110 protein-coding genes and 1 riboswitch (2 of these 111 cut by a window edge) are annotated in these 112329 nt (G+C 62.6%); of the genes, 58 read left to right on the top strand and 52 right to left on the bottom strand.

Annotation, left to right across the window (positions count from 1 at the left end; all coding sequences use genetic code 11):
* On the bottom strand, positions 1 to 277 hold the 5' portion of the coding sequence (locus WNZ15_RS12760) for a YggS family pyridoxal phosphate-dependent enzyme (protein ID WP_342893363.1). It extends 395 nt beyond the left edge of the window; 277 of the gene's 672 nt are visible here — the first part of the coding sequence; it begins with the start codon at positions 275 to 277; the stop codon falls past the left edge of the window.
* Between the two features lie 215 nt (positions 278 to 492).
* On the opposite strand from WNZ15_RS12760, the gene WNZ15_RS12755 reads away from it, so the two are divergent.
* The 4 genes from WNZ15_RS12755 (at position 493) to holA (ending at position 5634) form a co-directional block, all read left to right on the top strand.
* Complete coding sequence (locus WNZ15_RS12755) at positions 493 to 1233, top strand: hypothetical protein (RefSeq protein WP_342893362.1); 741 nt, start codon at positions 493 to 495, stop codon at positions 1231 to 1233.
* 153 nt (positions 1234 to 1386) lie between these two features.
* Positions 1387 to 4008, top strand: coding sequence for a leucine--tRNA ligase (leuS, locus tag WNZ15_RS12750; RefSeq protein ID WP_342893361.1), 2622 nt, complete (start codon positions 1387 to 1389; stop codon positions 4006 to 4008).
* Positions 3995 to 4570 (top strand): hypothetical protein, encoded by a 576-nt coding sequence (locus WNZ15_RS12745; RefSeq protein WP_342893360.1) that lies wholly within the window; start codon positions 3995 to 3997, stop codon positions 4568 to 4570. Before leuS ends, WNZ15_RS12745 begins: the two co-directional genes overlap by 14 nt.
* A 23-nt stretch (positions 4571 to 4593) precedes the next feature.
* Positions 4594 to 5634, top strand: coding sequence for a DNA polymerase III subunit delta (gene holA, locus WNZ15_RS12740; RefSeq protein ID WP_342893359.1), 1041 nt, complete (start codon positions 4594 to 4596; stop codon positions 5632 to 5634).
* A gap of 125 nt (positions 5635 to 5759) precedes the next feature.
* Here the strand turns inward: holA and WNZ15_RS12735 are convergent, their stop codons facing one another.
* The 9 genes from WNZ15_RS12735 to hemE all read right to left on the bottom strand — a co-directional run bounded on the left by WNZ15_RS12735 (position 5760) and on the right by hemE (position 15907).
* Positions 5760 to 6665, bottom strand: coding sequence for a ParB/RepB/Spo0J family partition protein (locus WNZ15_RS12735; RefSeq protein ID WP_342893358.1), 906 nt, complete (start codon positions 6663 to 6665; stop codon positions 5760 to 5762).
* Between the two features lie 110 nt (positions 6666 to 6775).
* Positions 6776 to 7600 (bottom strand): ParA family protein, encoded by an 825-nt coding sequence (locus WNZ15_RS12730; RefSeq protein ID WP_342893357.1) that lies wholly within the window; start codon positions 7598 to 7600, stop codon positions 6776 to 6778.
* 20 nt (positions 7601 to 7620) lie between these two features.
* Complete coding sequence (rsmG, locus tag WNZ15_RS12725) at positions 7621 to 8280, bottom strand: 16S rRNA (guanine(527)-N(7))-methyltransferase RsmG (RefSeq protein WP_342893356.1); 660 nt, start codon at positions 8278 to 8280, stop codon at positions 7621 to 7623.
* Positions 8280 to 10169 (bottom strand): tRNA uridine-5-carboxymethylaminomethyl(34) synthesis enzyme MnmG, encoded by a 1890-nt coding sequence (mnmG, locus tag WNZ15_RS12720; RefSeq protein ID WP_342893355.1) that lies wholly within the window; start codon positions 10167 to 10169, stop codon positions 8280 to 8282. The genes rsmG and mnmG overlap by 1 nt, the downstream gene beginning before the upstream one ends.
* Positions 10170 to 10484: 315 nt before the next feature.
* A complete protein-coding gene (gene mnmE, locus WNZ15_RS12715; RefSeq protein ID WP_342893354.1) occupies positions 10485 to 11834 on the bottom strand; it encodes a tRNA uridine-5-carboxymethylaminomethyl(34) synthesis GTPase MnmE in 1350 nt (449 codons plus the stop codon).
* Between the two features lie 340 nt (positions 11835 to 12174).
* Entirely contained in the window at positions 12175 to 12762 is a 588-nt protein-coding gene (locus WNZ15_RS12710) for a GNAT family N-acetyltransferase (protein ID WP_342893353.1), read from the bottom strand.
* Between the two features lie 113 nt (positions 12763 to 12875).
* Positions 12876 to 14141 (bottom strand): transcription termination factor Rho, encoded by a 1266-nt coding sequence (rho, locus tag WNZ15_RS12705; protein WP_342893352.1) that lies wholly within the window; start codon positions 14139 to 14141, stop codon positions 12876 to 12878.
* A 305-nt stretch (positions 14142 to 14446) separates the two neighbouring features.
* Positions 14447 to 14875 carry a protoporphyrinogen oxidase HemJ gene (gene hemJ / locus WNZ15_RS12700; protein WP_342893351.1) on the bottom strand — a complete coding sequence of 143 codons (429 nt, stop codon included), beginning with the start codon at positions 14873 to 14875 and terminating at the stop codon, positions 14447 to 14449.
* Positions 14876 to 14878: 3 nt separating this feature from the next.
* Positions 14879 to 15907 carry a uroporphyrinogen decarboxylase gene (gene hemE / locus WNZ15_RS12695; RefSeq protein ID WP_342893350.1) on the bottom strand — a complete coding sequence of 343 codons (1029 nt, stop codon included), beginning with the start codon at positions 15905 to 15907 and terminating at the stop codon, positions 14879 to 14881.
* A gap of 424 nt (positions 15908 to 16331) precedes the next feature.
* On the opposite strand from hemE, the gene WNZ15_RS12690 reads away from it, so the two are divergent.
* The 5 genes from WNZ15_RS12690 to dnaQ all read left to right on the top strand — a co-directional run bounded on the left by WNZ15_RS12690 (position 16332) and on the right by dnaQ (position 20079).
* Positions 16332 to 17177 carry a pyruvate, water dikinase regulatory protein gene (locus WNZ15_RS12690; RefSeq protein ID WP_342893349.1) on the top strand — a complete coding sequence of 282 codons (846 nt, stop codon included), beginning with the start codon at positions 16332 to 16334 and terminating at the stop codon, positions 17175 to 17177.
* A gap of 30 nt (positions 17178 to 17207) precedes the next feature.
* Positions 17208 to 17807 (top strand): Maf-like protein, encoded by a 600-nt coding sequence (locus WNZ15_RS12685; RefSeq protein WP_342893814.1) that lies wholly within the window; start codon positions 17208 to 17210, stop codon positions 17805 to 17807.
* Positions 17804 to 18652 (top strand): shikimate dehydrogenase, encoded by an 849-nt coding sequence (locus WNZ15_RS12680; RefSeq protein WP_342893348.1) that lies wholly within the window; start codon positions 17804 to 17806, stop codon positions 18650 to 18652. The genes WNZ15_RS12685 and WNZ15_RS12680 overlap by 4 nt, the downstream gene beginning before the upstream one ends.
* The gene (gene coaE / locus WNZ15_RS12675; RefSeq protein ID WP_342893347.1) at positions 18649 to 19236 is read left to right on the top strand and encodes a dephospho-CoA kinase; all 588 of its coding nucleotides are present in this window, start codon (positions 18649 to 18651) and stop codon (positions 19234 to 19236) included. The genes WNZ15_RS12680 and coaE overlap by 4 nt, the downstream gene beginning before the upstream one ends.
* Before the next feature lie 129 nt (positions 19237 to 19365).
* Entirely contained in the window at positions 19366 to 20079 is a 714-nt protein-coding gene (gene dnaQ / locus WNZ15_RS12670) for a DNA polymerase III subunit epsilon (protein WP_342893346.1), read from the top strand.
* A 49-nt stretch (positions 20080 to 20128) separates the two neighbouring features.
* Here the strand turns inward: dnaQ and WNZ15_RS12665 are convergent, their stop codons facing one another.
* Together WNZ15_RS12665 and WNZ15_RS12660 are read right to left on the bottom strand one after the other, a co-directional pair.
* Positions 20129 to 21013: an aminoglycoside phosphotransferase family protein gene (locus tag WNZ15_RS12665; protein ID WP_342893345.1), complete on the bottom strand. Its 885-nt coding sequence runs from the start codon at positions 21011 to 21013 to the stop codon at positions 20129 to 20131.
* 21 nt (positions 21014 to 21034) lie between these two features.
* Positions 21035 to 22021, bottom strand: a complete 987-nt coding sequence (locus WNZ15_RS12660) for a D-glycerate dehydrogenase (protein WP_342893344.1) — start codon at positions 22019 to 22021, stop codon at positions 21035 to 21037.
* Between the two features lie 285 nt (positions 22022 to 22306).
* Between WNZ15_RS12660 and WNZ15_RS12655 the strand changes: the two genes are divergently transcribed.
* The gene (locus WNZ15_RS12655; RefSeq protein WP_342893343.1) at positions 22307 to 22807 is read left to right on the top strand and encodes an SH3 domain-containing protein; all 501 of its coding nucleotides are present in this window, start codon (positions 22307 to 22309) and stop codon (positions 22805 to 22807) included.
* Positions 22808 to 22934: 127 nt separating this feature from the next.
* Here the strand turns inward: WNZ15_RS12655 and fabI are convergent, their stop codons facing one another.
* The 3 genes from fabI to fabA form a co-directional block, all read right to left on the bottom strand.
* Positions 22935 to 23747 carry an enoyl-ACP reductase FabI gene (gene fabI / locus WNZ15_RS12650; protein ID WP_342893342.1) on the bottom strand — a complete coding sequence of 271 codons (813 nt, stop codon included), beginning with the start codon at positions 23745 to 23747 and terminating at the stop codon, positions 22935 to 22937.
* A gap of 10 nt (positions 23748 to 23757) precedes the next feature.
* On the bottom strand, positions 23758 to 24981 hold the full coding sequence (gene fabB, locus WNZ15_RS12645; RefSeq protein WP_342893341.1) for a beta-ketoacyl-ACP synthase I: 1224 nt from the start codon (positions 24979 to 24981) through the stop codon (positions 23758 to 23760).
* A gap of 139 nt (positions 24982 to 25120) precedes the next feature.
* Positions 25121 to 25627, bottom strand: a complete 507-nt coding sequence (fabA, locus tag WNZ15_RS12640; protein WP_342893340.1) for a 3-hydroxyacyl-[acyl-carrier-protein] dehydratase FabA — start codon at positions 25625 to 25627, stop codon at positions 25121 to 25123.
* 348 nt (positions 25628 to 25975) lie between these two features.
* Between fabA and irrA the strand changes: the two genes are divergently transcribed.
* Positions 25976 to 26395 carry an iron response transcriptional regulator IrrA gene (gene irrA, locus WNZ15_RS12635; RefSeq protein ID WP_342893339.1) on the top strand — a complete coding sequence of 140 codons (420 nt, stop codon included), beginning with the start codon at positions 25976 to 25978 and terminating at the stop codon, positions 26393 to 26395.
* Positions 26396 to 26401: 6 nt separating this feature from the next.
* Here the strand turns inward: irrA and WNZ15_RS12630 are convergent, their stop codons facing one another.
* The gene (locus tag WNZ15_RS12630; RefSeq protein WP_342893338.1) at positions 26402 to 26950 is read right to left on the bottom strand and encodes a GNAT family N-acetyltransferase; all 549 of its coding nucleotides are present in this window, start codon (positions 26948 to 26950) and stop codon (positions 26402 to 26404) included.
* Positions 26947 to 27771, bottom strand: a complete 825-nt coding sequence (gene nth, locus WNZ15_RS12625; RefSeq protein WP_342893337.1) for an endonuclease III — start codon at positions 27769 to 27771, stop codon at positions 26947 to 26949. The genes WNZ15_RS12630 and nth overlap by 4 nt, the downstream gene beginning before the upstream one ends.
* Positions 27772 to 27793: 22 nt before the next feature.
* Between nth and WNZ15_RS12620 the strand changes: the two genes are divergently transcribed.
* On the top strand, positions 27794 to 28315 hold the full coding sequence (locus tag WNZ15_RS12620) for a DUF2244 domain-containing protein (protein ID WP_342893336.1): 522 nt from the start codon (positions 27794 to 27796) through the stop codon (positions 28313 to 28315).
* 19 nt (positions 28316 to 28334) lie between these two features.
* On the opposite strand, the gene WNZ15_RS12615 is transcribed toward WNZ15_RS12620, so the two are convergent.
* The gene (locus WNZ15_RS12615; protein ID WP_342893335.1) at positions 28335 to 29516 is read right to left on the bottom strand and encodes an MFS transporter; all 1182 of its coding nucleotides are present in this window, start codon (positions 29514 to 29516) and stop codon (positions 28335 to 28337) included.
* Positions 29517 to 29656: 140 nt separating this feature from the next.
* Entirely contained in the window at positions 29657 to 32377 is a 2721-nt protein-coding gene (mutS, locus tag WNZ15_RS12610; RefSeq protein WP_342893813.1) for a DNA mismatch repair protein MutS, read from the bottom strand.
* Positions 32378 to 32612: 235 nt separating this feature from the next.
* Between mutS and WNZ15_RS12605 the strand changes: the two genes are divergently transcribed.
* Positions 32613 to 34895 carry an NADP-dependent malic enzyme gene (locus tag WNZ15_RS12605; protein ID WP_342893334.1) on the top strand — a complete coding sequence of 761 codons (2283 nt, stop codon included), beginning with the start codon at positions 32613 to 32615 and terminating at the stop codon, positions 34893 to 34895.
* 44 nt (positions 34896 to 34939) lie between these two features.
* Here the strand turns inward: WNZ15_RS12605 and WNZ15_RS12600 are convergent, their stop codons facing one another.
* A complete protein-coding gene (locus WNZ15_RS12600; protein ID WP_342893333.1) occupies positions 34940 to 35713 on the bottom strand; it encodes an alpha/beta hydrolase in 774 nt (257 codons plus the stop codon).
* 159 nt (positions 35714 to 35872) lie between these two features.
* Here WNZ15_RS12600 and WNZ15_RS12595 point away from each other — a divergent pair, with 159 nt between their 5' ends.
* On the top strand, positions 35873 to 36517 hold the full coding sequence (locus WNZ15_RS12595) for a phosphoribosylanthranilate isomerase (RefSeq protein WP_342893332.1): 645 nt from the start codon (positions 35873 to 35875) through the stop codon (positions 36515 to 36517).
* Positions 36518 to 36565: 48 nt separating this feature from the next.
* A complete protein-coding gene (trpB, locus tag WNZ15_RS12590; RefSeq protein WP_342893812.1) occupies positions 36566 to 37771 on the top strand; it encodes a tryptophan synthase subunit beta in 1206 nt (401 codons plus the stop codon).
* Positions 37772 to 37831: 60 nt separating this feature from the next.
* On the opposite strand, the gene WNZ15_RS12585 is transcribed toward trpB, so the two are convergent.
* Positions 37832 to 38218: a hypothetical protein gene (locus WNZ15_RS12585; protein ID WP_342893331.1), complete on the bottom strand. Its 387-nt coding sequence runs from the start codon at positions 38216 to 38218 to the stop codon at positions 37832 to 37834.
* Positions 38219 to 38261: 43 nt separating this feature from the next.
* Between WNZ15_RS12585 and WNZ15_RS12580 the strand changes: the two genes are divergently transcribed.
* The 6 genes from WNZ15_RS12580 (at position 38262) to WNZ15_RS12555 (ending at position 43641) form a co-directional block, all read left to right on the top strand.
* Positions 38262 to 38444 (top strand): hypothetical protein, encoded by a 183-nt coding sequence (locus tag WNZ15_RS12580; protein ID WP_342893330.1) that lies wholly within the window; start codon positions 38262 to 38264, stop codon positions 38442 to 38444.
* Positions 38445 to 38579: 135 nt separating this feature from the next.
* A complete protein-coding gene (gene trpA, locus WNZ15_RS12575; protein ID WP_342893329.1) occupies positions 38580 to 39413 on the top strand; it encodes a tryptophan synthase subunit alpha in 834 nt (277 codons plus the stop codon).
* A gap of 118 nt (positions 39414 to 39531) precedes the next feature.
* Positions 39532 to 40497, top strand: coding sequence for an acetyl-CoA carboxylase, carboxyltransferase subunit beta (accD, locus tag WNZ15_RS12570; protein WP_342893328.1), 966 nt, complete (start codon positions 39532 to 39534; stop codon positions 40495 to 40497).
* Between the two features lie 131 nt (positions 40498 to 40628).
* Entirely contained in the window at positions 40629 to 41945 is a 1317-nt protein-coding gene (locus tag WNZ15_RS12565; protein WP_342893811.1) for a folylpolyglutamate synthase/dihydrofolate synthase family protein, read from the top strand.
* A 50-nt stretch (positions 41946 to 41995) separates the two neighbouring features.
* On the top strand, positions 41996 to 43261 hold the full coding sequence (locus WNZ15_RS12560; RefSeq protein ID WP_342893327.1) for a hypothetical protein: 1266 nt from the start codon (positions 41996 to 41998) through the stop codon (positions 43259 to 43261).
* Positions 43262 to 43311: 50 nt separating this feature from the next.
* Positions 43312 to 43641 carry an endonuclease domain-containing protein gene (locus WNZ15_RS12555; protein WP_342893326.1) on the top strand — a complete coding sequence of 110 codons (330 nt, stop codon included), beginning with the start codon at positions 43312 to 43314 and terminating at the stop codon, positions 43639 to 43641.
* Positions 43642 to 43896: 255 nt separating this feature from the next.
* On the opposite strand, the gene WNZ15_RS12550 is transcribed toward WNZ15_RS12555, so the two are convergent.
* Positions 43897 to 44814, bottom strand: coding sequence for a bifunctional helix-turn-helix domain-containing protein/methylated-DNA--[protein]-cysteine S-methyltransferase (locus WNZ15_RS12550; protein ID WP_342893325.1), 918 nt, complete (start codon positions 44812 to 44814; stop codon positions 43897 to 43899).
* A gap of 85 nt (positions 44815 to 44899) precedes the next feature.
* Positions 44900 to 45361 carry an Lrp/AsnC family transcriptional regulator gene (locus tag WNZ15_RS12545; RefSeq protein ID WP_342893324.1) on the bottom strand — a complete coding sequence of 154 codons (462 nt, stop codon included), beginning with the start codon at positions 45359 to 45361 and terminating at the stop codon, positions 44900 to 44902.
* A 108-nt stretch (positions 45362 to 45469) separates the two neighbouring features.
* Between WNZ15_RS12545 and rocF the strand changes: the two genes are divergently transcribed.
* From rocF to WNZ15_RS12530, 3 genes are all read left to right on the top strand, one after another.
* The gene (gene rocF / locus WNZ15_RS12540) at positions 45470 to 46429 is read left to right on the top strand and encodes an arginase (protein WP_342893323.1); all 960 of its coding nucleotides are present in this window, start codon (positions 45470 to 45472) and stop codon (positions 46427 to 46429) included.
* Between the two features lie 11 nt (positions 46430 to 46440).
* On the top strand, positions 46441 to 47526 hold the full coding sequence (locus WNZ15_RS12535) for an ornithine cyclodeaminase (protein ID WP_342893322.1): 1086 nt from the start codon (positions 46441 to 46443) through the stop codon (positions 47524 to 47526).
* Positions 47527 to 47672: 146 nt separating this feature from the next.
* A complete protein-coding gene (locus WNZ15_RS12530; protein ID WP_342893321.1) occupies positions 47673 to 48224 on the top strand; it encodes a hypothetical protein in 552 nt (183 codons plus the stop codon).
* A 28-nt stretch (positions 48225 to 48252) separates the two neighbouring features.
* Here WNZ15_RS12530 and pyrF read toward each other — a convergent pair whose 3' ends face one another.
* Entirely contained in the window at positions 48253 to 48993 is a 741-nt protein-coding gene (gene pyrF / locus WNZ15_RS12525) for an orotidine-5'-phosphate decarboxylase (protein ID WP_342893320.1), read from the bottom strand.
* A gap of 238 nt (positions 48994 to 49231) precedes the next feature.
* Here pyrF and hisB point away from each other — a divergent pair, with 238 nt between their 5' ends.
* From hisB to coaA, 8 genes are read left to right on the top strand one after another with little or no spacing between them, the layout of a single operon-like run.
* Positions 49232 to 49825: an imidazoleglycerol-phosphate dehydratase HisB gene (gene hisB / locus WNZ15_RS12520; RefSeq protein ID WP_342893319.1), complete on the top strand. Its 594-nt coding sequence runs from the start codon at positions 49232 to 49234 to the stop codon at positions 49823 to 49825.
* A 13-nt stretch (positions 49826 to 49838) separates the two neighbouring features.
* Positions 49839 to 50339 carry a DUF2628 domain-containing protein gene (locus tag WNZ15_RS12515; RefSeq protein ID WP_342893318.1) on the top strand — a complete coding sequence of 167 codons (501 nt, stop codon included), beginning with the start codon at positions 49839 to 49841 and terminating at the stop codon, positions 50337 to 50339.
* Complete coding sequence (gene hisH, locus WNZ15_RS12510) at positions 50336 to 50989, top strand: imidazole glycerol phosphate synthase subunit HisH (protein WP_342893317.1); 654 nt, start codon at positions 50336 to 50338, stop codon at positions 50987 to 50989. The genes WNZ15_RS12515 and hisH overlap by 4 nt, the downstream gene beginning before the upstream one ends.
* A gap of 24 nt (positions 50990 to 51013) precedes the next feature.
* Complete coding sequence (locus WNZ15_RS12505; RefSeq protein ID WP_342893316.1) at positions 51014 to 51301, top strand: DUF1330 domain-containing protein; 288 nt, start codon at positions 51014 to 51016, stop codon at positions 51299 to 51301.
* Between the two features lie 6 nt (positions 51302 to 51307).
* Positions 51308 to 52051: a 1-(5-phosphoribosyl)-5-[(5-phosphoribosylamino)methylideneamino]imidazole-4-carboxamide isomerase gene (gene hisA, locus WNZ15_RS12500; RefSeq protein ID WP_342893315.1), complete on the top strand. Its 744-nt coding sequence runs from the start codon at positions 51308 to 51310 to the stop codon at positions 52049 to 52051.
* Complete coding sequence (hisF, locus tag WNZ15_RS12495; protein WP_342893314.1) at positions 52048 to 52827, top strand: imidazole glycerol phosphate synthase subunit HisF; 780 nt, start codon at positions 52048 to 52050, stop codon at positions 52825 to 52827. Before hisA ends, hisF begins: the two co-directional genes overlap by 4 nt.
* A 23-nt stretch (positions 52828 to 52850) precedes the next feature.
* Positions 52851 to 53174 carry a phosphoribosyl-ATP diphosphatase gene (locus WNZ15_RS12490; RefSeq protein ID WP_342893313.1) on the top strand — a complete coding sequence of 108 codons (324 nt, stop codon included), beginning with the start codon at positions 52851 to 52853 and terminating at the stop codon, positions 53172 to 53174.
* A gap of 42 nt (positions 53175 to 53216) precedes the next feature.
* The gene (gene coaA / locus WNZ15_RS12485) at positions 53217 to 54182 is read left to right on the top strand and encodes a type I pantothenate kinase (RefSeq protein WP_342893312.1); all 966 of its coding nucleotides are present in this window, start codon (positions 53217 to 53219) and stop codon (positions 54180 to 54182) included.
* A gap of 70 nt (positions 54183 to 54252) precedes the next feature.
* Here coaA and WNZ15_RS12480 read toward each other — a convergent pair whose 3' ends face one another.
* The 4 genes from WNZ15_RS12480 to WNZ15_RS12465 all read right to left on the bottom strand — a co-directional run bounded on the left by WNZ15_RS12480 (position 54253) and on the right by WNZ15_RS12465 (position 60009).
* Positions 54253 to 55941, bottom strand: coding sequence for a methyl-accepting chemotaxis protein (locus tag WNZ15_RS12480; RefSeq protein WP_342893311.1), 1689 nt, complete (start codon positions 55939 to 55941; stop codon positions 54253 to 54255).
* 177 nt (positions 55942 to 56118) lie between these two features.
* Positions 56119 to 57930 carry a hypothetical protein gene (locus WNZ15_RS12475; RefSeq protein WP_342893310.1) on the bottom strand — a complete coding sequence of 604 codons (1812 nt, stop codon included), beginning with the start codon at positions 57928 to 57930 and terminating at the stop codon, positions 56119 to 56121.
* Between the two features lie 98 nt (positions 57931 to 58028).
* A complete protein-coding gene (locus WNZ15_RS12470) occupies positions 58029 to 58586 on the bottom strand; it encodes an ActR/PrrA/RegA family redox response regulator transcription factor (RefSeq protein ID WP_342893309.1) in 558 nt (185 codons plus the stop codon).
* Positions 58587 to 58608: 22 nt separating this feature from the next.
* A complete protein-coding gene (locus WNZ15_RS12465) occupies positions 58609 to 60009 on the bottom strand; it encodes an ActS/PrrB/RegB family redox-sensitive histidine kinase (protein WP_342893308.1) in 1401 nt (466 codons plus the stop codon).
* 300 nt (positions 60010 to 60309) lie between these two features.
* Here WNZ15_RS12465 and secB point away from each other — a divergent pair, with 300 nt between their 5' ends.
* Positions 60310 to 60804, top strand: coding sequence for a protein-export chaperone SecB (gene secB / locus WNZ15_RS12460; RefSeq protein ID WP_342893307.1), 495 nt, complete (start codon positions 60310 to 60312; stop codon positions 60802 to 60804).
* Positions 60805 to 60885: 81 nt separating this feature from the next.
* On the opposite strand, the gene WNZ15_RS12455 is transcribed toward secB, so the two are convergent.
* Both WNZ15_RS12455 and rsmI read right to left on the bottom strand, forming a co-directional pair.
* On the bottom strand, positions 60886 to 61305 hold the full coding sequence (locus WNZ15_RS12455; RefSeq protein ID WP_342893306.1) for a YraN family protein: 420 nt from the start codon (positions 61303 to 61305) through the stop codon (positions 60886 to 60888).
* Positions 61305 to 62216, bottom strand: coding sequence for a 16S rRNA (cytidine(1402)-2'-O)-methyltransferase (gene rsmI / locus WNZ15_RS12450; protein ID WP_342893305.1), 912 nt, complete (start codon positions 62214 to 62216; stop codon positions 61305 to 61307). The genes WNZ15_RS12455 and rsmI overlap by 1 nt, the downstream gene beginning before the upstream one ends.
* Positions 62217 to 62527: 311 nt before the next feature.
* Here rsmI and WNZ15_RS12445 point away from each other — a divergent pair, with 311 nt between their 5' ends.
* The gene (locus tag WNZ15_RS12445) at positions 62528 to 63700 is read left to right on the top strand and encodes a penicillin-binding protein activator (protein WP_342893304.1); all 1173 of its coding nucleotides are present in this window, start codon (positions 62528 to 62530) and stop codon (positions 63698 to 63700) included.
* A 49-nt stretch (positions 63701 to 63749) separates the two neighbouring features.
* A complete protein-coding gene (coaBC, locus tag WNZ15_RS12440) occupies positions 63750 to 64973 on the top strand; it encodes a bifunctional phosphopantothenoylcysteine decarboxylase/phosphopantothenate--cysteine ligase CoaBC (protein WP_342893303.1) in 1224 nt (407 codons plus the stop codon).
* 10 nt (positions 64974 to 64983) lie between these two features.
* Here the strand turns inward: coaBC and WNZ15_RS12435 are convergent, their stop codons facing one another.
* The 3 genes from WNZ15_RS12435 to WNZ15_RS12425 form a co-directional block, all read right to left on the bottom strand.
* Positions 64984 to 65772 (bottom strand): class III extradiol ring-cleavage dioxygenase, encoded by a 789-nt coding sequence (locus tag WNZ15_RS12435; RefSeq protein ID WP_342893302.1) that lies wholly within the window; start codon positions 65770 to 65772, stop codon positions 64984 to 64986.
* 135 nt (positions 65773 to 65907) lie between these two features.
* A complete protein-coding gene (locus WNZ15_RS12430; RefSeq protein ID WP_342893301.1) occupies positions 65908 to 66489 on the bottom strand; it encodes an OmpA family protein in 582 nt (193 codons plus the stop codon).
* 22 nt (positions 66490 to 66511) lie between these two features.
* The gene (locus tag WNZ15_RS12425; RefSeq protein ID WP_342893300.1) at positions 66512 to 66931 is read right to left on the bottom strand and encodes a hypothetical protein; all 420 of its coding nucleotides are present in this window, start codon (positions 66929 to 66931) and stop codon (positions 66512 to 66514) included.
* 172 nt (positions 66932 to 67103) lie between these two features.
* Here WNZ15_RS12425 and dut point away from each other — a divergent pair, with 172 nt between their 5' ends.
* From dut to cysK, 3 genes are all read left to right on the top strand, one after another.
* Positions 67104 to 67553 (top strand): dUTP diphosphatase, encoded by a 450-nt coding sequence (dut, locus tag WNZ15_RS12420; RefSeq protein ID WP_342893299.1) that lies wholly within the window; start codon positions 67104 to 67106, stop codon positions 67551 to 67553.
* A 15-nt stretch (positions 67554 to 67568) separates the two neighbouring features.
* A complete protein-coding gene (locus tag WNZ15_RS12415; protein WP_342893298.1) occupies positions 67569 to 68237 on the top strand; it encodes an HAD family hydrolase in 669 nt (222 codons plus the stop codon).
* Positions 68238 to 68382: 145 nt separating this feature from the next.
* Entirely contained in the window at positions 68383 to 69342 is a 960-nt protein-coding gene (cysK, locus tag WNZ15_RS12410) for a cysteine synthase A (protein ID WP_342893297.1), read from the top strand.
* Between the two features lie 36 nt (positions 69343 to 69378).
* Here the strand turns inward: cysK and WNZ15_RS12405 are convergent, their stop codons facing one another.
* From WNZ15_RS12405 to WNZ15_RS12365, 9 genes are all read right to left on the bottom strand, one after another.
* A complete protein-coding gene (locus WNZ15_RS12405) occupies positions 69379 to 70341 on the bottom strand; it encodes an agmatinase (RefSeq protein WP_342893296.1) in 963 nt (320 codons plus the stop codon).
* 77 nt (positions 70342 to 70418) lie between these two features.
* A complete protein-coding gene (locus WNZ15_RS12400; RefSeq protein WP_342893295.1) occupies positions 70419 to 71027 on the bottom strand; it encodes a GNAT family N-acetyltransferase in 609 nt (202 codons plus the stop codon).
* A 9-nt stretch (positions 71028 to 71036) separates the two neighbouring features.
* The gene (locus tag WNZ15_RS12395) at positions 71037 to 71354 is read right to left on the bottom strand and encodes a heavy metal-binding domain-containing protein (RefSeq protein ID WP_342893294.1); all 318 of its coding nucleotides are present in this window, start codon (positions 71352 to 71354) and stop codon (positions 71037 to 71039) included.
* A 107-nt stretch (positions 71355 to 71461) separates the two neighbouring features.
* On the bottom strand, positions 71462 to 71770 hold the full coding sequence (locus tag WNZ15_RS12390; protein WP_342893293.1) for a hypothetical protein: 309 nt from the start codon (positions 71768 to 71770) through the stop codon (positions 71462 to 71464).
* 159 nt (positions 71771 to 71929) lie between these two features.
* Entirely contained in the window at positions 71930 to 72169 is a 240-nt protein-coding gene (locus WNZ15_RS12385) for a BrnA antitoxin family protein (protein ID WP_342893292.1), read from the bottom strand.
* A gap of 125 nt (positions 72170 to 72294) precedes the next feature.
* Positions 72295 to 73821: a YifB family Mg chelatase-like AAA ATPase gene (locus WNZ15_RS12380; RefSeq protein WP_342893291.1), complete on the bottom strand. Its 1527-nt coding sequence runs from the start codon at positions 73819 to 73821 to the stop codon at positions 72295 to 72297.
* Between the two features lie 198 nt (positions 73822 to 74019).
* The gene (locus WNZ15_RS12375) at positions 74020 to 74244 is read right to left on the bottom strand and encodes a hypothetical protein (protein WP_342893290.1); all 225 of its coding nucleotides are present in this window, start codon (positions 74242 to 74244) and stop codon (positions 74020 to 74022) included.
* Positions 74245 to 74356: 112 nt separating this feature from the next.
* Positions 74357 to 75511 (bottom strand): MFS transporter, encoded by a 1155-nt coding sequence (locus WNZ15_RS12370; protein WP_342893289.1) that lies wholly within the window; start codon positions 75509 to 75511, stop codon positions 74357 to 74359.
* A 1-nt stretch (position 75512) separates the two neighbouring features.
* Positions 75513 to 76556 (bottom strand): hypothetical protein, encoded by a 1044-nt coding sequence (locus tag WNZ15_RS12365; protein ID WP_342893288.1) that lies wholly within the window; start codon positions 76554 to 76556, stop codon positions 75513 to 75515.
* Positions 76557 to 76716: 160 nt separating this feature from the next.
* Between WNZ15_RS12365 and WNZ15_RS12360 the strand changes: the two genes are divergently transcribed.
* Together WNZ15_RS12360 and WNZ15_RS12355 are read left to right on the top strand one after the other, a co-directional pair.
* Entirely contained in the window at positions 76717 to 77625 is a 909-nt protein-coding gene (locus WNZ15_RS12360) for a LysR family transcriptional regulator (protein WP_342893287.1), read from the top strand.
* Between the two features lie 245 nt (positions 77626 to 77870).
* Entirely contained in the window at positions 77871 to 79808 is a 1938-nt protein-coding gene (locus WNZ15_RS12355; RefSeq protein ID WP_342893286.1) for a cache domain-containing protein, read from the top strand.
* A gap of 395 nt (positions 79809 to 80203) precedes the next feature.
* On the opposite strand, the gene polA is transcribed toward WNZ15_RS12355, so the two are convergent.
* Positions 80204 to 83179 carry a DNA polymerase I gene (gene polA / locus WNZ15_RS12350; RefSeq protein ID WP_342893285.1) on the bottom strand — a complete coding sequence of 992 codons (2976 nt, stop codon included), beginning with the start codon at positions 83177 to 83179 and terminating at the stop codon, positions 80204 to 80206.
* 151 nt (positions 83180 to 83330) lie between these two features.
* Positions 83331 to 83556, top strand: a riboswitch (cobalamin riboswitch).
* A gap of 34 nt (positions 83557 to 83590) precedes the next feature.
* On the opposite strand from polA, the gene WNZ15_RS12345 reads away from it, so the two are divergent.
* From WNZ15_RS12345 to WNZ15_RS12335, 3 genes are all read left to right on the top strand, one after another.
* On the top strand, positions 83591 to 83761 hold the full coding sequence (locus WNZ15_RS12345; protein ID WP_342893284.1) for a CbtB domain-containing protein: 171 nt from the start codon (positions 83591 to 83593) through the stop codon (positions 83759 to 83761).
* Position 83762: 1 nt separating this feature from the next.
* Positions 83763 to 84461 carry a CbtA family protein gene (locus WNZ15_RS12340; protein WP_342893283.1) on the top strand — a complete coding sequence of 233 codons (699 nt, stop codon included), beginning with the start codon at positions 83763 to 83765 and terminating at the stop codon, positions 84459 to 84461.
* An 80-nt stretch (positions 84462 to 84541) separates the two neighbouring features.
* Positions 84542 to 85069, top strand: a complete 528-nt coding sequence (locus WNZ15_RS12335) for a hypothetical protein (protein ID WP_342893282.1) — start codon at positions 84542 to 84544, stop codon at positions 85067 to 85069.
* Here WNZ15_RS12335 and WNZ15_RS12330 read toward each other — a convergent pair.
* From WNZ15_RS12330 to WNZ15_RS12320, 3 genes are all read right to left on the bottom strand, one after another.
* Positions 85066 to 85419 carry a DUF1636 family protein gene (locus WNZ15_RS12330; protein WP_342893281.1) on the bottom strand — a complete coding sequence of 118 codons (354 nt, stop codon included), beginning with the start codon at positions 85417 to 85419 and terminating at the stop codon, positions 85066 to 85068. The two genes, WNZ15_RS12335 and WNZ15_RS12330, sit on opposite strands and share 4 nt — an antisense overlap.
* Positions 85416 to 86447 (bottom strand): acyltransferase family protein, encoded by a 1032-nt coding sequence (locus WNZ15_RS12325; RefSeq protein ID WP_342893280.1) that lies wholly within the window; start codon positions 86445 to 86447, stop codon positions 85416 to 85418. The genes WNZ15_RS12330 and WNZ15_RS12325 overlap by 4 nt, the downstream gene beginning before the upstream one ends.
* Positions 86448 to 86574: 127 nt before the next feature.
* Entirely contained in the window at positions 86575 to 87090 is a 516-nt protein-coding gene (locus WNZ15_RS12320) for an FxsA family protein (protein ID WP_342893279.1), read from the bottom strand.
* A 234-nt stretch (positions 87091 to 87324) separates the two neighbouring features.
* Between WNZ15_RS12320 and WNZ15_RS12315 the strand changes: the two genes are divergently transcribed.
* From WNZ15_RS12315 to WNZ15_RS12265, 11 genes are all read left to right on the top strand, one after another.
* Complete coding sequence (locus tag WNZ15_RS12315) at positions 87325 to 88053, top strand: Tim44/TimA family putative adaptor protein (protein ID WP_342893278.1); 729 nt, start codon at positions 87325 to 87327, stop codon at positions 88051 to 88053.
* A 104-nt stretch (positions 88054 to 88157) separates the two neighbouring features.
* Positions 88158 to 89285: an MltA domain-containing protein gene (locus WNZ15_RS12310; RefSeq protein WP_342893277.1), complete on the top strand. Its 1128-nt coding sequence runs from the start codon at positions 88158 to 88160 to the stop codon at positions 89283 to 89285.
* A 3-nt stretch (positions 89286 to 89288) separates the two neighbouring features.
* The gene (locus WNZ15_RS12305; RefSeq protein WP_342893276.1) at positions 89289 to 89867 is read left to right on the top strand and encodes a Smr/MutS family protein; all 579 of its coding nucleotides are present in this window, start codon (positions 89289 to 89291) and stop codon (positions 89865 to 89867) included.
* Positions 89864 to 90235, top strand: coding sequence for a helix-turn-helix transcriptional regulator (locus WNZ15_RS12300; RefSeq protein WP_342893275.1), 372 nt, complete (start codon positions 89864 to 89866; stop codon positions 90233 to 90235). The genes WNZ15_RS12305 and WNZ15_RS12300 overlap by 4 nt, the downstream gene beginning before the upstream one ends.
* A gap of 155 nt (positions 90236 to 90390) precedes the next feature.
* Positions 90391 to 93225 carry a [protein-PII] uridylyltransferase gene (locus WNZ15_RS12295; RefSeq protein WP_342893274.1) on the top strand — a complete coding sequence of 945 codons (2835 nt, stop codon included), beginning with the start codon at positions 90391 to 90393 and terminating at the stop codon, positions 93223 to 93225.
* Positions 93226 to 93262: 37 nt separating this feature from the next.
* A complete protein-coding gene (gene murJ, locus WNZ15_RS12290; protein ID WP_342893273.1) occupies positions 93263 to 94825 on the top strand; it encodes a murein biosynthesis integral membrane protein MurJ in 1563 nt (520 codons plus the stop codon).
* 121 nt (positions 94826 to 94946) lie between these two features.
* Positions 94947 to 96026 (top strand): tryptophan--tRNA ligase, encoded by a 1080-nt coding sequence (gene trpS, locus WNZ15_RS12285; RefSeq protein ID WP_342893272.1) that lies wholly within the window; start codon positions 94947 to 94949, stop codon positions 96024 to 96026.
* A 50-nt stretch (positions 96027 to 96076) separates the two neighbouring features.
* Positions 96077 to 96556, top strand: coding sequence for a hypothetical protein (locus WNZ15_RS12280; protein ID WP_342893271.1), 480 nt, complete (start codon positions 96077 to 96079; stop codon positions 96554 to 96556).
* 96 nt (positions 96557 to 96652) lie between these two features.
* Positions 96653 to 99061, top strand: coding sequence for an ATP-binding protein (locus WNZ15_RS12275; protein WP_342893270.1), 2409 nt, complete (start codon positions 96653 to 96655; stop codon positions 99059 to 99061).
* 367 nt (positions 99062 to 99428) lie between these two features.
* Positions 99429 to 100295, top strand: coding sequence for a GNAT family N-acetyltransferase (locus tag WNZ15_RS12270; protein WP_342893269.1), 867 nt, complete (start codon positions 99429 to 99431; stop codon positions 100293 to 100295).
* Positions 100296 to 100521: 226 nt separating this feature from the next.
* Entirely contained in the window at positions 100522 to 102789 is a 2268-nt protein-coding gene (locus WNZ15_RS12265) for a transglycosylase domain-containing protein (RefSeq protein WP_342893268.1), read from the top strand.
* A gap of 120 nt (positions 102790 to 102909) precedes the next feature.
* Here WNZ15_RS12265 and WNZ15_RS12260 read toward each other — a convergent pair whose 3' ends face one another.
* From WNZ15_RS12260 to WNZ15_RS12250, 3 genes are all read right to left on the bottom strand, one after another.
* Entirely contained in the window at positions 102910 to 103344 is a 435-nt protein-coding gene (locus WNZ15_RS12260; protein WP_342893267.1) for a hypothetical protein, read from the bottom strand.
* A 90-nt stretch (positions 103345 to 103434) separates the two neighbouring features.
* Positions 103435 to 104205, bottom strand: coding sequence for a SprT family zinc-dependent metalloprotease (locus WNZ15_RS12255; protein ID WP_342893266.1), 771 nt, complete (start codon positions 104203 to 104205; stop codon positions 103435 to 103437).
* A 155-nt stretch (positions 104206 to 104360) separates the two neighbouring features.
* Entirely contained in the window at positions 104361 to 104639 is a 279-nt protein-coding gene (locus WNZ15_RS12250) for a hypothetical protein (RefSeq protein WP_342893265.1), read from the bottom strand.
* 81 nt (positions 104640 to 104720) lie between these two features.
* On the opposite strand from WNZ15_RS12250, the gene mgtE reads away from it, so the two are divergent.
* From mgtE to WNZ15_RS12230, 4 genes are all read left to right on the top strand, one after another.
* A complete protein-coding gene (gene mgtE, locus WNZ15_RS12245) occupies positions 104721 to 106094 on the top strand; it encodes a magnesium transporter (protein ID WP_342893810.1) in 1374 nt (457 codons plus the stop codon).
* Positions 106094 to 106552, top strand: coding sequence for a RimK/LysX family protein (locus WNZ15_RS12240; protein ID WP_342893264.1), 459 nt, complete (start codon positions 106094 to 106096; stop codon positions 106550 to 106552). The genes mgtE and WNZ15_RS12240 overlap by 1 nt, the downstream gene beginning before the upstream one ends.
* 28 nt (positions 106553 to 106580) lie before the next feature.
* Entirely contained in the window at positions 106581 to 107486 is a 906-nt protein-coding gene (gene rimK, locus WNZ15_RS12235; RefSeq protein WP_342893263.1) for a 30S ribosomal protein S6--L-glutamate ligase, read from the top strand.
* Positions 107487 to 107697: 211 nt separating this feature from the next.
* Positions 107698 to 108528 (top strand): succinylglutamate desuccinylase/aspartoacylase family protein, encoded by an 831-nt coding sequence (locus WNZ15_RS12230; protein WP_342893262.1) that lies wholly within the window; start codon positions 107698 to 107700, stop codon positions 108526 to 108528.
* Positions 108529 to 108654: 126 nt separating this feature from the next.
* Here the strand turns inward: WNZ15_RS12230 and WNZ15_RS12225 are convergent, their stop codons facing one another.
* From WNZ15_RS12225 to hemW, 3 genes are all read right to left on the bottom strand, one after another.
* Positions 108655 to 109080, bottom strand: coding sequence for a DUF2852 domain-containing protein (locus WNZ15_RS12225; protein WP_342893261.1), 426 nt, complete (start codon positions 109078 to 109080; stop codon positions 108655 to 108657).
* Positions 109081 to 109377: 297 nt separating this feature from the next.
* Entirely contained in the window at positions 109378 to 111018 is a 1641-nt protein-coding gene (gene phaZ, locus WNZ15_RS12220; RefSeq protein ID WP_342893260.1) for a polyhydroxyalkanoate depolymerase, read from the bottom strand.
* A 224-nt stretch (positions 111019 to 111242) separates the two neighbouring features.
* Positions 111243 to 112329 carry the 3' portion of a radical SAM family heme chaperone HemW gene (gene hemW, locus WNZ15_RS12215; protein ID WP_342893259.1) on the bottom strand. It continues 77 nt past the right edge of the window, so 1087 of the gene's 1164 nt are visible here — the last part of the coding sequence; the start codon falls outside the window, past its right edge — the gene reads right to left on this strand; its stop codon occupies positions 111243 to 111245.

The raw sequence follows: 112329 nt of genomic DNA, 5'->3' as shown, positions 1-112329 counted from the left end.
CCGCCTCCCTGGCCTTGTTCGATTGCAGCGGCCCGATCAGATGCAGTTCGATCCCGTCAAATTCCTCGCGCAAAGCCGGCCATTTGCCCATTGCTTCCTGGACCCGGTTTTCACCGAACATGCGCTGTCCTGCCGCCAGAACCGGACGGATGACATCCGCGTCATAGGTCTTCGATACCGCAATCAGGGTAGCAGAGCCCTCTTTACGGCCATGCACGGTCTCGGAGCTGCGGATATCGGCCTTAACCTCTTCCAGACGTTCGGTTGCAGACACCATGAAATGCTCCAGTTGGACGGCGGGATTGAACCGGGGACGGTACCGGTTCATTGACGTGACGCGGGTATCCATCCCGTCACCTATTAGCAGATTCATGAAAATCCGTTCAAACCCTTCTTGATTATCAGCCCCTTCGCGGAAGGGTCTTACGCTTTTGTTCATTTCTTTTGCCCACGATCCGCAACCATGGACCAGTATCTTTCCTGGAATTGCGAATGACCTCGGGTGGATTTCGTGCATTTGCAGTGTTTCTCGCACTCGTTCTCCAGAGCACGGTCGCGAAGCCGGAAACCTTCACCTTCGCGATTGGCGACTGGCCGCCCTTCACGTCACACGACGCACCCGGCTTTGGACTGCACGCACAAAAAGTCGCCGAGACATTCCGGGCTGCCGGACATGACGTCGAATTCGAGTTTTTCCCATGGCTCCGGTCTTTGGAAATGACCCGGTACGGCAGCCTGCCGGCCACGTTTTCCTGGATCCACGAGAAGGAAAGAACAGAAGATTTCATCTATCCGGAAACACCCATAGATCTGGCCAGTTACGTCTATTTTTACCGCAAGGACCGGTTTCCGGACGGCCTCCAAGACCTGTCCTTTAAGGGAATCGAGGCGCGCGGACTGACGGTCGTCGGTATTCCCGGCTACTGGTACCAGGCGCCTATGGAAAAGGCCGGTGTTATCTTTCAGGCGGTGCCACAGGAAGAACAGGCATGGAACATGCTCGCGCTCGGACGGGCGGATCTTTATGTTGAAATCAACCGCGTCGGCCTGACACACAGCCGCGCCGTGCTGCAAGACAAGGCGGACCGCATCGCGATGTCGGAGCCGATCCGCATCTTTCCGCTGTATATCCTTTTCAGCAAGGCCCACCCGGCGGGAGCCCGGATGAAGGACATCTGGGACGCTTTTGCCGAACCGGAACCTGTTTCTTCCGCCGGATCCACGATCCGATAGCTTTACGAGTACGGCATTGCGACATAAACAGGCAGCAGCACCAACATTCGCCTCTCGCATGTTGACCGCGGACACGATTTCTGGTGACAGTCCGGCAGTCAGACATTCAAGGAAATCCGCCGGATCCGGCGGCAAGAACAAACGGCACATTTGATGGCAACGGAACGGTACAACGCGCGCGAAGTGGAAGCGCGCTGGCAGAAAATCTGGAACGACAAGGATGTCTTCGTAACGCACAACGACGATCCCCGCGACAAATACTATGTCCTTGAAATGTTTCCCTACCCGTCCGGCCGCATTCACATGGGCCACGTGCGCAACTACGCCATGGGGGATGTGGTTGCACGGTTCAAGCGCGCCAAGGGGTTCAACGTGCTCCATCCGATGGGATGGGACGCCTTCGGCATGCCGGCCGAGAACGCCGCGATGCAGAACAAGGTTCATCCCAAGGACTGGACCTACGACAACATCGCCACCATGCGCGAGCAGCTCAAGATCATGGGACTGTCGCTGGACTGGAGCCGGGAATTCGCAACCTGTGATGTCGGATATTACACCCAGCAGCAACGCCTGTTCCTGAAGTTCCTCGAGGCCGGCCTCGTCTACCGCAAGAACGCCAAGGTCAACTGGGATCCGGTCGACATGACGGTTCTCGCCAATGAGCAGGTCATCGACGGCCGCGGCTGGCGCTCCGGCGCCCTGGTCGAGCAGCGCGAACTGACACAGTGGTTCTTCAGGATCTCGGATTATTCGGAAGATCTCCTGGAAGCGATCGACACCCTGGACCGCTGGCCGGACAAGGTGCGGCTGATGCAGAAGAACTGGATCGGCAAGTCCGAGGGTCTGCGTGTGCGCTTCGAGTTCACGGAGACCGCGCCGACCGGCGACCGGGCACTGGAGATCTTCACCACACGGCCCGACACGTTGTTCGGAGCATCCTTCATGGGCCTGTCGCCGGATCATCCGATTTCGGCCAAGCTCGCCGAAAGCAATCCGGAACTGAAAGGCTTCATCGAGGAGTGCCACCGCGTCGGGACGTCCGAAGAAGCCATTGAAAAGGCTGAGAAAAAGGGCATCGACACCGGCTTGCGCGTCCGGCATCCCCTGGACGCCAGCCTGGAACTGCCGGTCTATGTCGCCAACTTCATCCTGATGGATTACGGCACCGGCGCGATCTTCGCCTGCCCGGCGCACGACCAGCGCGACCTGGACTTCGCCCGCAAATACGGTATGCCGGTGAAGCCGGTCGTCCTGCCGAAGGATGCCGACCCGCAGTCCTTCGATGTCGGCAGCGAAGCCTTCACGGACGACGGTACCATCTTCAATTCAGGTTTCCTGGACGGCCTCTCCATTTCCGATGCCAAGCAAGCAGTGGCGAAGAAACTGGAATCCGTCAAGCTCGACGGTGCCCCCCAGGCGGAACGCCAGGTGAATTACCGCCTGCGCGACTGGGGCATCTCGCGCCAGCGCTACTGGGGCTGCCCGATCCCGGTCGTTCACTGCGACGCCTGCGGCGTCGTGCCGGAAAAGGACGGCAACCTGCCGGTGCAGTTGCCGGACGACATTGATTTCGACAAGCCGGGCAATCCGCTCGACCGACATCCGACCTGGCGCGAGACGGCCTGCCCGTCCTGCGGCAAGCCGGCACGGCGCGAAACCGATACCATGGACACCTTCGTGGACAGCTCCTGGTATTTTGCCCGCTTCACCGCGCCGGACTGCGACCAGCCGACGGACCGGGATGCCGCCAACGGCTGGCTGCCGGTGGATCAGTATATCGGCGGTGTCGAACACGCGATCCTGCACCTGTTGTATTCCCGCTTCTTCACCCGGGCCATGCAGAAGGTCGGGGCCCTGGATCTGAAGGAACCCTTCAAGGGCCTGTTCACGCAGGGAATGGTCACGCACGAGACCTATCGGGACGGCGACGGCGCGAACGGCCGCTGGGTGGCCCCTTCCGAAATCCGGATCGAGGACGGCGACAACACCCGTCGGGCGGTGCTTCTGGAAACCGGCGATGAAGTAAGCATCGGCGCCATCGAGAAGATGTCGAAATCGAAGAAGAACACCGTCGACCCGACCGATATCATCGACACTTACGGCGCCGACACCGCCCGCTGGTTCATGCTGTCCGACAGCCCGCCCGAGCGCGATGTCATCTGGACCGAGGACGGTGTTCAGGGCGCCTGGCGTTTTGTGCAGCGCGTGTGGCGGCTTGTCGGAGACATAGCGGAAAAGACCGAACCGCGTGGCGGCCGGCCACCGGAAGTTTCCGGCAAGGCGCTCGATCTGCGCCGGACCAACCACAAGACGCTGGACGCTGTCTCGAGTGATCTGGAAAACCTCGGCTTCAACCGTGCGGTTGCCCGTCTCTATGAGCTGGTCAACGCCACCAGCAAGGTCTTCAACGACGGAATGGCCGATGCCGGCGCGGACTACGCGGTGCGGGAAGCCGCCGACTTCCTGGTTCAGATGATGGCACCGATGATGCCCCATCTGGCCGAGGAATGCTGGTCGGTGCTTGGCCACGACAACCTGATTTCCGAGGCGAGCTGGCCGCAGGCCGACCCGGATCTCCTGGTCGACGATTCAATCGTCTATCCGGTTCAGGTCAACGGCAAAAGACGCGGTGAGCTGACCATTGCGAAAGAGGCTTCCAAAGAGGAGGTCGAAGCGGCTACCTTGGAACTCGACTTCGTCAGGAAGGCGCTTGACGGAAGTGCGCCGAAAAAGCTCATCGTGGTACCGCAAAGGATCGTGAATGTCGTTGTTTGACAAACTCTTCCAGACCGGCAGCGCGTTGCGGCGCCTTGCCGTTTGCAGCGGTTTCGCCGCGGCCCTTGTGGTCAGCGGCTGCCAGGTCCGCCCGCTTTACGGCACCAGCACCGGTGAACTCGGTGCAACCCCGTCTCCCGTGGCAACGGAACTTGCCGCGATCGACCTCGATTCGATCAACAGCCAGTATGCCAACGATGACGCTGCGCGGGTGCTCTACAACGAGCTCACCTTCCGTTTCGAGCGTGGCGCCGGCTCCGCCCCCAAGAAATACCGCCTCAAGGTTCTGATGGATGTGGGCAGTTCCGAAGTCGGCGTCGAGCAGTTTTCCGACGTCCCCTCGGCCTACACCACCACCATGAACTCGACCTTCGTCCTCAGCGACCTGACAACCAGCGAAACGCTCATGACCGGGCGTGCCTTCAAGTCCGCGTCCTATGACTTCTCCAACCAGCGCTTCGCCAACACACGCGCTTACCGCGACGCCCAGGAACGCGTCGCAAAGGCTGTTGCCGACGACATCGCCGCGCGCATTGCCGGCTATTTTGCCAGCCAGTCGTAACCGTTTCCGGGAGCCGCAGGGCCGTGACCGTTCTCAAAGCAGCGGAGATTGACCGCTTCGTTGCCAATCCGCCGGAAGACGGTGGCGTGGTCCTGGTGTTCGGCCCCGACACCGGCCTTGTCTCGGAGCGGGCCACGCGGCTTGTGTCCAAGGCCTCGGAAGGCGAAAGCGATCCGTTCAACCTGATCAAGATCGACGCTTCGGAGCTCTCGTCGGATCCGGACCGGCTGATCGACGAAGTGCTGACCATCCCCCTGTTCGGCGGCCGCCGGATCGTCTGGGTCAAGGACGCCTCGGGCAAGAATCTCGCCCCGGCCCTCGATCCGGTCCTGAAACTCCAGGACTGGCAGACCCTCGTCGTCCTGGAAGCCGGTGACATCAAGAAGGGCGTGGGTCTCAGAAAACTGGTCGAGCCGCACAAGCGGGCGATTGCGCTGCCCTGTTACGCGGACAACGATCGCGGTATCGACCAGCTGATCGACGCGGAAACGCGGGACGCCGGCCTGACCATCACCCACGAGGCGCGCGCCGCCCTGCACAGTCTGCTCGGCGGCGACCGCATGGCCAGCCGGGGTGAACTCAAGAAGCTGTGTCTTTACGCGCTCAACAAGGGAAAGATCGAAAGCGAGGACATCACCGCCGTCATCGGCGACGCCTCGGCTTTCGAGATGTCCGAACTGATCGATGCCGCGGCCACCGGCGACCTTGCCACGCTGGACCACGGACTGGAGCGGCTCGCCGATGCCGGTTCGAAGGCATCGGTGATCGCCAATCAGACGCTGAAACATTTCCAGCAGCTGCACCGGATGCGCAACGATGTCGACAAGGGCAAGAGCGCCCAGGCCGTCATCGACAGCCAGCGCCCGCCGGTTTTCTTCAGCCGCAAGCCGAAATTCGCGCAGCAGCTGCGGATCTGGGCGCTGAAGGATCTGGAAAAGGCAATGTCCATCCTGAGCGAAGCCACCCGCGTCTCGCGCCTGAACGACGCGCTCGGTGTACCGGTCCTGTCGGAAGCCCTGCTGACCCTGGGCCGGGCCGCCCGCGCACGCAACCAGCGGCGTTGAACCCGTCGTGACATCCAATCCCTGAAGGACCGCGGCAAGGTCGCCCGGACCAAGCCCAAAACAACAACCAGTTTTCAAGAAACTACTTTGATAACAGCAACTTGTGCAGAGGCGGTCGACTAATACTACCGCGTCTCGACACCCAGTTTCTTGCACAATTCGTCGAGCTGCTCGAGCGAGGTGTACTTGATCTTGAGATCGCCGGTTTCCTTGCCCGGCTTGTGACCGACCGTCACCTTGAGACCGAGCGTGTCGGTCAGGCGTTTTTCCAGCGATTTGGTATCGGCATCCTTTTGCGGCTTCGCGCCCGGGGTCTTTTCTCCCTTGAGCTTGGCCAGCGCATCCGGATCCTGGGAGATCTTTTCAGCATCCCGCACCGTCAGGCCTTTTTCGACGATCAGCTCGGCCAGCGCCGCGGGATCCTCGACCGTGATCAGGGCACGGGCATGCCCTGCCGTCAGCAGGCCCTCCGCGAGATAATCCTTGACCGAGTTCGGCAGCTTGAGCAGCCGCATGGTGTTGGCGACATGGCTGCGGCTCTTGCCGATCACCTTTGCCAGCTCGCCCTGGCTGTAGCTGAACTCGGCGGTGAGCTGTTCGTAGCCCATCGCCTCCTCGATCGGATTGAGATCCGCCCGCTGCACGTTCTCGATGATGGCAAGTTCAAGCGCTTCCTGGTCGGTCACATCCCGGATGATGATCGGGGCTTCGTGAAGACCGGCCCGCTGGGCCGCACGCCAGCGCCGTTCGCCCGCGATGATTTCAAACCGCTCGCTCTTGCCGGCGGCCGGCCGAACCAGAATGGGCTGAACGATGCCCTTCGACTTGAGCGATTCCGCCAGATCGCCAAGGTCCTTCTCGGTGAAGGTCTTGCGCGGATTGCGCGGATTGGGTTCGAGATGCTCGATCGGAACCCTGCGCGTATCCCGGACGATCTTTTCCGGCGGTGCGGTGGTTTCCTGAGCCGAATCTCCGATCAGTGCCGCAAGTCCACGGCCCAATCTTTTGTTCTTGACCTCTTTTTCCGCCATACCGCACCTGATTTCTTCTGACTTTTCAATAAATTAGTCCGCGACAGTCGGCTTTGACAGCCATCGCGGACAACAGTTTTCAGTTCGGATCCGAATCCGTCTCCGGCAGGTCAGGCCGCCACGTGGCGTAACGCGCGCTCACGCTGAATGATTTCCGAGGCCAGCCGCAGATAGGCCTGGCTGCCGGAGCATTTCAGATCGTAGAGCAAGGCCGGTTTGCCATAGGACGGCGCTTCCGAAATACGCACGTTGCGCGGAATGACGGTTTCATACACCGCGTCGCCCATGGTCTCACGCACATCGGCGACCACCTGGCTGGACAGGTTGTTTCGGCTGTCATACATGGTCAGCACGATGCCATGAATGCTGAGTTCGGAATTGAGCGCGTTCTTGACCTGCTCCACCGTGCTGAGCAACTGGCTCAGCCCTTCCAGGGCAAAGAACTCGCACTGCAACGGCACCAGGATGGAATGCGACGCGGACAGCGCGTTGATGGTCAGCAGGTTCAGCGACGGCGGGCAATCGACCAGCACATAGGTGAAGCCGATCTCCTTGAACAGCCGCGACTGTGTCAGCCCCTCGATCGCCTTGCGCAGCCGGAAGGCCCGGTCGCTCGTCGAGGCGATTTCAAGCTCAAGGCCGAGCAGGTCCATGGTCGACGGGGCAACCCAGAGCCGCTGCACCGATGTTTCCCGGACGGCCTCCGCCAGCGAACAATCACCGCTGAGAACCTCGTATGTCGACAGATCGCGGTCACGATGCTCGATACCGAGGCCGGTCGACGCGTTCCCCTGGGGATCGAGATCGATCACCAGAACCTTTTCGCCGATCGCTGCCAGGGCTGTGCCCAGATTGATGGCGGTTGTGGTTTTGCCCACCCCGCCTTTCTGATTGGCCAGCGAGAGCACGCGCGGCATATCGGGAAGCATGTTCATTGCCACCACACCTTCCTGGGTTACTCCGGCCGGGCAGAAATATTTGAGAAAAGAAGCATCCGGCTCATTGGATCAACAAGACTGGTCTTTTCTATCATGTCGAAGTCCCAACGGGCAGTAGCTTCGTTAACTTCTCTCTGAAAATCCTGACCTTTGTGGAAAACGGCCCGGGCACCCTGGCGTGTGAAGGGCTCCGACAAGGCCATCAACAGATCGAGCGAGGCCAGGGCGCGGGCGGAAACCGCATCCACTGGCCCCAGAGTCCACTCTTTCGCAACCGATTCGATCCGGCCGGCATGCACCGTGCCCTTCGAGCCGGTCTCCCGCAGCGCCGTTCTCAGAAACGCCGCCTTGCGCTGATTGCTCTCGATCATGTGGACATGGCCGTCGGCATCGTCGTCCGCCATCAGGATTGCCGTGACCACACCGGGAAACCCGGCGCCGCTGCCGATGTCCACCCAGATCCGCGCCTCTGGATAACTCCACAGGGTCTGCAGACTGTCGGCCACATGCCGGGTCCAGATATCCGGAATGGTGGACGGTGCAATGAGGTTTTGTGCGGGTTGCCACTTCAAAACCAGGTCGACGTAGATCTGCAGCCGCTCCAACGTTTCACGTGAAACATCCCCAAACTTATGCACAACCTGTCCAGAACTGTTCAACACCACCGGCCGCGCCATCAGGCAGCGCCTCGCTGGCTGTCCTGTCGCTTGAGACGCGACAGGATCAGGGTCAGGGCGGCCGGTGTCATGCCGTCCATGCGCGCTGCCTGGCCGAGGGTCGCCGGTCTGAGATCGATCAGCTTCTGCCGGACTTCATTGGACAGACCCGTAATCGCTTCGTAGTCGAAACCATCGGGGATTCCCAAGGCTTCGTCGCGCTGCAGCGCCTCGATGTCGGCCTGCTGACGATCCAGATAAACGGAATAAAGAGCATCCGTCGCCACTTGCTCCGTGACAGCCGGGTCGATCTCGGCCAGCTCGGGCCAGACCCCGATCAACCCTTCCAGCGTGACATTCGGGTAGGACAGCAGATCGAACGCGGACCGGCGGATACCGTCCTGGTTGACCGGCAGGCCCTTCTTCTGCGCCTCCGACGGTGTCACGATCAGACGCTTGAACAGATCCCGTGCCGCGGCAATCCCGGACATCTTTTGCTCAAATGCAGCCCGCCGGGTCTCTGAAACACAGCCGACGGCAATTCCCAGCGGCGTCAGACGCTGGTCCGCATTGTCCGCCCTGAGCGACAGCCGGTACTCGGCCCGGGAGGTGAACATGCGATAGGGCTCGGAAATGCCCCGTGTCACCAGGTCATCGATCATCACGCCGATATAGCCCTGGGACCTATCCACAACGAAGGGATCACGGCCAGCCGCCTTCAGGGCCGCGTTGAGACCGGCGACAAGACCCTGCGCGCCCGCTTCCTCATATCCCGTCGTGCCGTTGATCTGGCCCGCGAGATAAAGTCCGCCGCAGCGCTTGGCCTCCAGCGTGGGCCGCAGCTCACGCGGATCGACATGGTCGTATTCGATTGCATATCCCGGCTGCAGGACCTTTACGTCCTCCAGACCCGGAATGGTCCTGAGGAAAGCAAGCTGCGCGTCTTCCGGCAAGGATGTGGAAATGCCGTTCGGATAGACCGTGTCGTCATCCAGGCCTTCAGGCTCAAGAAAGATCTGGTGCCCGTCCCGGTCACCGAAACGAACGATCTTGTCCTCGATGGATGGGCAATAGCGCGGTCCCCGTCCCTTGATCTCACCGGAGTACATCGCCGAGCGGGACAGGTTCTGCCGGATGATCTCATGGGTCTCCGGGGTCGTGCGGGTGATATGGCAGGGTATCTGGGGTGTCGTTATCTTCTCTGTCAGCGTCGAGAACGGGATCGGGTCCGCATCTCCGGGCTGTTCTTCCAGCCGGTCCCAGTGGATGGTCCGTCCGTCAAGCCGCGCCGGTGTGCCTGTTTTCAGGCGACCCAGATCAAAACCGATTTCCTCCAGCGACTCCGACAGACCCATCGCGGGCGCTTCGCCCGAACGCCCCGCTGGGATCTTCCTGTCGCCGATATGGATGAGCCCGCGCAAGAATGTTCCGCTGGTCAGAACGATGGCCTTGCACAGAACCGTGCGGCCGTCGGCGAGCCCGATGCCGGCAACCGTCCGATCGGCACCCTCGCCGTTGAACCTGATCTTGTGCGCTTCCCCTTCCACGACTGTCAAACCGTCGATGGCGGAGATTTCTTGCTGCATGGCTTGCCGATAGAGTTTCCGGTCGGCCTGTGCCCTGGGCCCTCGCACGGCCGGCCCCTTGCGGCGGTTCAGCATGCGGAACTGGATGCCGCCTCGGTCCGCGACCCGTCCCATCAGACCGTCGAGCGCATCGATCTCCCGAACCAGGTGACCCTTCCCCAATCCGCCGATCGCGGGATTGCAGGACATCACTCCGATGGTATCGAAACGGTGCGTGACCAAGGCGGTGGCCGCGCCTGCACGGGCAGCAGCAGCGGCAGCCTCACAGCCCGCATGGCCGCCACCGATCACCACGACGTCAAATGTCAGTTCCAGTTCGCTCATGTTCTTTACCGTGCGCACGACCTGTCAGCAACGATCAGGCCCGGGCAGTGTCCGTTCAGGAATTGGGATCAGGGTCCGACTTCACGTCAGACTATCACAGGCTGGACAGGCCGGCACCGTGTTGCGGTCTTATAAGCCGTGCGTGCGTATGGGTCAAAGCGGAATTCATCAGGCGGGCCGGCCTCCTCAGAGACCATCGTTTCGTTGCCGCACCCGGCTGAGATGATTCACGTGAAACACGTTCCGGACATGAACCGATCCTTTCGGAACAAGGAATGATTCACGTGAAACAGGGTCATTGAGCCCCATGCATTCCTATTTTCCGATACAGAAATCCCGGAAGATGACATCCAGCAGATCTTCCACATCGATCCGTCCGGTGATCCTGCCCAGGGCATCCGCCGCCCGGCGCAGATCTTCAGCCCTCAGTTCGGTGGGCAGATGGGCCGCTTCGACCGCCGTTCTGAGACCGGAAAGGCAGTCCCGCAGGTAATGTCGATGCCGGGCACGGGTGGCCAGAGGGGCCTCCCCCACAGAAATGGTTTCTTCTGCAAAACGGCTCAAGTGCCCGAACAACCCCGTGACACCCTCTGGAATTTTGCTGGAGCAAGGAATTTCCTTGATCGTTCCGGAAGAGTCTTGTTTCGGAGGAGTCTCAAGATCGTTCTTGGTCCGTACGGTCCAGACCGGAACATGGGCGCGCAGATCGGCCGGAAGGCCACCCTCCGGATCGTCCCAGTCCACACCTCCAGGCTCCACCAGCCAGAGAATCAGATCCGACTGGCGCCCGCGCTCTTCTGCCCGCCGGATCCCTTCACGCTCGACAACCGCCTCTGTCTGGCGCAGGCCCGCCGTGTCGACAAGCGTGACCGGATATCCGCCGAGGTCGAGATGGACCTCGATCACGTCCCGCGTGGTGCCGGCCTCTTCCGTCACGATGGCAACATCACGGCCGGCAATGGCATTCAACAGGCTCGACTTGCCGGCATTCGGCGCGCCCATCAGCACCACCTGAAGTCCGGACCGGAGACGCTCGCCACTCGTCGACCGATCCAGGTGGTCCGCGATCTCCTCGTGAAGGGTCCCGGCTTCGATCCACACTTCCTGCGCCACGCTGCCGGGAACATCTTCTTCATCGGCGAAATCGAAGTCGGCCTCGATCATTGCGCGCATGTGGATGAGCCGCTTGCGCCAGCCATCATAGAGATCACCGAGCGCGCCCCCCATCTGACGGAGCGCCTGCTTGCGCTGGCTCTCCGTTTCCGAGGCGATCAGATCCGCCAACCCCTCGACCTCTGTCAGGTCCATCCGCCCGTGCTCGAACGCACGCCGCGTAAACTCTCCCGCCTCCGCCGGGCGGCACTGGTCGAAGTCTGCGAGCACGGCCAGAAGCCCGCTGACAACCGCCCGTCCGCCATGACAATGAAACTCCGCCACGTCCTCTCCGGTGAAACTCTTCGGCGCCCTGAAGCACAGCACCAGTGCCTCATCGAGCAGATCGCCGGTCCGGGGATGTCGGAGTTTGGCAAGCATCGCCCTGCGTGGCTCGGGGACACGCCCGGCAAGGGTTTCCACGATGTCGAAGGTCCGTTGTCCGGAGACGCGTATGATCGCGACGCCGGAGGGCACCGCCCCGCTTGAAAGCGCATAGATCGTGTCAGTCAACGAGGTTCCTTCCGCCCGGTCCTTCAGTCTGAACCGCTTCCTTATCAAGTCTCGCCACGTCCGGGAAGATCGCATCGGAAAGTCACAATTGTTCCGAGTCCGATTCAATGGGTCCGGTGATCATTCCGAAGACAAGGCAGTGACCCGCAATCTGTTTCACGTGAATCATTGGCCACCTCGCCGGCCACCTTGATGGCAGGTGAACCGGGCTCCCGGCGCAACAGTGAACCGGAAGCAGGCGGACCGGATCCGAATCAAACGGATTCACGTGAAACATCAAAACCGCACATGTGCACGTCCGGTCCGTTTCACGTGAATCAATGTGTTACCCAAGGTGCTGTCAGAATGGAGCGGCGCGGTTCGGCCCCTGTTCCCAGCCGGTCCGCGTCAACCGATACAGCACATGCGGGGCGACGGGATGATCTTCCGGTAACAGCGGATGCAGGAAATCTCCGTTCTCGTCACGTGTCATGCCGATCCGGGTCATGACCTTTTGCGAGGGAAGATTGTCCGGAATGGTGAAGGCAACGATTTCTTCCAGGCCGACTGTTTCAAAGCCGAATCGAAGCCAGGCGCTTGCTGCTTCGCTCGCATAGCCCTTTCCCCACCCCGACTGCTTTAACCGCCAGCCGATTTCAACACATGGGTCGAAAGGCAGAGGTACGCCATAGTCAGGACGGTTCAAACCGACAAAACCCAGGAACGCGCCCGTGGCTTTCACTTCCACAGGTGCCATGCAGAACCCGTACTTCTTCTGCTTTTCGATACACCTTGAAACCAGCGATTCGCTTTTCTCGCGGGTTAACGTCTCGGGGAAATACCGCATCACGTGAGGGTCCGCGCATAGGTCACAGAACGGATCCACATCTTCAGCGCACCAGGCGCGCAGCAGCAATCGCTCTGTTTCCAGAAAGACGGTCTTGGTCATCGCAACGGATCCGAATCAAAGAAGCTGATTCACGTGAAACAGGTGTTAACAAAAAGTAAAGGCGCGAACCCCTTCGGGTTCGCGCCTTTGAATAGAGAACGATCCGTTTGGGATCAAGTGTTCATGCTGTCGAAGAAATCGTCGTTCGACTTGGTCTGCTTCAGCTTGTCGAGCAGGAACTCGATCGCATCGACAGTGCCCATCGGATTGAGGATCCGGCGCAGCACGAATGTCTTCTTGAGCCGCTCGTGCGGAACCAGAAGTTCTTCCTTGCGCGTTCCCGAACGCTGGATGTCGATCGCCGGGTAAACACGTTTGTCGGAGATCTTCCGGTCGAGGATGATTTCGGAGTTACCCGTACCCTTGAACTCTTCGAAGATGACTTCATCCATGCGGCTGCCCGTATCGATCAGGGCCGTCGCGATGATCGTCAGCGATCCGCCCTCTTCGATGTTACGGGCGGCACCGAAGAAGCGCTTCGGACGCTGCAGCGCATTGGCATCGACGCCACCGGTCAGAACCTTGCCCGAAGACGGCACAACCGTGTTGTAGGCGCGGCCGAGACGCGTGATCGAATCCAGCAGGATGACGACATCACGGCCATGCTCGGTCAGGCGCTTGGCCTTTTCGATCACCATTTCGGCGACCTGCACGTGACGGGTTGCCGGTTCGTCGAAGGTGGAGGAGACAACTTCGCCGTCCACCGTCCGCTGCATGTCGGTCACTTCTTCCGGACGCTCGTCAATCAGAAGAACGATCAGGTAGCATTCCGGGTGATTGTGGGTAATCGATTTCGCGATGTTCTGCAGGAACACGGTCTTGCCGGTCCGCGGCGGCGCCGTGATCAGCGCGCGCTGGCCCTTGCCGAGCGGTGCGACCAGATCGATAATCCGGGACGACAGGTCCTTGATCGTCGGATCTTCGATTTCCATCCGGAACCGCTCGTCGGGATACAGCGGTGTGAGGTTATCGAAGTGAACCTTGTGACGCGCCTTGTCCGGATCCTCGAAGTTGATCGTGTTGACCTTGAGAAGAGCGAAGTAACGTTCGCCTTCCTTGGGGCTCCGGATCTGGCCCTCGACGGTGTCTCCGGTCCTCAGGGAAAATCGGCGGATCTGCGAGGGAGAGACATAAATGTCATCCGGTCCCGGCAGGTAGTTGGCGTCGGGGGACCGCAGGAAGCCGAAGCCGTCCTGGAGCACCTCCACAACGCCTTCGCCGATAATATCCACATCCTGCGCAGCAACGTTCTTGAGGATGGCGAACATCAGCTCCTGCTTGCGCATGGTGCTGGCGTTTTCGACTTCGTGCTCTTCGGCAACTTGAAGGAGCTCTGTCGGTGTTTTTGCTTTTAGGTCTTTGAGTTTCATTTCCCGCATCGAGTTGGGGTTCTTAATGTTGTTATGGGATATTGGTTTGGAAGGTCACTCCGGGCCGGAAGTGATGGGTCGGCCGAAGGATATCTGAGAGACTTTAAAGACGTATCCAGATTGCACGGCAACTGCGGAACGACTGAAAACGTTCGCTATGCCGTTTGAAGATTGGCGGAAGATACGTTGTTTTATGGTAAAGCGCAAGACTGCAAATCTGCCGGGTTTTTGAGCTTTCAAAGGCATCATCCGGACATGAAAACGACGGCCGGGATGATCCGGCCGCCGCAGGAAATTTCACACCGCGTCCTGCCTCAGAAAGGCTTGACGATCACGAATATCACGATGCCGATCATGAGCACCGTAGGGACTTCGTTCAGGATCCGGTAGTACCGCGCCGACCTGGTGTTTTCATCCTTGGCGAACCTCTTCACGCAGCCGGTCAGATGACCGTGCACAGCGGACATGGCCAGCACCAGGGCAAACTTGGCGTGAAACCAGCCATCCCGCCAGGCCTCCAGCTCCCAGGCCATCCACAGGCCCAGCACCCAGGCCACGATCATCGCAGGATTGATGATCGCCTTGAGCAGGCGCCGTTCCATGACCTTGAAGGTTTCCGATTGCACCGATCCGGGTTCCGCATCGGTGTGATAGACGAAGAGGCGCGGCAGATAGAGCATTCCCGCCATCCAGGCGATGATCGCAATGACGTGCAATGCCTTGATCCAGAGAAAAAGATCCATCTGCTAACCCTTTCTGACCTGCTCGACCATCCGCGCAACATTGTCCGGATCCGCATCCGGCGTGACCCCGTGGCCGAGATTGAACACGAGCGGACCCTTGTCGAAGGTTCGCAGGATATGTGCGACGCCCTCTTCCAGTGCCTTGCCGCCGGCCACCAGCCGCATCGGATCCAGATTGCCCTGGATCGGAACACGTTTCTGGATCTCCAGCGCGAGGTGATCGGGCGCCGTCCAGTCAAACCCGACCGCATCGACACCGGTGCCTTCGACAAAGGACTGCATCCGGGCCGAGGACGCTTTCGGAAAACCGATGATCTTCGCTCCCGGACGCACCGCCCGGACGCCGGCGACGATCTTCCGTGTCGGTTCGATCGACCAGCGCCTGAAGCCCGCATCGTCCAGGACACCTGCCCAGGTGTCGAAGATCTGAACCGCGTCGGCGCCCGCATCGAGCTGGCGGACGAGATACCTGATCGATGCTTCCACAAGCTGATCGACGAAGCGTTGCATCAGGTCCGGGTCCCGGTACGCGCCCACGCGCGCCGCCACCTGGTCCTGGGTGGTATGGCCGGCGACGGAATAGCACGCCACGGTCCAGGGAGCTCCACAGAAGCCCAACAGCGTCGTCTCCTCTGGCAGCTCCGCTCTCAGGCGGGCAACCGTTTCTATGACCGGTTTCAGATGATCCTCGGCCCTGTCCTGTTCCAGACGGTCGATGAGATCGGAAGACAGCGGTTCCAGCACGGGACCCCGTCCTTCTTCAAAACGAACCGGATAGCCGATTGCGTCCGGCACGACGAAGATGTCCGAAAACAGGATGCTCGCATCAAAACCATACCGGCGGATCGGCTGGAGAGTGACTTCGGTAGCCAGATCCGGATTGTAGCAAAGATCGAGAAAATTGGCGGCCTTGGCCCGGGTTTCCCGGTACTCCGGCAGATAGCGTCCTGCCTGGCGCATCATCCAGACGGGAGGTGGCCAGAGCTTTTCTCCTCGGAGTACCCGCATCACGGCCCTGTCTTCGGATTTCATGAGGTCGCCTTTCACACATCTCAAAACAATAAAGAGTCTTATCTTGAATCTGTTTTTATTTATTGAGCGTGGATTACCGGGATCATTTTCTGTCCACAATCCATGCGCTTCAATTTCTCCTCGGGAAAAACACCGCACAGTGCCGGACAAGAATCTTCCCCAGGAGTCGATAACAAAAAAAGAGTATTAATTACAGATACCTGCGTGAGTGTTTACCTTTCGTTAAGAAATTGGGCGCTGGTGGGTAATCTGTCGATATGTCACAGCGATGTTGTGAATCCCCATCCGGTTCCAACCGTTTCGGCTTCGAAGCGCGCCCGTTCAGACATTGTTAACGAATCCTGCTGAGCGGGCATAAACTTCGTGCTAGGCACGAGGACCGAACCGAATTGCCCAAATCATCAACAGCCCTGGGGATGACATCGTGAACAAGTCGAGACACTACTTCCATCTCCATCTGGTGTCCGACTCCACCGGCGAAACGCTGATGACAGTGGCCCGCGCGGCCACGGTTCAATACGAGAATGTTCAGGAAATCGAGCATGTCTATCCCCTGGTGCGCTCGCAAAAGCAGCTCGACCGGGTGATCAGCGAAGTCGAGAAGGCGCCGGGCATCGTGCTTTACACCCTCGTGGACCTGGAAATATCCAGGCGGCTGGAGAACAAATGCCGGGAACTCGGCGTGCCTTTCGTCAATATTCTCGACCCGGTCTTTGCGGTGTTCCAGTCCTATCTGAATGTCACCCAGACCCACCGGATCGGCGGTCAGCATGAATTGGACGCCGAATATTTCCGCCGGATGGAGGCCCTCAACTACACGATGCTGCATGACGACGGACAGGTCTGGAACGACCTGGAATCCGCGGACATCGTGCTGATCGGCATTTCCCGGACGTCAAAGACCCCGACCTGCATCTATCTGGCGAACCGCGGCATCAAGGCGGCGAATGTGCCGCTGGTTCCCGGAATTCCCCTGCCGGATCACGTGAAGAACCTGAAGGCCCCGATGATCGTGGGCCTGATCGCTTCCGCCGAACGCATCCAGCAGATCCGCCGGAACCGGGTGTTATCCTTGAATTCGGACGGCTACAACGACACCTATGTCGACCGGAAGGAAATTTCTCAGGAAATCAACATGACCCGGCGGCTGTGTTCCGATAACCGCTGGCCGCTGATAGATGTGACGCGCCGGTCCGTCGAGGAAACGGCTGCCGAAATCCTGACCCTTTTCAAGGACTACAAATCAGGGCAGGAAGACGCGGGACGCTGACACCTGATCCGCGAATACGAAAAACGAGGACTGAAAATGGCACTTGTCTTGGCGAGCGGCAGCCGGATCCGGGCAGAGCTTATGAAAAACGCCGGTCTGGCAATCGAGATCGATCCGTCCGATGTCGATGAGCGGGCAGTGGAAGCCCCGCTTCTGGAGGCCGGTTTCACGCCCGAGGACCTGGCAAGTGTGCTGGCCGAGGCCAAGGCCAACGACGTCAGCAACCGCCGTTCCGCGGATCTGGTGGTCGGCGCCGACCAGATCCTGGCCTTCGAGGGAGAACGGCGGACAAAACCGCAGGACATGGAAGCCGCCCGCCGGCAACTGCTGGCCTTTTCCGGCCAGACCCATGAACTTCACTCCGCCGTCGTGATTTCCCGAAACGGCGAAGCGATCTGGCGCCATGTCTCCACGGCGCGCCTGACGATGCGCGCGCTTTCTCCGCAATTCATCGGTCATTATCTGGCGGCGGCCGGCGACGCGGTTCTGTCCAGCGTCGGGGCCTATCAGCTGGAAAGCCTTGGATTGCAGCTGTTCGACAGGATTGAAGGCGACTATTTCACCATCCTCGGACTGCCGATGCTGCCGCTTCTGGACGAGCTGCGCAGGCTGAAGGTGATCGAGACATGAGCGGTGCGACGAAAAAGGCCGCAGTTACCGGCCATCCGGTGGCCCAGTCCCGGTCTCCGCTGGTGCACGGCTACTGGCTGAACAAGCACGGCATCGACGGAGACTACAGCCGCCTGGACGTGTCGCCTGAAACCGCGCCGGAATTCTACCGGAATTTCGCAAATTCCGGACTTGCCGGCGCCAATGTCACCGTGCCGCACAAGGAAGTCGCCGCCGCCGCATGCGCGCATCTGGACGCGGCGGCGCAAGCCATGGGCGCGGCCAACACGTTGTGGCTGGATGATACGGGACAGCTTTGCGGAGCCAATACCGATGCGCTCGGATTTCTCGGAAATCTTGATCAGCAGGCGCCTGGCTGGGACGTTTCACGTGAATCCGCAGTGGTGCTGGGCGCGGGCGGCGCGGCCCGGGCGGTGGTGTGGGCACTTTTGTCCAGAAAATTCACAAGAGTGCATATCGTCAACCGGACCTTCGAAAAAGCCAGGGCCATCGCGAACGAATTTGGAGCCGGAACGGTTGCCCACGGCTGGGACAAGCTGGGGACAGTTCTGGAACAAGCCGACCTTCTGGTCAACACGACCTCCCTCGGCATGACGGGCAAGGCACCGCTTGACATCGATCTTGCCCCATTGCCGCAGTCTGCGCTCGTTACGGACGCGGTCTATGTTCCGCTCGAAACGGATCTGCTGCGTCAGGCGGCGCATCGGGGCAACCGGACAGTGGACGGTCTCGGCATGCTGCTGCACCAGGCCGTGCCGGGGTTCGAACGCTGGTTCGGGGTGCGTCCGGAGGTCGATGAAACGCTTCGAAAGCTGGTTCTGGACGATCTGGGAGCCGCGGTGTGATCAGGCTCGGCCTCACCGGCTCCATCGGCATGGGCAAGTCGACCACCGCGAGAATGTTCGCGGCAAGGGGCGTTCCGGTGCACGATGCTGACGCCAGCGTTCATGGACTTTACGCCGGTCGTGCCGCGCCGCTCATCGAGGCCGCCTTTCCGGGTACAGTGAGCAAAGGCAAGGTCGACCGGACCTTGCTGTCACCGCATGTGCTCGGCAATCCGGACGCCATGAAACGGCTCGAGGCGATCGTGCATCCGCTTGTGCGTGAGGAAGAGCAGTTGTTTCTAGAGCGGGCGCGGTCCGACGGCCGCCGCATCGTCATGATGGACATTCCGCTTCTGTTTGAAACCGGCGGCGACACACGCGTTGATATCGCCGTGATTGTCACCGCCAATGCCGATGTCCAGCGGCAGCGGGTGCTTTCCCGGCCCGGCATGGACGAAGACCGATTTCAGGCGCTTCTTTCCAAGCAACTGCCTGACCTGGAAAAACGCCGCCGCGCGCATTTTCTGATCGACACCGGCCTCGGCATGGATCCGGCACGCCGCAGCGTAGAAGCCATCCTGAAGGCAATCGCGGGGTGCGGCTGACCTAGGGGGAAAGCCTGACACCTTTTCGAAAACTTCCGGGCGTCGCACAACGCCGGGGAAAACCGGCCGATCCTCTTGTCTCGCCGGGGCCAAGCTGCACAGTGGATGCAGAAGAAAAAGGGCAAAGACATGCGGGAAATCTCGTTCGATACCGAAACCACCGGTCTGAACCCGAGAGACGGCGATCGGCTTGTGGAAATCGGCGGCGTGGAACTGATCAACCACATCCCGACCGGAAATTCCTATCACGTCTATATCAACCCGCAGCGCGACATGCCGGAAGGGGCATTCCGGGTCCACGGCCTGTCGCAGGAATTCCTGTCGGACAAGCCGCTGTTCGCGCATGTGGCCGACGAGTTTCTGGAATTTGTCGGCGATGCCACCCTGGTCATCCACAACGCGGCCTTCGACATGGGCTTCATCAACATGGAGCTGGAACGGGCCGGACGCAGATTGATTGCCCAGACCCAGGTTCTCGATACGCTCGAAATCGCCCGCCGCAAGCATCCCTCCGGACCGAATTCGCTCGACGCGCTTTGTTCACGCTACGGCATCGACAATTCCAGGCGCGTCAAACATGGCGCGCTTCTCGATGCGGAGATTCTGGCCGAAGTCTATCTGGAACTGATCGGCGGCCGGCAAAAGGGCCTCGGCCTGATGCCGGAGGAAGAAGAAACTGCGTCACAGTCCGTCTCCAGCGAACCCGGCGAACTCGGCTCCTTCAACGCCCGCCCGCGGCCGGCGCCAATCGAACGTCCGGTCGGCGCCGGTGAAGTCGAGGCCCACAAGGCCTTCATCGAAGGCATGGGCGAAGATGCGATCTGGGCCAAATACGGCAGCTAGTACCCAGCGTCACCGGAGGTCTGTGCCGATGGATGGCAGGTTCCGGGTATCAGCCGAGCAACCAGCGCGCTGTGTCGAAGTGGCGCGCACCGAACGGGCTGTCGAAGGACCAGGACATGGTCTGTCCGATGGTCCACAGGCGCGCCCTCTCCCGGTCAAGGCCGAGTTCGGCCGACAGCCTGTCCAGGCGGTACAGGGCCGCCTGTCTTGAATGTCCGAATTCAAAACTTCTGACGACAGGGCTCAGGCAGAAGGCAGGGTCACCGACCAGTGGTTTCGGATCGATCATCAGCCAGGGCAGGCGGTCGGCTGACAGGACATTGTGGCCGTGAAGGTCCTGATTGAGCAGTATCTGCTCCGTCTCGTCCGCGCTCAGGTCTGTCAGTGAGGCAGCCGCCGCGTCCACCAGACGCTGCTCACAGGGTTTTCCGGCCGCGCGCCAGTCGCTGTACAGCGTGTCCAGCCAGATCGCCGCCTCTGCCTTCAGGGAGCCGAAGGGCTCTCCGGCCGGCACCAGGAGTTTGCGGAGCAGATCACCCAGAACACCCAGATGGTCAGCGTCCGGATCGTCTGCGAGAAAGCGGCCCGGCCGGCAGCGCTCCAGCAGCAGCGCGCCGAGGTCCGGGGCATGGTCGAGCAGATGGATGGCGCCGTTGCCGTTCCAGAAGGCCAGGGCTTCGGGCTCATGGCGTGATGTCCGATCGATGAACCTGAGTTTCAGGACGACGTCCCGGCCCTGGCGCACCGCCGGCACGACATATGACACGTTGCCGCCGGAAAACGGCGTACCTAGGGTGTCGAGACCGAACCGGGATCGGGCCGCGTCAAGAAGACCGGGAAGCGCCTCAAGCCAGGCTCTGCCGGCTTCCGATGTGTTCAGCCAGGTGAGCGCCTCCGGGGCGCGAAACGAAGGCCCGCAAGACGGCTCAGCCACGAAAGCGATCCCGGAACCCGGTCACAACATCGACGGCAGCACACGGTCCGGCGGACGATGGCCGTCCATGAAGGTCTTGATGTTGATGATGACCTTTTCGCCCATCTCGATTCGGCCTTCGATGGTTGCCGAGCCCATATGCGGCAGCAGCACGACATTCGAAAGTTTGGCCAGTTTCGGATTGACGGCCGGTTCGTGCTCGAAGACGTCGAGGCCGGCGCCGGCCAGGTCTCCGGCTTCCAGCATCCGGATGAGGGCGTTCTCGTCGATCACCTCGCCCCGCGCGGTGTTGACCACATAGGCGTCCTTCTTCAGGAGTTTCAGCCTTCGCGCGGACAGAAGGTGGAAGGTGCCGGGCGTGTGCGGGCAATGGATCGACACCACGTCCATCCGTGCCAGCATCTGGTCGAGGCTTTCCCAGTATGTCGCTTCGAGGTCTTCCTCGACGCTGTCGGGCAATCGGCGGCGATTGTGATAATGGATCGACATGCCGAAGGCCTTGGCGCGGCGTGCGACGGCCTGGCCGATTCGGCCCATGCCGACGATGCCGAGCCGCTTTCCCCAGATCCGGTGGCCGAGCATCCAGGTCGGCGACCAGCCTGCCCAGTCGCCGCTTTCCAGGGCCTTGATGCCTGTGGCAAGACGACGCGGCACGGCCAGCATCAGCGCCATGGTCATGTCGGCAGTGTCCTCGGTCAGAACGCCGGGCGTGTTGGTGACGTTGATGCCGCGGTTGTTGGCGCTGACAACATCGATATTGTCGACACCATTTCCGAAATTCGCGATCAGCTTCAGGTTCTCGCCCGCCTGCGACAGCACCGAGGAATCGATCCGGTCGGTCACGGTCGGCACCAGAACATCGGCTGTTCTGACAGCTTCGACCAGCTCTGCCTGGCTGTAGGGCCTGTCATTTTCATTGAGTCGCGTTTCGAAAAGTTCGCGCATCCGCGTTTCGACCACTTCCGGAAGCTTCCGGGTGACAACAACGACAGGCTTCTTTTTCGTCATACCAACTGCCTTCCGCGCTTCATTGAGGACTTGTTAACCCCAACGGTACCACCTTGACCCTGCGCGTTGCGCAAGCGGAAAAGACCACTCTCATTCCTTACCAGATGGTCCGGCAGAAACAAGGGATCGGTTGAATTCGCCGCTGATAACCAGGGCGCCGTGCTCGGGACTCTGGTTTTCGCGCGCATTTTTCGGTACAGCTTTTCCTCGGAAAAGCGATCAATAACAATTGGACATCCGGACAATATGGCACGTTCGTTTCCTAACTCCCGGCTCTTTTTATGCGTGACCGCAATTGTGGTCGGGCTGATTGCCATGACCGGAGCAGCGCGCGCGCAAGGAACGGCAACAAGACCGACCGACCTGCCGCTGCCGCGATTCGTCAGCCTGAAATCGGACAGGGTCAATGTCCGTGTCGGTCCCTCCCGGGAGCACAAGATCGCCTGGACATTCGTTCAGTCCGGACTTCCTGTCGAGATCATCCAGGAATTCGAGAACTGGCGCCAGATCCGCGACTGGGAAGGCAAACAGGGCTGGGTTTTCCATTCGCTCCTGTCCGGCCGCCGCACCGCCCTGATCACCCCCTGGGAAAAGAACGACCGCACACCGCTGCGGGCACGCTCGCGCTCGGACGCGGATATTGTCGCCGAGCTGGAACCCTTTGTGTTGACATCGGTTTCGGAGTGCTCCGGCGGCTGGTGCCGGGTCAATGGCGACAGCTACGACGGCTGGCTGGACCAGACACGGCTGTTCGGGGTCTATCCGGACGAAGTGGTCAGCGACTGAGCAGCCGGACCCTGGGCGCGCCGAACGTTTCGTTTCAGCCGGGCAGGCAACAGGTGCCGGGTGTTGAATCAAACGAAAAAGGCGGCCAAACGGCCGCCTCAGACTGCTGACAAAATCACCTTGAGCTTCAGTCGACCTTGACTTCCTGTTCCTTCAATTCGTTCAGGCGCGGCATCGACATGATGTTGTAGCCGCTGTCGACAAAATGCACTTCCCCGGTCACGCCGCCGGACAGGTCCGACAGCAGGTAGAGCCCGGTTCCGCCGATTTCCTCGAGCGACACGGTCCGGCGGAGCGGCGAGTTGCGCTTCTGGAAATTGAACATCAGGCGCGCATCAGACACACCGGAGCCGGCAAGCGTGCGCACCGGACCGGCGGAAATCGCATTCACGCGGATGTTCTGTTCGCCATAGTCGACGGCCAGATAGCGCACGGACGATTCCAGAGCGGCCTTGGCGACACCCATCACGTTGTAGTTCGGCATCACCTTGGTGGAGCCGCCATAAGTAAGCGTGACCATGGAGCCGCCGCTGGTCATCAGGGCGGCGGCGCGCTTGGCGATCTCGGTGAAGGAAAAGCAGGAGATCATCATGGTGCGGGAGAAGTTCTCCCGGGTCGTGTCCGCATATTTGCCGCGCAATTCCGTCTTGTCGGAAAAGGCGATCGCATGCACCAGAAAGTCGATGCTGCCCCATTCTTCACGCAGGGCGTCGAACACGGCGTCGACCGAGGCAATGTCCTCGACATCGCACGGCAACAGGATCTTCGAGCCGATGGAATCCGCCAGCGGCCTGGTACGCCGGCCGAAGGCTTCGCCCTGGTAGGTGAAGGCAATCTCCGCACCCTGGTCGGAAAGCGCTTTGGCAATGCCCCACGCGATCGAATGGTCATTGGCAACGCCCATGATCAGGCCACGCTTGCCCTTCATCAGTTCAGACATTCAAAACTCCTCAGCCGTGGAAACGCGACAGCGCAAGGGAGGCATTGGTGCCGCCGAAGCCGAAGCTGTTGGAAAGAACCGTATCAAGGCCTGCATTGTCGACACGCTCCATGGCGATTTCTTCCGGCTTCAGGGCCGGGTCGAGCTCGGTGATGTTCGCCGAGGCCGTGATGAAATCGTGCTGCAGCATGAGCAGACAGTAGATGGCTTCCTGAACGCCGGTCGCGCCGAGGCTGTGGCCGGTCAGGGACTTGGTCGAGGACACGGGGGGCTGGTTCTCACCGAAGACCTTGCGGACCGCCTCGATCTCGCCGATGTCGCCCACCGGGGTCGAGGTGCCGTGCGCGTTGATGTAGTCCACCTTGCGCTCGCCGAGGGTTTCGATGGCAAGGCGCATGCAGCGCTCCCCGCCTTCGCCGGACGGTGCGACCATGTCGTAGCCGTCGGAGTTTGCGGCATAACCGGTCACTTCGGCGTAGATCTTGGCGCCGCGGGCCTTGGCGTGCTCCAGTTCTTCAAGAACGACAACCCCGCCGCCGCCGGCGATGACGAACCCGTCCCGGGTGGCGTCATAGGCACGGGCCGCGGTCTGCGGTGTGTCGTTGTACTTGGAGGACATGGCTCCCATGGCGTCGAACAGGCAGGACAGGGTCCAGTCGAGTTCCTCGCCGCCACCGGCGAACATCACGTCCTGCTTGCCGAACTGGATCTGTTCGGTCGCGGCGCCGATGCAATGCGCCGATGTGGAGCAGGCCGAGGTGATCGAATAGTTGATGCCCTTGATCTTGAACGGCGTTGCCAGGCAGGCCGAGTTGGTCGAGCTCATGCCCCGGGTCACCATGAACGGACCCATGCGTTTCGGGGCGCCTTTTTCCAGAACGATCTGATGCGCCTGGAACAGGTTCTTGGTGGACGGACCGCCCGAGCCCATGATCAGGCCCGTACGCACGTTGGAGACATCGGTCTCTTCCAGTCCGCTGTCGGCAATCGCCTGTTGCATGGCAATGAAGTTGTAGGCCGCGCCGTCGCCCATGAAGCGAAGCTGGCGCTTGTCGATCAGCGAGGGGATATCGACATCCGGTTTGCCGTGAACCTGGCTGCGGAAGCCATGTTCGGCGTAATCCGGTGCGAAACTGATCCCGGACTTGCCTTCGCGCAGGCTGATCAGCACTTCCTGTACGTTTGATCCGATGGAGGATACGATTCCCATACCGGTGACGACAACGCGTCTCATTGCGGTCTCCTAAGTTCCTGCTCTGGTCGGCGAGGCTTCGAGGGTCCCCGGCAGCCCACCGGCTCATAGATAATATGCAAACCGGCGCCCCCGAGAACAAAGAAGCGCCGGCCCGATGGTCAATCCTGCTTGAAAGGGGTCAGGTCTTTGCCAGGCCCACGCGCAGGTCGGTTGCCCTGTAGATCACTTCGCCGTCGGCCTTCAGCCAGCCGTCGGCGGTGCCGAGCACAAGGCGGCCCTTCATGATGCGTTTGAAATCGATACCGTATTCAACCAGTTTCACGTCCGGCGTTACCATGCCCTTGAACTTGATTTCGCCGGTCGACAGGGCCATGCCCTTGCCTTCGAGCCCAAGCCAGCCGAGGAAGAAACCGGTCAACTGCCACATCGCATCGAGACCGAGACAGCCCGGCATGATCGGGTTGCCCTGGAAATGGCACGGAAAGAACCAGAGATCCGGCTTGATATCGAATTCGGCGCGGGCATATCCCTTGTCGAATTCACCACCGGTTTCGGAAATCTCCGTGATCCGGTCGAACATCAGCATCGGCGGAAGCGGCAATTGCGCATTGCCCGGTCCAAACAGCTCGCCGCGGCCGCAGGCGAGAAGGTCTTCGTAATCGTAGCTGGAGCGGCGCTCGGTCATTCAGGATCCGTATAAATGCCCTGCCCGGGGTGAGCGGGCCGGTTGGTTCGTTTTCGGTGCGTTTGAGGCGCCTTCCTAACACAGGGGAACCATGACTGAAAGATGTCAGTTGAGCGAAGTTGCCGCGATTTTTCGGGACTTTATCCCGCAGATGCTCTTTCCCGGTGAAGGGTTTGCGTCTTTTTGGCCCACGGGCCACGGCGTTTAAAACTTGCATCCTGGGTACAAGAAATGGCAGATATAGGCCTGAACCCACGCAATGCGCCTCCCCAGACACGGTCGTTTGGACCGGGAAGCCTTCGTGAGACAGCGACTGAAGACCTGGATCGGACCGGAATGACGATGCACATGGCGACAGAATCCGCCGGCAAGGATGTGACCGATATGCTGAGGACGGCAGGTCTGCGGCCGACACGCCAGCGTGTTTGCCTGGCAGAACTGCTTTATTCCAGGGGCGACCGTCACATTTCCGCAGAGCTGCTCCATGAGGAAGCGGTCGACGCCGACGTGCCGGTCTCCCTTGCGACGGTCTACAACACTCTGCATCAGTTCACGGAAGCGGGCCTGCTGCGGGAAGTCGCGATCGACGGCAACAAGACCTACTTCGATACCAACGTGTCCGACCACCACCACTTCTTCATCGAAGGCGAAAACCGCGTCATCGACATTCCGGGTGAAGGCGTCGGCATCGGCCGCCTGCCGGAGGCACCGGCGGGCATGGAAGTCGTTCGGGTGGATGTGGTCGTGAGAGTGCGCGAGAAACGCTGACGCGCATCAGCCCAGGCCGGCGTCCACATATCGCAGTTTCCAGAGATAATAGTCGGCGGTCGATCCGATTTCCGCAAGGTGGCGCTGTCCTTGCGCCTCGAAGCCGATTTTCTTCAACAGGTTGGCGGATCGTGCGTTGTCCGGATGGGTGATCGCGCACAAAGTACGCAGTTTCAGCGCTCTTTCGGCGAACTCAAGCACCGCCTGCCCCGCTTCGCGCCCATAGCCCCGGCCGCGATGGGCCGCCAGAAACGCAAAACCGAGATCGGGATACTTGAGTTCAGGGCGGACCACCAGGCCGCAGACACCGATAGGCTCGCGGGTATCCTTCAATTCGACCAGCCAGAGCCCGACGCCCTGGGATGCAAACCGGACAAGCGACTTCGACTTGATGTAGTCGGCGGCAGCTTCCGGGCTATTGATGCCGTAGTCGGCGATGAACCTGAGATAGTCCGGCTCGCTCATCAGCTCCTGATAGAAAACGGCGTCGTTCACTGTCGGCACCCGGAACCGGAGCCGCCGGCAGACAGGGAAAGGACCGAGCGGAAAGGTCAATCGGCGGTCTCCCGTTCATCGCGTTCAACCTGTGCCCGCGCGCGCAAGGCAACCTCGGGAATGGCGTCGAATGGCTCTTTTTCCGGGCTCTTGCAAAGGTCGTAGATCACGCAGCGTCGGCACTCGGGCTTGCGTGCCTTGCAGATATAGCGGCCATGCAGGATCAGCCAGTGATGGGCATGAAGGGCGAATTCTGGCGGGATCACCTTTTCCATGGCTTTCTCGACGTCCAGGGGCGTCTTGCCGGGTGCAAGGCCGATCCGGTTGCCAAGCCGGAACAGGTGTGTGTCGACAGCGATGGTCGGATGGCCGAAATAGATGTTCAGCACCACATTGGCCGTTTTGCGGCCGACACCGGCAAGGCTTTCAAGGGCGTCCCGGTCTTCCGGCACCTCACCGCCATGGTCGCGCACCAGTTGTTCCGACAGGCGAATGACGTTTTTGGCCTTGGTCTTGTAAAGTCCGATCGTCCTGATTTCCTCTCGCACCCTGTCTTCACCCAGAGCGATCATTTTTTCCGGCGTGTCCGCGATCTGGAACAGGTGCCCTGTGGCCCGGTTGACGCCGACATCCGTCGCCTGGGCGGACAGGACGACGGCGACCAGGAGCGTGAAGGCATTCACGTAATTCAGTTCGCCCTCGGGTTCCGGATTGTCGGCGTGAAAGCGCTGAAAGATCCTGTAGACTTCCGCCTTGCTGTAGCGGGACCGCTTCAGGATCTTGCCGGGATTGTCGACGGAGGGCGCTTTCCGCCGGGTCTTCGCCTTTGCAGGGGACGGGCCGCGTGCCTTTGAGGAAGTTGGGCTCTTTGCTTGTGTCATGTTCCCTCTATAATCAATCCTCATGAGCAAGAACAATCCGAAACCCGACGCCGGCGACGAACGCGACGAACGTGACCGGCCGTTCTTCACAGCCGTGCTGACACCCTACAGGTCTCTCGGACCGAACGGGTTCCTGATCCTGATGGGCTGTTTCGGCCTTGTCTGTTTTGTCTCGGGACTGGTGTTCCTGCGCCTCGGCGCCTGGCCGGTCTTCGGGTTTTTCGGCCTGGATGTTGTCTTGCTCTGGTTTGCCTTTCGCATGAACTACCGGGCCGCGCGGGCTTTCGAGGAAATCGTCGTTTCCCGCAGCGAGATTGCCATTCGCAAGGTCGGACCCGGCGGGCACCACCAGGAATACCGCTTCAATCCGGTGTGGGTCCGGCTGAAGATCGAGCGGATCGAAGATGAGGGCGTCGTGCGCGTTTCCCTGACCGGACGGGGAGAAACCGTCGATCTCGGCAATTTTCTCAATCCGGACGACCGGGCCAGTTTCGCCGGCGCGATCACAAACGCATTGTCCGTGGCCAAGGCCGGCGGAATCTAGGTCCCGGCTTCCGGAGTTTCTAGGTTTGTGAGGTTTCCGGCTGGACCCGGAAGGTGACGACCAGCGTGGCGAGGGCGGCCATCGAACTCACTGCCGCCACGAACAGCACCGTTCTGAAATCCGCGGCGCTGGCGATGAAACCCATGGAGACGCTGCCGATCATGCTGCCCAGGAACAAGCTGTTCATGTAGACGGCGGTGGCCCGCCCCGGCCTGTCCGGTGCGAAGCTCTGCACGAAGCTGATCGCCACGCCGGCGAAGAGGCCGTAATACGTGCCTTCCAGAACCGAGATCGTCAGGACCTGCCAGAGCGCGGACACTTGCGTGAACAAAAGCATGCTGACAGCGGCCAGGCAGGCCGCGAGCATCAGCACCTGCCGCGTGCCGATGCGTTCGGCAAGCCGGACGGACGCGAAGATCACGAAGATCTCCACCAGGCACTTGACCGACAGCGACAATCCGGGGGTCGAACCGGGCAGGCCGGTCTCGTTGACGAAATAAAGCGGCATCGCGGAAACGAACAGGGAATTGGTGATCACGAAGCCGATGCAGGACATTCCTCCGATCAGAAGACCCAGGTTGACGGGCTCCCGGCCCTTTTCCGGCCGGATGCGCGGTTTGGCCCTGAAGTCAGCGGGAACCACGACATGCCACAGCACCAGATACACGAGCCCGATGGCGAAGGCGCAGGTGAAGGCCACCGGAAAACCGAAGGACGCCACCAATGTGAATGACAGGGCCGGACCGATCATCCATGCGAGCGACACGGTCATGCGCAGCCAGGAGTTGATGCGGCCGATATCGAGCGCCTGCCGTTCCGCGTAGAGCCTGCCGAAGGTGAAGATGGTGCCCGATCCCATGTTCGACAGGCTCATCAGGGGCGCGATCAGCACGATCAGCATCAACAGGCTCGAAACCTGCGTCAGCAAGGCGGACAGCAGCACAAAGGCGGACACGGGTATCAGCAGCAATTTCCTGACCGCAAACCCGTGATCGAGCCGCTCGCCGGCCCATCTGTTGGACAGGAGGGTCAGCGGCATCAACAGCGCCGTGTAAAGTCCCACCTGCCACGGTTCGGCCTTGAGGCCGTCGACGATGAAAAAACTCATCAGCGGCACCAGCGAGGACACGCCCAGGCTGTTGGTGAACTGAAGCAGCAGGATCAGCACCGCCTGACGGGGGAGCTGGAGGAAGAACGTCATGGAGCGAATGGCCGGACTGGAATATCGGGTGGGACCACCAGCCTAGTCCTGCAACACGCCGCCGTCACGGTCTTTTTCACCGAGGCAACAGACCCGACACGCGCGTGCCGAAGGATCGGTGTCAGTTCCGGACCGCAGTTTCAGCCGGTGCGTTCCGCCCGCAGCGACTTCAGCCGGTAGAGTGCCTCGAGTGCCTCGCGCGGGGTCATGTCGTCCGGGTCGATGTCCTCAAGAGCGCCCGTCACTGGGTCTGGCTCCGCGCTTGTGGCGCTGGGCACGGGCGGTGCGATGCTGGCAAACAGCGGCAGTTCGTCGATCAGGCTCTCGGACGGGGACCTGCGGTCCTGCTCTTCCAGCTGGCTGAGCACCTGTTTGGAGCGTTCGACCACCGTTGCCGGCAGTCCGGCGAGCTTGGCGACCTGAATGCCGTAGGACCGGTCGGCGGCGCCCGGCACGATCTCGTGCAGGAAAATCACCTCGCCATTCCATTCCTTGACCGACACCGTGGCGTTCGACAGGCGGTCGAGCTTGGCCGAAAGCGCCGTCAGCTCGTGGTAGTGGGTAGCGAACAGCGCGCGGGACCTGTTGACCTCGTGCAGGTGCTCGATGGTCGCCCAGGCGATCGACAAGCCGTCGAACGTGGCTGTGCCCCGGCCGATTTCATCGAGAATGACCAGGGACCGGTCGCCCGCCTGGTTGAGGATGGCGGCCGTCTCGACCATTTCCACCATGAAGGTCGAGCGTCCGCGTGCCAGGTCATCCGCCGCGCCGACGCGCGAGAACAGACGGTCGACCACACCGATATGCGCGGACATGGCGGGCACGAACGCCCCCATCTGGGCCAGCACCGCGATCAGGGCATTCTGGCGCAGGAACGTCGATTTACCGGCCATGTTGGGACCGGTGATCAGCCAGATATGACCGATGTCCTCGTCCGAGTCCGGGCCAAGATTGGCATCATTGGCAACAAAACTGTCGCCGCCGCCTTTTTTCAGGGCGCTTTCGACAACCGGATGCCGCCCGCCCCTGATGTCGAAGGCCCGGCTGTCGTCCACGGTCGGCCGCACATGGGCCTCTTCCTGGGCGAGTTTGGCCAGCGCCGCCGACACGTCCAGGGCGCTGAGGCCCTGTGCCGCTGCCTTGATGGTCTCACCCGCATCGATGACCGCATTTGCCAGGCGGTCGAAAATCTCCATCTCGATGGCCAGCGCACGTTCGCCGGCGCTGGCGATCTTCGATTCCAGTTCGGCCAGTTCGGTCGTGGTGAACCGCATGGCTCCGGCCATTGTCTGGCGGTGGATGAACCGGGCGGGATCGCCGGTGAGCCTGTCCGCCTGGGCGGTGGGGGTCTCGATGAACCAGCCGAGCACGTTGTTGTGCTTGATCTTCAGCGACCGGAGACCGAGCTCTTCGGCATATTGCGCCTGCAGTTTCGCGATCACCTTTCGGCTCTCGTCGCGCAGCGAGCGCAATTCGTCGAGGTCGCCGTTGTAGCCGGTTGCGATGAAACCGCCGTCCCGTTTCAGCAGGGGCGGATCCTGCCGGATGGCGCGCGTCAGTTCCTCCCCGAGGTCGTGGGGCGCCCGCTCGAGGCTGGTGCGGGCGGCGGAAATTTCCGCCGGGATTGCCACCGGGCTCGATCCTGTCTGGTCAAGCACGGCCCGTGCCGCCGATAGTCCCAGGGCAAGGGCGAGAATGTCCCGCGGGCCGCCCCGGTTCAGGGCGATGCGTGACAGCGCGCGGGCCATGTCCGGTGCGCCCTTCAGGGTCTGGCGCAGACCTTCGCGCATCAGTTCGTGTTCGAGAAAAAAGCCGACGGCGTCATGGCGCTGCTGAATTTCATCGACATCGAACAGCGGACCGGCCAACCTGCTGGCGAGCAGCCGGGACCCGCCGCCCGTGACCGTACGGTCGATGGTGGCCAGCAGCGAGCCCTGTCTTTCACCCGAGAGTGTCCGGGACAATTCCAGATTGGCGCGGGTTGCCGGATCGATCAGCATTCTGCCGGCACCGGCCTCGCGAACCGGGGGGTCGAGGGGCGGGCGTTCGCCGAGCTGGGTTTTCTCCACATAGGCAAGGATGCCGGCGGCGGCCGACAGTTCGGCCCGGCTGAAGGTGCCGAAGCCGTCCAGGGTCTTGACGCCGAAATAATGCGCCAGCCGGTCGGTGGCCGTCGAGCTGTCGAAAAAGGCACGCGGCACCGGCGACAACGAGCCGCCGGACTGTTCGGCCAGCAGACGCAAGTCGCTTTCCTGCAGCAGGTGATCGGCGAGGATCAGTTCGCGCGGCGCGACCTGGGCCAGGTCCGCGGCGACGCGCTGGTGGTCGGTTTCGGACACCTGGAAGGATCCGGTGGACATGTCGATCCAGGCCAGTCCGTAGACGGCGTCGCCCTGAAGAGACCCGCCCTTCAGGCGTGTCAGCGCCATCAGGTAATTGTTGGACGTTGCGTCCAGAAGCCGTTCCTCGGTCAGGGTGCCCGGGGTGACGAGACGGACCACATCACGGCGGACCACCGACTTGGAGCCGCGTTTCTTGGCCGCCGCCGGGTCTTCGGTCTGTTCGCAGACCGAAACGCGAATGCCCTTGGCGATCAGCTTTTGCAGGTAATCGTCCGCTGCATGCACAGGCACCCCGCACATGGGAATGTCGTCGCCCTGGTGCTTGCCCCGCTTGGTCAGCGTGATGCCCAGCGCCGCCGAGGCCACTTCCGCATCCTCGAAGAACATTTCGTAGAAATCGCCCATCCGGTAGAACAGCAGGCTGTCGGGATTGGCAGCCTTGATCTCCAGGAACTGGGCCATCATCGGCGTGACCTTGGTGTCCGCCGGAACCGGGTTTTGCGCGTTCTGTCCACTCATGTCTGATACGTAGATCAACCGGCTTTCAAGGGAAAGCGCTTGATTGCGGTTGAGCGGATCGATCCAAAGGAGAAAGGCCTCGCGTTTGTCCGCCGGCGGAGAAAGACGGCGCCGACGCTTTTTTCCGTCCATGCGCGTTTGGTCCGGGATCTGGCGGGTTGAGGCTTCAATATCCAGCGGATAAGGTCGGGCGCCCGCCGCCAAGAGCAGGTTCTCTAGAGGAAACGTCCGCGCCATGTCTGATGAAACCAAATCGTCCAAGACCAATGTCAGCTTTACCGATCAGGAGGCGCTGCAGTTCCACCAGGAAGGCCGCCCCGGAAAGCTGGAAATCAACCCGACCAAACCGATGGCGACCCAGCGCGATCTGTCACTGGCCTATTCGCCCGGCGTAGCCGTTCCGGTGCAGGCGATCGCGGACGATCCGAGCAGGGCATACGACTATACGACCAAGGGCAATATGGTCGCCGTGATCTCCAACGGCTCCGCGATCCTGGGGATGGGCAATCTCGGTGCACTGGCCTCCAAGCCGGTGATGGAGGGCAAGTCGGTCCTGTTCAAGCGTTTCGCCGATGTCGATTCCATCGATCTGGAAGTCGACACCCAGGACGTCGAGGAATTCATCAATTCGGTGCGCTACCTCGGGCCGTCCTTCGGCGGCATCAACCTTGAGGACATCAAGGCGCCGGACTGCTTCATCATCGAGCAGCGCCTGCGCGAACTGATGGATATTCCGGTCTTTCACGACGACCAGCACGGTACGGCCATCATCGCTGCGGCGGGTCTGATCAATGCATTGCACATGACCGGCCGGGACATGAAGGATGCAAAGATTGTCTGCAACGGCGCGGGCGCGGCGGGCATCGCCTGTATCGAGCTCGTCAAGGCGATGGGTGTTCCCCACCAGAATGTCACGCTCTGCGACACCAAGGGGGTGATCTACAAGGGCCGCGAGGAGGGCATGAACCAGTGGAAATCGGCGCATGCCATCGAAACCGGCGCGCGCTCGCTCTATGACGCGTTGAAAGGCGCGGATGTCTTCCTGGGCGTGTCGGTCAAGGGGGCCTTGACGGCAGACATGCTGAGGGTAATGGCGCCGAATCCGATCATCTTCGCGATGGCCAACCCGGATCCGGAAATCACACCGGAAGAGGCCGCTGCCGTCAGGGACGACGCCATTGTCGCCACCGGCCGTTCGGACTATCCGAACCAGGTCAACAACGTGCTCGGGTTTCCCTATATTTTCCGGGGCGCACTGGATGTCCAGGCGACCACCATCAACGACGACATGAAGGTGGCCTGCGCCCACGCGCTGGCGGAACTGGCGCGCGAGGAAGTGCCCGACGAGGTCGCCGCCGCCTATCGTGGCAACCGGCCGAAGTTCGGGCCGGAATACATCATTCCGGTGCCATTCGACCCCCGCCTGATCCATGCAATCCCGCCGGCGGTTGCCCAGGCGGCGATGGATTCAGGCGTTGCCAGGCGTCCGATCGTCGACATGGAGGCCTACAAGCATCAGCTGTCCGCGCGCCGCGACCCGGTCGCCGGCACCTTGCAGCGGATCTTCTCCAAGGTGCGGCAGCAGCCGAAACGGGTCGTCTTTGCCGAGGGCGAGGAGGAACCGGTGATCCGCGCGGCGGCAAGCTTCGCCTCGCAAGGGCTGGGCGAGGCCATCCTGATCGGCCGCGAGGACGAAATTCGAAAGATGGCCGAACACGCCGGGGTTGATCTCGGCAAGACCGGCATTTCCATCCAGAACGCGCGGCTTTCGGATCGCAACAGCGACTACGCCCAATATCTCTATGGCCGCCTGCAGCGCCGGGGCTACCTGCTGCGCGACTGCCAGCGCATGGTCAACAACGACCGCAATTACTGGGGCGCGATCATGGTTGCGCGCGGCGATGCCGACGCCATGGTCACCGGCCTGACCCGGAACTACTCCGTGGCCCTCGACACCGTCAAGGCGACCATCGATCCGAAGCCGGGTCACCGGATCATCGGTGTTTCCCTGGCGCTTGCCCGGGGCCGGACCGTGCTGATTGCCGACACGGCGGTGATCGACATGCCGACATCGGAGGAATTGGCCGACATTGCCGAGGAGGCGGCCCATGTCGCCCGCAAGCTCGGTTATGAGCCGCGTGTTGCCATGCTGGCCTATTCCACCTTCGGCCACCCGAAGGGCGAACGCTCAGAAAAGGTCATCGAGGCCGTCAAGATCCTCGACCGGCGCCGCGCCGACTTCGAGTATGACGGGGAAATGGCGGCGGACGTCGCCCTCAACATGGACCGCATGGCCTCCTACCCTTTCTGCCGCCTGTCCGGCCCGGCGAACGTTCTGGTGATGCCGGCTTTCCACTCCGCTTCCATCGCCACCAAGATGCTGCAGGAACTGGGCGGTGCCACCGTCATCGGCCCCCTGCTCGTCGGTTTCGACAAGCCGATCCAGATCTTGCCCATCGGCGCCAAGGACAGCGACATCGTCAACATGGCCGCTATCGCGGCGTTCAACGTGACGTGAGAGGGGCATTGCGCATTTGCCCTTCCCGGAGGACACCTGAAGGGTCAGTCAGCTTTTGACACTGGCTCCAGTTCTTCAGGCAAGGTGAGGTCAAGGATCCAGGCACGCACTGTTTCCGCAAAGAGTTCCGGTGACTGGGCAATCCAGCCATGACCGAGATTCGGAATTGTGCGCGCCTTGCACCTGGACATCCGTGTTTGAAAAACGGGCAGGGATGCCTTGATGGCTGGATGTTCCTTCTCCCCGGCCAAGACAAGCGTGGGCACCGAAATGTGTCTCAAGGCATCGAGGACATCGAACTCCAGTGCAAGCCGCCCGACTTTTCGCATTGTCGAGGCCGATGCGTTGGGGCGGCCCTTCCTGCTGATCAGGTCGACATTTGCGACCCCCATGGAACGCGCCATTTTTTCGCGTGTGCGCCGGGAATTGATCATCCAGGATGAAACGTGCATCATGGCGCGCATCAATGCGGGAGCGGGGATAGGTTCGCATTGAAAACCGCTCAGGATGGCGCTTTGCACGAGGGCAGAGTGCCTCAGCATCAGGTAAAACCCGATGTAGGACCCCATTGAAATGCCGGCGATGTGGACCGGGGACGTGCCCAGTTTCTCCACGACCCTGGCGACAGCGTCACTGGCCTCCTCGAAATCTGTAACCGTATGTCCTTTGGACAGGCCATGACCAGGCAGATCAATACACACACAATTGAAATCGGGCAGCAATTCTGTGGCCTTCTGCCATATGCGGCCGTCGAATCCGGCTGGATGAAGTAGAACAAGCGTCGGCTGCCCGATGTTTGTTTGAGTGGAATGCAGCATCGCTTGCTTCTTGCCCTGCCGTTTGAAAAATCGTGTAGCTTGTATCTCAAGGTGCGTAAGAGGGACTGTCACATTGAAGTGAGTCTTTTCGATGCGCTATAGGATCGTATGATGTTTCCTCTTTGACAAACCCATCGTCACCGGTGATACCTCGAACCCATGTCGGATATAAAAGTCAAAATCTGCGGTCTGTCGACCGAGGACACCATGGAAGCCGCGCTGGAGGCCGGTGCGGACATGGTCGGGCTGATGTTCTATCCCAAGAGCCCCCGCCATGTGTCCCTCAGCCAGGCGTGCCGGCTGGCCGACATGGCCAGGGGCAAGGCCGAGATCGTCGCGGTGACGGTCAACATGGATCTGGACGGCCTGTCGCGGATCAAGGAGCTGGTCGCTCCCGACACCATCCAGTTTCACGGCTCCGAAGCGCCGGAATCCCTCGCCGCGGTGAAGGTCATGCACGGCACCGCGATCATGAAGGCCGTGGCGGTTTCCGAAGCCGCCGATCTGGAACAGGCGCAATACTATGCGATCGTCGCGGACCGGATCCTGTTCGATGCCAAACCGCCGGCCGGGGCCGACCTCCCGGGCGGCAATGGCGTCGCGTATGACTGGGCTCTCCTGAAGGGCCTTGACCTCGGCAAGCCCTATATGCTTTCGGGAGGCCTGGACCCGTCGAACGTGGCCGAGGCCATTCGCGTCAGCGGCGTGTCCGAGGTCGATGTTTCCTCGGGTGTCGAGCGGGACAAGGGCGTCAAGGACGCCGACCTCATTCGCGCTTTTCTGGCGGCGGCCAAAGGTGCCTGATATCGGGAAGAAAACCGCTCTGCGGCAAGGAGTTTACGCGTGAACGATATGGCGAACAGCATCCGGACCGGTCCGGACGATCGTGGGCATTTCGGCATTTTCGGCGGCCGCTACGTCGCCGAGACCCTGATGCCGCTGATCCTTGAACTGGAACAGCACTACAAGGACGCCAAGAACGACCCGGCCTTCCATGCGGAGATCGAGTCGCTCAACACCCATTACACGGGCCGTCCCTCGCCGCTCTATTTTGCCGAGCGGCTGACGGAGGAACTGGGCGGCGCGAAGATCTATTTCAAGCGTGACGAGCTCAACCACACCGGATCCCACAAGATCAACAATTGCCTGGGTCAGATCCTGCTGGCCAAGCGCATGGGCAAGACCCGCATCATCGCGGAGACCGGCGCCGGCCAGCATGGGGTGGCGACCGCCACGGTCTGCGCGCGCTTCGGCCTGCCCTGCGTTGTCTACATGGGCAAGACCGACGTGGAACGGCAGAAGCCGAATGTCTTCCGCATGAAGCTTCTGGGCGCCGAGATCGTGCCGGTCACCGCAGGCGCGGGGACCCTGAAGGACGCCATGAACGAGGCGCTGCGGGACTGGGTGACCAATGTCGACGACACCTACTACCTGATCGGCACGGCGGCGGGCCCGCATCCCTATCCGGAAATGGTGCGTGACTTCCAGTCGGTGATCGGCCGGGAACTGCGCGAGCAGATCATGGCAGCCGAAGGCCGGCTGCCGGACGCCCTGGTGGCCGCCGTTGGCGGCGGCTCCAATGCCATCGGCATGTTCCATCCGTTCCTCGATGACAAGGGCGTCGAGATCTACGGCGTCGAAGCCGGTGGCCATGGGCTCGAGGGCGAGGAGCATTGCGCGTCGCTGACGGCCGGTAAGCCCGGCGTTCTTCACGGCAACCGCACCTATCTGCTTCAGGACGACGACGGCCAGATCCTTGAGGGCCACTCGATCTCCGCCGGCCTCGACTATCCCGGAATCGGGCCGGAGCACTCCTGGCTGAAGGAGATCGGCCGCGTGAACTATGTGCCGATCATGGACACAGAAGCCCTGGAAGCCTTCCAGATGCTGACGCGGGTCGAAGGCATCATCCCGGCCCTGGAGCCGTCCCATGCGCTGGCGCATGTGGCCAAGCTGGCGCCGCAGATGGGCAAGGACAAGATCATCGTCATGAACCTGTGCGGTCGCGGCGACAAGGACGTTTTTGCCGTCGGCGAGATGCTGGGGTTCGATCTCTGAAAACCCTTAAACACCGGGGCATTCGCAATTTCGAGGGCTGCGCGGCACAACCGCGCGGCCCTATTTTTTGATCGGGCGGGCGGTCAGCATGGCCTGGAGAAGCTGTTGCCGTCCGCGTGCGTCCAGATGCTGGGCCTGCGCCAGAAGAGCCGGGTCGGTCCGCGCGGCTCCGGGGGGCAGTGAACCGTGACCTGCGGTCAGGCCGATATCCTTCACGCGGCGCCATACACGTTCGCCGAAGGGCTCGGGGGCAGGTTCAAACAGGGAATGGGCCATTTTCAGCTCCTTGGAATGCAGGGTTTGCAATGGGACCAACATAGGCGCACAGAGTGCATTTTTCCAGAGGCTAATTCTGCGTATCGAACAATCCAGCCATGCAATTCGCGTGGGGCTGACCTGCGCCGCACCCGGTTGCTGCACTGCAAAAAACTCATAAGCTGCAGCCATCGTGATTCCTGGCGGCAGAAGCCCCCTATCCATGGTTCCTGAGATGAGCACCTTGCAGGCCCTTTTTCTGAGCGCGCCTTCGGCGGCACCGCTGACCACCGTATTTCGCGGCACGGGAACCCCGTTTCAGCGTTCCGGACGCACTCGGCCAATCGGCGGCGAACACATCTACCGGTCCGACGCCGACCTGAGAGCGATCGGCCTGATCGACTATCCGAGCCGGTAACGGCCGGCGGATATCCCGGCCATGCATTCTCGGCAAACGCCATCAGAACATTGACACGGGCCCGGCTGCACCCGTACATCGCAATGGCGGAAAACGCCCCCGGTTTTCCGGCAAGCGCGAAAAGGGTAGCAGAGAATGACGGAAACGCGTATCGACCGCCGTTTTAAGGCCTGTGCGGAGGCCGGACGGCCGGCCCTGGTCACCTTTGTCACGGCGGGTGATCCCGATCTTCAAACCTCCCGCGCCATTCTGAACGCCCTTCCGGCAGCCGGAGCCGATGTCATCGAACTCGGCATGCCGTTTTCCGATCCGATGGCGGAAGGCATTCCGATCCAGCTTGCCAACCAGCGCGCTCTGGCTGCGGGCCACACCATGAACGACACGCTGGACATGGTGCGCGAATTCCGGGAAACGGATCAGGACACGCCGATTATTCTGATGGGCTACTACAATCCGATCTATGTGCGGGATCCGGTCAAGTTCGTCGATGTCGCCAAGGAGGCCGGGGTCGACGGCTTCATTATCGTCGATATTCCCGCAGAGGCGGATGACGAATTGTGCATTCCCGCGCTTCAGGCAGGTCTGAACTTCATCCGCCTGGCGACACCGACGACGGACGACAAGCGCCTGCCCGCCGTTCTGGCCAACACCTCCGGTTTCGTCTATTACGTCTCAGTGACGGGGATCACCGGGGCCGACATTGCCGATACGGGCAGGGTCGCGACCGCGGTGAACCGCATCAAGGGACACACGCAATTGCCCGTGGCTGTCGGATTTGGCGTCAAGACCGCCGAGCAGGCGGCCGTGATCGGTCAGGATGCGGACGGTGTCGTCGTCGGTTCCGTGCTCGTGAATGCCATTCGCGACAGTCTGGACGATGCCGGCAAGGCAACCGGCGGGACCGTTCAGGCGGTCGCAAACGTCGTTTCCGACCTGGCTGCCGGGTGTGCCCGGGCCAGATCTGCCTGAAACGCCGGCCCCGATTTGTTCGGCAACCGGAATTGATGGAAAGCGGGCGGACCCCATATCTCTGCCCATGAACAACCCGAGCACGTCTTGTGCTCTCAAGGAACGGGACGCGTCTGACGTGAACTGGATCAACTCTATCGTACGCCCCAAGATTCGCGATCTCTGGAAAAAGCGCGAGGTTCCGGAAAATCTCTGGATCAAGTGCCCGGAAACCGGCGAAATGGTGTTCCATCGGGATCTGGAGGCCAATCTCTGGGTGATCCCGAATTCCGGCCATCACATGCGCATGCCGGCCCGCAAACGCCTGGAAGCGCTGTTTGACGGGGGCAACTACACCAACGTCAAGACGCCGGACGTTCAGGCCGATCCGCACAAGTTTCGGGATTCCAAGCGGTATTCGGACCGCCTCAAGGAAGCCCGGGCCAAATCGGGTGAAGACGAGGCTGTTCTGGTCGCGCAGGGCCGTGTCAGCGGCATGGATTTCACGGTCGCGGTACAGAACTTCGATTTCATCGCCGGATCGCTCGGCATGGCGGCCGGTGAGGCCATTCTTGCCGGCATGCTGAAAGCAGTGAAGGACAACACCCCGTTTGTCATGTTTGCCGCGTCCGGGGGCGCGCGAATGCAGGAAGGCATCCTGTCGCTGATGCAGATGCCGCGGACCACCGTCGGCGTGCAGATGCTGCGCGAGGCAGGTCTTCCCTATGTGGTGGTCCTGACCAACCCGACCACGGGCGGCGTGTCCGCCTCCTATGCCATGCTGGGAGATGTCCATATCGCCGAACCGGGCGCACAGATCGGCTTCGCCGGGCGCCGCGTGATCGAACAGACCGTGCGTGAGAAGCTCCCCGACGATTTCCAGACCGCCGAGTATCTGCTCGACCACGGCATGATCGACATGGTGGTGCCACGTCAGAAGATGCGTGAAACGCTGTCGCGTATCTGCGGCATTCTCATGAAGCGCGAGGTCGAACTGCCGCGGCTCGAAGCGCCGAAGGAACCGGCCCCCGAGTCCGAGTCCGTCGCGGCGGTGGAGACCGCCGCAGCACCTGCAACGGAACCCGAGGCGGCTGGCAAGACCTGACCGGTCTCCTGATTCCGTCGCGAAAGCAACCTGAGGCGACATTTCCGGTCAGCCTGCTTGTCACACCGGCAGCCTTATTCTAAGCCGTAGCTTGCGCGAAAACGGGACAAAGGAACCCTGTGGAGGGCGCCCTGGATCAAATAACGAGAATTCTGGACCGGCTGCTGGCCCTGCACCCGAAGGAGATAGACCTCTCCCTCGGGCGGATGCAGCGTCTTCTGGCGGCACTCGGGAATCCGGAACGGCGGCTGCCGCCGGTCATTCACGTTGCCGGCACCAACGGCAAGGGCTCCGTGACGGCCACCATGCGCGCGGTACTGGAGGCCTCGGGCAAGAGCTGTCACGTCTATACGTCCCCGCATCTGGTCTCTTTCAATGAGCGCATCCGGCTCGGCGACGACGGCCGCTATGTGTCCGACCCTGTGCTCTGCGAGGCGCTGCAGCGCTGCGAGGAAGCCAACGGTGGCGCGGAAATCACTTTCTTCGAGATCACCACGGCTGCGGCGCTTCTGCTGTTCGCGGAGCACCCCGCCGATATTCTGTTGCTGGAAGTGGGTCTCGGCGGACGGCTGGATGCGACCAACGTCATCGACACGCCCCTGGCAACGGTGATCACGCCGGTGTCCATGGATCATGAAAAGTTTCTCGGCAACGACCTGGCTGTGATCGCTTCGGAAAAGGCGGGCATCGTGAAACCCGGCGTCCCGGTGATCTGTGCCGCTCAGGAGGACAGCGCCCTGGCCGCAATCAGCCGGCAGGCCGCCCGGATGCGGGCGCCCCTGACAATCAGCGGCCAGGATTTCCTTGCGGAGACCGATCAGGGCCGGATGATCTTTCAGGATGACGACGAGCTGGTCGACCTGCCGCTGCCGGTGCTCTGCGGCCACCACCAGATTGCCAATGCAGGGCTGGCGATCGCCGCCCTCAAGGCCGCGGGCCTGATGCCGGATGCGGCGGTTCTTGCACGGGGTCTGAAATCCGTCAGTTGGCCCGGCCGGTTGCAGCCGGTTGTTCACGGTCCGCTTCACGACATGTGCCCGCATGGAACGGAAATCTGGCTGGACGGGGGTCACAACCCGGGCGCGGGATTGTCCATCGCCCGCTTCATGGGCGAGCAGGAAGAGCGCGCGCCGCGTCCGCTCTACCTTGTCGCCGGCATGTTGACGACCAAGGACCCGGCCGGTTTCTTCCGGCCCTTCCACGGGCTTGTCCGCCATGTTGGCACGGTGCCGATCGTCTCCAGCGGCACAGGCAGGACCCCGGAAGATCTCGCCGATCTTGCGCGATGCGCCGGGCTCGAGGCCACCCCGTTCCAATCGCTGGACGCGGCCCTGGCCGATGTGGCAGCCTGTGCCGGCAAGGATGGCGAGCCTCCGCGCATACTGATCTGCGGCTCTCTTTATCTCGCAGGAGAGGTCCTGGCGCGCAGCGGAATGGCGCCAGACTGAACGCCGGACCGACCGAACACGGGACAGCTTGCCACCTCAAGGAGGCTTTTTTGACACTCGGATTTCAGAAATTGTCCGGACATCTGGCCGGATTTTTGCTTGGTGGCGCTCTTGCGTGCGGGAGTGCGGCCGCGCTAAGCGAACACTACGAAACGCCCCCGGAACAGGATCCGGCAAAGGTGCTTGCCGGCAAGCAGCTCGGACCCGGCTACGCGGTGCTGCCGCCCGTGCGCGGCGACGGCTTTTTGCGCATCTATCAGCTGCAGACCGATCTTGGCGTGGAACGTGTCGAGGGCGACGGCCTGCTGAAGCTGCGTCTGGCCGAACTGAAGGTGCTGGTGGCGCTGGAAGGCCTCAAGCAGGATGCCGGATTTGTCGACGGCCTGAAACAGGCGGCCATGAAACCAGTCGAGTTTGTCGAAAGCACCGTCACGGACCCGGTCGGCACGGCCAGAAATACCGTAACCGGGGTCGGCCGGATGTTCGGCCGTCTGTCGAAAGGCGTCGAAGCGGCGGTCCACGGCAAAGCGGGATCGCCGGCGGAGCTGGCAAAATCGATCACCGGTCAGGCGCAGGCCCGCCGGCAGCTGGCGGTGGAACTCGGCGTCGATCCCTACACCTTCTATCAGCCCCTGTCGGACAAGCTGGACGAAACAGCCAGCGTGACCACTGCGGGAAGCTGGACGGTCACTGCGATCACCAGCCTGCTGCCGGGCGGCCTGATCGTGAACGCCGCACGCCAGGCCGACAATTTCCGCAATGTGATCGTCGACAGCACACCTTCGGAACTCCGCGACCGGACAACGTCGGTGCTGCGCGAGGCGGGTGTGTCCGAGGCAATCATTCAAAGCCTGGCCGCCAACCCGTTCTTCACGGAGTCGGAAAAGGCGATGATCGCCTATCAGCTGCAGGCCATGCCGGGTGTCGGCGATCTCGACCTGGTCGTCGCCAAGGCGGCCGAGGCCGACAGCCGTGACCTTGCCTATTTCCAGCTGCGCCGGATCGTCCTTCTGGAGACCTACAACCGGACGGTTTCCGGACTCGGTGATATCAAGCTGGTGTCGGGCATTCCCGTGGCGATCCGCCGGGACGGCGTCGCCGCCGTCGTCCTGCCGCTCGACATGGTCGCCTGGACACAGACCGTGGCGCAGACCTTTTCCACCCTTCACGAAGGCCTGGCCGGCCTGCCCTTTCCACCGTCCGGTGTCGATTTCCTGATCACCGGTGAGCTCACCCAGATGGCCGCTGAACGCATCGCCTCCTTCGGTTGGGACATCACCGGCGACTACCCGATGCCCGAGGGACCGGTGCGATAAGGGGATGAGCCGGCATGTGCCCGACACGGATCAGCGCGCGAACACGGCGCTTGGCGCAAAGCCTGCGAAATGATCAGACAAGGGGCGAAAAAGCGTTGTGGCGTGCATTGCGAGAATTGAAAGCCGACGGTGTTCGTGTGCGCCGGCAGGCGCCGATCGGACCCTATGTGGCGGATTTCGTCGTGTTTTCGCGTAAAATGGTCATCGAAATCGACGGAGATCTGCATTCCTTACCCGAAGGACAAATGCACGACCGCGCGCGGGATGCCTGGCTGACCGCGGAGGGGTTCACCGTCCTCAGATATTCAGCTCTGGAAGTAGACGAAAATCTGGAAGGGGTGGTTTTGGACATCAGGCGCAAACTTAGCCTCGAGAGCTGAATGACCGGACAGATGGCTGACAAATCAGACCGGGACCATTACTGACGGGACCCCCACCCCTAACCCCTCCCCACAAGGGGGAGGGGGACTGGTCCCGTTTCCATCACGGACTTCCTGCTTCATCTGGCGCCAAAAAACCGGGTTCCATATCTGCAAGTGGCAGTGCCTGATTCCCCTCCCCCTTGTGGGGAGGGGTTAGGGGTGGGGGTTTTTGGCCGAATGCAGCGTGACGGCGATTCCTCGCCGCTTGAGACCTCAAACACACTCCAGAACCGGTCCCGCCAATCCGCTTTCCCAACCGAGAATCGCCCGTTTCCGGGTGAGGCCCCAGTGATAGCCGCCGAGTTTGCCGCCTTTGGCAAGGACCCGGTGGCAGGGCACGACGAAGGAGATCGGATTGCGGCCGACGGCGCTGCCGACCGCGCGGGACGCCTTCGGATTGCCGAGACAGGCGGCAATGTCGGAATAGGTGGACGCCGTGCCCATGGGGATCTTCAGGAGTGTCTGCCAGACCCGAATCTCGAAATCCGTGCCGATCATGACGATGTTGAGCGGCTGGTCCTGCTGCCATCTTTGCGGGTCGAACACGCGTCCGGCATAGGACGCAGTCGCCTCCTGATCCGCGATGAAGTTCGCCGCCGGCCAGCGGGCACACATGTCCTCCAGCGTGGCGTGTTCCTCGCCCGGATCTGCGAAGCCGAGTCCGGCCAGGCCCTTGTCGGTGGCCATCACCAGCACCTGGCCGAAGGGAGAGGGATGAAAGCCATAGACGATTTTCAGACCGGCGCCCCGGCTGCGGTAGTCGCCCGGTGTCATGGCCTCGTGCGTGACGAACAGATCGTGCAATCGCGACGAGCCTGACAGGCCCACCTCAAAGGACGCGTCCAGCACACTGGCGGATCCGCGCAGAAGCGCCTTGGCATGGTCCAGCGTGATGGCCTGCAGGAACTGCTTCGGGGTCAGGCCTGCCCAGCGCGAGAACACCCGCTGCAACTGGATGGGCTGCAATCCGGCTTCCCCGGCCAGTTGTTCCAGGGACGGCTGCTCGCGCCAGTCCTCGGTGATCCGTTTCAGGGTGCGGCGGACGACGTCGTAATTCTCGGCGGCTTCCGCCCCGATGGAAATCGGCTGCGGGTCCGGGGCGAGCCGGGCAAGGTCAAATGCTTTGGTCATGTCGAATGTACCAGGTTTTTAATTCTGCCCGGATCCTAGCCTGTGCCGGCGCTGGCCGCGACCCGGTTTGCGAGCCGGAAATGGACTATCGGAGCACGTCCTTGTATTCGCTTGCCGAAACCGCCGGGCCCTTGCGGGTTGTCAGCAGGAGATTGGTTTCCGTTCCGGTGATGCCTTCGATCAGCCGGATGCGGTTCAGGGCATCGTCGAAGGCGGCAAGATCCCGCGTTGCGATGTCCAGCACCAGGTCCCACTTGCCGTTGGTCGAATGGATCGCCCGGACCTCCGTCATCGCACTGAGCCAGCGGATCACCGGTTCGGTGTTGTGGCCGTCGACCACCACCAGGGTGACCGCGCGGATCGGCAGGTCGCGCCAGTCGTCGCGCAGGACCGCTGTGAAACCGAGGATCTCGCCGGTTTCGATCAGCTTTTCCATCCGGGAGCGCACCGTGGCCCGGGAGACCTTCAAGTCATTTGCCAGATCGGAGACAGATTTGCGGCCGTCATGGCGCAGAAGCGTGATTAACCGAAGATCAAGATCGTCCATTTTCCAAATTGCCTCATTGGACTTTCCAAAATGATAGATTTGTCTGCACATTTGATCAAGTATCTGGATTTACTTCGCCGCCGCCCTTGCGCAAGATCCTGACACCGAATGCAGGCGGAGGCTGACGTGAACGTTGCCGGAAAACAGATTGTCCTGGTCGGCGCACCTGTGGACAAGGGCGCGGGGCAGCGTGGCTGCCTGATGGGGCCGGACGCCTACCGCACCGCGGGCCTTGCCGATACGCTGGAAGCGCTGGGCCACGTGGTTGCCGACCACGGCAATCTCGAACCGGCCGAAACCGGTTCGTTGACGCCCCCCAACCCGGTTGTGAAGCACTACCGGGAGCATGTCGCCTGGACGCGGTCCCTGCATGACAAGGCGGCCGCGCTCGGTGCAGCGCCGGTTGTGCCGGTCTATCTGGGCGGCGATCATGCCATGGCAGCCGGAACGGTGTCCGGTCAGGCGAAAGCCGCGGCGGCGCTGGGCCGCCCACTGTTCGTGCTCTGGCTCGACGCTCATTCGGATTTTCACACCTTTGACAGCACCGCGAGCGGCAATCTGCACGGCACCCCGCTGGCCTTTCTGTGCGGCCTGCCGGGCTTCGACGACCTTCTCGGCGCCCCTCTGCGCCACGCCCTCAGTCCGGACAATGTCGAGATCCTCGGGGTCCGGTCCATCGATGCAGCGGAACGGGACATGCTGCGCGGCCTCGGTGTCGGCGTGAGCGACATGCGCCGGATCGACGAGGAAGGCATTCCCGCACTGCTGGGGCCGTTCCTCGAGCGCGTAGGTCGGGCCAACGGCCTGCTTCATGTCAGCCTGGACGTCGATTTTCTCGATCCGGACATCGCGCCGGCGGTCGGCACGACCGTGCCCGGCGGCGCCTCCTTCCGCGAGGCCCACCTTGTGATGGAAATGCTCCATGACAGCGGTCTCGTCTCGTCGCTCGATCTCGTTGAACTCAACCCCTTTCTGGACGAACGCGGAAAAACCGCGCGTCTGATGGTCGAACTGACCGGCAGCCTGTTCGGCCGCCGTGTGTTCGACCGGCCGACCACCAGCTTCTAGAGGTACTGATCATGCACCGCCGCCCCATCGACCTGAAACCGTCCGAGCTGGCCTATGTTCCCTTTGTCAGCGTCGACAACATGATGCGCAACGTGCGTGCCGTGGGCGTTGAAACCGTCCTGCGCGGCATCGCCGATTATATCGAGGCGGATTTCCTGCGTTGGGAAAGCTTCGACAAGAAACCGCGCATTCCCGCCCATGCGCCCCAGGGCGTGATCGAGCTGATGCCGACCAGCGACGGCAAGATCTTCGGTTTCAAGTATGTCAACGGCCATCCGGGCAACACCAACGAGGGCCTGCAGACGGTGACGGGCTTCGGCGTCCTGTCGAACCTGGCCACCGGCTACCCGCTGCTGTTTTCCGAAATGACCATCCTGACTGCCCTGCGCACTGCGGCCAATTCGGCCCTTGCGGCGAAATATCTGGCGCCGAAAGGCGCGACCACCATGGCCGTCATCGGTAATGGCGCCCAGTCGGATTTCCAGTGTCTGGCCTTCAAGGAACTGCTCGGCATCACCGATATCCGGGCCTTCGACATCGAGCACGAGGCCAGTCTGCGCCTGGCGCGCAACCTGGCCCATTCCGGCCTCAACGTGACCATCTGCAAGACGCCGGAAGATGCCATCGAGGGCGCTCAAATCATCACCACGGTCACGGCCGACAAGAAGAACGCGACCATCCTGAGCGACAACATGGTCGGTTCCGGCGTTCACATCAACGCGGTCGGCGGCGACTGCCCGGGCAAGACCGAATTGCACAGGGATATTCTGCTGCGCTCCGACATCTTCGTGGAGTTTCCGGACCAGACCCATATCGAGGGCGAATTCCAGCAGCTTGACCGGGATCACCCGGTGACCGAACTCTGGCAGGTCTATGCCGGCAAGGCGCCGGGCCGCATCTCGGACGACCAGATCACCCTGTTCGACAGCGTCGGTTTTGCCATCGAGGACTTTGCCGCCCTGCGTTACGTGCACGACCTCCTGCCGGAAACCGGCCATTTCGAAAAGCTGGACCTTCTCGCCGACCCGGATGATCCGCGCGATCTCTACGGCATGGTGCTGCGGTCCGGCACCTGCGAGGACGACCAGGCGGCGTGAACCGGTTTTGAAGCAGGGGTCGTTTGCGCCGCCCCGGCAGCCGTCAGGATGAATTCATTTGCGCTGACGGCTTCAAATCTTAAGAAAATCCGTGTTGAAAGAAGATCCGTTCAATTTCTTGAATCAGGTTTTCAGAGGAATTTTGCATGAATTTCAGATCTCTGGCTTTGTTGAGCCTTGTCTGCTGCGCGGGCACGTCCGCCCAGGCCGCCGAACAGTATTTCGACTACAAGGACTGGACCGTCCTGATCGAGACCGTCGACACGGGCGAGGATCTGCGCATTACCTGCTCGATGTGGACCGGGGGGGACGGCGATCCGACCGTCGGGTTTTCGATTTCGAACGGTGATGCGCTTCCGCCGGGCGTCTTTCCGGGTGTCCAGCTCACGGAAAGAGCCATTCGCGGCTATGCGACCGTGCTTCAGAACGACGAGAAGGTGAATTTCGTCTTTGATGACGGCGACAGTGCGCAGGCGACGGTCTTTGCCGGTTTCGATGAAGACGGTTTTGCCTTCGCGAAGACCAACTTTCCCTTCGAGAACAACCAGATTGTTCTGCAGGCCATGCAGCGCAACGGCCAGATCGACATCGTCGGACCGGGTGGACTTGTCTACACGGCGTCCCTGAACGGCTTCACCGCGTCCTATCGCAAGGTCGCCGAGCAATGCGGCTTCCCGGTCGACGGCGTGATCGGCTGACAAGGCGGTCCGCCGACAAGGGCGGGGCTCAAGCCGGAACCGGTTCCAGCGCCCCGTCGATCTCGGCAATGACGGCCTCGGCTGCCGCGCCGGGATCGGCCGCCTGGCTGATCGGGCGGCCGACGACCAGATAGTCGCTGCCGGTCCGCATCGCCTCCGCCGGGGTCATGACGCGGCGCTGGTCGCCCGCCGCGCTGCCCGCCGGGCGGATGCCGGGGGTCACGATGACCAGTTCGTCGCCAAGGATCGGTCGCAATCTTTCGGTTTCGGTCCCGGCGCAGACGATCCCGCCCATGCCGGCGGCTCTTGCGTCCCTGGCGCGGGTTTCGACCACATCCGCCAGGGGGCCGCGATAGCCGGCCGCATGCAGGTCCGCCTCGTCCATGGAGGTGAGCACGGTCACACCCAGCAGGCACAGGTCCGGATTGCCCTCTGCCGCCAGTCCGGCCACTGCCGCCCGCATGGTTTTCGGGTAGCCATGCACCGTGACGAAGGTCACGCCCATCTTGGCGACGTTGCGCACTGCTTTCATGATGGTGGTGTCGATGTCGTGCAGTTTGACATCGAGGAAGATTTTTCTGCCCTCAGCGGCCAGGTCGCGCGCCAGTTCCAGTCCGCCCGCAAATTGAAGCTCCATGCCGATCTTGTAAACACCGACCTTGCCGTCCGTCTGTCTGACCAGGTTTTCCGCCTCGCCGACCGTGGGGACGTCCAGCGCAAACGCAAGGCGGTCGCGCGAGCTTGTGGGTGCGAAGCGGCTTTTCGGCATGATCGGATCTCCTGACGGCAATGGGGATGAACCGTTCATAGCATTTCAGGCCATCAGGCGCCAGAAGCGGCAACACCGGGGGATCCAGGCAATCGGCATGCCGATGGGAGCGCGCTGGCTGATCCTGTCCCGACCAGATGGAAAACCTGCCGTGCCTTTCCCGTCGAAGTCGCTATTTCATTAGCCGTGTCAGGCTGCTACAACACCGCCGGTTCTGCTTCATCTTGAGGACATCAGCATGCGCACTGCGACTGTATCGCGCGACACCAAGGAAACCCGCATCGCGGTCGAGATCAACCTGGACGGTACCGGTTCTTACGATGTGAAGACCGGCGTCGGGTTCTTCGACCATATGCTGGAGCAACTGGCGCGCCATTCGCTGATCGACATCAAGGTGCGGGCCGACGGCGACACTCATATCGATTTCCACCACACGGTCGAGGACACCGGTATCGCGCTGGGCCAGGCGATTTCCAGGGCGCTGGGCGACATGGCGGGCATCACCCGCTATGCGGACACCCATCTGGCCATGGACGAGGCGCTGACCCGTTGCGCGCTGGACGTGTCCGGCCGGCCGTTCCTCGTCTGGGACGTCGCTTTCGACAGGGACAAGATCGGCGCGTTCGATACGGAACTGTTCGAGGAGTTTTTCCGGGCCTTCGCCATGAATGCGGGGATCACCCTTCATATCGCCAATCTTTACGGATCCAACTGCCATCATATCGCCGAAACCTGTTTCAAGGCGGTCGCGCGCTCCTTGCGCAAGGGGGTGGAAATAGATCCGCGGCAGGCGGACCGGGTACCGACGACCAAGGGTCAGCTCGGCGGCTAGGCAGGACACGCGCATGAACACCTTCGTTGTTATGGCTCCGCCTGAATTCGACGATGTCGGGGGAGATCCGCACCAGACAGAGCGTCTGGCATTCATTCCCGACAGGTTCTCGGTATTGGCGGTTCTGTTCTCGGTTTTCTGGCTGGTCGTGCACCGCATGTGGCTGGTGCTGCTCGGCTATCTCGCCCTCACCCTGTTGGTCGAGGTGGTGGCGCTGTCCGTCAGCCAGGAGGCCATGGCAGTGGTTGCCCTGTTTATGGCCATTGTGTTCGGTCACGAAGCCCAGGCGCTGCGCCGCTGGTCGCTGGAACGCAAGGGTTGGCGCGTCGTCGGCATCATCGACGCCTCCAACAGGGACGACGCGGAGCTGCGTTTTCTGCACAAGGCCGCCGACCGGATCTCCCCGGCACCGGTCCTGAAGGACGCCGAGCGCCCTGCCCGGCAGGCCATCGTACCAAGGATCGGCAGCGAACAGGTGGTCGGCCTGACCCTCGGTCCGGAGACCCGTCAATGACAATTGCGATTATCGACTACGGATCGGGCAACCTGCGCTCGGCGGAGAAGGCGTTCGAGCGCGCAGCCCGTGCCCACGCCCATGTGCCCGATGTCATCGTCACGTCCGATCCGGATCGTGTCCTGAAAGCCGATCGCATCGTGCTGCCCGGCGTCGGGGCGTTCGCGGACTGCAAGCGCGGGCTGTGGGCGGTCGAGGGCATGCCGGAGGCGCTGGAAGAAACGGTCAGGCAGCAGGGCAAGCCGTTTTTCGGCATCTGCGTCGGCATGCAACTTATGGCAAGCCGGGGTCTGGAATTCGAGACCGTTGACGGGCTCGGCTGGATCAACGGCGACGTCACCGAAATGAAACCGGCCGATCCGGACCTCAAGATCCCGCATATGGGCTGGAACACCATCGACGCTCGCCCGGAAAGCCACCCGGTCTTCGCCGGAATCGACACCGGACCGGATGGATTGCATGCCTATTTCGTGCATTCCTTCCATTTTGCCTGTGCCGACGCGGCTGACAGGCTGGCGACCTTCGACTATGCCGGAACCTTCACGGCCATGGTGGCGAAGGACAACATGATCGGAACCCAGTTCCACCCGGAAAAAAGCCAGCGGCTCGGACTTGGGCTGATCGCCAATTTCCTGGACTGGACCCCGTAACACGCAGGACTTCGGGAGATGACAATGAGCAAGGGATACTGGATCGCGCGCGTGGATGTGCATGACACAGGCGGCTATCCGAAATATGTCGAGACCGCGAAACCGGCCTTCGAACGCTTCGGGGCCAGGTTTCTGGCCCGCGGCGGCAAGACCGATGCTGTCGAGGGGCCCGGCCGGGCGCGCAACGTCATCATCGAGTTTCCGAGCTTTCAAAACGCGCTGGATTGCTATAATTCGCCGGAATATCAGGACGCGGTCAAGGTCCGCCAGCAGGTCGCCGATGGCGAGATCGTCATCGTTGAAGGAATTTAAGACAACATGATCCTCTTCCCCGCCATCGATCTGAAGGATGGCCAGTGCGTCCGCCTCAAGCTCGGCGACATGGACCAGGCCACCGTGTTCAACGACGATCCGGGCGCTCAGGCGAAAGCCTTCGAGGACCAGGGCTTCGAGTGGCTGCACGTGGTCGACCTGAACGGCGCCTTTGCCGGCGAAAGCGTCAATGGCGCGGCGGTCGATGCGATCCTGGGCGCGACGAAGAATCCGGTTCAGCTCGGCGGCGGGATCAGGACGCTGGACCACATCGAGGCCTGGCTTGCCAAGGGCATCACGCGCGTGATCCTGGGGACGGTCGCCGTGCGCGATCCGGATCTGGTGAAAGAGGCCTGCCGCAGGTTTCCCGGCAGGATCGCCGTCGGTATCGATGCCAGGGGCGGCCATGTCGCGGTCGAAGGCTGGGCGGAAACCTCCGAGCTGACAGCCGTCGATCTGGCGCGCCGGTTCGAGGACGCCGGCGTCGCGGCGATCATCTACACCGACATCGATCGGGACGGTGTCCTCAAGGGTCTCAACATTCCCTCGACGCTTGAACTCGCCGGAGCCGTGTCCATTCCGGTGATCGCCTCGGGCGGTCTTGCCTCGATCGACGACATTCACCGGCTTCTGGAGCCGGACTGCGCCATCCTTGAGGGCGCGATCTCCGGCAGGGCGCTCTATGACGGGCGTCTTGACCCGACAGAGACGATGAACCTGATCGGGACTGCGCGAAGGAAAGCTTCATGACCTTGAAAGCCCGTGTCATTCCCTGCCTCGACGTGAAGGAGGGCCGTGTCGTCAAGGGCGTCAATTTCGTCGATCTGCGCGATGCCGGCGACCCGGTGGAGGCGGCCAAGGCCTATGATGCGGCCGGTGCGGACGAGCTCTGCTTTCTGGACATCACCGCCAGCCACGAGGGCCGGGACACGATCTACGACGTTGTCCGGCGCACGGCGGAGGCCTGTTTCATGCCGGTGACCGTCGGCGGCGGCGTGCGCACGGTGGAAGACATCCGCAAGCTGCTGATCGCGGGTGCCGACAAGGTCTCGATCAACACCGCGGCAGTCAGGAACCCGGAGTTCGTGCGGGAGGCGGCGAAAAAATTCGGCGCCCAGTGCATCGTCGTCTCGATCGACGCCAAACAGGTCAACGCGCCCGGCGAACCCGAAAGGTTCGAGATCTTTACCCATGGCGGCCGCGAAGCGACCGGCATCGACGCGGTCGCTTTCGCCAGGAAAGTGGTCGGCCTTGGCGCCGGGGAGCTGCTGGTGACCTCCATGGACCGGGACGGCACCAAGTCCGGCTACAACATTGCGCTCACCCGCGCGATTGCCGACGCCGTGCCCGTCCCCGTGATCGCGTCCGGCGGTGTCGGCACCCTGGACCACCTGGTGGAAGGTGTGCGCGACGGCCATGCGACCGCGGTTCTGGCGGCTTCCATCTTCCACTTCGGTGAATTTACCGTCCACGAGGCCAAACAGCACATGAGTGACGCCGGTGTGCCGGTGCGCCTCGACGCGTGAAGCACCACAAGGGACCTAGCCGAATGACCGACTTCACATTGGAAGACCTGGACGGCATAATTGCTGCGCGCGCGAACAGCGCGGACGAGAAATCCTATACGCGCAAGCTCGTCAGCAGGGGCGTAGCCAAATGCGCCCAGAAACTGGGAGAAGAGGCGGTTGAGGCGGCGATTGCCGCCGTCCGGAACGACCGGGACGAATTGACGGCGGAGGCCGCCGATGTGCTTTATCATTTGCTGGTGGTTCTCAACGTATCCGATGTCCCTCTCAAGGATGTCATGAAAGAGCTTGCGAACCGCACGGGCCAGACCGGACTGGAAGAAAAGGCGTCCCGGCCCAGGGATTAGGACCCACGCCTTTTGTCAGCCGCGCAGCAGGGACTGCGAACAATGGATCAGAAAGTCGCCACGGCCCTGGACATGGATTTGTCCCCCTATCAGGTGTTCACCGATCGCCAGTGGTCCCGCTTGCGCGCCGACACGCCGATGACGCTCGACGAGCATGAGGTTGCGCAGCTTCAGGGCCTGAATGCGCCCGTGTCGATGGAACAGGTCGAGACGATCTACCTGCCGCTTTCCCGCCTGCTCGCATTTTACGCCGAAGCCACCATCAGCATCTATCAGGCCACCCAGAACTTTCTGGGCACCCGTGACGGCAAGACGCCCTTCATCATCGGTGTGGCCGGCTCGGTCTCCGTCGGCAAGTCCACGACGTCGCGTGTCCTGCGCGAGCTGCTGGCCCGCTGGCCGGCCAGTCCCAAGGTGGACCTGATCACCACGGACGGGTTCCTCTATCCGAACGCCGTTCTGGAAGCCGAGGGCCTGATGTCCAAGAAAGGCTTTCCCGAAAGTTTCGACCGGCCGCGGCTGCTGAAATTCCTGTCGGACATCAAGGCGGGCAAACGCTTCGTGCGCGCGCCGGTCTATTCGCACTTCTATTACGACGTCATGCCCGGTCACACGGTGACCGTCGACCGGCCGGATATCCTGATCGTCGAGGGGCTCACTGTGCTGCAGACACGCGAACTCCCCAAGGACGGCCGCGCGGTGCCGTTTGTCTCCGACTTTTTCGACTTCTCGGTCTACATGGATGCGAATGAGGACCTGTTGCGCAAGTGGTACGTGGACCGGTTCATGCGCCTGCGCGAAACCGCCTTCCGGGACCCGGGATCCTATTTCCACAAGTACTCGCGCATTACGGACGAGGACGCCGTGGAGACCGCCAACCGGATCTGGGCCGAGATCAATCTGGTCAACCTGCGTGAAAACATCCTGCCGACCCGGCCGAGGGCGGATCTGATCCTGACGAAGAACGCCAGCCACCGCATTTCCAAGGTCGCGTTGCGCAAGATCTGAAGACATAAGAAAACCCCCGCGGTCCGGCCCGGACCGCGGGGGCTGTTCAACACGTCATCTCCGAATGGCTTCAGGCGACCGAACGGCTGCGCACTTCCTGAAGGAAGGACCCGACCTGCTCACGCAGCATGCCGGCGTTCTGCTGAAGCTGCTGGGCGGAACTGTCGACCTTCTCCGCTGTGTCGCGCGTTTTTTCTGCAGCCGAGGCGACCGTTTCGATATTCGTGGTCACTTCGACGGTGCTGCGCGATGCCTCGGTGGCGTTGCTGGCGATTTCTTGCGTCGCCGCACCCTGCTCCTCGACCGAGGAGGCAATGGAAGACGCGATCTCGTTCATGTTGTTGATGATGTCGGTCACCGACGAAATCGCCGTGGCTGCATGCCCGGTCTCGTCCTGGATGGCCGTGATCTGGCTGGAAATCTCCTCGGTTGCCTTGGAGGTCTGGTTGGCCAGTTCCTTGACTTCCGCCGCCACGACGGCGAAGCCCTTGCCGAGCTCACCCGCGCGGGCGGCTTCGATGGTTGCGTTCAGGGCGAGCAGGTTGGTCTGCTCGGCGATCGCCTGGATGAGCGTGACCACTTCGCCGATCCGGCTGGCGCTTTCCGACAGGCCGTGCATGCGCTGATTGGTCGACTGGGCTTCCTCGGCGGCGCGGGCGGCGATCTCGCTGGACGACTGCACCTGCCGGCGGATTTCGTTGACGGAAGCCGACAGTTCCTCGGCGGCCGCGGCAACGGTTTCCACGTTGTGAGCGGCCTGCGAAGAGGCATTGGAGACCAGCCCGCTCTGCTCGGTGGTCTGCGCCGCACCGCTGATCATGTCCGCGGAGGCCGATTGCAGGTTCTGGACCGAGCTGTCGATGATGTTGAGCATGTCCATGATCTGGCGGTCGAAGTCGCCGCTGAGCTGCTGGATCTCGGCCCCCTTGCGGGCCGTCTCTTCCTGCGAGCTGTTCTGCTGCTCTTCCAGTTCGCGCCGCGCGGTCTCGTTGCGCACGAAGACTTCCATGGCACTTGCCATCTGTCCGATTTCGTCGCCGCGGTCGGCGCCCTCGATCACGATGTCTGTATTGCCATCGGCAAGCGTGCCCATGTTCGATGTCAGCGCGCGCAGCGGGCGCACGGTGTTGCGGACGGTGACAACAGCGATGGCAATCGCGATCAGCGCACCGATCACCACCAGCGCCAGGATGGTTGTCGCGGAACTCCAGTAGGCCGCGTCCAGGTCATCCATGTAGACGCCGGTTCCGAGCATCCAGGCCCAGGGCTCGAAGGATGCGCCCCAGCCGTATTTCGCCAGTGCCACTTCGCTGTTGGCACGCGGCCAGTAGTAAAGCAGCGACCCTCCGCCCGCTTTCGCCATCGTGATCAGTTCGGCAACGATCTTCACGCCGGTCTTGTCGGCGAAGCCGATCATGTCGGTACCGACAAGGGACGCTTTCGGGTGCACAAGTGCGATGCCCTTGAAATCGTAGGCGAACACGTAGTTGTTGTCCTCGAACCGGATGGCACCAATTGCAGCCTTCGCGGCGGCCTGGGCCTCTTCGCGGGACATTTCTCCCGACGTCTCAAGACCGTGGTAGTAGGCCGCGATCGAGACTGCGCTGTCGGTGATCTCCTCGATCTTGTTCAGCCGTTCGGCAAACATCGCACCATAGAGGCTGTTGAGGCTGACAACGCAAATAGCGATGGTGAAGATGAGGATCGTGGCGATCGGCAGGCTGATTTTCCACGTGATGGGCCAACGTGCAAAGGACATGGTCTTGAGATTCCTATCGGGTTATGTCCGATGAGGGTGAGGCGAATTTGCTGACCAATTGCTTAAAATTCTTGCGAATTCAGATGACGCCAACAATTATTTTGCGAAAAAAGAGAGTTTATGAATCCGGACCGCGATTTTATTGCGGGAATTTACAATGGCTGTGGCCACCCGGCATCAGCGTCTTGCGCAGAAGACGTCCCTCAGGCCCGGACGCGTCCAGGTCGCGTTCTGGACCTGACCTTTCAGCACATGCCCCTGAGATTCGAAATAGAAACTGTTGGCGCTGCCCTGACGCTGCAGGGTGACGGCCCCGTAGCCCATTTCCGCGACGGTTGCCGATTGCATGTCGGCGGAGAAAACCACGTTCAGATCGATCCCGGATGTGCAAAGATAATCGGCGACGTTTGCCCGCGCCGTCTGTTGCCCGAGAGACGGCTGAAGCGTGCCGTTGATCGAACCGGGCGGAACCGGTCCTGCGGGGAACCCGTTGTCGGGCTGGGCATCGAACCCGCGACCCGGTGCGCCCCAGGGATCGCCGCCGCTTCCGGGGATGCCGAGACCGGGAGGGCCCTGGATCACGATCTCGCGGTAGGGCGTGCGGGTGACGTAGATACCACGGCATTCACCGCCGGCGCCGCGCACGGTCCAGGCATGGGATATATAGGTCTGCTGCTCGAGGATCTGGCCCGGTTCGAGCCGGGCATAGGGCCGCTCGCCGCCGCGATAGTCGACCCAGTGAACCTCGACGGGTTGGCGACTGGCATTGCGGAAGACGATCTGGCCGGGCCGGACGGCTTCCACGGACCGCACCCGGCCGAGTTCGCTGCAGGACAGGTCCGATCCGGGTTCTTCGGCCCCGGCCCCAAAGGCGTCGTCCGAAACTACCTGCTGCGGCTGCGCGCAGGTCGCCACGAACAGGCGAACCGGATTGGCGCTGCCCCGGAGCGAAACGGAATGCGCCGGCAGGCCTTCAACGGCAATCGACAGGGCGCTGTAGCGGATCATGGCGTCCCAGAGCGGGTCGCTCATTTCGATATTGATTTCGGGAAGCGACACGCCGGCCGCATTGGCCGCCGCCGAGCCGAAGGCATTGTAGGTGCCCTCGAAGTCGTCGGCTGAAATGCGCACAGCCTGTGGCATGCCCTCCAGAAGGCCTGCCGGAGCCTGTTGGAAGGTGATCCTGGCGAAGCCGGACTGGGTGCTGCAATCCGCGCGGAAATCCCGGTCGTCAGTCTGGGGAACGGCATGCTGCAGCATCGTTGGCGAACCGGGTTGCGTTCCGGGTTCCGCCAGCCACTGCCGGGCCTCGTTTGCTGTGACGAGGACGGGACCGGAATTGGCGCCGCCGCCGGAAAGGCCGTCTCCCGGGCCGATATTCGCATCGTCCGGCAGGGACGAGGTCTGGGTTCCTGCGGTTCCGGGGGCCGATATGGGCGTGTCGACCTGATCCAGAGGCTTGAGGCCGCCGGTATCGGCCGGCGGATCGAGGTCGGTAATGGCGGGAGAATCATCCACCGGTGTCTGTTGCCGGGTGTCCGCAGGCGTGTCTGCCGGCGCGGTGCTGACGGGTCCGGTCGATACGCCGGAGTTGGTGCCGACCACGCGGGCCGCCGCGCCGGGCTTGCCGTCGCTGGAGACATCGACGACCAGCGTGCTGCCGGAACAGATATTGGCGTTCCTGTGCAACACGCGGCTGTTTTCGAGCGTCACTTCCAGCTTCACTTCACACGGCGGCGCAGCGTTGTCGCTGCCCTGGGTGTCGATCACGACACCCTTGTCGTCGCGGCTGATGATGGCGCGATATTTGCTGTTGAGAGTGATCGACCGGATACCGGGATCCGGCGGGTCGACATTGATGCGCAGGGTTTCGGGCACAGCCTGGGCGAGCGCCGCGGAGCCGGCGCACATCAGGGCCATGCCGTAGGCCGCGAGCAGTCCGGGCTTCAGCAGGGGAGTAAAACGTCCATGAGCAGCGAAAGGCCGCATAAGCGATCTCCATGGGAGCGCAACAATATCACCAGTTCGGACTACTTAGGCAAAGTGGCGGTGAAAGGGCAACCCTGCAATGCAGCGCAACCGCGTCTTCAGCGCGGCGCGCGCTTGGCGAGAATCCGTTGCAGCGTGCGGCGATGCATGTTCAGCCGCCGCGCCGTCTCCGAGACATTCCGGTCGCAGAGTTCGTAGACCCGCTGGATATGTTCCCACCGGACCCTGTCCGCGGACATCGGATTTTCCGGCGGCTGGGCCTTGTCTTCGGGCTTGCGGGCCAGGGCGGCGGCAATGTCGTCGGGATCCGCGGGCTTGGCGAGATAGTCGATGGCGCCGAGCTTCACGGCGGTCACGGCCGTTGCGATATTGCCGTATCCGGTCAGCACGATTGCGCGCGCATCCGGGCGTTTCTGCCGGATATTCTCGATCACGTCGAGGCCGTTGCCATCTTCCAGACGCATGTCGACAATCGCGAAGGCCGGCGCGTTTTGCGCGACCTTGGCGGCCGCGTCCCGAACGCTGTCCGCGGTTTCCGTGGCAAACCCGCGCTTTTCCATGGCACGCGCAAGACGCTGCTGGAACGGTTTGTCATCGTCGACGATCAGGAGGCTCATGTCCTCCGAAGTGCTCAGGGATGGTGTCTGGTCCGTCATCTCGTCTTACCGTTTTTTATTCTTACGCGTCGACCTGCGGCCCGGATGAGTCGTCCGTTGCTGCCTGCGTCAACCGGGCATTCTTGCCGTTATGGGCCGAAAAGGGCGCCTCGTCCACTGTGCTGTCGTGCTCGAAGGCCTTTCGCGGCCAACTGACACGGATATGGGCACCGGTGCGCGGCGGCGCCAGATTGTCGAGACTGAGTTTGGCGCCGGTGCGTTCGAGCAGCGTTTTCGCGATGAATATTCCAAGCCCCAGTCCGCCGCCGGTGCCTCTTTGCGGCGACTTGCCACCGCGGATCGAAAGATAGGGGTCGCCGATCTTGCCGAGGATATTGTCGGAAAACCCCGGGCCGTCGTCCATGATTGAAATCGACAGCGCGGTGTCGTCCCAGCTCGCCGACACGTCGACCCTGGTTTTCGCGAAATCGACAGCATTTTCCAGAAGGTTGCCCAGCCCGTAGCGGATGGCGGCGTTGCGGGTGCCGACCGGTTCGGAGCCCGAGCCGGACCGCGTGGCGTGAATGGCGACGCCGGTTCCCCTGTGCGGGTCGATGACATCTTCCAGGAGCTGCGACACCGGCATGCGCTGGTAGGTTCGGTCCGCTTCACTGGAAAGGCTGGTCAGCTGGCGCAGGATGCCGCGGCAGCGTTCGGCCTGCGAGTGGATCAGCGCGAGATCCTCCGTGTGGGGATCGCCGTCCTCCAGTTCGCCGGAAAGTTCCTTGGCCACAAGGTATATGGTCGCGAGCGGTGTGCCGAGCTCATGGGCGGCCGCGGTCGCCAGGCCGTCCAGCGCGTTGAGATGCTGCTCGCGTGCAAGCACCAGTTCTGTCGCGGCCAGGGCGTCGGCAAGCTGGCGGGCTTCCTCCGCGACCCGGAAAGCATAGGTCGCCATGAACCCCAGCGTCGACACCAGGGCGATCCAGATGCCGACCGAATAGACCACGGGCAGCGAGAAATCGTCGCCGACTGGCCAGGGCAATGGCAGGTGCAGGACCGCCAGAACGCTGGCGCAGACCGTGGCCAGAATGCCCAGAACAACCGTGTAACGCGCCGAAAGACCCGTCGCCGACACCATCACGGGCGCCATGAGCAGAAACGCGAAGGGATTTCCCAGTCCGCCGGTCAGAAACAGAAGGCCGCTCATTTGCAGGATGTCATAGGCCAGCTGCAGAGCGGCGGCCCTTTCGGACAGGCGCATTGCCGACGGCGAGCGGATCTTCAGAAAAATGTTGAACCACGCCGACAACGCCACCATGGCAAAGGCGGGGCCCGCGGGTGTGGGATATCCGAGACCGACATGGACCACCAGCAGCGCCGCGGTCTGTCCGCCGACCGCCAGCCAGCGCAAGCGCACCAGGGTATCGAGTTTCAACCGCCTGTGGGGCAGCGTGATATTGGATGTCGGATGATCGGCCATGGGGTCTCTTGAGACGAGGGCCCCGAGCGTTCATCTGAACCCTCGAAAGATGCCCTGACATTTTTTGGATCGATCAACTTTTGGATGTCTGGTCGCATTCGATTGAACCTCCGTTGATCTGGAGCAGCCTCTCCTTTTGAAGCGGATTCCGGGCGCTGGCAAGGCCGTTGCCCTTGTGTCTGAGGGTTCGAGATGCTAGCCAGCCGCTAACACGGCCGTCCGGATCACGCGGGCCGGCGGCCGACGGGAGGCACTTTTCGCTTCTCGTGTCAGATCAGCACCGCGCAACGGAATGAGACGATGACCGACACCAATGACGGCGGCGCACAGCCGCAGGCGGAAGGCACCGCAGCGCCGGGCATGCATATCCTCGGCCAGTACATCAAGGACCTGTCTTTCGAAAATCCGAATGCGCCGCGGTCCCTGGGACAGGGCGACCAGCCCAAGCTCGACATCAATGTGAACGTCGGCGCTCAGCAGATGGGTGAGGATCAGTTCGAAGTCATCCTGACGCTCAGCGCCAAGGCGGAACGCCCGGACATGGTGATGTTCAATGTCGAACTCGTCTATGCCGGCCTGTTCAAGATCACCGGTGTTCCGAAGGACCACATGCATCCCTTCGTCATGATCGAATGCCCGCGCATGATCTTTCCGTTCGCGCGCAACATTCTGTCCGAAGCCACACGCAACGGCGGTTTCCCGCCGCTGATGCTCGACCCGATCGATTTCGCCCAGCTGTACCGTCAGAACATGGCGCAGCAGGCACCGGCCGAAGGCGCGCCGAAGCCGAACTGACGTTTCAGACCCGGGTCTGTTGATTGCAACCCGCGCCGGCCCTGCCGGTGCGGGTTTTTGTTATGGAACGCAACGGGAGCGTCAGTCCCGTGCTTCGAAGGCGTTTTCGATCCGCTCCGGCAAAGCCCAGGGGCGGACGACGATGACATCGAAACGCAGGGTGTAGAAACCGGCCCTGGCGTGCTCGGCAACAAAAATCCTGGCCGCGCGGGTGATCCGGTTCCGGCTCGCCGGCGTCACCGCATCCAGGGCCGCGCGCCGGGTCTTGCGGGCCTTGACCTCGATGAAGGCGACTGTCTTGCGCCGTTTCGCGATCAGGTCGATCTCGCCGGCCTTCGTCTTGTAGCGCTGCTTCAGGATGCGCCAGCCTGTGAGGCGCAGGTACCAGGCCGCGAGATTTTCCGCCGAAAGGCCGAGCGCGTGGGCGCGCCGGCGCCGGTCTGTTGCTGCCCGGCCAGTTGCTGCCCGATCTGTTGCCGAATTCTTCCGACGGCGTGCCATCAGCCGTCATCCGCCTTCAGTTCGAGCGCGCGTTTGTAGACCGCGTTGCGGTCCAGCCCGGTCGCCCTGGCAACGGTCTTGGCGGCGCCGCTGACCGGCATTCCGGCAAGCGCCGCGCGCAGCAGGGCGTCGAGATCGCCGGCGTCAGCCTCGGGCCGGGCCTCCGGCGGGCCGACGAGAACAACGATTTCACCCTTGACCTGCCGGTCTTCGAACCTTTCCGCCAGCTCTGCAAGCGTGCCGCGTTCGAAGGTCTCGAAGCGTTTTGTCAGCTCGCGGGCGACCACAGCTTCGCGGTCCGGCCCGAGCGCCTCGCGCATCAGCTTCAGTGTCGCGGCGGTCCGGTGCGGCGATTCAAAGAAGATCAGCGTTGCCGGTACCTGTCCGAGTTCCTCCAGACGGCGGGTCTTGGGACCGTTCTTCGGCGGCAGGAAACCGGCGAACAGGATCGTGTCGCTCGGCAGACCGGACGCGACCAGTCCGGCAAGCGGGGCGGACGCCCCGGGGATCGGAATGACCTTGTAGCCTTCCGCGACCACATCGCGGACCAGGCGGAAGCCGGGATCGGACACGAGTGGCGTTCCGGCATCGGACACCAGGGCGACCGCCTTGCCGCCGGCAAGCGTTTCCAGAATTTTGGGCCGCTGCTTGTCCGCATTGTGCTCGTGATAGGCGATCAGCGGTGTCTTGAGGGAAAACCGGTGTGTCAGCGTTGCCGTCACCCTTGTGTCCTCGCAAGCGATCACGCTGGCCGCCGCCAGTGTCTCCAGGGCACGCACGGTGATGTCGCCGAGATTTCCGATCGGCGTGGCCACGATATAGAGCGCCGGTTCCAGGTTCGGAGCGGAAAAGGTGTGTTCCGCGAGGCTGTAGCGGTTCTTGTCCCCCGGTACCGGTGGTTCGGTGCCCATCTCGCCTCCATTGTGCATCCTGGATCGATCGACTTTTGATTTTCTGATCGATTCCGGTTGAAGATCCGCCGCTCCTGTACGCTTTCCTTGCGGGCGGCGGGCCGTTCGGGAAGCTTTTCTGTTCCCTGCGCTACCTTCGCGGGGCAACCGATGCAAGGCAAATCCACTATTGATCCGGGCGATATTCCATTGAAACGCCGCTAAAACTGGACAGGAAGGCGGCGAATACGTAAGTCTTCTCAACGGGTGGATTGACAGAAATGGCGGGCGGAATGCGGGGCGACAGCGTGCAACAGCGCAGACGGATATTCTTGAAAACGGCACTTGCCGGGACAGGCACACTGCTGCTTGGCGGTTGCATGGGCTCCACGCTCGGGTCGCTTCCCGGTGATCAGGTCCAGCCCGGCGCCCAGCCACAGACGACAGGTGAAGTCATCGGCACCGGCGGCGTGCGGGTCGGTCTGTTGCTTCCGCTTGCGAGCGCCGGCGGGAATGCCTCGATCGGTACCGTGTTCAAGAATGCCGCGGCACTGGCCTTGCAGAATTTCCCGAGCGCGGACGTCCAGTTGCTGGTGAAGGACACCGGCGGCACCGCCGAAGGCGGCCGCGCCGCGGCACAGGCCGCCATTTCGGAAGGCGCCGAGCTGATCCTCGGTCCGGTGTTTTCACCGGCGGTTTCCGGTGCCGCCCGCGCCGCCCGCGCGGCAGGCGTGCCGGTCATCGCGTTTTCGACCGACACCTCCGTTGCCGCCCGCGGTGTCTACCTATTGAGTTTCCTGCCGGAAACGGACACCAAGCGCATCATCGGATATGCCGCCGGCCAGAAGAAATCCTCCTATGCGGCCCTCGTCCCCGAAGGGTCCTACGGCGCGGTTGTCGAGGCGGCCTTCCGCCAGGAAGTCGGCCGCACGGCGGGCCGCATCGCGACCATCCAGCGCTACAAGCTGACCGGTACCGACACGGCGGACCTTGTCGCAAAGACGTCCGCGCTGAAATCCGTCATGTCCAGCATCGATGCCCTGTTCGTGCCCGCCGGTGGCGGCGTTCCGGCGCTTGTCGTGCAAACGCTGGTCAGCCAGGGTGCCAATCTCGGCAATGTGAAGCTGCTCGGTTCCGGGCAGTGGGACTCGCCCCAGATCAAGAACAACCCGGTGCTGGCCGGCGCCTGGTTCGCGGGACCGGAAGATCAGGGTTTCAAGGCGTTCGCGCAGCGCTATCAGAGCACCTACGGATCGCCGCCACCGCGAAACGCCAGCCTTGTCTATGATGGCGTCACGCTGGCCGCCGGCCTGATCCGGTCCGCGGGCCAGCAAAGGTTCGAGCACCGAATCCTGACCAACCGCGACGGCTTTATCGGCATTGACGGGCTGTTCCGTTTCCAGTCGTCCGGGCTCAACCAGCGGGGCCTTGCCGTCTATCAGGTCACCGGCAAGGGGGCCCAGGTCATTTCTCCGGCGCCGCGGGACTTCCGGTCCGGGTTCTAGGGTCTGTGGCCGGAAGACCTTATCCGCTACCATCGGGAGTGCTTTGAAGATGCTGAGCGGCAAGCAGATTGTGCTGATTATCAGCGGCGGGATCGCGGCCTACAAGGCACTCGAGCTGATCCGGCGCCTGTCGGAACGTGGCGCCCGTGTGGTCCCGGTCATGACAAGGGGCGCGCAGGAATTCATCACGCCGCTGTCGGTGGGCGCGCTGTCCGGCGGCAAGGTCTTTACCAGCCTGTTCGACCGCGAGGCGGAACACGATGTCGGCCATATCCGTCTGGCCCGGGACCACGACCTGATCCTGATCGCCCCGGCCACCGCCGACCTGATGGCCAAAGTGTCCCATGGCATCGCCGATGATCTCGCCACCGCCGTGCTGCTGGCAACGGACAAGCCTGTGCTGGCCGCCCCGGCCATGAACCCGAAAATGTGGCAGAGCGAGGCAACCCGTCGCAATGTGGCGGTGCTCAGGGACCGCGGCATAGCCTTTTGCGGGCCGGCGGCGGGTGAAATGGCGGAAAAGGGCGAAGCGGGCGTCGGTCGCATGAGCGAGCCGCTGGAGATTGCCGCCGCCGCCGAAGCGGTCTTGCGGGAACAGGCCATCGCGGCCGGGCAGCTTCCACTCGCCGGCAGGCATGTGCTGATCACGTCCGGGCCGACCCACGAACCGATCGATCCCGTGCGCTATATCGCCAACCGGTCGTCCGGCAAGCAGGGTCACGCGCTCGCGCGGGCCGCCTGGCAGGCCGGTGCCCGGGTGACGCTTGTTTCAGGTCCGGTGACCCTGCCCGATCCGGCCAATATCGACGTGGTCCACGTGGAAACGGCGGCGTCCATGCTGCAAGCCGTGAAGGGCCGTCTGCCTGCCGACATTGCCATCATGGCTGCCGCGGTTGCAGACTGGCGGGTGGCCGCGGAAGGCGGCGAAAAGATCAAGAAAGACGCCGGCGGCAAGCCCCCCGTGCTGGATCTGGCCGAAAATCCCGACATCCTGGCAACGGTCGGTCATGATGCCGGCCTCAGGCCGAAACTCCTGATCGGCTTCGCCGCCGAAACCCAGAACCTGATCGACAATGCCCGCGGCAAGCTGGAGCGCAAGAACGCCGACTGGATCATCGCCAACGATGTCAGCCCGGAAACGGGCATCATGGGCGGCGACGCGAACACGATCCGCCTGGTCAGCCGGAGCGGCGTCGAGGACTGGCCGGAAATGGACAAGACGGATGTCGCCCGCAGGATCATCGCCCGCGCCGCGCAGGCGCTGGCGGACTGATCGCCGCAAGTCACGCCGCGAAGCGGAAATAACTCATGCTGAGCGTGCCGTATTCGTAGCTTCGGTGCAGCAACTGCGTCCTGGCATCCGGACCGCCGGCGCCGAAGGCGAAGAACAGTGGCAGCAGGTGCTCTTCCGTCGGATGGTTGCGGCGGAAGTCCGGAGCGTTCTCAAGGGCGTCGAAATAGGAGATCGAGCCGGCCTCCAGACCGTCGTCCAGCCACCGGTCGAACTCCAGTGCCCAGTCCGGGGCAGGTGTTCCCTGGGGACGAATGTCGCGCAGGTTATGGGTGGTGCTGCCGGAGCCGGCGATCAGAACGCCCCTGTCCTTCAATGGTGCCAGGGTCCGTCCCATTGCATGAAGGGACGATGGCGTGCTGCCGGCCGGCAGGGACAGCGCGATCACGGGGATGTCCGCGTCCGGATAGGCCAGCGACAGCGGCACCCAGGCGCCGTGATCCAGACCCCGGTCGCTGTCCAGGTCCACTTCGTACCCGGCTGCTTCCAGAAGGCGGGCCGCCGCGTCGACGTGATCTTCATCCGCGAAGGCCGGATAGTCGATCTCGTAGAGTGCGTCCGGGAACCCCCGGAAATCGTGATAGGTGCGCAAGGGCCCCGGCGCAGACAGTTTCAGCCTGTCCGTTTCCCAATGCGCGGACAGGATCAGGATGGCCTCCGGCGTCGGCTGGGACGCGGCGAACGCCTTCAGGAACCGGCTCGCCGCCGTATCCTCGACAGCAAGCATCGGCGCGCCATGCGCGAAAAAAACAGGCGAAATTGTCTCAGTTTCCGCTGTCATGTGCCGCTCCCGGGTCTGTTTTCCACGCTTGAAAGAATAAGCCTTTCCTGCGCGGAAATTAGACCCGGAAACAAGGAAGGCTCGTTCAATCATCTTGAACAATGAGCCTTCGAAAGTCCGGCTGGTCTCTAAACCCTATTTGAAGCCCATGTTGATCAACTGGACGCGCCGGTTGACAGCCGCGTCGGGCTTGGACGGGTCGCGCAACTGCTCCTCGCCGAGACCGACGGCAAACAGGTATTCACCGGGCACCAGGAACGTGGTCACAAGCGCCTCGCGGACGGCCCGGGCCCGTTCCAGGGACAGGTTCAGATTGTATTCGCGCGGACCCTTGGCGTCGGTGTGGCCGACAATGAAGAAAGTCTGGCCCTGCAGGTAGGGCGTGTGCAGGGCGTCGGCGATCAGACCGACCGTCTCGAAGGATTCAGGCCGGATGCGGGCCGAGTCGAATTCGAAGGTGATCTCGATATTGAACTGGCGCAGCGTCGCCAGCTTGTCCGCCAGCGGCAGGCTTTGAGGCGTGTTTGCGCCCGGATACTTCTGAATGTTCTCCAGCGCCGCCTTCTGCAACTGGTCGGCGGTGATGTCGACCTTCTGCTGAGCGCCCTGCAGGGAATTGATGATCTCGTTGCGGCTGAGCTTTGTCTGGGCCGTCGCACCGGAGATGGAAAGAGTGAGACATGCGGCCGCGATACCGGCCTGAAGGAACCTGTTCATTTCAATACTCCCCTGCCCGGTTCTAGCGGTATCCGGCCAGATCGATAGCCGTGTTGCATTTTTGACTGACGGATGGCTGCGCCTTCAACAGGCAGCGAAGAATATGTCCGCCTCCCGCCTTGACACCCTTGCAATACTGCGCCGCGTCGCGCTGGCAAAGATCCGGGGCTGCGGCTTGCGCGGCAAGGCGCGCCTGAATCAGCGAAATGACCACCGTGCGGTCGGCGTTGCACTTCTGCGAGACCTTGGCCTGGTTCTTCTCCAGGCAGGAGGTGATGCCGTTGTTCGCCAGCGTCGCGGACGCACAGTATTTGGCGATATCGCTGCCGCAGCTTCCTGCGAGAATCTTGATTGCGTCCGCGAAGCCCACGGTCTGGGCCTGGGAAGCTGGCGCGGTGGCCAGAAAAAGCCCGATGGCGAGCGCGAAAATCAAACGTCCCATTGTCCTTGTCTCCCTTGGGAAGGCGTTGAGTTGCGGCCGAGTGTTTCAGGAGATGCCCACAACTTCAAGTCTTTCCATCGAAACGATGCCTGAGTCGTTGCTCCGGGCCAATCTTGACAGGACGCCGCGAATATCGTCACTCGCCGGCAACATTCACTGCCGGGATCCCTTCATGTCTGTCACCCTTGAGTTGAAACGTCTCGACCATGGCCGGGACCTGCCATTGCCCGCCTATCAGTCGGCGCTTGCCGCCGGCCTCGATCTGCTTGCCGCCGTCGAGGCACCGGTGTCGCTTGCGCCCGGTGACCGCGCCCTGATCCCGACCGGTTTTGCCATGGCCTTGCCGGCAGGGTTCGAGGCGCAGGTCAGGCCCCGGTCGGGCCTGGCGGCCAAACACGGGGTCACGGTCCTGAACACGCCCGGCACGATCGACGCCGACTATCGCGGCGAGGTGAAGGTCATCCTGATCAACCTCGGCAACGAGCCGTTCGAGGTCAGCCGCGGCGAGCGCATCGCCCAGATGGTGATCGCGCCGGTGCTTCAGGCACGGATCCTGGAAGTCGAAACCCTTTCCGATACTGCGCGTGGGGCGGGTGGCTTCGGCTCCACCGGCCGCGTCTGACAGGATACTCAGGTGATGGGAAAACCGGCCCCGGGCCTTGTCATTTTCGACTGTGACGGTGTTCTCGTCGATACGGAAAGGCAGGCCAACGCCATCATGGCCGCGATGGTAAGCGAACTCGGCCATCCGATGACCGGACCGGACTGCCAGAAGCAGTTCATGGGCCGGACGCTGGAGGATGTGCAGCGCCTGGTCGAGGAATTGACCGGCAGGACCCTCCCGGCGGACTGGCCCGAACAGGTTCGGGCCCGCGATCTGGAAAGCTTCCGTGCCGGCGTCTCGGCGATCCCGGGTGTCGCCGCTGTGCTTGACCATCTGGATGCTGCGGGCGTGCCCTTTTGCGTCGGCTCCTCGGGCAAATATGAAAAGATGCGCACGACCCTTGGCAGCGCCGGCTTGCTGCCGCGTCTGGAGGGCCGGCTGTTTTCCGCGCAGGACTGCGCCCGGGGCAAACCGGCACCGGATGTCTTTCTGTTGGCGGCACGCGGAATGAACCATGCGCCGGAGACATGCGTCGTCATCGAGGACAGTCTGCCCGGGGTCCGGGCCGCCGCTGCTGCCGGGATGCGCGTATTCGCCTTTGTGGAGGATCCTACCTGCGACCGCGCGGCGATGATCGAAGCCGGCGCGGTTCTGTTCGAGGCCATGGCGGATCTGCCGGGCCTGCTGTTTTCCAAGACCTGAGGGTTTTCTGGAAAATGGTTTTACGGCAACCGCCGCAAAGGCATTTTCCGCCTCTTATAACCCGTCCGGTGCCGTACTATCTTAGCGCCACGGAAAATGAACGATGCCGGTCCGCCAGACGTCCGGCCAATTTGGGAGAAAAGCCATGACCAGGAAGACCGAAGGCCGCGGAAAGATCTATGGCTCGATAACGGACACCATCGGCGATACTCCGATTGTCCGGCTGGACCGGCTGGCGAAGGCCCATGGCGTCAAGGGCAACCTGCTGGCGAAGCTGGAATTCTTCAACCCGATTGCCAGCGTGAAGGACCGGATCGGCGTGGCCATGATCGAAGCGATGGAAGCCGACGGCCGGATCGTGCCGGGCAAGACCACCCTGGTCGAGCCGACATCCGGCAACACCGGTATCGCGCTGGCTTTCGTGGCCGCCGCGAAAGGCTACCGGCTGATCCTGGTGATGCCTGAGACCATGTCTGTTGAACGGCGCAAGATGTTCAAGATCATGGGCGCGGAACTGGAACTGACCGAAGGGCCGAAGGGCATGAAGGGCGCCATCGCCCGCGCCGAGGAGTTGCTGGGTGAGATCGAAGGCTCGGTGATGCCGCAGCAATTCGAGAACGCCGCCAACCCGGAGATCCACCGCAACACCACCGCCGAGGAAATCTGGAACGACACCGACGGCGCGGTCGACGTGTTTGTTTCCGGCATCGGTACCGGCGGCACCATCACAGGCGTCTCCCAGGTGCTGAAACAGCGCAAGCCGGGCGTTCATGTGGTCGCGGTGGAACCCGTCGACAGCCCGATCCTTTCCGGCGGCACGCCCGGACCGCACAAGATCCAGGGCATCGGTGCGGGCTTCGTGCCGGGAATTCTCGACACTTCGGCCTATGACGAGGTTCTCACCGTCGCCAACGAGGACGCCTTCGCCATGGCCCGAGAAGTGGCAAAAACCGAGGGCGTACCGGTCGGGATTTCCTCCGGTGCGGCGCTGACCGCCGCCATCCGGGTCGGACAGCGCGAAGGCATGGAAGGCAAGAACATCGTCGTGATCATTCCTTCCTTCGCCGAACGTTATCTGTCGACAGCGCTGTTCGAAGGACTGTGATCCGAACGGCCCCGCGGATGTCTGATCCCGCGGGGTCTATTCATCTTTGCGCCGGTGAAGCACCCGCCCGATGGTGTTCATGAGAAGTTGCGCCGCGAGGGTGCTGGTGGAGCCGGTCGGGTCGTAGTCCGGCGCGACTTCCACCAGGTCGATGCCGGCGATGGTGCCGCGCCTGGCCAGCCCGTCGATCAGTTCCAGCACTTCGTAATAGAGAAAGCCGCCATGGCTGGGTGTGCCCGTGCCCGGCGCGATGGAGGGATCGAAGGCGTCGATGTCGATCGTCAGGTAGTAGCGGCGTCCTTCCGGAATCCGCGCCAGCATGCCGTCGATGCCAAGCCGGCGCACATGGCGCACGGACTGGATGTCGGACCCCATGCGGCGGGCATCCTCATAGCCGTCTCGCGCCGTCGATGAAACATTGCGGATGCCGATCTGGGACAGGCCTGTCACATAGGGTTTTTCCGCCGCGCGCCGCATCGGATTGCCATGGCCGTAGCGCACGCCGTGGCGTTCGTCGACAAAATCCAGATGGGCGTCGATCTGCACGACGTGGACCGGTTCCTCGCCGTCAAACGCGTTGATGCAGGGGATGTTGACCGAATGGTCGCCGCCCAGCACCACCGGCAGGGCGCCGGCTGCCAGAATCTTGCGCACGCCGAACTCGATGCGGCGGTGGCTTTCGACCGTATCGGTGTGCACGATGTCGGCATCGCCCAGATCGACGATCCGGGTCGTTTCCGCCGGCAGATAGGTGATGTCGTCCTCGAAATCATAGGCCCCGGCGTGGCCGAAGGAAAACAGCGTCGAGGCTTCCCGGATTGCCCGGGGTCCCATCCGGGCACCGGAGCGCCACTGGGTGCCGAGATCGAACGGCGCGCCGAGCACGGCGACATCCGCGTCGATCGCGTCCCAGTCCGGCTGATACGGGTACTTGCCGAAAGTGCAGATGCCGACAAACGGCAGATCGAGCCGCCCGCCTTCATATCCGTGTGAGGCCATTCAAGATGCTCCTGCCGATGCTGTTCACGCGAATAGAGCATCTCGCGGCACGGCTGAAAAGAGGCCGTCCGCCGGGATCATTGTGAGGAATGGCTCGGGACCTGTCTTTCCATCCGCGTGGCCGATGCGAAACCGAACAGGGGTTTCAGGAGGCCGGTCTTTTGCGTGTCGACCGCTTTGAAACCGGAACGTTCGTACAGAGTTCTTGCGCGCGGGTTGGTATCGATGACATCCAGCCGGACACGGGACAGGTCACGGGTCCGGGCTTCTTCGCAGATGGCCTCCAGAAGGGCGCTGCCGATACCTTTGCCGCGCGCGGACCCGGCAACGAAAATGCCGTCCATGAGCAGGCAGCCCGGCTCGACGGCGCGGTCGAGCAGGTCCAGCAGCACTCCGCGCCAGAGCCCGCCGAAGGGACCATAGATCGACGCCATGTCCGGGAGGCCGCCGCCGATCAGGGCGCCGTCCCGGGTCTTGTAGCCGGCGAGGCCCAGAAGGGTGCCGTCACCGTCGGTGGCGCTGACCGCAAAACGCGGGTCGAGGAGACGCGCGATCAGGCGCAACGCCTTGTCTTCCGGCGCCAGGATCCTGCCGAGCTTGCCGGAAAAGGCGGCCCAGAAAAGACGCGCGGCCACGGGCCGCTGGGCCTCGGGGAACCCGGCCGCAACGCGGATGTCGGCTTGCATGGGCAGCCTCTATCGAACAATCACCGCGGTTCCGGTGGCGCTGACCATCAGCATGGACCCGTTCTGGCCGACGGTCTCGTAGTCGAGATCGACGCCGATCACGGCGTTGGCGCCCATGGCCCGGGCCTGCTGGCACATTTCGTCGACGGCTATCTTGCGTGCCTTGGCCAGTTCTTCCTCATAAGCGCCGGAGCGGCCGCCGACAATGTCGCGAATGCCGGCGAACAGATCCTTGAAGAGGTTCGCCCCGAGGATCGCCTCGCCGGTCACCAGACCCTTGTAGTCCAGATCCTTGCCCTGAATGGTGTTCGTGGTGGTGACAAGCATGCCGTTCTCCCTGATTGCAGCGCAGATCACGGAGATGGGAAGCGGGCGGGCCCAATGCAAGCAACCCCGGGCGTTGGCGTGCATGCCGGGCCCGCGGTGGAGCCGGGTCAGAGCACCTGCATCAGGATTGTTGTCAGGGTCAAAAGGGTCGCCGTCGCGACCGCCAGCGTGAACAGCGTCAGCTCAACCGGGCCGGCCTCACCGCCGCGTTGCAGGCGCCGGGGAAACCCGTCCGGGTTCGAGAACGACTTTTCCGGCTCGTCCGGCCTGTCTGTCAGTTTCATCTCGTTGGCCAACCACAGGGTTCCGCTGTGTCGTTTCAGCAGCCCGTCTGCCCCGGGTTCGGGAGGACAGGCGTCACGGGCGCGGCAGTTCCGCGGCTCCGACGGGCGCACCGGAGCTTCACGTTGCGGCATTCTTGCACGCATATCCTAACAAGACGCTTATCGGTGCCCGGTTGGTGGCGCCGACAATGCGGGGTGTGGTCATTTCCATATGGTGCGGAGTCGATCGGGTTGACCTCGGGAGGAGCAAACCGTTTCAAACCAGTGCGACCTCTTTTGCAGGTCCGGACCCTAACTCAGACCTGCGGCCTTCCTGAGTGCGGCGTTGATACGGTCCTGCCAGCCGGGGCCGTCGTCCTGGAAATGTTCCAGAACATCCCGGTCGAGGCGCACGGACACTGTCTCCTTGCCCACGGGCATCGCCGTTCTGACCGGTCTGGGCGTTTCTTCGACCGGCTTTGTCGTCGCCGATTTGAACAGGGCTTCGGCCTGTTCGATGGCGGTGGTATGTCGGCGGGGCGGACGAGCCATGATCTGTTTCCAATGCGTGAGAATGTATCGCCCAGCATAGCTCGAAACCTCGGGCGTACGGAGATTAAAATGATGTTGTCAGGCCAGCCTTGCCGTGCGGACCGTAAAGCCGAAGGCCTGATCCATCACGCCGCCCGGCGGGACCGGTCCTCGCCGCGGTAGCTCAGGGCTTCGGCAAGGTGGATTCGGCCGACCTGGTCGACAGTGTCGAGATCGGCCAGGGTGCGCGCCAGCTTCAGGACACGGTGGTAGCCGCGGGCGCTGAGCGCCATGCGTTCGGCGACATCGCGCAGGAACGCCAGGCCCTTGGCGTCGGGCCGGGCCAGGGTCTCGACGGCGGATGCGGGTGCCTGGGCATTTGTCCGGCAGGCGATGCCGAGCTCAAGGAAACGCTCCAGCTGGATTTTCCTCGCGTCCGCCACGCGGGCGGCAACGGTGGCGGAGCTTTCGCTTGCGGCCGTGCCGATCAGATCGGCGGCGGTCACCGCCGGAACCTCGATCCTGACGTCGATCCTGTCGAGCAGCGGGCCGGAAATCCGGGCCTGATAATCGGTCACGCAGCGTTCGCCGCGGCGGCACTGGTGGCCCGGCTCGCCCGCATGGCCGCAACGGCACGGGTTCATGGCGGCCACCATCTGGATGCGCGCCGGATAGGTGACCCGGTGGTTGGCGCGGGCAATCACCGCCTCGCCGGATTCCAGCGGCTGGCGCAGACTGTCGAGCACCTGGGGTGTGAATTCGGGCAGTTCGTCCAGAAACAGGACGCCGTTGTGGGCGAGCGAGACTTCCCCGGGCCGGGCCTTCAGGCCGCCACCGACCAGCGCCGCCATGGAGGCGGAATGATGCGGTGCCCGGAACGGCCGCCGGTCGGTCAGCTTGCCTTCGGCCAGTTCTCCCGCCAGCGAGGCGATCATCGAGACTTCCAGAAGCTCGCGCGGGGTCAGTGGCGGCAGGATCGACGGCAGCCGGCTGGCCAGCATGGACTTGCCCGATCCGGGCGGGCCGGTCATCAGCAGATTGTGGCCCCCGGCGGCGGCAATTTCGAGCGCCCTGCGGGCTGTTTCCTGGCCCTTGACCTCGGCGAGATCCGGCAGCGGCCCGGCATTGCCGTGCAATTTCGCGACGGGACGGCTGAGCACCTGCGTGCCCTTGAAGTGATTGGCAAGCTGAATGAGGGAACGAGGTGCCAGAATGTCCATGTCCCTGTCGGCCCAGGCGGCTTCGCTGCCGCTGGCCGCGGGGCAGATCAGGCCCTTGCCGAGGGCGGACGCCCCCATGGCCGCCGGCAGCACACCTGCGACAGGAGCCAGGGTGCCGTCCAGGCCGAGTTCCCCCAGAACGGCGTAGCCGTGGAGAAATTCGGCAGGTATCGCGCCGATGGCGGCCATGACCCCGAGCGCGATCGGCAGATCGTAATGGGAGCCTTCCTTGGGCAGGTCCGCGGGCGCGAGGTTGACCGTGACGCGCTTGGCCGGCAGGGCCAGACCCGACGCGGACAGCGCTGCGCGCACACGCTCCCGGCTTTCGCCGACCGCCTTGTCCGGCAGGCCGACCACATTGAAGGCGACCATGCCCGGGCCGACATGCACCTGCACGTCCACCGGCACGGCCTCAATGCCCTGAAAGGCGACTGTGGTGACCTTGCTGACCATGTCCGCGCTCTTCGATCTATCTACCTGAAAGGGTGTCGAAGACAAGCACACAACGGCAGGATGTTCAAGAACAAATATGGAACAAAAAGGCCGAGCCTGACGTCGGGCGAAACCGGAGACGCAGCGGAAGCCGCTATGGCGTCAACCGGATATCCGGCAGGGCAGTGGAGAATGTCAGCAGGTCCGATCAGGAGCGGATCAGGACGCCAGGGTGCGGCGCCAGTTGCCGGTGGGACCGCCTGTGCGGGACAGGACGTCGCTCAGATATTCGGGAATACAGAACCTGTCGCTCGTTTCCAACCGGTTGACCTCGAGCCATTTCGAGACCAGCTCGATCATCTTGTCCGGGTCTTTTTCATACATGGCCCGGCACAATTCCATGTCGAGGCTGGCACCGGTCTTGGTTGACGTGGCGATAATCATGGATCCAATCACACGTATACTGACAATCATAGCGTGTCATGATCTTGCATGCACTTAATGAGAATTGCCAGCAATTAGCGGTTATGCGAAATCGGATGACCATAACCGGCTGTTATGGCAACCGCGCTGCCGCCGCGTCTGAAATTCTGACTGCCGCCAACCCGCAGCACATGAGCCCGGCGGCGAAAAACAGCATGGAATGTCCGGTCACCGGGATCAGGAAACCGCTCAGGACCGGCCCGACCCCCTGGCCCAGGGAGAGCAGAAAGAAGGTGAAGCCGAAGCCGACGGAGGGCGCCGCGCGGAAAATCCGCATGCTCCACATGCCGAGCAGGGCGGTCATCACGATGAAACCCGCACCGAAACAGGCGGCGGACAGGTAGATGCCAATCCTGGTTTCGACCAGCAGCGGGAGTGTGCCGACAGATGCACCGACCAGGATCGCGAGCAGGCGATAGGTGCCGCCGAGGCCCCAGCGGTTGACCAGACCGCCCGCGAAGCAGCCGGTGACGCCCGCGATGCCCAGGACGATCCAGAAAAGGACCGCGTCGCGGGGATTGCCCGTCAGCATGGTCAGCAGTTCCACCGCATAGGTCCAGTAGACCGCGGTGACGACACCGAACAGAAACGCCGACACGAAGAGTGTCCGGGCGGTCCTGTCCATCAGGATCCGGAGCGGCACCGCCCGCGGGCCGGTTTCGGAATGCACGTTGCGACGCGGCAGCGCGAGCGCGTTCCAGAAGGTGATCGCAAGCGCCAGGGCGGCAAAGACCAGCCAGGCCAGGCGCCAGTCTCCACCGGCATAAAGGGCCAGCGGACCGGCAAAGGCGACCCCGAATCCGGTGCCTGAATTGATCCAGGCATAGACGACATTCTGCCGGCTCGCCTCCGTGTGCCGGACGATGACATCGGAAAACGGAGGATAGGCGAGGCCCGGACTGGTGCCGGCCACAAACACGCCGGCGGCGAGGACGGCCGGTGTCGGCGACCAGGCGATCAGGCCCATGCCGACGGTCGCCGCAATTCCGCCGAGCAGGATCGGCAGCCGTGGTTCGAACACGGTCGACAGCCAGGAACCGGTGAAGGTCGCCGCGAGATAACCCATGTAGGACAGGCCGGCAATCAAGCCGATCAGTTCGGACGACAGCCCGAATTCCTGACGGATATCGGGCAGAAACAGGCCGAAACAGTAGCGTGCCAGACCATAGGTGACCGCGACGATGGCCAGTCCCGCAGCGGTCAGGCCACGGGTCTGATTCCGGTTCATCTCATACCCGGCGGGAGAGCTGGAAGTGAAGTGTTTGGTCATCCGTACAGCTCTCGCCGACTATGCTGAAATGGCCGCCTTCCAGCCTGTAGTGGCGGTACTGGTCGAGGCTGAGTTTCAGGCAGAAGTTGGAAACATGCAAGTTTCTTCCATTGATTGCGTTTGCGTATTCCTCGGCGAGAATGGCGACATGCGCGCACTGACCGTCCCGGATCGCGACCGGCAGCAGAAAGAACCTGTTCAGGGTCGGCAGGGTCCGGTCGACTGTCCGCTCGAAGGCAATGCGCGAAAACCGCTGCATGGCCGGGTGAGCGTAGAACCCGGAGATCTTGTCGATCTGGTTGGCGACATAGAGTTGGCTTTCCGACAGCAGAAGGTCGCCGGGACGGGCGATGTTGCGAAGCCAGTCATTGACGATGAAGGGGTCGTCGTTGCCCTCCTGAAAACCGAGCATCGTGACCACCGCCGGCGCGTCACTGTCCTGGACTTCCTCGGCCAACCGGAACGAGTCGAAGGAGGCGGTGACGAACGAAAGTGGTGTGTCCGGCAATATGTCCTTCAGCGCCGCTTCCATGGGGCCGGACGACTTCGGGTTGATGTCGACGGCGATATAGCGTTCGACGGTGACACCGAGCCCGAGCAGGGTCATGAGAATGAAGCGCGTCTTGACCGGTTCCGGGCCGAGTTCGACATAGATCAGCGGTTCGCCTTTGACCGCATCCGCGATCGCCCTGCAACTCTGTTCGAGCGCGTCCCTGAACGCGCGCCCGCTCGCGCCCGATTGTCCCAGCGTGTCCGATGAAAGTCCGGCTTCGTTCAACTGGCGCATCAGCTGAAAGACTTCGTCCAGGTGACCGGTCGCTGTCTCCGCGGTGCCGGCATTGGTGTATTTCAGCCTGTTGTCCTGGGTCAGGATGCAATCGAGACTGAATTCTGTGTGAGCGGCAATCGCCCGGTGAACCTTCTGCTGCAATGAGGCTTCCAAAAGGGAGGCACGGTGATCTGTCCGATGCTCCGGCTGGCCGAAGGAAAGCGCTAAAGTCATGGCTGATACCTGTTTTTGACGAATGAGAATTCCGGATTACGGTATTTTTGACCATGTCTAAAATTTATAATTGAAGCGCGTCATAATAGAACGTTATGATTGTTCGCGTTTGACTGGTGGTGTTCGCAGGCGTGTGACCTGTTGAAACGGAGACGGGAACATGACGATCGGCCGGTTTAACATCGAACTTCTGGAAGCCTTTGTCGCCGTCGCGGAGGCCGGCAACGTGACCCATGCGGGCACACGCCTCAACCGGACCCAGCCCTGTGTCAGCACCCAGTTGCGGCGGCTGGAGGAACGCGTCGGCAAACCGCTGATCGAGCGCAACGCGCGCACCATGGACCTCACGCCCGCGGGGCGGATCCTCTATCAGCACGCGACGGAAATCCTCAGATCCCATGAGGAGGCGCGGCTGCGCCTGTCCGCGCCCGAGCTGACCGGCACGGTCCATGTCGGGTTGCCGGAGTGGTATGCCACCGGCCAGCTGCAGTCGATATTCTGCAATTTCGTGCGCATTCATCCCAATGTGAAACTGGAAATGACGGTCGCCGACAGCGCCACCCTGCACGACATGCTGAATGCCAACGAGATCAACCTGGCGATCGCTCTGGTCTCCCAGGGCAAGCCCAAGCCCGGCGAGTTGGTCGAGGAACCATTGCACTGGGCAGTCAGCGACACCTGCCAGTTGAGCGATCCGTTGCCGCTGATCCTGTTTCCCGAACCCTGTCCGTTTCGCGAGATTGCCTTCAGCGCCCTCGCCCGGTCCGGAAGGCAATGGTACGAGCGCATCACCACGACCAGCGTGGCCGCGGCCCAGGTTGCCGTCCTGTCCGGCGCGGGCATCTCCTGTCTGCCCTCCGGCGCTATCCTTGAAGGCTTCAAGCTGCTGAAGGAGCAGGACGGGTTTCCGGCACTGCCGGCAACGCAGCTTGCAATCTACACGCAGTCGTCGTCCCAGTCGCCGATCGTCGACTATCTGGAAGACCACCTGAGCGAGCTGTTGCAGAACACCATCGCGCCGCGCTCCGCGCTCGCCGGCAAGATGACACCGGATCTCAGGGTGGTGTGACCTGACAGGAGACCACCGGCACCGGTCACCGCAGGTCCCGAAAACGAATCACTGGTGGCGTTTCGCGCCGTCATGACCGGCGGCGGAGAGACGATTTTCGGAGACTCCTGGGTCATCGTATTGTTTCATTCGTATATTTGAATGCAATTTGCAGGCAGTGGCGCCTGGTTTTGGGATCGAAAATTGCATTTTTAACGGTTCATTCAACTTCGGTTGCCAGTTTTCCTTGAAAAACTGGAGCGACCATGAAGACGATCAGAGCAAAATTGACCGTATTGTTTGTTGTCCTGGCACTCGTCGGCGCCGGGTCGGCGCTCTCCATCAGCGAGTTTCTGACCTCCGGACTCACTGATATGGCACTCGACCGGGAAGTGACCGCCGCCGAGCGGGCTCTTCACTCACGCATCCAGGCGGACAGCCGGCAGGCCCTGCTGATGGCCGCGGTCGTCGCCGGCCAGAGCGGTGTCCGGGAAAAGCTTGCCGCCGGCGACCGGGATGGCCTGGCGGCGGAGTTCGTTCCGGCGTTCGCAGGTCTGAAGACTGCCTATGACATCCGCCAGTTCCAGTTTCATCTGCCGCCGGCGGAAAGCTTCCTGCGGGTTCACAAACCTGAAAAGTTCGGCGACGACCTGTCCGGCTTCCGCCATACCGTGGTGGCGACCAACACCAAGGGACAGACAATTTCCGGACTGGAAAAAGGCGTTGCGGGCCTCGGAAACCGGGGCATCGCTCCGATCGTTCACGACGGCGCCCACGTCGGCTCGGTGGAATTCGGCCTGAGCTTTCATGAAAAATTCGTCGAGCAGTTCACCAGGGAAACCGGGGTTCCGCTCGCGGTCGTGATCGACACGCCGGACGGAGCCAAGGTGATCGGCTCGCGTCTTCCGGACGGGATCGACCCGCTGACCGCCCTGGTGGATCTCGCCAGCGGCCCGGCAACGGATGCGAGTGGCCGGTATCACCTCGATGCGCTCTCGCTGAAGGATTTTTCCGGCAAGAAGGCCGCGTCCGCCATCCTCGCGATCGATCAGACGCCTTACACAGCCATCCGCAATTTCGGACGGGTGCTTGGCGCCGGTGTGGCCGTCGCCCTTCTGGCGATCGCGGCAGCGGGTGTCTATTACGCTTATTGCAGCGTGTTTGCGCCTCTTCAGGTGGTCACGCAGCAGATCTCGGAGCTCGCCGAGGGCAATGCGGATCAGGAAATCCGCGGCATGCAGCGGATCGACGAGGTCGGCGACATCGCCCGCGCCGTGGACGTGTGCTGCGCCAACCGGCGGTCGCAAGTGGAACTCGAGGGTGAGAAATCCCGCGAAGACGAAAACCGGAAGCAGCGCCAGAACACGGTCGAAACCCTGATCGCCGATTTCAGGACCAGGTCTGCGGAAATGCTGTCGTCGGTGACCCAGGTGAACGGTGAACTGCAGGACACCGCCGCGCTGCTGGAAGGCGTCGCCTCGTCGAGTGCGAGCCAGGCGGAAGGCGCGACGCACGCCTCCGAGGAAGCCGCGTCCAATGTGGAATCCGTCGCCGCCGCCACCGAGGAACTGGAATCGTCGACCAGGGAAATCGCTCAGCAGGTCGAGCGCACCACCGGTGTCATCGATCAGGCAACCGCCGATGTCCAGGACACCAACGAGAAGATCTCCGGACTGGCAACCGCCGCCGGCAAGATCGGCGAAGTGGTCACCCTCATTCAGGCAATCGCCGAACAGACCAATCTCCTGGCGTTGAACGCCACCATCGAGGCGGCCCGCGCGGGCGAGCTCGGCAAGGGCTTCGCCGTTGTTGCCGCCGAGGTCAAGGAACTGGCGACCCAGACATCCAAGGCGACGGAAGAGATCTCAAGCCAGATCGGCGGCATCCAGGCCTCCACGGATGCGGCTGTTGGCGCGATGAAGGGGATTTCGGCGACGATGAACGACGTCAACGAATACACTTCTGCCATCGCCAGCGCGGTGACCGAACAGACTGCGGTGACCTCCGAAATCAGCCGCAACATTCAAGGGGCCGCGCAGCAGACCAAGACCGTCGTCGGGAACATGAACGAACTCGACAATGCCGTCACCGAAACCAACACGTCCTCGGGCACTGTCAAGGCGAAGGCGGGCGAAGCGGTTCAGATCACCGACGACATGCAGGCGGAGATCCAGCGGTTCCTCACTGCAGTCGAGGCGGCCTAGATTAAGAAACGCCCTGGCTTGTTGACAACCTCACAGCGTCATTCCGGCCGGTCTGCAGCGCAGCTGCATGGCCAGAGCCGGAACCCAGCGCGTCTTTACTTATGATTTCAGAGGCTTGACTTGATCTGGTGCTCGCTTTCGCTCGCGCTGACACGCTGGGTGCCGGATCAGCGCTCAGCGTCGCTGCACTTGTCCGGGAGGACCAACGGAGAGCCTGTCAACGGTCTGGGGCGTTTGAGAAACACCCCAAAATGCTCTGACACTCGGAGATCGATCAGCGGTCCCGGGGGACCAGACCTCGGCGAGGAACCCCATGCAGGAAGACGGCGCACGACAGTGTGACCAAGCCGGCCACGGTCCGTAGATCAAGGCGAAATCCTGATGCCCCATGGTCGTTAGTGCGCCTCGTCCCAGTTGTCGGCAGCGCGGGCGTCGACCTGGAGCGGGACGGACAGTTTCAGCGTCGGGTCGCAGGCGTTTTCCATGACATCGCGGATCACCGGCAGCGTGGCGTCGACCTGATTGTCCGGCACTTCGAAGATCAGTTCGTCGTGCACCTGAAGCAGCATCTGTGCGTCCAGTTTCGAATGCGTCAGCCGGTCCTCCATGCGCACCATGGCCCGGCGCAGGATATCCGCTGCCGAACCCTGGATCGGTGCATTGATCGCGGCGCGCTCGTAGAAGGCGCGCATGTTCGGGTTCTTGGTGTTCACGTCCGGGTAATGGGCCTTGCGGCCGAAGAGGGTGGTGACGAAACCATCCGCGTGAACCTGCTTCTTGACTGCTTCCATATAATCCTTGATGCCGGGGAAGCGTTCGAAATAGGTCTTGATGTAGTCCCCTGCCTCGCCGCGCGAAATGCCGAGCTGATTGGCGAGGCCGAATGCGGAGATGCCGTAGATGATGCCGAAGTTGATAGCCTTGGCCCGCCGGCGCACCATCGGATCCATGCCCTCGATCGGCGTGCCGAACATTTCGCTGGCCGTCATGGCATGAATGTCGAGCCCGTCGTCGAAAGCCTGCTTCAGTTGCGGAATGTCGGCCATATGGGCGAGCACGCGCAGCTCGATCTGGCTGTAGTCGGCCGAGATCAGCTTGTGGCCCTTTTCCGCGACGAAGGCCTTGCGGATCTTGCGGCCCTCTTCCGTCCTGACCGGGATGTTCTGCAGGTTCGGTTCGGAGGAGGACAGGCGCCCGGTCGTGGTCGCCGCGAGCGCATAGGACGTGTGCACCCGGCCCGTTTCCGGGTTGATACGGCCGGGCAGCGCATCGGAATAGGTCGATTTCAGTTTCGAAAGCTGCCGCCAGGAGACGATTTTCGATGGCAATTCATGGCCTTCTGCGGCGAGGTCCTCCAGCACCTGGGCCGATGTCGACCAGGCGCCGGTCTTGGTCTTCTTGCCGCCGGGCAGGCCCATCTTGCCAAAGAGAATATCGCCGAGCTGCTTGGGCGAGCCGATGTTGAAGCTTTGCTCTGCGAGGTCGTAGATCTCGGCTTCCCGCGCGGCCATGCCTTGCGCGAAATCGCCCGACAGCCGCGACAGCATCTGCCGGTCGACGGAAATGCCGCGCTTTTCCATGCGCGCCAGCACCGGCACCATCGGCCGTTCCAGGGTCTCGTAGACCGTCGCCATATGCTCGCTGGCCAGCCGTGGCTTCAGGATCAGCCACAGGCGCAGGGTGACGTCGGCATCCTCGGCGGCATAGGCGGTCGCCTTGTCGACCGGCACCTTGTCGAAGGTGATCATCGACTTGCCGGAGCCGCAGATCTCCTTGAACGGGATCGGCTTGTGGTCGAGCCAGCGCTCCGAAAGCTCGTCCATGCCGTTGCCGCCCTTGCCGGCGTCGAGCGTATAGGACAGCAGCATGGTGTCGTCGTAGGGCGTGATGTCGACGCCGTAGCGGGTCATCACCAGCCAGTCGTATTTGAGGTTCTGCGCGATCTTGAGGACCGACCGGTCCTCCAGCATTGGTTTCAGGATCTCCAGCGCGTCGCTCAACGGGATCTGGCCCGCAACGAGGCCGCCACCGCCCAGAAGGTCGCCCTCGCCGTCGACATGGCCCAGCGGCACGTAACAGGCCTTGCCGGGCTCCGTCGACAGCGACAGGCCGACCAGATCCGCCTGCATGGCGTCCAGCGAGGTCGTTTCCGTGTCGAAGGCGACATAGCCCGTCTCGAACGCCGCCGCGCACCATTCCTTCAGCCGCTCGGCACTGGTGACGGTTTCATAGGCGCTGGAATCGACCGGGATCGCCCGGATGGTCTCGGCACGGGCGTCGGCCACGCTCCGCGGCACCATCAGGCCGTCCTTGCCGGGGGCTGTGTCCGCTGCGGCATTCGGACCCGCGCCGCTGTCCGCGTGCTCCAGGATCCGGCCCTTGTGGTCCGGCACGTCCCAGCCGGGAACCTCGAAGACAGCCGGCTCGACGCTTGCGGCATCGGCGCCGGTGGCTTCGGCCACCCGCTTGGTCAGGGTGCTGAACCCCATGGTCTTGAGAAAACCGACCGCCTTGGGACCGTCGAGGTCCCGCACCGAGAGCGCCGCGGCGGGCAGTTCCACCGGCACGTCCTGCTTCAGGGTGACAAGCTGCCGCGAAATCCGGGCCTGGTCGGCGAATTCAATCAGGTTCTCGCGCCGCTTGGTCTGCTTGATGGTGCCGGCCTGCTCAAGCAGGGCCTCCAGATCGCCGAACTCGTTGATCAGGAGTGCCGCGGTTTTCAGACCGATCCCGGGCACGCCCGGCACGTTGTCGACGCTGTCGCCGGCCAGCGACTGCACCTCGATGACCTTGTCCGGGCCGACGCCGAATTTCTCGAACACCTCCGCCTCGCCGAAGATCTTGTTCTTCATGGTGTCGATCATGCCGACCTTCGGGCCGATCAGCTGCATCAGGTCCTTGTCGCCGGAGACGATGGTGACGCGTGCGCCCTGCGCCGCAGCGTCGCGCGCATAGGTCGCGATCAGGTCGTCGGCCTCGAAGCCCGCCTGCTCGATGCAATGGACGGAAAAGGCCCGGGTCGCTTCGCGGATCAGTCCGAACTGCGGCACCAGGTCCTCCGGCGGATCGGGCCTGTGGGCCTTGTATTCCGGATAGATCTCGTTTCGGAACGTCTGCGCCGAATGATCGAAGATCACGGCGAAATGGGTCGGCTCGTCGCCCTTTTCCGGGGTCAGACCCTCCTGCAGCAGCTTCCACAGCATGTTGCAGAAGCCGGAAACCGCGCCGACCGGCAGGCCGTCCGGCTTGCGCGTCAGCGGCGGCAGCGCGTGGTAGGCGCGGAAAATGAAGGTGGAACCGTCGACCAGAATGAGGTGGTCGTCGGCGGTGAGGGCGGGGGCGGTTACTTGCGTCGACATGGCGCGGATCATGCCCGCAGCCCGCTCCGGAGAAAAGTCCTAAAGTTGAGAAATCCCGAATGGCGCACGCCTATCGCGACAGCCAATCGTTTCCGGACCTGCCGGACCGCTAGAGCAAAACACCGAAATGTCGGATTTGTGCTTTCGCGGAAAAAATAAATAGGCCATTATGCCCGGGCTTGGTTTTCCGTTCGGCACAAAGTGCCGGGAAACGAACAGGGAATTCGGACACGGTGGACCCAATCAGGGCTCCGGATGCCGAAGCCGCCCCCGCGACTGTATGCGGAGAGCGCCGGCCGGACATGCCACTTGCAGGCACCTGCAGGGAAGGCCCGGTCAAGCGCAACGACCCGCGAGCCAGGAGACCTGCCAAGCATCGACTCCAACCCGGCCGTCGGGTGTGACGGCAACGAGGACAATAAAATGACGACACAGACATACAAATCAAACCTGTCTATCGCCAGGATCGTACCGCTTGCCTTCGCCGTGGTGCTGGGCGTGGCGATCATCTCGATCACGGGCCATGTACAGGCCGGTGCCCTGCATGATGCGGCACATGATGTCCGCCATGCCACCGGATTTCCGTGCCACTAAAATGCTCACGCGAATTCTCGTCAGCGGCCTGTTCGCTGGCGCTGCGGCAGGTCTGATTGCGGCCCTGCTTCAGCTTTATTTCGTGCAGCCGGTCCTGCTTCACGCGGAACTTTATGAAACCGGGGAACTGGTGCATTTCGGCGCCGCGGCGGTCAGCGCCCATCAGGACGTCGGCGGTTTCGATGCGGTCCGAGATGGCCTGAGCATCGTCTTCACCATGCTGACCTATACCGGATATGCCTTCATCCTCATCGCCGGCATGGCAATCGCGGAAATGCGCGGTGCAAGCATCACGGCGCGGACGGGACTGATCTGGGGTCTTGCCGGCTTCGTGACGTTCCATTTCGCGCCGGGCTTCACGCTTGCCCCGGAAGTGCCGGGGGTGGCGGCGGCCGATGTCGGCGCGCGCCAGATCTGGTGGTGGACCACGGTCGCCACGGCCGGAGCCGGTCTGTGGCTGATCGCCTTCGGCCGCAACTGGCTGGCCTGGGGCACGGCGGCGGTCCTGCTGCTGGTTCCCCATGTCATCGGCGCACCCGAGCCGGAGGCGTTCACAGGACCGGTGCCGACCGAGATCGGTGCCCTGTTCGCCAGCCGTGCCCTTGGCGTCGGCATGGCGGCCTGGCTGCTGCTCGGCTGTTTCACCGGCTATTTCTGGCAGCGCGAAGGCGTACGGGCAGAAGCGGCGCAGCCGGCCTGACCGCAAATGCGACTGAATACCGGTCGGGCGGGACGTCACGTTCCGCCCGTTGTCTTTTCGGCTGAACAACTGGAATTCGAATGGAACGGTCTCTTGCACTCTTCGTCATCGGTCTGATTTTCGGGGGCGGCATCGGCTTTGTCACCGCCGCCGGCTACGGCGTCACGTTCGACGGACACGATCATGGCGACCCGACCGCGCACCAGGCCCATGCGCCCGCCGCACACCGGCCTGATGGCCATTCCGGGCACGACATTTCCGGCCACACCCACGACGAGCTTGTGTCCGTGCCGGCGGGGCCCGGTGCTCCGTCCGTGAAAATAGCCGTCACGCCGGATCCGGCGAGCGGCTTCAATCTCCACATCATGACGGAAAACTTCACCTTCGCGCCCGAACACGCCAGCCAGGAGCATGTTCCCGGAGAGGGCCACGCCCATGTCTATGTCAACGGCGAGAAGGTCGCCCGGCACTATGGTCCCTGGCTGCATCTGCCGGCGCTGCCTGAAGGCGAAGTGGTGGTTGAGGTGACACTGAACACCAACGATCACAAGATGCTCGCCGTCGGCGACAAGCCGCTCAAGGCGTCCTTGAAGGTGCGTGTGCCCTAACCGGCGCCAAGTGCCGGTATCCTTGCCCTGAGACACAGGCGCAGGCGTCCGCAGGGCCGGGCATCCTCGATCCAGCCGTTTTCGGCGGCAAGCCAGGCGCGGCCGGTCGCGACGATGTCGTCGATGTCTTGGGGAAAGGACAGGCCCGCGAACACCAGGGTCGCGCGGCCCTCCCCCTGAAACGCCAGCGAGACCGGCTGCTCGCACGCACCCATGCAGTCCACCGTCCCGACATCGAAGGCACCAATGAGCGCGGCGTCCAGCAGGGCGTTCCTCAACGCCGCAAGTGCGCCTTCGGCGACCGCTTCGGTCTCCTGTTGGCAGGTCCGGCAGACAAGAATGCGGTTCATTCCGCCGCCTGCGCCTGACGTTTTTCAGTGTAAGTGCCGGTCAGGTAGGCCCATTGGGGACGCCGGAACAGAAACCAGCCGAACCCGGTCCTCTGGACGAGCCAGAGCAGGATCATAGGGCTGACGGAGGCAACGATCGTCACGATCAGGGAGACCGTTCCGATATCCAGAATGCCGAGCTTCAGCAGGACGACGCGGGCAACACCCATCGGGAAGAAGAAGGCCAGATAGATGACGATGGAATTCCGGCCGAAATTCCGCAGGAACTCGAGCCGGCCCGAAGTGACGATGAGCGCGCTCGTCAGGATGATCGCGCCGGCGCCGGCCGCACCCAGGGCAAGGGCGATGCCGGGCAGCGCCGCCCAGCCGAGAGCGACCAGGCCGCCGTTCACGAGGCTCCAGACCAGCAGACAGCCGAGGCTGACACCGATGCGCGCCCGTGCCCACGCCGCCAGCGCGAAGATCCGCGGCGCAAAGATGAAACCGGCGTAAAAGAACACGTAGCGGGACGCGAATTCGTCGACCAGCAGCCAGTCGGTGTGAATCGGGGCCAATTGCAGCAGGGCGCTGCCCGCAAGCATGAGCTGCCAGGGCACGCCCCGGTCATGGGCCAGCTTGGTGACCACGAAGAAGACCGGCAGCATGTAGATGAACCACAGCGTGCCGAAAGGCTGGATGAAGCTGAGAAGATAGAATTCCAGCGCGCCCGCGGCGCCCATCTCGGCGGCGAACACAGGGGCCTTCACGGCGAACTGGATGGTCATCCAGAGCACGTAAAAATAGGCGAAATGCGCGACCTTGCGATCGAGATAGAGCTTCCAGTCGCGGGCGATGACATTGGACAGGAACAGCCCGGAGATCAGGAAGAAGTCCGGCATGCGGAACGGTGCGGCATAGGCGACGACGGCGTTCATCCAGCCGGTTTCTCCGGCTGCGGCCTCGACACCGAGCACCGAGTGCATCATCACCACGAACAGGATGCAGATGCCCTTGGCCGTATCCACCCAGTCGACGCGCTCAGCGGTCATTGTCTGCTGCCTTTTCTGCCGGTCGGAACGGTCGCCGCGCCCCTTCTGGAAGCAGTGCTACCCTCAACTGGTAAAAATTACGCATACGTCCGATGTCACGATTTGGTGACCGGAATCGGCTGGCCCGTCAGGGTTTTGTGGTGTCCGACCCTTCGTTCCAGGGACTGATCCTTGCCTGCGTTGTGTCGCCGGACGACGGCCCGCCATTTTTTTCCGACCAGTCTTCCTGGTCCAGGTCGACGACATGGTCGTCGGGCCGGTACGCGCCGGAACCGCCATTGACGATGACCACATTCGAGCGGGAAATGATGAACCGCGCCAGCGCCTCGCGAACCGGAGGGACGAACAGCAGCAGTCCCACGGCATCGGTCACAAACCCCGGAATAAGCAGCAGAATGCTGGCGAGCACGATCATGGCCCCCTGCATGGCCTCGTTGCCGGGGGCGCGGCCGGCGTCGAGCTCCTTCTGCATGCGCGTGAGCAGAGACAGGCCCTGCTGGCGCAGCATCAGCGACCCGGCCAGCGCCGTGATCACGGTCAGCAGGATCGTCGGAAAGACCCCGATCAGGCCTCCGATCCAGATGAATACGGCGATCTCGATCAGGGGCAGAAGAAGAATGGCGGCAATGATATAAAGTCCCACGGGACCTCCATCGTCTGATAGGCTATTTTCCATAAGGTAGACATTCAGTCACAAAAATGCGAGCTGCAGTGCTCGTGAAAGACGAACTTGGCACATATTCTGTCTTGCTCTTGGGTCTGGATGCTGGTTCAAGGACCCCTAAATAAGAACCTGACAGCCACAGCGTGATGGGCAGAGCTCACCGAACCAGCAGGGGGCGGCTCGCGTACCTCAGAAGGGTAACCGGAAGTTAAAATGAACGAGATTTTTGACCCGTTGAACCTCCTCCTCATGGGACTTGCGGTTTTCATCCTGTTCAGACTGAAGTCTGTGCTGGGCAAGCGTACCGGAAACGAGCGGCCGCCTTTCGACCCTTATTCCAAGACGGAAAAACAGGATGACCACAAGTCCGCCAACGGCCAGGACAATGTGATCCCGTTGCCGAACCAGGCGGGCCAGGAAACCGAACCCGTCGAAAACGGCGGACCGGGCGGCGAAGTGGTGATCGACAATGTCGCACCGGCCGGGTCCGCGCTCAACAGCGCGCTGAAGCAGATCCTGTCCGTCGATCGCAGTTTCGAGCCGGAGCCGTTCCTGGAAGGCGCGCGCTCGGCCTACGAAATGATCGTGATGGCCTTCGCCGACGGCGACAAGAAGGCGTTGAAGAACCTGTTGTCCCCCGATGTCTACGAGGGCTTCGTTTCGGCGATCGACGAGCGCGAGAAGCGCGATGAAACGATCGAATCAACTTTTGTGGGCATCGACAAGGCGGAAATCGTCGAAGCGGCCCTCAAGGGCTCGACAGCCCAGGTCACGGTCAAGATCCACAGCCAGCTGATTTCCGCGACACGTGACAAGGCGGGCGAGATCGTCGATGGCGATCCGGCGAAAGTGACCGAAGTGGTCGACATCTGGACCTTTGCCCGGGACGCGACCTCGCGTGATCCGAACTGGAAGCTGGTCGCGACCGAATCCGCCGACTGACCAGGATGCGCGGGATGTGGCCGGGTTCCGTTTCCCGCCGTGCCGCCGTTTTAAGGTGCGCGGTCGTGGCCGCGCCGCTTTTCTTTTCAGGAGCTGCTTCCGCCATGGTGCCAGGCCCGCAGATTCCGGATCACCTTGAAGAGACAGCTTTCGCCGATCTCCCGGGTTGGATCCGGGATGATCATGCACAGGCTCTGCGCAGCTTCCTGCGTTTCTGCGAAACGCCCGGAGCCCTGGGGGGCGGCGGGGCGTTTCCGTTCCTGGCAGCCGGGGACCTCGGCAGTCTTTGCGAACAGGCCCGGGAGACCGGCCGCGACAAGCCCGAAGCGGCCCGCGAGTTCTTCGAAAGCCGCTTCACACCGTACCGGATCGTCCGGAAGGGGTTTGTCACCGGCTATTTCGAGCCGGAACTCAAGGCATCCCGTGAAAGGACGGCGGATTTTCCGGTCCCGCTTCACAGGAAGCCCGACGGGCTGGAGACCGTAACCGACGCAAACCGGCCGGCGGACTGGCCCGATCATCTCAGCCATGGTCGCCAACGGGACCGCCAAACGGGTGAGGGTCTCGCCGAGATGCCCGATCGCGGCGCCATCATGGACGGAGCGCTGGACAACGAGCACCTCGAACTCGTCTGGCTCGCGGACCCGGTCGACGCCTTTCTGGTACATGTCCAGGGATCCGCGCGCCTGCGCCTTACCGACGGGTCGGTCATGCGGGTCGGCTATGCCGGCAAGAGCGGCCATCCGTATACCGGGATAGCGCGCCTGCTGGTCCAGCGTGGCGAAGGCACGCCCGAGGACTTTACCATGTCGGGCCTCAGGTCCTGGCTCGCACGGCATCCGGACAGGCGCGATGCGCTTTTCAGGGAAAACCGGTCCTACATCTTCTTTCGCGAAGTGACCGAGGTCGGGCCGGAACAGGGCCCGGTCGGAGGGGCAGGCCTGCCGCTGACCGCCGGCCGCAGCCTGGCGGTCGACCCCGGGCATATCCCCTATGGCACCCTGGTGTTTGTCGATGCCGAGCTCGACGATTTCGACAGCGGCGGGGCCTTCGCGCGCCTGATGGTGGCAGACGACACCGGTTCGGCGATCCGCGGTGCCGCGCGTGGCGACATCTTTGTCGGCTCCGGGACCTCGGCCGGCGAGATTGCCGGCGAGATCCGTCATGCGGCCGGGTTCACGGTGCTTGTGCCGAACCCGGTGGACGCACGCGGCACCGCGGCGATGGACTGACCGATGGCACGGCGTGGAAAAAAGGGGTCCCTGTCACCGGAAGACCGGGAATTGTGGGGCAAGGTTGCCCGGACGCTGACACCGCTCGATGCCGATCGTGCGCGCGAGTTTGAAAACGCGCTGGCCAAGACGAGCGATGCGGTCCCCGAGAAATCCGTCGAATCGCCTGGAACGGCAACGGCGATCAAGGCTCCCTCCGCCACCAGGCCGCCGAAAGCGCCGCTGCCGCTGCATCAACTGGAACACCGGTACCGTCGCAAGGTCGTGCGCGGCGTGAAGGCCATAGACGCCCGCATCGACCTGCACGGCCTGACCCAGCACCAGGCCCACGACCGGTTGCGTGGATTTGTCTACCAGGCCCAGGCGCGCCGGCACCAGATCGTGCTGGTGATCACCGGAAAGGGCGGGGGAAGTGACCACGCCTATATGGACGAGCGCGGCGTTTTGCGCAGAATGGTCCCCCAGTGGCTGTCGATGCCGGACCTGCGCTCCGTCGTGCTCGGATATGAAGAAGCGCATGCCAGTCATGGCGGCGCCGGCGCGCTCTACGTCCGCATTCGCAGAAAAAGGCTGGGACCGTGACACCGCTTGGAGCAAAGATCCGCGAGCTGAGGGCGAAACGGGATGTCTCGCTGAAGGAAATGGCGGCCGCCCTTTCGGTCTCCAGCGCCTATCTGTCCGCGCTCGAGCATGGCAAGCGCGGCAAGCCGACCTGGTTCCTGGTGCAGAGGATCATCACCTATTTCAACGTGATCTGGGACGAGGCGGAAGAAATCCAGCGGCTGGCGGAATTGTCCGACCCACGCGTCACCATCGACACCGCCGGCATGGATCCCAAGGCCACGGAGCTGGCCAATCAGCTTGCGCTCAAGATCGGCGGCCTGTCGGAAGGCTCGCTCGCCGCCCTTCTCCACCAGCTCCGCGTCGCCGCCGTCAAGGATGACGTCTAGAGCATGTTCCTGCCGAATGGTTCAATGTGACCGGAAATCACTCCAGGTCGCGTCAACCGGCGCGCGTCTGCAAGGATTTACCTGTCCTTCAAGCATGATCTCTATATAACCTCCCACAAACCCCTGCCCGATGACGATGAAGCCACTGGATCAGCATGAAACTCTCCCAGGAAGACATTGCCGGACTGATCGATGCAAACGACCTGAGGAAACGTCTGACCGCGCTCACGAAACCCGGTGACGGCGATGGCTCGGACATGAAAATCCGGGCGGCGGTTCTTGGCGAACTGAAGGATGTGGTCAGGACCTCGCGGGAAACAGCGGAGAAAAGGCTGAACGAGGACGGCAGCGGCCTGCTGTGCGCGGCCCGGCTGTCCTTCGTCCAGGACGAACTGATCCGGGTGATCTACGATTTCGCCCAGCATCACGTCTACAGGATCAAGAATCCATCCGCCGCAGAACGCATGTCGGTGGCCGCCGTGGGTGGTTATGGACGCGGCACGCTTGCGCCCGGATCCGATATCGACCTGTTGTTCGTGCTGCCCTACAAGCAGACCCCCTGGGGCGAGCAGGTCGTTGAATACATCCTCTACATGCTCTGGGATCTCGGCTTCAAGGTCGGCCATGCCACGCGCAATATCGAAGAGTGCATCCGCCTCTCCCGAACCGATATGACCATCCGGACGGCCGTGCTTGAAGCCCGGTACATCTGGGGGGACAAGGCGCTGTTCGAGGACCTGATGCAGCGTTTCGACGCGGAAGTGGTCGAGGGCACCAGTTCGGAATTCATTGCGGCCAAACTCCAGGAGCGGGACGACCGCCATGGCCGGCAAGGCACCTCGCGCTATCTTGTCGAGCCGAATATCAAGGAAGGCAAGGGTGGCCTGCGGGACCTCAACACCCTGTTCTGGATCGCCAAGTATCACTACCGGGTCAACTCCCAGTCGGACCTTGTCGGGAAAGGTGTTCTGAGCCGGTCCGAAAACACCCGGTTCAGAAAGACCGAGGACTTTCTGTGGGCGGTGCGCTGCCACCTGCATTTCCTCACCGGCCGGCCGGAGGAGCGCCTGTCCTTTGACGTCCAGCGGGAAATCGCGCTCCGTCTCGGCTACACTCAGCATCCGGGCATGAAGGATGTCGAGCGCTTCATGAAGCACTACTTCCTCGTGGCCAAGGATGTCGGCGACCTGACCCGGATCATCTGTGCGGCGCTGGAAGAGGAGCACGTCAAGGAACCGCGCGGCAAGGGCCTGACGGGCATGATGCGGCGCCTGCGCGGCGGACGCCTGTCCGGAACCGCGAAACCCGTTGAAGGGGCGGCCGCGTTCGTTGTCGAGAACAACCGGCTCAATGCCGTCTCCGAAAAGGTGTTCGAGACCGATCCGACCGATCTTCTGCGCGTGTTCCAGATCGCGGACAAGCATGACTACAACATGCATCCCCGCCTGACCCTGCTGATGCGGCATTCCCTGAAACTGGTCGATTCGGATCTGCGTGCCGATCCGGAAGCCAACCGGCTGTTCCTGTCGATCCTGACGTCCCGGCACGCGCCGGAAAAGACCCTGCGCAAGATGAACGAGACCGGGCTCTTGGGCCGCTTCGTTCCCGAGTTCGGCAAGGTCGTGGCGATGATGCAGTTCAACATGTATCACCACTATACGGTCGACGAGCACCTGATCCGTTCCATTGGCGTTCTTGCCGAAATCGAGCGGGGCAATTCGGGCGACAATCATCCACTGGCGACGGACCTCATCCTGACCCTGCAGAACCGCAAGCTGCTTTACGTGGCCATGTTCCTGCATGACATCGCCAAGGGCCGCCCGGAAGACCACTCGGTCGCCGGCGCCAGGGTCGCGCGCAAGATCTGCCCGCGCTTCGGCCTGAACGATGCGGAGACGGAAACCGTCGCGTGGTTGATCGCCCATCATCTGGACATGAGCACCATCGCCCAGTCGCGCGATCTGTCGGACCGCAAGACCATCACGGATTTCGCCCAGACGGTGCAGTCCCTGGAACGGCTGAAACTTCTGCTGATCCTGACTGTTGCCGACATCCGCGCTGTCGGGCCGGGGGTCTTCAACGGCTGGAAGGGCCAGCTGCTGCGCACGCTCTATTACGCGACCGAACCGCATCTGTCCGGCGGTCACACCAAGATGTCCCACAGCCAGACCATCGCACTGGCCAAGGAAGAGCTCGACGGCCGCATCGGCCACTGGCCGGAAAAAGACCGCAAGGCCTACCAAAGCCGTCATTATGCCGCTTACTGGCTGCGCACGGAACCGGACCGGCTGCTGAGCCACGCCGAGCTTCTGCACGCATCCGACAAGGACGGCAAACGTCTGGCGTTTCAGGTGATCCCGCGCGCATTCGAAGGCGTGACCGAACTCACCATAATGGCGCCGGACCATCCCAGACTGCTGTCGATCATTGCCGGCGCCTGCTATTCCACCGGTGCCAATATCGTGGACGCGCAAATCGACACGACCACCGACGGTTTTGCCCTCGACACGATCTTCATCCGGCGGGAGTTGCCGGGGGACGAGGACGAGCAGCGGCGCGGCGAACGGATCGCCCGGCTGATCGAAACCACATTGCGCGGCGAGGAGCAGCCACCCGAGCCCGTGTCGCGCAAAAGCGCCATGAAGGGCCGGATGAGAGCCTTCAGGGTCGCAACGGAAGTTCTGGTCAACAATGCGCTTTCGGACGACTACACGGTTCTGGAGATCTCCGGCCTGGACAGGCCCGGTCTGCTGTATGATCTCACGCGCTCCATCGCCACACTCAATCTCAACATCGGCTCGGCACATATCTCGACATTCGGCGAGAAAGTGGTCGACGTTTTTTACGTCACCGATCTGACCGGTCAGAAAATCGCCAATATCGGGCGTCAGGAAATCATCCGCGAGCGGCTGTCCGCCGCCGTCGAAGGACACGTGGAACTGGATCCGGCCGCACCTGTTTCCCGGAAGATCTCGCGGTCCGTGTCCTGACACGCGCAGTTCACTTTCTCTCTGGAGCCCCGCCGGCATGAGTCTAGTCCGCAATTTCGCAACGGTCGGCGGCGCGACCCTGCTCAGCCGGCTGCTCGGATTCGTGCGCGACGTTCTGCTCGCCGCCGTTGTCGGGGCGGGGCCGGTTGCCGACGCCTTCGTTGTGGCGTTCCGCCTGCCCAACCTGTTCCGGCGCCTGTTCGCCGAGGGCGCTTTCAACTCGGCATTCATTCCCTTGTTCGGACGCGCGGTGGAGGAACAGGGCGAGGACGGCGCGCGGCGTTTCGCCGGCGAGATCGGTGCCGCCCTGCTGTTCTGCCTCCTGGCCCTCACGGCCCTGGCCCAGATCTTCATGCCCGGCGTCGTCTGGGCGCTGGCCCCGGGCTTCGTGGAGGATTCGGCCAAATACGACCTGACCGTGCTGATGTCGCGGATCGCCTTCCCCTATCTCATCTTCATGTCGCTGCTGGCCTTTGTCGGCGGCATCCTGAACACCTACAACCGGTTCGCGGCGGCGGCGTTCGCCCCGGTGATGCTGAATGTCGTGATGAGCCTTGTCCTGGGCGGTGTGCTCCTGGGGGGTGTCGAGGCGGACATGACGCTGGGGGTCATTCTGGCCGTCGGTGTGACCATCGGCGGCATCGTGCAGCTCACTGTGGTTATCATCGACCTGAAACGGCTGGGTTTCCGCATCCCGGTCTACCGTCCCCGCTATACCAAATCGGCCAGGCGCCTGCTTGTTCTCGGATTTCCCGGTGTGATTGCCGGCGGGGTCACGCAGATCAATATCGCGGTCGGGCAGATCATCGCCTCGCTCCAGGAAGGCGCCAACGCGCTGCTTTACTATGCCGACAGGCTGTATCAGTTGCCGCTCGGGGTCATCGGCATCGCCATCGGTGTGGTACTGCTGCCCAGCCTGACGCGGCAATTGCGTGCGGGCCAGACGGCGGCCTATCAGCACAGTCTCAACCGGGCACTGGAATTTTCCCTGGTCCTGACATTGCCGGCCGCAGTCGCCCTGGCCGTGATACCCGATGAGATCGTCTCGGTCCTGTTTCAGCGTGTGCGCTTCGATGCCGCCGCCGTGGAGGGCACGGCGGCGGCTCTGACCGCCTTCGCATTCGGCTTGCCGGCCTTTGTGCTCAACAAGGTCTTTTCACCGGGCTATTTCGCCCGCGAAGACACCAGAACGCCGATGATCTTCGCCATCGTCGCCATGATTGTGAATGTCGGCCTGTCGATTGCGCTGTTTCCGGTGCTGAAACACGTCGGCATCGCGCTGGCGACCACGATTGCCGGCTGGATGAACACCGGCCTCCTGATTGTCTTTCTGTGGCGGCGTGGCCATTTCGTGCCCGATTTCAAGCTTCTGCGCAGGCTCCTGCTGGTGCTTCTGGCCAGTCTGCTGATGGGACTGATCGTGCATTTCGCGGCGCAGTATCTGGCGCCCTCCCTGTCGGACGCCTGGCTTCTTGTCCGGGTCGCCAGCCTGTGCGCGCTGGTTTTGACCGGCATGGCCGTGTTCGCCCTGTTCACCCAGCTCAGCGGCGGCTCGGACCTTCTGGGCATGATCAAAGCGTTGACACGGCGCAACACCTGAGCGCGAAACGCAGGTTCGAGGTGTTTCCGGCTTGCATGGCGGACGGCGCAGGCTTACACCCGGCGCGCCCGAATGTTCATAAGCGCCCTTCCAACCGGCCGCACCAATAAAGGGATTTCAGATGACGGCGTTCCAGCCCCGTGTCTTTTCCGGCGTTCAGCCGACCGGCAATCTCCACCTTGGCAACTACCTGGGCGCGGTGTCGCGCTGGGTTCCGCTGCAGGACCAGATGCCGACCATTTTCTGCGTTGTCGATGCCCATGCCATCACGGCCGGGTTTCCGGACCCGCAGGAACTGACCAACGCCACCAGGGAAGTGACCGCCGCCTATATGGCCGCCGGAATCGATCCGAAGAAATCCATCATCTTCAACCAGTCCCAGGTGCGCGAGCACGCGGAACTGGCCTGGATCTTCAATTGCGTCGCGCGCATGGGCTGGCTCAGCCGGATGACCCAGTTCAAGGAAAAGGCCGGCAAGAACCGGGAAAACGCTTCCGTCGGACTGTTCGCCTATCCGAACCTGATGGCTGCGGACATCCTGGCCTATCGCGGAACCCACGTGCCGGTCGGCGACGACCAGAAACAGCACCTGGAACTGACCCGTGACATCGCCGCCAAGTTCAATAACGACTTCGCCGGGCGGATCAAGGAACTGGGTATCGGTGTGCCCAATCCGTCCCCGTCGCCGGAGCTTCCGGAATTTCTTTATTTCCCGATGACCGAGCCGCTGATCGCCGGACCGGCCACCCGGATCATGTCCCTGCGCGACGGCACCAGGAAGATGTCCAAGTCGGATCCGTCCGACCTGTCGCGCATCAACCTGACCGACGACGCCGACACGATCTCCAAGAAGATCAAGAAGGCCAAGACCGATCCGGATGCCCTGCCGGGCGAGACGGACGGTCTGGAAGGCCGGCCGGAAGCGGACAATCTCGTCGGCATCTACGCCGCCCTCAGCGGCACCACCAAGGAAGAGGTGCTCCGGGAGTTCGGCGGCCAGCAGTTCTCCGCCTTCAAGCCGGCGCTGTCCGACCTGGCCGTGGCCAAACTGTCTCCGATGACAGACGAAATGCGGCGTCTCAAGGAGGACCAGGCAGAGATCGATGCCGTCCTGAAGGACGGTGCGGAAAAGGCCTCCGAGATCGCCGAGCCGGTGCTCAAGGACGTCCGCAGGATCATCGGCTTCCTCGACGTGCGCTGACGTCTGACAGGGTCCGGTCCGGCACACGGACCACAGCCAGGACAGGACTCATGGACAGGTCTGAAAACGAGAGCAACGCCATCCGGTATCTGCCGCGGTCCGTGGCCGCGCTCGGCCATTGGTCCTGTCCGCCATACTCGTTCAAGGTTTACGGGCTGAGTGACCTCGGCATGGCCATGGAGGTCGGCGATCTGACGCAAGCGTGCAGCCTGGCGGCAGCGCGTCTTGAGGACATACAGGTCGAGCAGGGGCAGACCTATCCCGGTTTCCTAATCTATCACAAGGGAAGCGCAGGCATCACGCTGCAGGTTTACTGGTGGGTCGAGGGATGCATCCTGTGCCAGGATCACGTCCGTCTTCCCTACGATGGTGAAGACCCGATTGCCGCGCTCAGGCCTCATGTGGTCGGCTGTGTGTGGGAGTTGGCAGTGGTCAACCACGAAAAGACCGCCTGGCAGGGCACGATGATGTTCGGGAGGCCGAATGTGGCCGCCTATCTGCAAAGCTGGCTACCGGATACCACCGTCTGACCGTTGAAAAGGCATCCGTGTAATTGTCAATGAAACGGTTTTTCAAAGTTTTCACTGCACTCTGATCACAACTGGGTCTTGTAGAGAGTAGTGAACTTGGTCAGTCAAAACAGTGATCGTGCCGCCAAAGCCGTGCCGGATGCCGACAAGGTGGAAGAAGAGCGGGTCGCCGATGGATCGTTTCACTCCGCGCGTCAGGACAGGGTTCCACCGAAATCTTCCCGGGTGGCCGACCCGGACCGCGACAGCGGTCCGGACGTCGGACCGGGCCGCCGGGCGACCGATCTGCCAGTCTCGGCACCGGCGAAATCGCTGCAGCATCTGGCCGTCGCCGGCCTGGTTGTCGGACTGGCCGCGGGGTTTCTGCTGGTTTCCACGGACGGTATCAACCGCTACCTGGGCGTTGGCCTGACGTTTTTCGCCGGCGGCCTCGCGGTCTGGCGGCTCTTTGCCGACGACGTCCACCGGGCCATTCAGGCCGTGCAGCTGAAAGACGACAAGATCCGCCGCCTGACCGCCCGCTGCGAGGAACTCGAGGACCGGGCCTGGGAGCTGGGCGAATCCGATGAACGCCATGCCAGTATCCTGGCAACCCTCGGCGATGTGGTGATCCGGCGCGACCAGGACGGCACCATTACCTATGTGAACACCGCCGCCGACGACGTGTTCGGACCGCATCACGCCCTGCAGCCCGGCAGCGAGATGCGGCTGCCGCTCGTTGAGATGTCCCGCGCCAACGGGACCGGCCCCTCCGGGCCGGGTGCCAGTGGCACGGGCATGGGGTTCGAGGACCTTCCCCTGGAAACGGCCCAGGGCCGCCGCTGGTTTTCCCGGATCGACATTCCCGTGCGTGACACCGCCACGGACCGTCAGCTCGTGCAGACCGTTCTGCGCGACGTGACCGAACGCCGGCTGATTGAGGAAGAGCTTCTTGCTGCGCGCCATTCCGCGGAAACGTCCAACGAGGCGAAATCCCGCTTTCTGGCGACCGTCAGCCACGAGATCCGCACGCCGCTCAACGGCATTCTCGGCATGGCCGCGCTCTTGCGCGACACGCGCCTGACCAAGGAACAGGGTGCCTATATCGAGGCCCTGGAAACATCGGGAGAAACCCTCCTCCTGCTGATCGACGAAGTGCTCGATTTTTCCAAGGTGGAAGCCGGCAAGCTGGACATTTACGCCGCGCCGGTTCGTGTCGGCACCCTGGTCGAAAGCGTCGTTGAGCTGCTTGCGCCCAAGGCCCATGCGAAACAGCTGGAAATCGGCGCCATGGTCGATCCCTATCTGCCTGAAGAGGTCTCGCTGGACGCGACACGTGTGCGCCAGATCCTGTTCAACCTGATCGGCAACGGCGTCAAGTTCACCGACGAGGGCGGCGTGGCGATCGAACTGAGCGGACGGCCCAACGAGGAAGGCGGCAGTTTTCTGGACATAGATGTGCGCGACACCGGGATCGGCTTCGATGCGGAAGAAGCCGGACGCCTGTTCCAGGAATTCGAACAGGTCGACCACGGCCCTGCCCGCAAGTTTGGCGGTACCGGGCTTGGCCTGGCGATCGCGCAGCGGCTCGCGGGCCTCATGGGCGGTGAGATTTCGGCCCGCCCGGCCGGTGGAGGCGGCGCCCATTTCCGTGTCTCCCTGCCGGTTCCCGAAAATCTGTTGGCGGACAGGGACCAGCGTCTGGAGCAGGTCGTGGGCCGCAGGATCGTTTTTGTCAGCAACAGCCGGATCGAATGCCCGCTGCTGGCCGGGCGCCTGCAGCAGCATCAGGCCGAAGTGAAGGTGCTGGCCCCCGGCAATCCCGAACTCGACACCTGCCTTGCGAGCGCGGACCTTCTGATCGTCGACAACGGGGCGCTCTCCGACAGCGGCGGCTGGCTCGCCTCCGCGCGGCTGACGGGATGCAGGGCACCCGCCATCGTCATGATCGCGCCGCCGGAGCGCGAGCGCCTGGAGAACCTGCGCGCAGCCGGCTACGCGGCCTATCTGATCAGGCCGGTGCGCATCGAGACTCTGGTTCAGATCTTCTCGGGCCTGCTGGGCGACGAAGGTATGGACCACGCCTGGGATGTCAGCGCCGAACCGGTGAGCAACAGCTTCCTGTCCAGCCGCTACAAGATGCCCGCGCGGCCCTTGCGCCTGCTTGTTGCCGAAGACAACGATATCAACCGGCTCCTGAGCGAGGCGATGCTGCGCAAGCTCGGCCATGTGCCTGTCATGGTTGTTGACGGCGAGAGGGCGGTCGAGGCGGCAGCGGAGGGGTCCTACGACGCCATCCTGATGGATCTCCACATGCCCGGCCTCGACGGATTTCAGGCGATCCGCCAGATCCGCGCGGATGAACAGGCCGAAGGCCGCCCGGCTGTGCCGGTGCTGATCGTCACGGCCGATGTCATGAAGGATGCCCGCGACAAGGCGGCGGAAGTCGGGGCGGCGGGCTATCTGACCAAACCGCTGTCCGTCGAAGCCATTTCGGATGCCCTGTCCGAAGTTGGCCGCGCCTGAGGAATGTGCCGCGGTCTCGCGTGTCCGGGAACGTCCACCGGCGGACCCTGCGAGAACCCTGCCGTGTAATACCAATCTCCTTGGACAGGCGTATCCTGCTTGCCGGCAAGGCACGGGAAAAAAATCTGGTGTCATCCGGTTGTCGGAATAGTATGTTCTACGGCGTGGTCCAAGCACAGCCACCGGGCCGGGGATTGTTGTTCCCGCGTAGGTAAATTGGCGGGTGAATCAGTCAATAGCCTCAGAGACCGATCGATGTGCGCCAATGGGAAGACATGAGGGTGGAATGTCCATAATGCGGCAAGGACTGTTTTCTCCGAGGAATCTGGTCCGCAAATTCACGCCTGCAATGCGCCCCGACGCAAACATGGCGAACGTTCAGCGTCCCGGCACCGCGCTCCGCACCCCTGTCAAGACCGGCGAAACACTTGGCCGAATCGGGTCGCTTGAAGTCCGCATGGCCCGGAACTTCAAGGAAGTCAAAAAGGCGCAGCGTCTCCGCTACGAGGTTTTCTACGAGGAAATGTCGGCCATCCCCGACGCACACACCCTTGCGACCCGCCGGGATGCCGATCCGTTCGATGCCTATTGCGATCATCTGCTCGTCGTCGATCACGCTTCGCTGAAGCGCAACAAGCTTGGCCGGCTGAAACCGGAAATCGTCGGCACCTACCGGATCCTGCGTCAGGAAATGGCGGACCGGAACGGTGGTTTCTACACCGCCGCCGAATACGACATTCAGGCCCTGATCGATGCCAATCCGGACAAGCGGTTCATGGAACTCGGCCGCTCCTGCGTGCTGAAACCCTACCGCAACAAGAAAACCGTCGAGTTGCTCTGGCACGGGATCTGGGCCTATGTTCTGCGCCACAAGATCGACGTGATGCTCGGCTGCGCGTCGATCGAGGGCACCTGTCCCGACACGCTCGCCGGCCAGTTGTCCTTCCTGCACCACAATGCCCGCGCGCCGGAAGAATGGCGCGTGCGCGCAGTGGCAGACCGCTATGTGGACATGAACCGCCTGCCGGCCGAACAGGTCAACTCCAGGGAAGCGCTGCGTGCCCTGCCGCCGCTGGTCAAGGGGTATCTGCGCCTTGGCGCCTTCATCGGCGATGGCGCCGTCATCGATCACCAGTTCGGCACCACGGACGTGCTGATCATCATGCCGGTGTCCGAACTCAACACGCGCTACGTCAACTACTACGGCGCTGACGCAAGCCGCTATTCCAGCTAGAGCGGTCCGGCTGGCCACAGGCTTCCCGCATGTCCTTGCGGCCAGGCGAAACGCACACCGGAACCGGTGTGCCGGCGGGTCAATCGGCCGCTCCGGCCCGGGTCTGCAAATTTCGGTAGCCTTAACGCCCCCTTAAATCACCTCACTCTAGAATCATCCCCGGGGAACCCGGTCCTTGGCCGGCGAACGCCGACCCGGTTTGGTATGGAGTAGGGAAAAGGGATCAATGGCGCCTCGGGCGAAACGCCAGCCGCGTGTTGAACCGACATTCGGACAGTCGGGCAGCAGCCTGCTTGACCTGCGGCTGAAACCGCAGGACCGCCCGGCTGCGCCCGCTTCAAAATCTTCCGGCAAGGCGAAGTCCCGCAAACCTGCCGCCAAGAAGAAAACCGCTCCGAAAAAACCCGCTTCTCCCGCGCGCAAGCCAGCCAAATCCGGGGCCAAAACCGGAGCCGGCACCGGCAAGAGCCGTGCCCGGGGCGGGCGCTCCGGTGCCAAGCGGCGCAGCCGCAAACGGACCCGTCGTTTTCAGCTTCCCACCGCGCTCGGACGGCTGCTCAAGCGCGGCGTCTACTGGAGCATGGTGCTCGGCATCTGGGGCACGATCGCGGTGGTCTGCGTGGTCGGCTACTACGCCGCCTTCCTGCCGCCGACCTCCGAATGGCAGGTGCCGGCCCGGCCGCCCAACGTCAAGATCGTTGCCTCCAATGGCGCGCTGATCGCCAACCGCGGCGACACGGGCGGCGAAGCCGTGCGTCTGGAACAGTTGCCGCCCTATCTGGCCAACGCGGTGATCGCCATCGAGGACCGCCGCTACCGCTCCCATTTCGGTCTCGATCCGATCGGTCTCGCCCGCGCCATGATCATCAACTTCACCTCGGGACGCCTGCAGCAGGGCGGATCGACCCTGACCCAGCAGCTCGCCAAAAACCTTTTCCTGGAGCAGGATCGGACCATCAAGCGCAAGATCCAGGAGCTGGTTCTGGCCTTCTGGCTGGAGGCGGAATATTCCAAGGACGAGATCCTCGAAATGTACCTGAACCGGGTCTACCTCGGTTCGGGAGCCTACGGGGTCGACGCGGCGGCCCGCCGCTATTTCGGCAAATCCGCCCGGCTGATGACGATCGCCGAGGCTGCGACCATCGCCGGCCTGCTCAAGGCACCGTCGCGCTATTCGCCGGCCCGCAACCCGGACCTTGCCGAGGACCGGGCCCAGCTCGTGCTCGCGGCGATGAACGAGGAAGGCTACATCACCGACAATGAGGCCAAGAACGCCCTCGCCGCCCCGGCCAAGGTCGTGCGCCGCTACACCACGGCCAGCGAAAATTACGCCGCCGACTGGGTGATGGACGTGCTGCCGCATTTCGTCGGCTCGATCGAGAAGGACATCATAGTCGACACGACCATCGATCCGGCGATGCAGGAGGCGGCGGAACAGGCGCTGCGCACCGCCCTGAAGGAAAACCGCCAGAGCTACGGCGTGACCCAGGGCGCGGTGGTGACGCTCGACACGGCCGGTGCGGTCAAGGCTCTGGTCGGTGGTGCGGACTATTCGAAAAGCCAGTTCAACCGGGCGGTCTACGCCAAGAGGCAGCCGGGCTCCGCCTTCAAGCCCTTCGTTTATCTCGCCGCGCTGGAAAACGGCATGAGCCCCCAGACCATTCGCCAGGACCAGCCGGTCACATACGGCGGCTGGTCGCCGAAGAACTACACCAAGGAACACTACGGTCCGGTGACCCTGACACGGGCGCTCAGCCTGTCGCTCAACACGGTGGCGGTGCAACTGGCGCATCAGGTCGGCGCGGGCACGGTGGCAGACACGGCCACGCGGCTTGGCGTCACGTCGGACATGAAAAGAAACCTGTCCCTGTCGCTGGGCACGTCCGAGGTCACGCCGCTGGAAATCGCTGGCGCCTATGTGCCGTTCTCCAACGGCGGTTACGGCGTGTTGCCCCATATCATCCGCCGGATCAAGACCGTCGACGGCAAGACGCTGTATTCGCGCTCCGGCGATGGCCGGGGCCGCGTCGTGGAGCGGCGCATGGTCGGGGAAATGAACCTGATGATGTCGGAGACGCTGATGACCGGCACGGGGCGCAAGGCCCGGCTCGACAGCGGCCGGCCCGCCGGCGGCAAGACCGGCACCAGCCAGGATTTCAGAGACGCCTGGTTCATCGGCTACACGGGCAACCTGACCACGGCGGTCTGGCTCGGCAACGATGACAATTCCCCGACCAAAAAGGCCACCGGCGGCGGCCTGCCTGCGACGGTCTGGAAGCAGGTGATGGACGCGGCCCATGTGGGCCTGCCGGTGGCGGAGCTGCCCGGCGTGCCCGATCTGCCGGTGGCCGTCGCGGCGCCGCGCAGGCCCGTGCCGGTGGCCAGTTCCGGCAGCGGCAGCGATCCGCTTCCACCCGCCCCGATCGGCGGCGGCGAGGACGGCCAGCGCCGGGGCCCGCTCAACCTGCTTCGCAACCTGTTCGGCGGTGGCTAGGGCGGTCTCCGGATCGGATGACACCGTGACGGAAGGGCAGATCCGAAGACCCGTTCTCCTCCGTCACCGGGAACGTCTGGTTAGCAATCGTCTGTCTGAAGGAACCCGACCGTCTTCATCTCAGCACTGGTGGCTGTAGGTGAAGACGAGCGTGTCGGTGGTGAACTTGCCGGAAGGGCGGCAGCGGTTGTGCACCTCGCGGGTTCCGGTGACGGTGACCTGCAGCTGGTCGCCGCGCACCGGCCCCTCGACGAAATATTCCAGCGGCGATCCGGGACAATATTTGGAAAAGACCCGGGCCGTGCCGGAATACCAGTTGCCGCTCTTGACCCCGTTGAACAGCAGGGTTCCGCGCTGGACGCCGGAGCCGCGCAGCACGTCCCGGGGCCGTTCATAGGACAGCCAGCGCTGGTTGCCCTGCGCCTGCAGGCGCATCAGGGACCCGTTGTGGTTCCAGCAGCTGTCGGCGGCGGCTTCGCCGGCCAGGACACCTCCAAAACCGGTGGCAAGCACCACGCCGACAAGCCCGGCTCTGGTCAGTTCAAACAGGGTCATGCATCGCCTCCCGAATTCAATCGGCCAAGCGAACCACGAATTTCAAGATTTGAAAACGGAAATCCGGACCGGAAGCCCTTGCATCCTGTCTCAGCCGAAGCCGTGCAGGTGCCGGCCGTTGTCCTTTAGCCACTGCCGCGCGGACGGGGTCTGCGGCGCAAGCTGTTCGCACAACCGCCAGAACCGTGCCGAATGGTTCATTTCCTTCAGGTGTGCCACTTCGTGTGCGGCGACATAGTCGAGAATGTCCGGCGGCGCCAGAACAAGCCGCCAGGAAAACGACAGGCGGCCGTTGGACGCACACGAGCCCCAGCGGCTTCTGGTGTCGCGGACGCTGATCGCGGCGATCTTCGCGCCGATGGTGCGTGCGTGCTCTTCGGCGCATCGAGTCAGGTCGGCGCGGGCCTGCTCTTTCAACCAGGCGGTCACCTTGCGGGGCATGTGGTCGTCGGCGCCCGGAACAAGAAGGGCCGGCAGACCGTCCGCAGTCTGGCCTGTGGAGACAAGGCCGCGCAACTTGCCGGTCGGCACGATGATGTGCTCCTCGCCGCGCAGGGGCACCTTGTCGCCGGCCCGGAAGGCAATGTGATCGGGCCGGTCCTGGAGGCGCTCGACCAGCCAGTCGATGTGCTGACGGGCAAAATGTTCGGCCCGGGCCAGGTTGCCGCCCTTCGGCACCGTGAGGACGGGTCCGGACTGGTCTGCCGGCAGGCGCAGCAGATACCGCTGCGCCCGCGGGTTCGCCTTCAGGCGGATACGCACCGGCGCGGCGCCGGTGTCGATCTCCAGATGGTCCGGCAGGGCTTTCTTGCGGGAGCGTGAAAACATGATCAGGCGATGGTCCGGGCGAATCAGTTGCATCAGGTCCGTTCCGGCCATTGTCGGGACCGGATTCGACTGAAGCAAGGCAATAACCCGGACGCTTCGGCAAGTCACGCCCTGCCGTGATGCCGGACCTGACAGAGATCCGGAGCCTGCCTCCGGGGTGCGCCTGTCTTGTGGCGGGGAGGACCCGGTCAGTCAATCAGGGTCAAGGCCTCCTTGCCGACCCGCCGGTAGTTCACGAAGGCATTCGCGCTCATCACGACGAAGAAACCTTCCATGTCGATCAGCACGTAACCCTGTTCGAACAGGGCGCGGGTCAGGCCTGCAATATCGTCGGCGTAGAGCCTGCGCCGTTTCAGCATGTCCCTGAGGACCTTCACCGGGATTCGGTAGCGGCCCGAGGGCTTTCCCCCGAACTCCATTCCATAAAGCTCAACCAGGGCGTTCGCCGTGCGATCAAAATCCGTCATTGGTTATCCGTGATAAAATTTTGGCTATAGACAAAATAATATCACATATATATGAAGCTGCAACCAGGCAATCGAGTGAAAATGATGGAAACCCACACCCAGTCACCCAATGGCGAGGATCTCTCGGACGCGCTGCAGGTCGCGGTGGCCGAGGGCAACGCGGAACGGATCTCCGCTCTTCTCGATCCCTTGACTCACAGCGAGGCCCTGCGGGAGCTGCTTGCCCTGTCGCCGGAGGAGCGAGACCGGGTGCTTGAGCTTGTTCCGGCTGAACTCGCCGCTGAACTGATCGGGGAAGCGCCGAACGAGATGGCGGTCGATCTGGTCGAGCGGATGGAGCCTGACCGGGCGGCCGAGGTTCTCGAGGAGCTCGATTCAGACATTCAGGCCGACGTTATCGGCGAAATGGACGAGGTGGACGCGGAAGCGATTCTGTCGGAGATGGACGCGGATGGCGCCGCACACGTTCGCCGTCTCGCGACTTATGACGACAACACGGCCGGCGGACTGATGATGGCCGAAGTGTTCCGCTTCAACGATGTCGAAACGGTCGGCAAGGTGTTGCGCGACCTGGCGTCCGACGATGACGATTTCGAACGCTACAGGGGGCAGCATCCCTACATTACAGACGCCGTGGGACATCCGGTCGGGGTCGTGTCGCTGCGTGGCCTGCTGACGGCGAAACGCAGCGCGCTGCTCACTTCGATCATGACACAGGTGCAGACGGTGCCCTTGAGCATGCCGCTCGAGGATCTGGAAGACATTTTCGACGAACACCCGTTCCTCGGCGTGCCTGTGGTCGACGAGACCGGCCTTCTCGTTGGAGTGGTCTCGCGGATCGCGGTCTCTGACGCCGTGCTGGAACGCAGCGAAAGCGTAAGCCTGAAACGGCAGGGTGTGGTTGGCGACGAACTCAGGTCCATGCCGCTCTGGCTGCGATCGCGACGGCGGCTCGCCTGGCTGTCGGCGAACATCGTGTTGAACATTCTCGCAGCGAGTGTCATCTCGGCCTACGAGGAAACGCTCTCCGCGATCATCGCGCTGGCAATTTTCCTGCCGATGGTTTCGGACATGAGCGGCTGTTCGGGTAATCAGGCCGTCGGCGTGACCATGCGGGAACTGAGCCTCGGTCTGGTCCGCCCGGTCGATGTCTTGCGGGTCTGGTTCAAGGAAATCTCTGTTGGCCTCATCAACGGCATCTCGCTCGGGATCCTGATCGGGATCGTCGCCTGGGTCTGGAAGGGCAATCCCGCGCTCGGCCTGGTCATCGGGGCCGCGCTGGCGCTCAACACAATTCTCGCAGTGTCGATCGGCGGGGTCGTGCCGCTTCTGCTGAAACGTCTCGGCCAGGATCCCGCAGCCGCGAGCGGCCCGCTCCTGACGACAATCACCGACATGGCCGGGTTCTTCTTCGTGCTGAGTTTCGCCACCCTGATGATGCCGTGGTTGCTGTGATGAAAGACAGGAAGACGGCATTGCGCCGGACAGGCCGTGACCTGACCGTGATCGGCTGGATGGAGACGATCGACCTGCCCGATCTGGAACTCGCGGGACTGAAGGCCAAGATCGATACCGGCGCGCGGACGTCGGCGCTGCATGCGACCGATATCCGGACCTTCACCCGGAACGGTGCGTCCTGGGTCTCCTTCATGGCCGACTCGGGGCACGGGCTCTGCGATGTCCCCATTGAGGCGGCCGTCAGGGATCAACGCGCGATCAAGAACACCTCCGGTGTACCGGAAGACCGTTTCATCATCCGCACACGTCTGCGGCTCGGCGGCAGTCTCTGGACCATCGAACTCTCGCTCAGCGACCGCAGCAACATGACTTTCCCGATGATCATCGGGCGGGCGGCGCTGAAAAACCAGGCGATCGCCGTACATACCCGGCGCGCCTTTGTCGTGACCGATTGACACCGCAGCAAGGCAGAAAGGATACCCGATGAAGATTGCGATGCTTGCAAGAAATGCAAAACTCTATTCTCACCAGCGCCTGAAAGAGGCCGCCGAACAGCGCGGTCACGAGCTCGATATCATCGACACGCTGCGCTGCTACATGAACATCGCCTCGCGTCGGCCGGAAATTTTCTACAACGGTGAAAAGCTGACAGGCTACGATGCCGTCATTCCCCGTATCGGCGCGTCGATCACATTCTACGGCATGGCGGTGCTGCGCCAGTTCGAGATGATGGGCGTCTATCCCCTGAACGAAAGCGTCGCCATAGGCCGGTCGCGCGACAAGCTGCGCTCGATGCAGCTTCTGGCACGCGACGGCATCGGTCTCCCGGTCACCACTTTCGCGCATGATCCGAAACAGACCGAGGAAGTGCTGAAGCTCGCCGGGGGCGCGCCGATCGTGATCAAGCTTCTGGAAGGCACCCAGGGCATCGGTGTGGTTCTGGCCGATACGGACCGGTCGGCCAAGTCGGTTGTCGAAGCGTTCCGCGGGGCGGGTGTCAACATTCTGATGCAGGAATTCATCAAGGAAGCCGGCGGAACCGACATCCGCGCAATCGTCGTCGGCGGCAAGGTCGTGGCGGCCATGAAGCGCACCGGCGCAGAGGGCGAATTCCGCTCGAACCTGCACCGGGGCGGCTCGGCGCAGATCGTCAAACTGTCTACGGAAGAGCGGGCGACAGCGGTCCGCGCGGCCAAGAGCCTCGGATTGAATGCCTGTGGTGTCGACATGCTGCGCGCAAATCATGGCCCGGTGATCATGGAAGTCAACTCCTCTCCGGGTCTCGAGGGCGTTGAAAAGGCGACGGGACTGGATATCGCCGGCAAGATAATCGAGCAGTTGGAAAAGAATGCCAAGGTCGGCAATACCAAGACCAAGGGCAAGGGATGAGGACGGCACGGCCGCCTTTCGGGATCGGGGAGGAACAGGTTCCTCCCGGGTCGCGGCGAACGGTCGATCTGCCGGTCAGTGTCCTGTCCGACCATACGCCGGTGACCATGTCGGTTCACGTGGTCCATGGAGAGCGGCCGGGGCCGGTCCTTTTCGTCGGGGGGGGATACACGGCGACGAGGTCATCGGTGTCGAGATCATCCGCAGACTGTTGAAGGCGCCCAATCTGGAATCCCTGAAGGGCACGCTGATCGCGGTGCCCATCGTGAACGCGTTCGGATTCATCAGTCACTCGCGGTACCTTCCCGACCGGCGCGACCTCAATCGCATGTTCCCGGGGAGCCACTCCGGGCCTCTCGCGTCGCGGCTGGCGAACATGTTCATGACCGAGATCGTCAAACGGTCCGACCTGGGAATCGATCTGCATTCCGCAGCGATCCATCGCACCAACTATCCCCAGGTCCGCATTGCGCCCGGCAATGACCATACCCTGGACCTTGCCGCCGTGTTCGGAGCTCCGATCGTGATGCGTTCTCCGCTGCGCGACGGATCGCTTCGCAAGGCGGCGAAGGACATCGGCAAGGACGTTCTTCTCTACGAGGCCGGCGAAGGGCTGCGATTTGACGAGCTGTCCGTGCGCGCCGGAGTTGCCGGCATCCTCAGGATCATGCGGCAGCAGAAAATGATTCCGCCGAAGGGCGTGTCACGGCCCAAGGCAGCGCCGCAGTTCTGCCCGTCGAGCAAGTGGCTGAGGGCGCCCATGGGCGGGCTTCTTCGAATTTACAAGACCGATGGCGCTCTGGTCCGTCAGGGTGACACGATGGCGACGGTCTCGGACCCGTTCGGCGAACAGGAACAGGAAATTGTGGCGCCCTTCGACGGCATCATCGTCGGGCGGGCGGTCATGCCCGTCGTCAACGAAGGCGATGCCGTGTTTCACCTGGGCCGGGTCAGGTCGGTGGACCATGCGGAAGGGTCGGTCGGGGACCTGAGCGCCCAGCTTGACGACGATCCGATGTTCGACGAGGACGAGATCATCTGAGCAGGCCGCGCCGATGCCCTCCCGTCGTTTCTCATCCGGGAGACCGTGACCCCAAACGACGAGAGCGGCGCCATGTCTGGCGCCGCTCTCGGTCTGGCCGTCCGGAGACGGGCGCGGGCAGAAGACTTATAGCGGCGCGGGGTCGCTACCTCCGCTCCGGCCGCCCTTGGCCATGAACCGGTCGAACTCTTCCTGGTCGCGCGCACGGCGCAGTTCCCGAAGAAAGTCGTCGAACTCGGCGCGCATCGTATCGAGCTTGGCCCGTTCTTCTTCCAGGCGCTTGAGTTCCCGTTCGCGGTAATCGTCAAACGCGACATTGCCCGTACGCGGGTGGCCGGCAGTGCTGGACATGTTTTCGAAAGCTCCCTTCAGCGGGCTGCCCCGCCATTGATCCCGGGCGTCGCGGGCAAGGCCCTCGAAACGGTCACCCCACAAGATGTAGGCAAGCATGGCAAGGCCAAGCGGCCAGAACACCACGAACCCCAGCACCATCAGGCCGATGGTTGCCGGCGTCCAGGCAGGTTTAATCATGCAACTTTTGGCTGTTGTCATCGTCCTATCCATTTAAGACATCCACGATGTTCAGGTAGGGATTGGCTGGCGGCGCTTCAAGGATTTGTGATGTCGAACACAGGTTTCAGCCGACGGAAATTCCGGCCGGATTCGCACCGGAAAATCGCTAAAACATTGGTTTCATGAACAAAAAAGGTCAGCCCCGAGCCGGGGGATCCGCCGATCACATCTTGGCTGAAACAAGCCAGGGAGCGCTGTCCGATGGGCCTTTGACCGGCAGGCCGGGACGTCGTCGTCAGGTCAAGGCGCCCCGAAGGGCGCCTCCACGCATGTTTGTCAGGCGACGGTTTCCGACAACTGCCGGGCCTGCTCGATCCAGTTGTCCCGGGCGATGCGGCCGCGGAAATCAAGCTTGCTGTCGAGCGCCTCGATCTGGGCGGCGGTCAGCCCGGCGATCTGCCAGAAATGGAAGATGCCGGCTTCGTTGAGCGCCGATTCCAGTTTCGGGCCGACGCCGCTGATCGCCTTCAGGTCATCGGCGGCTCCGTCAGGCTTCGCCAGAAGGATGCTTTCGAGTGAACTCGGGGCTTTTTTGGCCGCTGCTGCCGGCTTTTTCGCTGCGGAGGTGGAGGGTGCCGGGGACGGTTTTGTCCGCGCCGGTCCGGCTCCCTGCGGTTTCTTGGGCAGGTTGGTGCGGTTCGAACGGATGAAGTCCATGACACGCGGCGCGATCTCGGCGCGCCAGCGCGAGCCGTTGAAGACCCCGTAGTGGCCGACATTCGGCTGCTCGTAATGCGCTTTCTTGTCGTCCGCGAGGCCGGTGCAGAGCGCATGCGCGGCTTTGGTCTGGCCGCGTCCGGTGATGTCGTCCTTCTCGCCTTCCACGGTCAGAAGCGCCGTGCGCGAAATCTTGGTGCAGTCGACCAGCCGGCCGTTGTGGGTCATCGTCCCGTTCGGCAGCGCATGATCGATGAAGACCGCCTCCACCGTCTGCAGATAGAATTCGGCGGTCAGGTCCATCACGGCGAGATATTCGTCGTAGAAATCGCGGTGTTTTTCGGCTCCGTCGCCGTCGCCTTCGATGAGGTGCTGGAAGAAGTCCCGATGAGCGGTGACGTGCCGGTCGAGGTTCATGCCCATGAAACCCGACAGCTGCAGAAAGCCCGGATAGACATCGCGCATGAAGCCCGGATGCGGAAACGGCACCTTCATGACGACATTGTTGCGGAACCAGTCGATGCCCTTGTCGACGGCAAGGTCGTTCACGGCGGTGGGAGCGACGCGCGTGTCGATCGGTCCGCCCATCAGCGTCATGGTGGCCGGAACGTAAGGATCCTCGCGATCTTCCATCACGGCGACCGCGGCAAGGACCGGAACGGAAGGCTGGCAGACGCCCAGGATATGAGTATCCGGGCCGAGCAGATGCAGCATCGAGATGATGTAGTCGATATAGTCGTCAAGGTCGAACTTGCCGTCCTGGATGGGCACCATGCGGGCATCGATCCAGTCGGTGATATAGACATCCGCGTTCGGCAGCAGCGCTTCGACGGTGCCGCGCAGCAGTGTCGCGTAATGGCCGGACATCGGCGCGACGATCAGGATCTTCGGGTCGTTGCGGTGGGACGTCACCCCGCGCTCGAACCGGATCATGTCGCAGAACGGGCGGCTCCAGACGGTGGTTTCCCGAACCGGAACGCGGACGCCGCTGACAGTCGTTTCTTCAAGGCCGAATTCCGGCTTGCCGTAGCGGCGGGTGGTGCGTTCAAGAACCTCACAGCCGGCCGCGACCGTCCGGCCGTAGCTGGTATGGGCGAGCGGATTGAGCGGGTTCTGGAAGTAAAGCCGCGTCATGTCCACCATGGCCCGGATCGGTGCCACGGCAGCGTGGTTCATTTCATAAAGGTGATAGAACGGCAATGACGCATCTCCATTGTTGAACAAACCGTTGCCAGCCCCTTCGGCAAAATTTGTGAACATGTTCCCGGCTCGTCGTTATTATTTGCACCATCTATTGCATCGCAACAGGATAGCCAGCCCTGAAGCTGCCTGCAATACTGCTATTTGTTATATGTAAACGCAGCTAATTGCTCAGCATTGCAGCCAAAGTCACTTTGGCACCAAAACACTGTGCAATGCACAATACCGGATAAAACATTTAAATCAGCTTGGTAGCATTATTTTCACGATGAAGCCCGCGGGCCTCATGCGGCCAGATCGGCGACCACCGCGTCGAGCACGAAAAATCCGTCCCGGGTCGCCCGGACTCTGTTTTCCCCGATTTCTTCCACCATGCCGTGCTCCTTGAGCGCGTTCAGGCGGTTCGGGTCGAGGGATTTGTGGGCGTAGCGTTCATACCGTTTCATGTCGATGCCCTCGGTGAGCCGCAAGCCCATCAGCAGGAATTCGTCGCCCTGCTCCTCTTCGGAAAGACCGGTATTTTCAACCAGCGCATGCCCGTGCCGCTCGACCGTTTCCAGCCACGTCTCCGGATGGCGCTCCGTCGATGTCGCCAAACGGCTGGCGCCGACGGTCAGGCGGCCATGGGCGCCCGGACCGACGCCGACATAGTCGCCATAGCGCCAGTAGACCTGGTTGTGCCGGCATTCCGCGCCGGGCCTTGCGTGATTGGAAACCTCGTAGGCCGGCAGGCCGGCTGCGGCCGTCACATCCTGGGTCAACTCGTAGAATTCGGCGCCGAGATCCTGATCCGGCATCTTCAGCTTGCCGGCGTGATACAGCGTATGGAACGGCGTGCCTTCCTCGATGGTCAGCTGATAGAGGGACAGATGATCGGCGGCCAGATCGATCGCCTGCCTCAGTTCCGCCTCCCAGCCGGCCGGTGTCTGGCCGGGTCGGGCGTAGATGAGGTCGAAGGACAGCCTGGGAAAGGTTTCCCTGGCGGTGTCGATGGCGGTCCGCGCCGTTTTTGCGTCATGCAGGCGTCCCAGCAGTTTCAGGTCGGTGTCGATCAGCGACTGGACGCCGAGCGAGACCCGGTTGACGCCGGCGGCGCGATACCCCCGGAACCGCTCCGCCTCGACGGACGAAGGATTGGCTTCCATGGAAATTTCCACGGTATCGTCCATGGTCCATCTGTCCGAAATCGCGGTCAGGATGCGCTCCACCGTGGCCGGGGCCATCAGCGAGGGCGTGCCGCCGCCCAGGAACACGGACTGGATCGTCCGCTTGCCTGTCAGCTCGGCGAAATGGGCCAGTTCCCGCTCGAACGCGGCCGCAAAGCGGTCCTGGTCGACCGGCTGGTGCCGGACATGGGAATTGAAGTCGCAA

This window comes from Roseibium sp. AS2, from assembly GCF_038900065.1.
Taxonomy (GTDB): domain Bacteria; phylum Pseudomonadota; class Alphaproteobacteria; order Rhizobiales; family Stappiaceae; genus Roseibium.
Note: the sequence above shows the minus strand (reverse complement) of the source record. Positions and strands in the feature narration are given on the sequence as shown.

What these genes read in the sequence shown, in the direction of transcription:
- WNZ15_RS12330 (WP_342893281.1), bottom strand. Translation starts at nt 85,419, where the DNA reads ATGAACCGCATTCTTGTCTGCCGGACCTGCCAACAGGAGACCGAAGCG.
- WNZ15_RS12480 (WP_342893311.1), bottom strand. Translation starts at nt 55,941, where the DNA reads ATGTCCTTTGCACGTTGGCCCATCACGTGGAAAATCAGCCTGCCGATC.
- WNZ15_RS12745 (WP_342893360.1), top strand. Translation starts at nt 3,995, where the DNA reads ATGTCGTTGTTTGACAAACTCTTCCAGACCGGCAGCGCGTTGCGGCGC.
- WNZ15_RS12340 (WP_342893283.1), top strand. Translation starts at nt 83,763, where the DNA reads ATGCTCACGCGAATTCTCGTCAGCGGCCTGTTCGCTGGCGCTGCGGCA.
- WNZ15_RS12515 (WP_342893318.1), top strand. Translation starts at nt 49,839, where the DNA reads ATGAACACCTTCGTTGTTATGGCTCCGCCTGAATTCGACGATGTCGGG.
- WNZ15_RS12270 (WP_342893269.1), top strand. Translation starts at nt 99,429, where the DNA reads ATGGCGAACGTTCAGCGTCCCGGCACCGCGCTCCGCACCCCTGTCAAG.
- WNZ15_RS12465 (WP_342893308.1), bottom strand. Translation starts at nt 60,009, where the DNA reads ATGGCCGATCATCCGACATCCAATATCACGCTGCCCCACAGGCGGTTG.
- WNZ15_RS12580 (WP_342893330.1), top strand. Translation starts at nt 38,262, where the DNA reads ATGAGCACCTTGCAGGCCCTTTTTCTGAGCGCGCCTTCGGCGGCACCG.
- WNZ15_RS12250 (WP_342893265.1), bottom strand. Translation starts at nt 104,639, where the DNA reads ATGACGGATTTTGATCGCACGGCGAACGCCCTGGTTGAGCTTTATGGA.
- trpB (WP_342893812.1), top strand. Translation starts at nt 36,566, where the DNA reads ATGGCGAACAGCATCCGGACCGGTCCGGACGATCGTGGGCATTTCGGC.
- hemE (WP_342893350.1), bottom strand. Translation starts at nt 15,907, where the DNA reads ATGAAATCCGAAGACAGGGCCGTGATGCGGGTACTCCGAGGAGAAAAG.
- rsmI (WP_342893305.1), bottom strand. Translation starts at nt 62,216, where the DNA reads ATGGGCACCGAACCACCGGTACCGGGGGACAAGAACCGCTACAGCCTC.
- WNZ15_RS12710 (WP_342893353.1), bottom strand. Translation starts at nt 12,762, where the DNA reads ATGACCAAGACCGTCTTTCTGGAAACAGAGCGATTGCTGCTGCGCGCC.
- WNZ15_RS12595 (WP_342893332.1), top strand. Translation starts at nt 35,873, where the DNA reads ATGTCGGATATAAAAGTCAAAATCTGCGGTCTGTCGACCGAGGACACC.
- WNZ15_RS12310 (WP_342893277.1), top strand. Translation starts at nt 88,158, where the DNA reads ATGGTGCCAGGCCCGCAGATTCCGGATCACCTTGAAGAGACAGCTTTC.
- rimK (WP_342893263.1), top strand. Translation starts at nt 106,581, where the DNA reads ATGAAGATTGCGATGCTTGCAAGAAATGCAAAACTCTATTCTCACCAG.
- WNZ15_RS12280 (WP_342893271.1), top strand. Translation starts at nt 96,077, where the DNA reads ATGGACAGGTCTGAAAACGAGAGCAACGCCATCCGGTATCTGCCGCGG.
- WNZ15_RS12425 (WP_342893300.1), bottom strand. Translation starts at nt 66,931, where the DNA reads ATGGGACGTTTGATTTTCGCGCTCGCCATCGGGCTTTTTCTGGCCACC.
- WNZ15_RS12680 (WP_342893348.1), top strand. Translation starts at nt 17,804, where the DNA reads ATGAGCGGTGCGACGAAAAAGGCCGCAGTTACCGGCCATCCGGTGGCC.
- WNZ15_RS12335 (WP_342893282.1), top strand. Translation starts at nt 84,542, where the DNA reads ATGGAACGGTCTCTTGCACTCTTCGTCATCGGTCTGATTTTCGGGGGC.
- irrA (WP_342893339.1), top strand. Translation starts at nt 25,976, where the DNA reads ATGGCGACAGAATCCGCCGGCAAGGATGTGACCGATATGCTGAGGACG.
- trpS (WP_342893272.1), top strand. Translation starts at nt 94,947, where the DNA reads ATGACGGCGTTCCAGCCCCGTGTCTTTTCCGGCGTTCAGCCGACCGGC.
- WNZ15_RS12390 (WP_342893293.1), bottom strand. Translation starts at nt 71,770, where the DNA reads ATGCCGCAACGTGAAGCTCCGGTGCGCCCGTCGGAGCCGCGGAACTGC.
- WNZ15_RS12455 (WP_342893306.1), bottom strand. Translation starts at nt 61,305, where the DNA reads ATGGCACGCCGTCGGAAGAATTCGGCAACAGATCGGGCAGCAACTGGC.
- WNZ15_RS12345 (WP_342893284.1), top strand. Translation starts at nt 83,591, where the DNA reads ATGACGACACAGACATACAAATCAAACCTGTCTATCGCCAGGATCGTA.
- WNZ15_RS12585 (WP_342893331.1), bottom strand. Translation starts at nt 38,218, where the DNA reads ATGGCTGCAGCTTATGAGTTTTTTGCAGTGCAGCAACCGGGTGCGGCG.
- WNZ15_RS12605 (WP_342893334.1), top strand. Translation starts at nt 32,613, where the DNA reads ATGTCTGATGAAACCAAATCGTCCAAGACCAATGTCAGCTTTACCGAT.
- WNZ15_RS12360 (WP_342893287.1), top strand. Translation starts at nt 76,717, where the DNA reads ATGACGATCGGCCGGTTTAACATCGAACTTCTGGAAGCCTTTGTCGCC.
- WNZ15_RS12305 (WP_342893276.1), top strand. Translation starts at nt 89,289, where the DNA reads ATGGCACGGCGTGGAAAAAAGGGGTCCCTGTCACCGGAAGACCGGGAA.
- WNZ15_RS12255 (WP_342893266.1), bottom strand. Translation starts at nt 104,205, where the DNA reads ATGCAACTGATTCGCCCGGACCATCGCCTGATCATGTTTTCACGCTCC.
- hisH (WP_342893317.1), top strand. Translation starts at nt 50,336, where the DNA reads ATGACAATTGCGATTATCGACTACGGATCGGGCAACCTGCGCTCGGCG.
- WNZ15_RS12415 (WP_342893298.1), top strand. Translation starts at nt 67,569, where the DNA reads ATGGGAAAACCGGCCCCGGGCCTTGTCATTTTCGACTGTGACGGTGTT.
- WNZ15_RS12315 (WP_342893278.1), top strand. Translation starts at nt 87,325, where the DNA reads ATGAACGAGATTTTTGACCCGTTGAACCTCCTCCTCATGGGACTTGCG.
- WNZ15_RS12380 (WP_342893291.1), bottom strand. Translation starts at nt 73,821, where the DNA reads ATGGTCAGCAAGGTCACCACAGTCGCCTTTCAGGGCATTGAGGCCGTG.
- WNZ15_RS12550 (WP_342893325.1), bottom strand. Translation starts at nt 44,814, where the DNA reads ATGACCAAAGCATTTGACCTTGCCCGGCTCGCCCCGGACCCGCAGCCG.
- WNZ15_RS12395 (WP_342893294.1), bottom strand. Translation starts at nt 71,354, where the DNA reads ATGCTTGTCACCACCACGAACACCATTCAGGGCAAGGATCTGGACTAC.
- hisA (WP_342893315.1), top strand. Translation starts at nt 51,308, where the DNA reads ATGATCCTCTTCCCCGCCATCGATCTGAAGGATGGCCAGTGCGTCCGC.
- coaBC (WP_342893303.1), top strand. Translation starts at nt 63,750, where the DNA reads ATGCTGAGCGGCAAGCAGATTGTGCTGATTATCAGCGGCGGGATCGCG.
- WNZ15_RS12385 (WP_342893292.1), bottom strand. Translation starts at nt 72,169, where the DNA reads ATGGCTCGTCCGCCCCGCCGACATACCACCGCCATCGAACAGGCCGAA.
- dut (WP_342893299.1), top strand. Translation starts at nt 67,104, where the DNA reads ATGTCTGTCACCCTTGAGTTGAAACGTCTCGACCATGGCCGGGACCTG.
- WNZ15_RS12430 (WP_342893301.1), bottom strand. Translation starts at nt 66,489, where the DNA reads ATGAACAGGTTCCTTCAGGCCGGTATCGCGGCCGCATGTCTCACTCTT.
- WNZ15_RS12735 (WP_342893358.1), bottom strand. Translation starts at nt 6,665, where the DNA reads ATGGCGGAAAAAGAGGTCAAGAACAAAAGATTGGGCCGTGGACTTGCG.
- hisB (WP_342893319.1), top strand. Translation starts at nt 49,232, where the DNA reads ATGCGCACTGCGACTGTATCGCGCGACACCAAGGAAACCCGCATCGCG.
- WNZ15_RS12225 (WP_342893261.1), bottom strand. Translation starts at nt 109,080, where the DNA reads ATGACAACAGCCAAAAGTTGCATGATTAAACCTGCCTGGACGCCGGCA.
- WNZ15_RS12265 (WP_342893268.1), top strand. Translation starts at nt 100,522, where the DNA reads ATGGCGCCTCGGGCGAAACGCCAGCCGCGTGTTGAACCGACATTCGGA.
- mutS (WP_342893813.1), bottom strand. Translation starts at nt 32,377, where the DNA reads ATGAGTGGACAGAACGCGCAAAACCCGGTTCCGGCGGACACCAAGGTC.
- polA (WP_342893285.1), bottom strand. Translation starts at nt 83,179, where the DNA reads ATGATCCGCGCCATGTCGACGCAAGTAACCGCCCCCGCCCTCACCGCC.
- rho (WP_342893352.1), bottom strand. Translation starts at nt 14,141, where the DNA reads ATGCGGGAAATGAAACTCAAAGACCTAAAAGCAAAAACACCGACAGAG.
- murJ (WP_342893273.1), top strand. Translation starts at nt 93,263, where the DNA reads ATGAGTCTAGTCCGCAATTTCGCAACGGTCGGCGGCGCGACCCTGCTC.
- WNZ15_RS12355 (WP_342893286.1), top strand. Translation starts at nt 77,871, where the DNA reads ATGAAGACGATCAGAGCAAAATTGACCGTATTGTTTGTTGTCCTGGCA.
- hemJ (WP_342893351.1), bottom strand. Translation starts at nt 14,875, where the DNA reads ATGGATCTTTTTCTCTGGATCAAGGCATTGCACGTCATTGCGATCATC.
- WNZ15_RS12600 (WP_342893333.1), bottom strand. Translation starts at nt 35,713, where the DNA reads ATGCTGCATTCCACTCAAACAAACATCGGGCAGCCGACGCTTGTTCTA.
- WNZ15_RS12400 (WP_342893295.1), bottom strand. Translation starts at nt 71,027, where the DNA reads ATGCAAGCCGACATCCGCGTTGCGGCCGGGTTCCCCGAGGCCCAGCGG.
- rocF (WP_342893323.1), top strand. Translation starts at nt 45,470, where the DNA reads ATGCAGGCGGAGGCTGACGTGAACGTTGCCGGAAAACAGATTGTCCTG.
- WNZ15_RS12475 (WP_342893310.1), bottom strand. Translation starts at nt 57,930, where the DNA reads ATGCGGCCTTTCGCTGCTCATGGACGTTTTACTCCCCTGCTGAAGCCC.
- coaA (WP_342893312.1), top strand. Translation starts at nt 53,217, where the DNA reads ATGGATCAGAAAGTCGCCACGGCCCTGGACATGGATTTGTCCCCCTAT.
- secB (WP_342893307.1), top strand. Translation starts at nt 60,310, where the DNA reads ATGACCGACACCAATGACGGCGGCGCACAGCCGCAGGCGGAAGGCACC.
- mgtE (WP_342893810.1), top strand. Translation starts at nt 104,721, where the DNA reads ATGATGGAAACCCACACCCAGTCACCCAATGGCGAGGATCTCTCGGAC.
- WNZ15_RS12295 (WP_342893274.1), top strand. Translation starts at nt 90,391, where the DNA reads ATGAAACTCTCCCAGGAAGACATTGCCGGACTGATCGATGCAAACGAC.
- WNZ15_RS12405 (WP_342893296.1), bottom strand. Translation starts at nt 70,341, where the DNA reads ATGGCCTCACACGGATATGAAGGCGGGCGGCTCGATCTGCCGTTTGTC.
- fabB (WP_342893341.1), bottom strand. Translation starts at nt 24,981, where the DNA reads ATGAGACGCGTTGTCGTCACCGGTATGGGAATCGTATCCTCCATCGGA.
- leuS (WP_342893361.1), top strand. Translation starts at nt 1,387, where the DNA reads ATGGCAACGGAACGGTACAACGCGCGCGAAGTGGAAGCGCGCTGGCAG.
- WNZ15_RS12505 (WP_342893316.1), top strand. Translation starts at nt 51,014, where the DNA reads ATGAGCAAGGGATACTGGATCGCGCGCGTGGATGTGCATGACACAGGC.
- WNZ15_RS12260 (WP_342893267.1), bottom strand. Translation starts at nt 103,344, where the DNA reads ATGACCCTGTTTGAACTGACCAGAGCCGGGCTTGTCGGCGTGGTGCTT.
- fabI (WP_342893342.1), bottom strand. Translation starts at nt 23,747, where the DNA reads ATGTCTGAACTGATGAAGGGCAAGCGTGGCCTGATCATGGGCGTTGCC.
- WNZ15_RS12365 (WP_342893288.1), bottom strand. Translation starts at nt 76,556, where the DNA reads ATGACTTTAGCGCTTTCCTTCGGCCAGCCGGAGCATCGGACAGATCAC.
- dnaQ (WP_342893346.1), top strand. Translation starts at nt 19,366, where the DNA reads ATGCGGGAAATCTCGTTCGATACCGAAACCACCGGTCTGAACCCGAGA.
- nth (WP_342893337.1), bottom strand. Translation starts at nt 27,771, where the DNA reads ATGACACAAGCAAAGAGCCCAACTTCCTCAAAGGCACGCGGCCCGTCC.
- mnmG (WP_342893355.1), bottom strand. Translation starts at nt 10,169, where the DNA reads ATGAGCGAACTGGAACTGACATTTGACGTCGTGGTGATCGGTGGCGGC.
- WNZ15_RS12240 (WP_342893264.1), top strand. Translation starts at nt 106,094, where the DNA reads ATGAAAGACAGGAAGACGGCATTGCGCCGGACAGGCCGTGACCTGACC.
- WNZ15_RS12435 (WP_342893302.1), bottom strand. Translation starts at nt 65,772, where the DNA reads ATGACAGCGGAAACTGAGACAATTTCGCCTGTTTTTTTCGCGCATGGC.
- WNZ15_RS12545 (WP_342893324.1), bottom strand. Translation starts at nt 45,361, where the DNA reads ATGGACGATCTTGATCTTCGGTTAATCACGCTTCTGCGCCATGACGGC.
- pyrF (WP_342893320.1), bottom strand. Translation starts at nt 48,993, where the DNA reads ATGCCGAAAAGCCGCTTCGCACCCACAAGCTCGCGCGACCGCCTTGCG.
- cysK (WP_342893297.1), top strand. Translation starts at nt 68,383, where the DNA reads ATGACCAGGAAGACCGAAGGCCGCGGAAAGATCTATGGCTCGATAACG.
- WNZ15_RS12620 (WP_342893336.1), top strand. Translation starts at nt 27,794, where the DNA reads ATGAGCAAGAACAATCCGAAACCCGACGCCGGCGACGAACGCGACGAA.
- WNZ15_RS12470 (WP_342893309.1), bottom strand. Translation starts at nt 58,586, where the DNA reads ATGACGGACCAGACACCATCCCTGAGCACTTCGGAGGACATGAGCCTC.
- WNZ15_RS12755 (WP_342893362.1), top strand. Translation starts at nt 493, where the DNA reads ATGACCTCGGGTGGATTTCGTGCATTTGCAGTGTTTCTCGCACTCGTT.
- hisF (WP_342893314.1), top strand. Translation starts at nt 52,048, where the DNA reads ATGACCTTGAAAGCCCGTGTCATTCCCTGCCTCGACGTGAAGGAGGGC.
- WNZ15_RS12660 (WP_342893344.1), bottom strand. Translation starts at nt 22,021, where the DNA reads ATGACGAAAAAGAAGCCTGTCGTTGTTGTCACCCGGAAGCTTCCGGAA.
- WNZ15_RS12490 (WP_342893313.1), top strand. Translation starts at nt 52,851, where the DNA reads ATGACCGACTTCACATTGGAAGACCTGGACGGCATAATTGCTGCGCGC.
- WNZ15_RS12535 (WP_342893322.1), top strand. Translation starts at nt 46,441, where the DNA reads ATGCACCGCCGCCCCATCGACCTGAAACCGTCCGAGCTGGCCTATGTT.
- phaZ (WP_342893260.1), bottom strand. Translation starts at nt 111,018, where the DNA reads ATGTTCACAAATTTTGCCGAAGGGGCTGGCAACGGTTTGTTCAACAAT.
- WNZ15_RS12325 (WP_342893280.1), bottom strand. Translation starts at nt 86,447, where the DNA reads ATGACCGCTGAGCGCGTCGACTGGGTGGATACGGCCAAGGGCATCTGC.
- WNZ15_RS12615 (WP_342893335.1), bottom strand. Translation starts at nt 29,516, where the DNA reads ATGACGTTCTTCCTCCAGCTCCCCCGTCAGGCGGTGCTGATCCTGCTG.
- fabA (WP_342893340.1), bottom strand. Translation starts at nt 25,627, where the DNA reads ATGACCGAGCGCCGCTCCAGCTACGATTACGAAGACCTTCTCGCCTGC.
- WNZ15_RS12530 (WP_342893321.1), top strand. Translation starts at nt 47,673, where the DNA reads ATGAATTTCAGATCTCTGGCTTTGTTGAGCCTTGTCTGCTGCGCGGGC.
- rsmG (WP_342893356.1), bottom strand. Translation starts at nt 8,280, where the DNA reads ATGGCGCGGCCGGTGGTGTTGAACAGTTCTGGACAGGTTGTGCATAAG.
- trpA (WP_342893329.1), top strand. Translation starts at nt 38,580, where the DNA reads ATGACGGAAACGCGTATCGACCGCCGTTTTAAGGCCTGTGCGGAGGCC.
- WNZ15_RS12730 (WP_342893357.1), bottom strand. Translation starts at nt 7,600, where the DNA reads ATGAACATGCTTCCCGATATGCCGCGCGTGCTCTCGCTGGCCAATCAG.
- WNZ15_RS12375 (WP_342893290.1), bottom strand. Translation starts at nt 74,244, where the DNA reads ATGATTATCGCCACGTCAACCAAGACCGGTGCCAGCCTCGACATGGAA.
- WNZ15_RS12370 (WP_342893289.1), bottom strand. Translation starts at nt 75,511, where the DNA reads ATGAACCGGAATCAGACCCGTGGCCTGACCGCTGCGGGACTGGCCATC.